Raw genomic sequence first — 115,343 nt, forward strand, 5'->3', positions numbered from 1 at the left:
GCCTGAAGCGGTAGTCACATGCATCAATGCCCAATCGTCCACCGTCATCTGCACGAGCTCGCCGTTACCGCCGGCGCTCGGCCGCTGCTTGACGAACGTGTTCGTCTGCCCGTGCACATCGGTAATTTCGCCGAACCAATGCTGGAACATATCCAAGATATGAACGCCAAGATCGGTTATGGCGCCTCCGCCGGAAAGCCCTGTCTCGAGCCGCCAACTTACCGGGCGCGCGGCGTTTAAATAACCGGAGCGCATGTAGCGGATTTTACACTGAAGCACATCACCGATTAAGTTTTCGGCAAGGGCCGCCCGAATGCGCATCACCGCAGGGTGGTACCGGTACACGAGCGCCACCTGCCGCGTCAGCGATGACGATATCGAGCCCACTAGCTGCTTCGAACGATCGTACGTATCCGTTAACGGTTTTTCAAGGTAAATCGCTTTGCCGGCCTGCGAAGCTTTGATCGCTTCATCGAAATGCATCGCGTTCGGCGTGCAAATGTCGACAACGTCGATGTCGCCGGTTTGCAGCGCCTCGTCAACCGAAGACACGACATTTCGGAAGCCGATGGCGAGCGCTTGCTCGCGATTTGACTCCGGATTCCGCGTAACCAGCGTATCGAGAATAGGTACAAAGGGCAGCTTCTTGACGACCGGCATCGCCCGCAAAGCTACGATATGGGTTTTGGCGATGTTGCCAAGTCCAACAAATGCAAAACGTATTGGTTTCATCTCATGTCATCCTTCCATTATCCCGAGATCGGCGAACAAGTCCGAGTCGTAATCAGACTCCGTCCGTCTCGATCTTGTTTTGCGCGTAGGTGCATCCGCCGCTTGCCCTTGCCGGGCTTGCTTGGATCGCAATCGCTCTACGCGCTTGTTCAGTTCCTCGACCACGGCCTGCTGCTTTTTATCCCGTCGCAGCGCAGACAATCTTCGCTTCGCCTGCTGCAGCGCTTCCTCCGCATAATACAGCGCCATGGCCGCGTCTTTTTGCTTGTGCTCGTAATACATGGCGAGCTCGATCCATGCTTCGAGCTGGCCGCCGATTTGGGCGCTCCGATCCTGCGATTGCTCCACGGAACGCTTCCATAACGCAACGGCCTGTTCGTAATCGCCCGCTTTTTTGTACCGCGAAGCGATCAGGCAATAGTAGGGAGCCAGGTTCGCTTCCCGGCCGAGCAAATGCGAAATCGCCGCCTCCGCTTCGTGCTTGCAGCCCATTTTATCAAGCCACGCGCCTGTCCGGTAAAGCTCCTCAGGCTCCATCTGCGTCAGATCGATTCGGCCTAGCAGCACGCGGCTGAAATGAACCGCAAGGCAAGCAAGCGTCATAATGTCGCGTTCGTTATGCTCGAAAACGCCGTCCAGCGGCCCGGCATCCCCTGTAGCAAGGTATTGAAAATAGATCGCCGGAGCGAAAGAACCCGATACGTCATTCACCCGTTTGATGCCAAGCCGCTCCTCCTCGACGTGGCTCAGCCGGCAAGACACGAGCGTGTTACGCCAGACGCTGCGGGAAGGATACAGGAAATCCAGTTGGCGGGGTTCCTCGGCCGGAAGCTTCATCCGGTTCAGCACAAAGCGGTTTTTGATGATCGGCCAGTCGAACGTCCGCCCATTATAGGAAACGATATGCGTATACCGTCTCAGCAGCTCCAGCAAATAAGCAAGCATGGCAAGCTCCTCGGCCGGATTTCGGATGAACAGCTGCTCGACGACAAAAGAGCTTTGCCGGTAAAACCCGATGCCGATCATAAAAGGGACGTTGCCCGCGCCAATGCCAAGACCTGTTGTCTCCGTATCGAGAAACAACAGCTTGTCGCACAATACCGACGCGCCGCCCTCCTCGAAGGCGGAAAGCGCCGATGCCGTTTCAGTCAACTCATCGAACGAATAATAGCCGTGCGCATGCTCCAAAGCATATTCGCGGCGTCGGCAAATGAATTGCCCCCATTCGTTCGTCACGTATTCGGCGCCGAGCTGCTGCCATTCGGGAGCGAGCGGTTCCTCCCGCTCTCCAGCGCCGCCGGTGCCTGACTGACAAGTCGCATCTTCGTGAGACGCGGCCGATCCATGCTCCTCCTCCGTTTCACGCTGAGAAGCGGCGGGTGCAAGAGACATGGACGGCTTCAGCCGGGCGAGCCGATCCTTCAGCCCGCTCATCGCGCGCCTCCGGCAGCCGCCAGCAACTGAAGCGCGTGCTTCTTGCCGAGCAGGCCGATTTCCTCGATCGGCCCGACGCAAGCCGGGCAGCCGCTCTGGCACGTGCAGCGCTCGATCAATCCGGCCGCCTGGGCCAGCAGTTCCTCGTGCACCTCGTACAATCGTTCGCTTAAGCCGACACCGCCGGGATAGCGGTCATAGAAGTAGATGGTCGGCTGCTTCGTATGGACGGCCTTGACCTGCGGAACGACGCGAATATCGAGCGGATCGCACATGAGATAGAGCGGCGCGATATGCACCAGCACGTTGGCGAGTCCCATCAGGGCGAATTGCATGTCGTTGGCGCCAAGCCGGGCCGCCGCCTCATCGCTGAACGAGAACCAGTAAGCGCTCGTATGCAGCTCTTCCTCCGGAAGATGGATCGGCCCGGAGCCGATATTCTCATGCGTGCGGAGGCGGATTTTTTTGAAAATCGTCGCCTTGGCATTGACGGTAACTTCCCCGTAATACCGCATTAAATCGCCGTTTTGCTTCTCCTTGTCGATATGCAGCACTTTAAGCTGCACCGCCAAGTTCGCGTCGGTAAAATAATCGACATTCACTTCCCGAACGTACGCCTTTTTTTCCTCATAGTCAAGCTTTTCGACTTGATATTGTACGCCCTCGTGGATATAGATCGCTTCCTCATGGATGAGCGTGGGCGCGCCGAACCGGTCGACTTCGCCGATGACTTTGCTGCCTTCGGTCATATCGATGATGATGAAGTTCTCCTGTGCCGCCGATCGCAGCGAGATACCGTGTGCGGGGAAGGACTGATCCATCCAGTACCATCGATTGTTAACGTGGTGAAGCACTTTCTCCTCGACCAGAAATTCCAGCACGTCGGCCAGCGTCTCCCCGCCGAACGTTTCCCCTTCCTCGAACGGCAGCTCGTAAGCCGCGCATTTGATATGATCGATTAATATGATTAAATTGTCGGGATGGATGAGCGCCCGCTCCGGCGATTTCTCGAAGAAATATCGCGGATTGTCGATGATGTACTGATCGAGCGGGTTGCTGCTCGCAACCATGAACGTAATCGCGCTGCCTTGACGGCGTCCTGCGCGGCCCGATTGCTGCCAAGTGCTCGCGATCGTGCCGGGGTATCCGTTTAGCACGCAAGCCTGCAGCTGGCCGATGTCGATCCCGAGCTCCAGCGCGTTCGTGCTGACGACGCCGCGGATCTCGCCGCTGCGCAGGCCGCGTTCGATCTCGCGCCGCAGCTTCGGCAAATAACCGCCGCGATAGCCGCGGATCGATTTGGTGCCGAGCTCGTTCTTCACGAGCTCCTGCAAGTACGTCAGCAGCAGCTCCACGCGGACGCGGCTGCGCGCGAAAACGATCGTCTGCACGCCTTGGCGGAGCAGCTGCGCGGCCAGCTTGCGCGTCTCCAGCACGCTGCTGCGGCGAATGCCGAGCTGCCGGTTGACGACCGGCGGATTGTAGAAGACGAAATGCTTCTCGCCGGCAGGCGCACCGTTGTCGTCGACAAGCGCCACCGATTCGCCGATCAACCGCTCGGCATGCTCCCGCGGATTGTCGATCGTCGCCGAAGCGCAAATAAACTGCGGATTCGAGCCGTAAAACCGGCATATCCGCTTGAGCCGGCGAATGACGTTGGCGACATGGCTGCCGAACACGCCCCGATAGGAATGGACCTCGTCGATGACGATATATTTAATATTTTCGAATAGTTTTACCCATTTCGTATGATGCGGCAGGATCGCCGAATGCAGCATGTCGGGATTGGTTACGACCACATGACCGGCATTGCGCACCGCTTGGCGCACCGTAGGTGGCGTATCGCCGTCGTACGTATGCGTCTTGACGTCGGCTTCCATCAAATTGACGAGCTCGTGAAGCTCCGCCACTTGATCCTGCGCCAGCGCTTTGGTCGGAAACAGATATAGCGCCCGCGCGCTATCGTCTTCCATGATGCGCTGCAGCACGGGAAGGTTGTAGCACAACGTCTTGCCCGAGGCCGTCGGCGTAACGGTAACGAGATGGTTGCCTCGGCGTACTTGCTCGTACGATTGAGCTTGATGCGTATATAAACGGGTGATGTTTTTGTCCTTCAGCGCCCGAACGATGGCAGGGTGAACGTCAGCCGGCATCTCCGCATAGCGGGCATCGCGCGGCGGTATCGTATGCCAGTAGGTCACTTGTTCCATTATATCCGGCTGCCTTTTGATCGACTCGATCCACTCTTCCAATGACGCCGCTTTCCCTGTCAAACGGTTCATCCTAGTTCCTCCATTACTCCATTTCACTTTCTTCTATTCTACAGAATACATGTTCGCGCGGCAATACCGGCGCTTTGTTTTGTATTTCTAACGGCCGCGCCACATTTCGGCCGACCATTCCCCATCCTTCGATAGAGCAAGTTAGGACGAATGTTCATCGATTCCTGCCAAAAACGTGCGAATCCGAACGAATTCGGGTCGAATGCTTCCGATTTTTTGGACCAAAATGATAAAATGATGCCGAGACTTATGTCGGATCCTGCGCTTTCCCGGGAAACTTTTTTGATTATTTCCGGTAAAGATGCAATGCGAACCGTCTTCGTTTATGATTAAAGCAGCTTTTTCATTTCCCATAAATTGAGGAGGATACGAAATGACCCATCCGCACCCATCCCTTGCAAACGAAGTAGCGCAATACCGGCAGCCCGAGCAAGCCGTCGATCCCGCATTTTTGAACCGCTGGTCGCCGCGGGCTTTCAAGTCCGATTCAGTGCCTTCGGACCTGCTAATGAGCGTCCTCGAAGCAGCGAAGTGGGCTCCGTCCGCGAACAACGAGCAGCCATGGCGTTATATCGTCGCCCGAACGCCCGAAGCGCTTGCCAAGTTTTATACGTTTATCAATCCCGGCAATCTCGATTGGTGTGCGAAAGCGCCCGTACTGCTGCTCGCCATCTCGAACAAAATGAGCTCCCGCGGGACGAATAACCGGGCTCATGCCTTTGACGCCGGTACAGCTTGGGGGTATTTGGCGCTCGAAGCATCCCGCCAAGGTCTGGTTACCCACGCGATGGGCGGTTTTCAACCGGATCTGGCCCGGGAAACGCTTGGCATTCCGGAGGAATATGAACTGCATGCGGTGATCGCCATCGGCTATCGCGGAGACAAAAGCATGCTGAACGAGCAGCAGCAAGAGCGCGAGGTTCCTTCCAGCCGAAGGCCGCTGCATGCTTCTCTGTTCGAGGGAGAGTTCGGCACGCCGATAGAGCCTTCCAAATAACGGATGGTCTTGCCGATACATATGATTTTGCCGATTCCTTGCATAAGCTGCCGCCGCTTTTGGCATCTTATTTGAGGGCAAGCTTTTACACCACGACCATAAATAGCAGGAGGCAGAATCATATGGCAAAACCAGACGATCGTTCCGATAACGCAGAGAAGATTCAAAACGCCGTAAACAATACCATCGAAAACATGGAGGAGTCCGAGGATTATTTGGACGAGCATGCCGATGAAATTTCCGGCGACGAGCTGCAAGCGATACAAGAAAAGAACAGAAATCGTGCCGCAAGCATCGAAGGCATGAAAGAAGAAATCGAGGACGAGTCCTAAAATCGCGGCTTCCTCACATGTGTAAAGCCCATCATCTTGAACTTCACGTTCTTGATGATGGGCTTTGTGTTTTGACGATCGGGTACATCCACAAATCATGGGCAACATACGCATTTTCAAATATGGCTTTCGCTTCGTTCTGCAGTTGTTCGACGTCTTCGTCCGCGTAGCGGGAGCTGATATGCGTCATGATGAGCGCCCGTGCCTGGGCTTCCTTGGCCGTACGAGCCGCTTGTTCCGTCGTAGAGTGATAATATTTGTGCGCGAGCTCGCCTAAATCCGCGCCAAACGTCGCTTCATGCACCAATACATCCGCGTTACGCGCTAACCGGACCGCCGACGGGCAAGGCCTTGTATCGCCTAGAACTACGACAATTCTTCCCGGCTCCTTTAGCCCGACTACATCTTCGGGGTGCACCGTCGTACCGTCAGTCAGCGTGATCGCCTCCCCCCGTTTCAGCTTGCCGTATAAAGGCCCCGGAGCAACGCCAAGCTGCTCCAGCTTGCTGGCATCAAGCTTGCCTGGTTGGTCGGCCTCCACGATGCGATAGCCGTAGCTATCGATGCGATGCTCGACACGTGCCATCTCCACAGTGCATTGCTCATCTTCATAAATGACCGTCCCGTGCTCATCGGCATCGATCTCTTGAACATGCAGCTCATAGGTTAAGTGAGCCTGGCTAACCTGAAGCGACATCTCGATATAAGCTTTAACGCCCGTCGGTCCAAAAACCGTTAGCGGAGTTTCGCCGCCTTGATACGCTCGGCTCGTCAGCAATCCTGGCAAGCCATACAAATGGTCGCCATGCAAGTGCGTAATGAACAGCTTTTCCAGCTTGCTTAGCTTCAGCGGCGATTTGAGCACTTGATGCTGCGTGCCCTCGCCGCAGTCAAACATCCATAATGCTCCCCGTTCCCCCAGCAGGCGAAGAGCTACGGAAGTGACATTGCGTTTTTTGGTCGGGCTGCCTGCTCCCGTGCCGAGAAAATAAAGCTCCATTCGATCGCCTCCTTCATCCTATTTTTCCATAAAAGTGTAATAATATCTATTCCATTGTCCAGCGAAGCAAAAAACACCCCCGGCTCATTGAACCGAGGGCAGCCTGAATTATACTTTTTCCACGTTAAAATATCTCGCCTGCGGATGAGCGAACACCATGGCCGATACGGACGCTTCCGGCTCCATCATAAAGCCTTCGGTCAGCTCGACGCCGATATCCTCCGGCTTCATCAGGTCGAACAACGGCTCCTGATCCTCCAGATTCGGGCAAGCCGGATAACCGAACGATACGCGGATGCCCTGGTATCTCGCACCGTGGCGCTGCTTCATTGTCATGTCCGCCGGATCCGGGAAGCCCCAGACGTCACGCATCATATGGTGCACCCGTTCGGCCATGCCTTCGGCCAGCTCCAAAGCGACCGACTGCAGCGCATGGGAGCGCAAATAATCGCCTTTTTCTCTCCACTCGCCCGCTAGCTCGCGAACGCCTCTGCCCGCCGTTACGACGAGGAAGCCGACATAGTCCATAACTCCGCTTTCCTTGGACTTCAAGAAATCGGCGAGACACCAGTAAGGCTCTACGTGCTGGCGCGGGAAGGAGAACGTCTTTAGCACCTTGCTATGGTCCTCAGGATCATAAATGATAATATCGTCCCCCGACGATTGCGCCGGGAAAAACCGGTACATGCCGTTGACCTGGATGATGCCCTTCTGCACCGCTTCCTGCAGGATGCCGTCAACGACTTCCTTCAACTCTACGGCTTTCGGATCGCGGTCGGCGAGCAGCTGCTCTACCGAACCGCGCAGGCCGAGGTGATGGCCGAGCAGCGTTTGCATATTGACATACGGGACGACATGGCCGATCGGATAATCGCGCAAAATATGACGTTCCAGATCCGGCGGCGTAAATACAGGCGCGTCCGTGCTGATATCGGAGCGGACGGCGCGCGTCAGCTTCGGCAACGCGTCCTTTTTGCCGGTTTCCATCACATCGGATTCCTTGCTTAGACGCAGCTCTTCGATCAACCGTTTGCGATGCTCCGGATCGGTCAGCTTGTTGGCGATATCGAGTCCGTCCATCGCGTCTTTCGCATACAACACCAAGCCGTCGTATTCCGGCGAAATCCGCGTTTTCGTAAATTTGCGCGTCAGTGCCGCGCCTCCGACCAGGATCGGCACGTCGATGCCCGCCGTTTTCAAGTCTTGGGCGGTTACGACCATCTGCTGCGCGGATTTGACGAGCAATCCGGACAAACCGATGGCGTCCGGCTTCTCGCGATGATACGCCTCGATCAACTGCTCGGGCGGAACTTTAATGCCTAGGTTGACGATTTGATAACCGTTATTGGATAAAATGATTTCGACCAAGTTTTTGCCGATATCGTGCACGTCGCCTTTAACCGTCGCCAAAATGATTTTCCCTTTGACCGCGGATTCGGATTTCTCCATGAACGGCTCTAGGAACGCGACGGACGCTTTCATGACCTCGGCGCTTTGCAATACCTCTGCCACGATCAGCTCGTTCGCGTTGAACAACCGGCCGACTTCATCCATCCCGGCCATAAGCGGCCCGTTGATGATTTGCAGCGGCGTATATTTGGTCATCGCCTCTTCAAGATCGGGAATAAGGCCTTCCTTCGTCCCTTCCAGAATGTAGGAACCGAGCCGCTCCTCAAGCGTCAGATTGGACACTTTCTCCTTCTTGTCGACTTTCTTCTCGCGGAAGAAGGCGACAAACTCGGCTAACGTCTCGTCGTTCGTATTAAAAATGAGATTTTCGGCCAGACGCTTCTCTTCGTCCGGAATCGAAGCATAACGATCCAGCTTCTCGGTATTGACGATCGCATAGTCCAGTCCGGCTTTCGTGCAATGGTACAAATAAACGGAGTTCAACACTTCGCGGCCCGCATCCGGCAAACCGAAGCTGATGTTGCTTAGGCCGAGAATCGTTTTGCATTCCGGATATTTTTCCTTGATCATCCGGATGCCTTCGATCGTTTCGACCGACGAGCCGATATATTGCGGGTCGCCCGAGCCGATCGGGAACATATTCGGGTCAAAAATAATATCGTGCGGCTTCATGCCGTATTTGCCGGTGAGCAGCTCGTACGAGCGCGTCGCGACTTCCATTTTCGCTTCGCGGGAAACGGCCTGACCTCTTTCGTCGATCAGAATGCAAACGACGGCGGCGCCGTACTTGTGCAGGAGCGGGACGACGTTCTCGAATTTCGTTTCCCCATCCTCCAGGTTGATCGAGTTGACGATTGCCTTGCCTTGGGAATATTTCAAGCCTAGATCAATAATATGATCATAGGTCGAGTCGATCATAAGCGGTACTTTTACTTTTTTGACGACGTGCTGAAGAAACTTCTCCATTGCGTACGCTTCGTCGATATCCGTATCCTGCAGGTTGATATCAATGACGTGCGCGCCGTTCTTCACCTGGTTCCGGGCGATTTCCGAAGCTTCCTCGAATTTCTCTTCCTTAATCAGGCGCTTAAATTTACGCGATCCGGAAATGTTCGTCCGTTCGCCGACCATATAAGGGCGGTTTTCGGGTTCGATATAAACGGTTTCGATACCGGATACTGCCGGCGGATGTTCTCCTGATTGACTGCGCGGCTTGTAGTCCTTTAACAGATCAGCCATCGCGCGAATATGCGCAGGTGTCGTGCCGCAGCATCCGCCTGCGATGTTGAGCCAACCTTGCTCGGCGAATCCGGCCATCTTCTTCGCAAGCGATTCCGGCGATTCGTGGTAATGCCCGTTTTCGTCCGGCAGTCCCGCGTTCGGATAACAGCTTACCGCGGTGCCGGCAATGCCGGACAACGTACGGATATGATCGCGCATGAATTCCGGGCCGGTCGCGCAGTTGAGACCGATGGAGATCGGGTTCAAGTGCTCCAGCGACACAAAAAACGATTCGATGTTTTGTCCGGCAAGCGTCGTGCCCATCGGCTCGATCGTACCCGAGATCATAATAGGCAGCGTTACGCCGAGCGTCTCGAACGCGTTGCGGATACCGATGCTGCCGGCTTTTACATTCAGCGTATCCTGCGACGTTTCCAGCAAGAGCGCGTCGACGCCGCCTTCGATGAGCGCCAAAGCCTGCTCATAATATGACTCTACGAGCTGATCGAACGATACTCCACCGGTAACGGACAACGTTTTGGTCGTTGGTCCGAGCGCCCCTGCAACATATCGCGGCCACTCCGGCGTTGAAAATTTGTTCGCCGCATCCACGGCCAGCTTGGCTGCTGCCAAGTTCAACTCACGCGCTTTTTCCGGAATGTCGTACTCCGCGAGTACGATGCTAGTTGCGCCAAACGTGTTCGTTTCGATAATATCCGCACCGGCTTCAAAATAAGCCTCGTGAATTTTTTGTATCACATCCGGACGCGTTAAAACGAGCAGTTCGTTACAGCCGTCAAATTCTTCGCCGCCGAAATCGTCCGCCGTCAAATCTTCCGCCTGAATCATCGTGCCCATTGCGCCATCCAGAATCATGATCTTATTTTCTAATTGCTGCTTCAGCGTCAATTTCGTCATATGTGTCTTCCTTCCCGCAGATCATTAACCTATAGTCTATCAGAATCGTAGGGATTAGAAAAGCATCACCCGTCGACATGAACGGCTAATTCGACTATAATACAAATAAAAGCGATGTTATACTTTATATATCCTATTGGGAAAGAAGGAATTATCTCATGGCTGAAATAAGAATTCGCAATACAAATGAACGTATTACAGGGGAAGAGAATGTACGTTCGTTCCTCGCCAATCAAGAAGTACTATACGAACACTGGAATTCATCCAAGCTTCCTGCCGAGCTGCAAAATAAATTCGTTCTCTCGGATGAAGAAAAAGCGCAAATTCTCGCATCGTTCGATGAAGATATCCGCGATCTGGCTTCGCGCCGCGGCTACGTGACTTGGGACATTATCGCATTGTCCGACGCTACGCCGAATCTGGATGAGCTGCTTAAAAAATTCGAAGCGGTTCATACGCACACCGAAGACGAAGTACGCGCGATCGCGGCCGGTAAAGGCATTTTTGTCATCAAAGGAACGGACGATGTCGGTTACTTCGATGTCGAACTGGAAGCAGGCGATGTCATTTCCGTACCGGAAAACAAACCTCACTTCTTCACCTTGATGGAAAACCGTCAAATCGTAGCCGTTCGATTGTTCATCGAAAAAGAAGGCTGGATCGCCCATCCGTTCAGCGACCCTGCTTTCAACAAATAACTAAAGCCCGCGGTGTCTCTCGAACGAGAAATGCCGCGGGCTTTGTTCAGGTATTAAGCATGTTTAGCGATAAGTGCATGAAGCTCATTCAAATTGCCGATCTCATAATGAGGGACGATGTCGTCATTGCGGGTGACGCCGTGGCGGTTAATCCAAACGGAAGTCATGCCGACGCCGTTCGCGCCCAATATATCCGTCGTCAGCTTGTCACCGACCATAAATCCTTCGCTTGGCTCAATGCCCAGCAGCTCCATCGCATGCCGGAAAATCGATGGTGCAGGCTTACCCTCTCCGAACGCGCCGGAGATCACGATATGATCGAAATATGGAGCAATCTTCGGCACGCCATCCAACTTCTCCTGCTGCAGATCGGGCGACCCGTTCGTCAGCAGAAGCAGCTTGACCTTGCCTTGAAGCGCATCGAGAATCTCGAACGTTTCTTCGTAAATGTAAGGCCGGGAGCGGCGCTCCGCGGCGAACATCTCGCCCAGCCGCTCACCCAAAGCCGCGTCGTCAATGCCGAGAACCTTCAGCCCATTCGTCCACGCGTTCTTGCGGTAAGACGGAGCGAGCTTTTCCATTTGCCGGAAAAAAGCAAGCTCGCCTTTCGTAAAATTGCCCCATAGTCCTTCAAACGGATTGATGCCGATCATCTTCGTCGAAGGATAAGTCTCGTACCCTTCATATAACGTTCTCGCCTCTTGCCGAACCGCTTCTTCCAATTTAACGGGATCGATGTCGTAAAGCTTGGCCGCTTCGGCGCAAGTCGCTTCAAAAGCTTCTTTTACGCTGCGGTCGTCCCACAGCAATGTATCGTCCAAATCGAATAAAACCGCTTTAATCGCCATGCTGCAACCTCTTCCTTATTATTTAGCCCGTTCAATCAACGGGATCGAGTTATTCTGAGCAAATTTTTTAATCGAAGGTTCGATTTCGCTCGTATTGAACCGGTTCACGAAACGGGAAAATACCCAACTGGACCTTCTACCCTTCCACTCGATGACGATAAAACCCGGAGAAGTCGTAATTTGCTTCACATCGTCGGCATCAAACGTCCGGTCACCGGTGAAACGCCGGGAGGAAAGAGTTTTCGCGCCGATGTTCAAAAACGGTCTTCTTAGATAAAAAAATAAAGCCAGCAGCACGTAACAGCCGATCGTTACCCAGTACAACGTATCGCGTCCCGCCATACCGCCGACAAATGCAAAAAACGCCGCAATCGCGACAAGCAAAATCGGCAAAAATATGCTGCGTCCTACAAACCGCTCGCCTTTGTCTTTAGACTCTTTCGCGGAAAAATACACCGTATCTTTGCCTTGCTTGATCCGCTGCTTATTAACCTCTTTGGTGTTTTTGCTGACCATTCTTTCCCATTTGCGGGACATCGCCGACTCCTCCTAATGCAATATCTTATTTCCCGAATTATCGTCCTCGTCCTCGTCCACCAGTTTGATGGAATCCAACTGGGTGCGGAAAGACTTCTTGAACGCATCGAGGTATTGTCGGCGCAGTTCCTGTTGCTCTACGGCTTCATCTTCGGTTAATCCGACGGTCTTCTTCTTGCGGGACAGCTCGTTGATCCGCGAGATCAGTTTCTCATCCATTGTCCAATCCCTCCATTCTGCACAGTACTACTTTAGTCATGCAGGGTAGGGCTTGTCAAGAGCGGATGCCTCCGCATCATTCTACAAGAGGAAGAATGAGCTTCTGGCCGGTTCGGATGGAACTGCCGTTCAATTCGTTCAGGCTTTTCAACTCGCTGATATATTCACGAATGTCGGAATTCTCCGGCATATTGTTCTTGGCGATGGACCACAACGTATCTCCTGCATTAACGAAGACGGTATCATGTTCAGCTTGATTTGCGACTGTCTGCCCCATCTCCATTACCAAGGCATCGTCAACCGAAACAGCGTATGCGTTAATGATGGATACGGATGCACAAACGATCATCAGCGCCGTTACCAGCAAAATAATCCGTGCCAACCGTTTCCGGTTCGGTTTCGTCGGTTGTTGAATGTTTCGTTTCGATAAGGAAGTGCGAGGATAAGTGCAATAGTAAGCGGACATGTCATCATCTCCCAAACATTTGTTCTGATACAAAATTACCACGAACAAACGTTTGTGTCAACATATTTTTAGAACAAACGTTCCCAATATTTTTTCGTCATGTTCGCACCAATTCGTTCGCTAGAATGATCTAATATTCTTCGGAAATGAATTCGCCGAATAAGGGTGGCGCAAGTCGTTTTCCCGTTTTGCTATTTATTTGAATTCATTTCCACAAAATATATGAAAACTATTGAAAACAGAATGTTTGTTCGCTATAATAGAATCATATAAGAACAAATGTTCCATTGGAGGCGATACTTATGAAACGATGCGAAATTTACCGATTTATCGAACGCGACTACTGGTTCCAGCAAGCGGCGGCCCGGAACAACCGGATGAGCGAAAGCGAAATTCAGCTGATGATCGACAGTATGAATCGGCGCTGGTCCGATTTAACGTTCAAGTTTTACGAGGACGGTACGCTTCATATTATCGACAACAATACGAACAATCCTGTTCACCCTCGCGATTTGACCGGAGCAAGCCTGGACTTCTATATTCGCAAGCGGATCGACTTTATTAAATCGAATCTGCAGCAGAAAATCGTTAAGTATGCATAAGAACTAATGTTCGAGTCCTATAATACCTACAGTTCCGAACATAACAAAAGAAACGGATATGGCCGATTGCGCCCTACCCGCTTCCTTGAAACGCAGCTTCAACCGGATCGCTTATCCTTCTCTTTTGTCGATTTTATTGATGCTGGGAGGATATTCCGCGGCTTTCCGCGGTTTTAACGTAATCGCTTGTTCGGTCATGCTTGCATCATTTTGGATATTGTTTATTTTTTGCGATTTATTGTTCGGCATTTCCATCACCTCCGCACGCACTAGTATCCTACGATGTCTCATGTTTTATGTAACGGGAACTAATGTTCGATTTGCTTGTTATCACCTATTCTTATCTTCTTCTCTCCTTAAATCGACGCATTCCATTCCAGCAACCATCGAAACCTGAACCGATATCGAACCTTGCAGCAACAAAAAAAACGATCCGTTCAAGCTTTCTTGATCGGATCGTTTACATTACTCTACGAACTAGGATGATAGAATCGAAGTATGTGGAATGATTACTTGAAACGTAATGCCTTCTTCTTCGCTGCAAGAGAGCGTTATGCTGCCCCGATGCTGTTCGACTCTTCGCTTGACGATCGAAAGCCCAAGACCGGAATGCTCCCTTTTGCTTTTCGTGCTGAAGCCGGGTTTGAAAATATTGATCTGTTCTTGCGGGGTAAGCATCCGCCCATAATTGTTAACGACGATAAATAAATCCCCGTCCTTGCTCCATCCCTTCAACCGGACACGCCGTTGTTCGACCGGAAACTTAAGCACTTCGTCGAACGCGTTGTCAATCAAATTGCCGATGATAATGACCAAATCGAGTGATTTTACGCCCATTTCCATTTTAGTCAAGCTGCTGAATTCATACTCAAACGTAATTTTTTTGTCCAGCGCGATGGCGATTTTGGATTGGACGAGCGCGGCGATCGCGGGATTGCCGATATGAATGATGTTGCTGACTTCGCGTATTTCACCGATCAAATCTTTCGTATAGCTTTTCAGCTCGTTATGTTTGCCTAAGTCGACGAGCATATGTATCGTTTGCGCATGATTCAGGAAGTCGTGCCGCTGGGCGCTAATCGATTGGAACATTTGATTCATTTCGTCGATGTATGTTTTTTGCGTCTCCGATACGGCTTTGTCTCTTGATTTCGAGAAGTAACGGATCGCTAGTATGATGATGATCAAGCTCAGCAGCGATACGATCAGAACGGTCGCGCCTAGCGAGAAAACTTGCTCGTCCAGCTGGTCTTGAATGATTTTGTAATCCGATACGAGCGACAGTACGTAATAATCAAGCTTCTCGCCTTTCGTGTCGAGAATGCTGGCAACCTTCTCAATCGGAATCGGAATGAACATTTTCAGCACGTGCTTGCCGCCGCTCATCGTATCCATCGTTTGGCTTTTGCCGGTGGCGACTACTTCCTTGACGATCGCACGGTCGTCCTCGGCCGGAAAGGCATAGCTGCCGAATATGATCGGTAGCTGCGACTTGTGCCCGAGCCGATCCCCACGATCGGTTAATGTCGTAATCGGACCGCTGTCGAACGTCGCCGGATTGATCCCGGTAATTTCGATAACCGTTTTGTTGATTTTGATCGTATTCGCCACGATCACGTTAATCCCGGTGGCCACTTCATATTTATTGTCAAATTCGACGAAAGGGTCGACGATGTAATTCGTCCTGCCATCGTGAAAGTAGCCCCATTTCATGATTTTATCGGGATCGGATGTCGAGTACTCATAAGGACCGGACCAGAAATTAGGCAGTTTCTGTCCCCAATCAATCGAAACGTTGCGATCCTCGAACAGCTGTTGGAATGCCGTGTACCAATGCTGCCATCCTTTGGTCTTGATCCCGAGCTGCTTCGGATTGGAGGATTTGTACAACACGATATTGTCGTCCGTTTTCTTCAGCAGCGTAATATGCTCGACGCCCAGCCTCTTGCTCAACGTTACCAGTTCATTGTTCGAAACCTTCTCGATGTCGGGATCCAGCGCTTCCTGCGCGGATATCGCCGCAATACGAAGCTTCTCGCCGATTAAATTCTGATAAATTTCGGCGCCAAGCCGGGATTGCTCGATGGAAACCTGAATTTGATTCGCAACGGTCGTCAGCTCGCGGCTCAAGTTGTCTTCCAGCGTATTTTTCGTCAAATAATAATAAGCCGTGTTGTTAATGCATAAAATGACGGCGATCACGATGATCGATATAAGCCACAAATTCGACCGCAGTCCTAGCAGTTTCATAGGTTCTCCCCTTGCATGGTATTGACCATTTGCGCATTCTTAATATGAAGCAACCTGACTCTGCCATTGAATGCGGGTCTTTGTCCCTATTTTCCGACATTATTCAACAATTTTCAACACCAAAAAAGTAAGCGGATTGATAAACCCAACATCCGTTCACCATTGTTCTCCGAACGACCGGGTAGCCGTCTATCAATTGCACGAGGAGCAGGTCGGCTTTTTTTCCGGGTTCAAGCGATCCCGTGCCTTCGGAGATACCAAGTGCTCTTGCCGGATTTAGGCTGGCCCGATTGACCGCATCATGAGGTTCGATACCATCATTGATCATGGTGAAAACCGCGGGAAGCAGCGTCGATGGCACATAGTCCGAGCAAACGATGCTGGCAGCGTCCGCATGAACCGCGTCCATGGCTCGCAAATTATGGTCATGCGATCCGCCGCGCACGATGTTCGGCGAACCTACGCATACGTCGAGTCCTTTCTCCGTAGCGTAAGTTGCCGTCTCCAGCGTGATCGGAAATTCGCTGACCGAAACGCCGAATCGCCGGCCGTCGTCAACCATGCCCGGCGAATCGTCATCATGCGAAGCAACGGATATGCCGAGTTCACGGGCTAATGAAGTCAATGTTTCGATTCGATCCCATTCAATCTTCTGTTGCTGCTTCTGCAGTTCGGCGACGATTTGATCGACCTCTTGGCGCGAGACGCCCTGATTTTTCATGACATACGCTTCAAACGAGCCCGGGCGCTTATATTGTCCTTGGCCCGGCGCATGGTTCATGAGCGATAAATAATCGACTTGGCCCGCACGTATCATCTGCTCGGCCAGCGGCAATCCCGCAAAATGCGTCACTTCGTACCGCAAATGAATCCGATGGCGAATCATCGCCCGCTGCTCTCGGTAGCGGCAGATGAGCTCCACCATACGCATCATCAAATCGTCGCCCCGAAGACTGAGACCAACGCCGAGCGATAAGGAGTGGTACATGGTCGTGATCCCGCACGCAGCTAACTTTTTCTCCATCTCGTACAAAGCCAGCTCAAGCGGAAACAGCGTATTCGGCCGAGGCTGCACTTCTTTTTCGATCGCATCGCAATGAATATCGACAAGTCCCGGCAGGACGTACATTCCACTTGCCGAAACCACTTCACCTTCAAAGCTTGCTTCACCCGATAAATGCCCGCCGGACGGCACGATGGACTGAATTCGCTGATCGGCAATGACGATGTCGCCATGAATGATGCCCGACGGCGTTACGATCTCAGCGTCGGTTAATTTGATCCTATCGTTCATGGAAGATGTCACCTTCTTTTCTGCAGATTGTTCTATACATATCGAACTGTATCTATTATAGTTAATTTGAACGCATATTGTTTTTCGGAGGTAAAACGATGTCCTATCGAATTGAGATGGATTATACGCCGGCATACGAGCTTGTCTGCAGCTTTATGGTTTTCGCCACGAAGAAATGGATGAATAATCTCGATCTCGGCCGAAGCTGGCTGCGCCGAACCGAGGAGGCGGTCCAGCGGTCGTTTTTGGACAAACTCCACGAGGACAAGCAGTATCCGCTCGCCGACTTTGATATGTTGTACCTCATCATATGGCTTCGCCCCCGCGGACAGCAAGACGATGCCGAAAGCTTCCTCCATTGGCTGCGGACGATTGATACGGAAGAGCTTCGAACGTTATTGTCCCCTTACGTCGGAAAATCGCCGATTTTACGTCATTTACAAAAATTTACCCAGCGTTATGTCGAGTTGCTTACGCTCTGGAATGACCAATACTACCGTCATGTCGATCCGGCCGAAAGCGCAGTGCTGATCGATGATTTCGAGGAGAAGCAGGCGCTCCAGCGGAAGCTTGATCCCGAGACGCTTCATGAGTTGGCTACTAGCGGCGGGATGATCGATCCGGCTGCCGAGTTATCGCTTGTCGTCTTGACGCCGACGCTTCATTTTCGCCCGTTAAATAATTATTGCCATTATAACGGGCTCGCCATAACGCAATATGCGGTCGACCTTCCTCCGGAGGACGACGAAACGCCGCCACTCAGCTTAATGCGGCTAACGCGCGCGCTATCGGACGAAAGCCGAATCCGCATTTTACGTTTTTTGGCCGAGGAGCAAAGAAGCTTTACGGATATTTATAAATATTCCAAGCTATCCAAAGGTACCGTGCACCATCATCTGATTATGCTGCGCGCGGCCGGGCTCGTATGTACTCACATGCTGGGCTACCAGCAGCGTTACAGCATCCGGACGGAAGGGACCGCCGAGCTGAAGCTGTTCCTGGAATCCTACATCCGAATATAATCATCCTCGTTCATGCTTCGATCGCAGGCAGGATAACCTCAACGGACGTGCCGCGGTTCAATTCGCTGCTAATGCGGATTTTACCGCGGTGCGCTTCAATGATTTTATAGCTAACCATAAGTCCGAGCCCCGTTCCTTTTTCCTTCGTCGTATAAAACGGTTCACCGAGCTGCAATATTCTTTCCTGCGGAATGCCGCATCCGGTGTCCGACACCGTTACCGCCAAGCATTCATCCTTATTTCCGGCTACGCAAATGTTTATATCCCCGCCGTCCGGCATCGATTCGATCGCATTTTTCAACAGGTTGATGAACACCTGCTTCAATTGATTCTCGTCGGCAATAAGCTCCGTTTTTTCGGTCTCCAATCGCAATACGATCTGAACGTTATTGATGATCGCTTGGGTATTGATCAGCGAAATGACGTCATTGATCATGCTTCGAAAGTCGATGCGCTTGAATTGTGCGGCATGCGGCTTCGAAATGAGCATGAATTCGCTGACGATGTTATTGATGCGTTCCAATTCGGACAGCATTATGCCGAAATATTCATGAAACTCGCTCGTCCGGGACTGAATCAATTGGAGAAATCCTTTTAAGGAAGTTAACGGGTTGCGGATTTCATGCGCAACGCCGGCAGCCAATTGCCCGACGATCGACAGCTTCTCCGACTTGCGCAGCAAATCCTCCGTCTGTTTTTTCTCCGTAATGTCGCGGGCGACGAACAAAGCTTTTTCCGTTTTGCCGTCCTCGCCGGCGATCGGGATACAATGCGCTTCGATAATGACCCAGCGGCCATCCTTATGCTGGACCCGCACTTCATCGAACGAACCGTACTTTGGCGGCGGGGACGTTTCTTTCTTGTAATGAATCTTAGGCAAATCATCGGGGTGGATCATGCCGTATGGATCCTTGCCGACAAGCTGCTCCGGTTCAAAACCGATAATATCGAAGCAAGCCGGGGAAATATATTCGAATGTCCCGTCGGTCGAAACGATGCCGATGATCTCGGTGAGATTTTCAGCAATGAGCTTGAACTTCGTTTGGCTTTTCCGAAGCTCGCGTTCGATCGTTTTCCGTTGGGAAATGTTTTGCGTCACGCAAAGCATCCCGCGAGGCACTCCTGCGCCGTTCTTGACCAGAAAAGCGGAGAACGAAATATCCAGCATCGTTCCGTCGCGTGCAGGCAAAGCTGTCTCAAAACCGGAAAACTGCTCCAAATCCCGGACCGTTCTTATAAAATTATTGATTTCATCAGGCATGCCGTTGTCAAAAATATGTTGAATCCGCTTGCCGATCATTTCCTCCGAACGCCATCCGTACAGCTTCTCGAAGCCCGCATTCACGTGGAGGACGGTACCATCCATATCCAGCACGCATACGGCATGCGCCGAGTTATCGGATATAGAGTGCCATAATTCGCCTTGAAAACATTCGTCATGATGATCGTAACGTGCTGCTGGAACTGGAGCTTTCGTTCTGGGTAACTTCTTCGGTGCTGCCGGCTTTATGCGCGACCGTGCCCGTTTTCGCGATTCGGGGCAGCGGCCATTTGGTCTAGTCAATCGCCGTCTTCTCATTGTCGAACCCACCGTCCAAGGCGAAATGTATGTGATACGGATGAATCAATAATTCAATTCAACACAAGACGGCTTTTTCCTCTACGTTTCGACTTCAAGCGATAATTTTCCTGTCGACCGATCGTCAAGAACGATTCGGGCCCGAATGTCTTGCCCGTCCTCGGTTTGCATTTTAAGCACGCCGGTTCGTCCCTTCTCGGCGATCGCTTTAACCATCGTGTCGGTTAATGTTTTGCCGAAGCTGATTTTCCAGATGACGAACGTGCAGCCTTGCTTATAATGGGTGCAGCCGTAGCCGCGCTTACCCATGAACAGCTTCCCTCCGCAGCCTGGACGAGGACAATCGGCGATCGTGGGGATCGTTGCCGTTGCCGTTGCCGATTGGGAACCATGGGCCGTTTCGGCAGTTGCCGGGTTTGCTTTGGCGACGGCCTTCGCGCTTGATCTCGTCGCTCCTGATTTCGTCGCTTTTGCCGATTTATCCGTCGTCCTACTTTTGCGGGAAGATGCCGTCTGTTCGGCCGCTCCCTCAAACGCCGTCTTGGCCGCCCGCCGCTGTACCCGTACTTTATCGACGATCAGCCTCGCGAACCTTTTGACGTTTTCCATAAATTGCTCGCTGGAAGCTTGTCCTCTCGAGATCCCGGTCAGCCTGCGTTCCCAATGGCCGGTCATTTCCGGCGAAGTCAGCAGCTCTACGCCGGCGGCGCGTATCAGTTCAACGGCCGTTCGTCCCTTTTGCGTGACCATGATTTTCTTGCCTTGCATCGTCACGTACCCGACATTTTTCAATCGCTCGATCGTCGCCGCTCGTGTTGCCGGCGTGCCGAGTCCGGCATCCTTCATCGCATCGCGCAGCTCTTCGTCTTCGATTTGCTTGCCCGCGCTCTCCATCGCTTTCAGCAGCGTGCCTTCGGTGTAATGCTTCGGCGGCTGCGTATCCTTCTCTTTTACCGTTGCATCCGTGCATTGCACGGGCTTGCCTGGATCAACGGCGAACGGCTTATCCGTTTCTTCCTCTTCTTCCTTGTCGTCGCTATTTCCTTTTGCGTTTTTATTTGCCGGCTTTTTGTCATCCTCATAAATGACCTTCCAGCCGAGGTCAAGCAGCTGTTTCACGTTGGTTTTAAACGTTTCGCCTTCGACTTCGGTCAACACGGCATGCAGCTTATATTCCGCAGCAGGGTAAAAATGCGATAAAAACCGCCGCACGATCATATCGTAAATTTTTTGCTCGTCGGCATTCAGCCCGGAAGGGCGTTTCACCGTCGGCAAAATGGCATGATGGTCCTCGACCTTCGCAGGATTGCAGATCGATTTATTGTTTTTGTGCACAAAGCTGCGGTTCGCGCCTTCTACAAAACGGTCGTAAGCCGTACCTTTCAAGGCCGCTAATGCGCGATGCATATCGGGTATATTTTGCTCCGTCACATAGTTGGAATTTGTCCGCGGGTAGCTGATCGCTTTGTGTTTTTCGTACAGCGCTTGTGCCGTATCCAGCGTTTTTTTCGCCGAGAAACCGTATTTGCCGTTCGCCTCCCGCTGCAGCAGCGTCAAATCGTACAGCTTCCATGGATACTCCTTACTGTCTTTCACTTCATAGCTGGCGATTTTTCCTTGCTTTCCTTTCACTTTGGCCGTAATCGCGTCCGCTTTCTCCTTGCTTGTTATACGCTCGCCTTGCCACATGCCTTTGTAATCCGTCGTTTCCTGGTTGAACATGGCCTCTACATCGAAAAATTTGAGCGAAGTGAACGCTTCGATCTCCTTCTGCCGGTCGTAAACAAGCGCCAGAACCGGCGTTTGAACGCGGCCCACCGACAATAGAACGTTATGCTTGGTCGTAAAAGCGCGCGATCCGTTCATCCCAATGAGCCAATCCGCCTCGCTTCGCGCCTTTGCAGCGCTCGTCAAATTGTCGTATTCTTTGCCGTCCTTCAGATCTATGAAGCCTTGACGGATCGTCTCCGGCGTCAAGTCGGAAATCCATAGCCGCTTCACCGGCTGGCGGAGCTTCAGATGTTTCTGGATATAAGCAAATATCAACTGTCCCTCGCGCCCGGCGTCACAAGCGTTCACAATCGAATCGCAGCGCTTGGCGAGCTCGGCGATCACTTTCAGCTGATCCTTCGTTTTCGGATTCGGCAGCAGCTTGAATTCCTCAGGGACGATCGGCAAATCGTCCAAATTCCACTTCTTGTACTTCTCGTCGTAATGGTCCGGTTCCGCCAAACCGATCAAGTGGCCGATCGCCCAAGTTATGATGTACGTTTCTCCTTCGAGAAACGTTCGTTTATTGACCGCTTTCGATTCGATCGCAGCGGCAATGTTCCGGCCCATATCCGGTTTTTCGGCAATAATCAACGTTTTCACGCCGGTACCTTCTCTCTATCCATTATGTGATTGCCCCGTTGCTTTCACCAATGCGGCAAAAATTTTATCGACGCCCTGCCACCATTTCGGATCCTCCGCGTATTTTCGATTAATCCAGGCGAGCGGATGCTCACTTGCCGGCCGGTCGCGGCTGAACTGCACAAGAAGCTTCGCGGCGATCGAAGCGGAGTCCTCAATGGTCGTGTTGTATTCCGACCAGCTATGGAATACGTTAAACGGATTGTTCGCGATAACGGACGATTGCTTGCCCGATTTCGGGACGAAGCCCTGCTCTTGGCCGGTAATGGCGAACAACAGCAGCGGATTGACATTATAATGAGCCCCGGCTTTAACGATCGCCGAATAATACGGTTCGCCCGCGAGAAGCGAGTTTTTGCGCAGCAAATACGCCTTCAATTTGTCCGGGTCGAATTCGTCATATTGGAGTGCGGCCGGCAGCTCGTTCGGCAGCTTGACCGATTGAAATCCGAAACCGCGCAGCTCTTCGCTCGTCCATTCCGCCGGCTCCTGCAGGTTGTTATACAAAGTCTGCCGTGAATAAAATATTATCGCACCGATCAGCGCAAATGACAATACGACGGCAACGATGCCGACGGAACGAGCGCGTAGTCGGGCGGCGAAATCGGACCGCCACGAAGACCCGTATTCGATTGCGACAGTGGCAGGCGATCCGATCGGGACGGCGGCAGCGCTGTTATCCATGGATGATGCCAATTGCCGCAGCGTTTCGTCGAGAGGCGTTTGGCTCAGCCCTTCTTCCTGCCGCCGGTAGCTATCCGTACAATATTGCAATTGGACCGGATCAAGCTCGATCCCGACCGTTTCCCGAAGCCAGCGCAGAAGCTGCTCGCTTCGTTCGTCACGATCCAGCTCCAGCCGGACGCATTCGTCAAAAACATCCTCGACCGCAAGCGATTTCCTCTCCAACATAGCGGAACGGCGCAGCAGTCGGGATCGCAGCTCCTGCTTCGTTCGGTCGTCAAAGCCCGGCAGGTGCGCATTCAAAATGCGGTGCACGGTTTCGGCCAATATATCGGCGAGCCGCTGCGGCGTTTCTCCATCATATTTGGCTTGGATGTATCGTTTGATCGTACGAATATCCGATTGCGATAAAATCGGCTTAGACATTTCCGCGGCACCAACCCATTCTCGTAATGGAAACGATATGAAAATCTTATCATAGAATCGGTATCCGAACACGTGAAAAAAGCCGACATCAAGTGTCGACTTTTGACGAATAGAAAGATTTTATTCAAATGATCAAGTTCATATCGCCGAATTCATGCCACAAATAATCGCTTTGGATCGCATTCGCATATAACGATTCCAGCTCATCGGGATTTACAAATGCGGCCAACATGTGCAAATGGCTGGCTTCCGGCTCGTGGAAGCCTGTCAATAAGCCGTTCACCGCCCGAAGAGGATAGTGCTCATCGATATACAACCGGGTCCAGCCCTCCGCCGCATGCACGTTGCCGTCCGGGCCAACCGCCGACTCCAGCGACCGAACGACCGTCGTCCCGACGGCGATGACGCGCCCCCCTGCCTGTTTCGTCCGCCGAACGGCTTCCGCCGTCTCCTCGGGAACGATGAACTGCTCGGCATTGTCGGCCGGTTCCGATATCCAATCGTCCGTCATATAGCTTAAACCGGTATGGTGCTGAACGTAGGCGATTTGCACCCCTAGCCGGCGCAGCTTCAGGAGCAGCTCCCAGCTGAAAGCTCTTCCGGCCGACGGCATTTCCACCGATCCGGGTACCGCGGCAAACACCGTCTGATAATAATCGAGCGCCCAAGGCGTGTCGATGTACTCGTAGCGAATCGGCTGGCCGTGCTCGTACAATGCATCGAATAATCGAGTGCCGCTCAAGGTGAATGCCAATTTCAGCAACGGTCCGCTACCCGACGAGCCGACAACTTCGGCTTGCAGCTCCGGCGCAAATATAAGCCTGTCGCCGGGCTTAACTTCCGGGGCCACGACGAATGCTTCCCATTCGCTGTCGTTTAGCCGCCTAGCCAGCCTTACTTCCGTTTCCTTGCCGAAAGTCCGGTCGGCTTCGATCCGTATGGCCTTCAGCATAGCGGGAACCGTCCGGCTCGAATTCAGAACGAGCAAATCACCCGGCTTCACATACCGATCCAGCCGATAAAAGATATCATGCGCCGCATCCTTCCTCTCCCGGTTCCACACAAGCAGCTTCACATAATCCCTACGTATACCCCTTCGTTCCGGGGGTGCCGTAGCAAGAAGTTTATCGGGCAATGCAAAAGTAAAAGGGTGCGCAATCATCGTTATTCCTCCTTTAGGCGAAACTTCTGGGCTTCAAAGCGCCGGCCGTTCACCTCGCCCGACTCCTCCGATGCGAGGTATAGAAACACGTCCACGACGTCTTCCGGTTCAGCCAGCTCATAATCGCAGTCCGGTACGGCCAAACCGTGCATGACCGTGTTCATCTCGCCGGGATCGACCATATTGACGCGGACCCCGGTGCCTGACGTTTCATCCGCCCAAACCTCGGTTAGTCCTTCCACCCCGAATTTGGAAATCGCATACGCCCCCCAGCTTGCATAACCGACGTTGCCGACTTCGGACGTCACGTTAATAACGGATCCTTGACCGCGAGTCAGCATGCCGGCGATGACTCTGCGGGTAACAAGAAACGGGCCGACCGTGTTTACACGAAGCACCTCGGCGAAATCTTCTTCGGGGTAATCGAGCAAATAAGGCATCGGACTAGGGCCAAGCATCGACGCATTATTGATTAATACGTCAATGCGATTGTAGTAGCTTTCGGCGCTGGCGACGAACCGTTCGACGTCCTTGGACACCGACATATCGCCGACTACCGCGAGCACGTGTCCGCCTAGCGCTTCCGCCTCTCTTTTGACCTCGAGCAAATCCTGTTCCGTCCTGGCGCTAATCGCAAGTTGGGCTCCCTGTCTAGCGAACGCGAGGGTTAATGCGCGGCCGAGTCCGCGTGACGCCCCCGTAATCATGACAACTTGTTTACGTTTGTTATCCATAATAAAACACCCTCTCGACTTTTTATGGTTTGTATACTTATTAAACTTTTATGTTTGTTATGTATTTTAAATGGGTACAACATGATCTGTCAATCTAATTTTTAGCAAAAAAAAGCCCTATGCATCTGCAAATTCGATGCATAAGGCTTTTGTCGCGACGGTCCGGCGGGTTATCTCGCCAGCACGGCATCCCGAATCCGGTCTTGAATGTCCGGGCTTTCGATATATTGGCGGAGCTGGTCTTTCTCCGCGGGCGTAAATTGATATTCGCAATCGCAGCCTTCGTCAAGCGGCACCATCTGGGCAATGTGTCCGTTCGCCGCGCAAATGACGAGAATGCTGAAATCGATCAGATCGTCCGGTACGGGCGTATCGGGCGATAGCGTGACCGCAAGCTCGATATCGATCCACATATCGTCCCGTTTCTCAATAACCGGTTGAAAGCTCGCAAATTTCAATTCGTCCACTCGATCCAAGCCGTACTTTATCATCAGAACCACTCCATTTAATTATCAATCGTAATTTTTTGCTCCCCGTTATGCAGTCGAATCGGCATGTTCCATGCTTTGACGACCCAGCGCAGCTTTTGGACGAATGGATCGGCATTTTCGAATATATCGATGCCTTCGAAGTTCAGTTCGATCGCCCGCCGTTCCGGATCCGCGGCAGCTTGAACCGTACTTACCCGCTGCTCGTGCTCATAGTCCAGCATATCCGCGATGCGCACAAGCGAGATGACGGACTTCAGCGCTTTGCGATCCGACTTCAGCCCTTTATCTAGCCGGCGCAAGCCGGGCTTTCGATGGTTTAATGCCGCCAAAGCGGCGGCATTGCGCCGGTTCCCGTCCCACTCGTCCAGCAAAGGGTCGTTCACGATCAAGTAATACCCGTGCTCATGATGCTTGCGCTTGCTGATAAAATGTCCGACATCGTGCAGCAATGCCGCGGCATAAACCGTCTCTCTCCACGACGAATCCAGACGATGGACGGAAACAAGCGCGTCGAACAATTGCAGCGATAATCCGGCAACATGACGCGAATGAGCTTGCGTCTTCGGACCGGCGTATTTGACAAGCATTTGCTCGATACATTCCGGGACACCTTCGAGTTTGGGCATGTTCTCCATGCGGGATCACTCCTCGTGACTCTAATCTTACTATAAGATGCCCTAATCGTACCACAAGTTGAAGCGTTTTGCTTCCCTTGATGAAGCGAAAATGCCCCTGCGTTTGGCCTGCAGAGGCATTTTGAATGAGTCTGTTGCAGCGGATTGTTATTTCAAACATCAAGCTTGCTTCACAGGCAAAAACTGTTCCGCCAGCATCTGCGCAAAACGTTTGTTGGAGTCAACCGTTCTGCCTGCCGTGTGCGGCGTATGGACAACGTTGTGGCGGCCGAGCAGCGGGTCGCCGAGCGGCAGAGGCTCCATATCGAATACGTCGGCCGCAAGGCTCAGCTCATCGTTCAACACGCGCTCGCGAAGCGCCGCCATATCGCAAATTTCGGCCCGTGTCGCGAGTATAACCAAGCAGCCTTTCGGCAATGCGCGAATATGCTCTGCGGTTACGATGCCTTGCGTGCTTTCGGTTAGCGGCACCATCGGCGCAAAAATATCGGCGTCCGGCAGAAGCCGCTCGATGTAATGGACCCGGCGCGCGCCGGCACGGTGGAAGCACGGATCGCTCGCATACGGATCGTAGGCGGCCACATCGGCACCCAGCATATGCACGAAGCTTGCATAACGGCTGGCAATATTGCCGGCACCGACGATTCGCACCCGCTTCCCTTCGATCGTGCCGTTCACGAATCGAGGATCGTCGCCGAACTGTTCGCCCCGTCCGCCCGGTTCGCCGATCAGGCTCGGCGGAACAAAATGCCAAGGCTCATGCGCCGTCATGATCTCATGATGAAGCTGCGGTATTCTGCGCAGACCGCACAAGGTAAGCGCTAAGGCAAACTCCGATACGGATTGCCCCCAGAATCCTTCGCCCTTAACCTGATGCACCCGAATGCCGCGCTGCCGAAGTTCGTCATTCAACCCGGCCGAGAATACCTGCTCATAAACGCTGTATAACGCGATTTCCTCTAAAACGGGAAAATGGTCCAAGCATTCCTCCGTTACCGGAACGTGCAGGACAATCATCCGGCGAATCCCGGCACCATCTGCGACAACGTCCGACAGCAGGCTTCGGTCATGTCCGCCAAGCCGAATAAGCTCCGTCGGTCCCTGCGACTCCCATATCGTATGTAAATGTCCCGCCATAAACGGCCAAACGGCTTCAAACTTCGGATGTACGACAATCAAACTTTTCAAGTGGTTGACCTCCCGGCAAATGAATTCCAATGATGCTCGATGAACGCAGGCGTCGATCTTCCCGGATAAACGAGCGCGCGATGCTTAAACGAGCGCGATTCGCCTTGTGGAATCGACCAGGCGCCTAATCGGCAGTAGCTTGGAGAAATTCCAAGTTCATTATCGACACGCCAAGGCACGGGATGTCCCGGATTGTCCGGATGATCCATCAGAGCGATGCCGGCCCACTCCCCGTCCCTTTCCGCAAGCGGCATGCTGACGGAAACCCAGCGGGCTCTGGCACCTTCCGCTTCCTGAGCCGATAACCCTTCATCATTCCGTGCTTCGCCGCCCGTTTCATATCGATACGGCATGCGCAAAAACAATCCGCCGTACGGGTATTCGCCGAACTCCAGGTTAACCTCCGCATCCAGCGTCCAATGCAAATCCAGCGTATATGCGCTCCCATGATCCGTAAAAGACCAATTTTGCGACTCTAACAGCATAAGCTGGCCATTCGGCGCTCGCCATTCCGTCGATACGGTCCAATCCGCCCGATTGGCGCAGGCGACCGGTTCGGCCAGCGGGCGCGGATGGAACGTTCCGTCATCCGGACTGCCTAGAAGCCCCTCTGTCCAGAACCCAACTCCGTTTACATCGTTTAATCCGACATAAAGGCCATGCTGCCACGGATGATGGCCCGGGGCGTTTTCCGTTAGCACGCCGCGGCCGTCGGGTGCAACGATAGGATGGATAAACGGCCTCTGATCGGGAGTCGCATTTTGCACAATGCAGGGCGACATGCTTCCCGTACGATAAATCGCGATTCTTTCCGGCGTATGCGTTACATGCAAAGCAGCTTCCTTCGATACAGTCATCGCCACCGTTCCCTTTCCTCGCTTCTAAAATCGAACTCGAGTTATCCTTTAAATTTTGGGATATAAACCTTCTCTCCGCCAAGCATAGCCGACTCATGCGCGCAAATGCCCGCACACGTCCAATTCGCAGACGTTAAGGCGTTCGGGAAAGGCTGCCTCCGTTCGACGATGCTCATGACGAATTCGTGAGCAAGATGCGGGTGAGAGCCTCCGTGGCCGCTGCCTTGTTTAAACGACAAATGCTGATTCGCATCCGCATCGTAGACGCCTTCCGTCGTATATCGGCGAATGCTTTCCGGAAGCAGGTCCGCACGATCCGGAATATTCACCCGCTCCCCATGCTCCCCGGTATAAACAATCGGCTGCTCCCGTTCAAGCCGCTGCCACTCGAAGCTCATATGCTCGCCATAGACGTCGAAGCTCTCGATATACTCCCGCGACGTTTCGAACAAGGAGCGGGTCACCTCCATCGCCAGGTCCGAATCTCTCATCCGGAACAAAGCGCTTTCAACCGCAAACGGAGAACCGTACTTCTGCGCTAGCCGGTCTTCGATGCGGCCTGAGCCGAGACAACTGACAAATTCCGCTTCTTTCCCTGCCAAAGCGAGCAGCGGCGATACGGCGTGCGTTGCATAATGCATCGGCGGAAGTCCTTCCCAATAGCCCGGCCAGCCGGCCATTTCCTGCTGGTGGCTGCCCCGCAAAAATTGCAGTCGCCCGAGCTGCCCGCTATCGAGCAATTGCTTGACGTAGAAGTACTCCCGTGTGTATACCGTCGTTTCCATCATCATGTAGTTTTTCCCGGATGCTTGCTGCGCCTCGACGATCGCCCGGCATTCTTCGACGGTCGTCGCCATCGGCACCGTGCAAGCCACATGCTTGCCTGCCTTTAGCGCGGCGATCGTTTGCGCTGCATGGTCCGGGATCGGCGTATTGATATGAACGGCATCGATCCGTTCATCCATGAGAAGCTCCTCATAGCTAGTATATCGGTGCGGGACCCCGAAATAATTTCCGATTTCGCTGAGCTTGCTCTCCGTCCGCTGGCAAATGGCGACCATTTCGGCATAAGGATGATTTTGATAGATCGGAATAAATTCGGCGCCGAAGCCTAAACCGATAATCGCAATGCGTACCTTTTCGCTCAAATCAAGACCTCCTTCTAATCGAAGTTTCTTGCTTCAACACCATCATAGACGGAGCAGGAGCCGAAGTCGATGAGATATCACGTTTCGTTTTTGAGTTTTTTCACCTTGACCGGCTGCAAAATATCCCCATATAATAAGGAATCGTTAGCATTCTGCGAAAAGCGGTGGGATGGAATGAGTTTTTTGACCAATCCGGCAACCGTGCGTCCGCACGTTGCGCTTATCATCGAAACGTCCAACGAATATGCGCGCGGTCTGCTGCGCGGCATTAAATCATACGTCCGTGAGCATCGCCCGTGGCTGTTATATTTCGGCGAATATAGCCGGAGCAACACGGATCTCTCCACGTTCCGCAACTGGAAGGGCAACGGAATTATCGCCCGCATCGAAAACCCGGCCATCGCCCGATTCGTGAAAGAATCCGGCTTGCCTTGCGTCGATGTAAGCGCATTCCGCTTAAACCCGCAATTGCCTTGTGTCGAAACGAACGACGCATCGATTGCGCGGCTCGCCTTCGAGCATTTTTGCGAACGGGGGTTCCAGCATTTCGCCTTTTACGGCGATTCGCGTTTCCCTTGGTCGGCACAACGCGCAAGCTATTTCAAACAAGCTGCTCAGGATAACGGATTCGTCTGCTACAGCTTCGACGCCTCCGTGAACGAAGATCGGCTGTGGAATATGGAAAGAGAACGGATCGCGGATTGGCTGCGCGGCCTTCCGAAGCCAATCGGCATTATGGCCTGCTACGATATTCGCGGCCAACAATTGCTCGAGGCGTGCCGGCTTGCTCAAGTCGAAGTTCCCGACGAGGTGGCTGTCCTCGGAGTGGATAACGATGCGCTGTTATGCGAGCTGTCGGAGCCTTCCTTGTCCAGCGTCGTGCCGGATGCGATGAAAACCGGCTATGAAGCGGCGGCGCTGCTCGACCGCATGATGATGGGCGAGCTCGTGCCGCCCGATACCCATCTCATCGAGCCGCAAGGGATCATTCCTAGGCAATCGACCGACGTGCTCGCAATCGAAGACAAAATGGTGTCCGATGCGATTCGGTTTATCCGCAATTACGCATGCGAGGACATCAATGTCGGCGATGTGCTGAAGGCCATTCCGCTGTCGCGGCGCGTGCTCGAGAAACGATTCGTTCAAGCGCTCGGCCATACGCCGCACGACGAAATATTGCGGGTGAAGATCAACCGGGTTAAACAGCTGCTCGCGGAAACCAAGCTCCCGCTCTCGACCATCTCGGAGCGTGTCGGTTTCAAGCATGCGGAATATATGAGCGTCGCCTTCAAACGAACGACCGGCCTGTCGCCCAAGACGTACCGCACCCGGCATCAGACGGACAACCGGCTTTCGCCGCCTTAGCCGGAGCATATTTAGTTTCATGAAAAAATAAAGCCTCCAGCTTCCACGTCAATCGTGAAAGCCGAAGGCTTCATTTATGTTATCTATCATTCGATTTCATGGCAGAATGGTGCTGCCCGTCAAAAATTTGTCGACCTCGCGAGCCGCCTCGCGGCCTTCGTTGATCGCCCAGACGACCAAGCTTTGTCCGCGGCGCATATCGCCTGCGGCAAACACTTTGTCGACGTTCGTTTTGTAGCTGCCGTAAGCCGCTTTTGCGTTCGAACGACGGTCTTTTTCAACGCCAAGCTGCTCTAGAAGTCCGCCCTCCGGCCCTTGGAAGCCGATCGCGACAAGTACGAGCTGCGCCGGCCATACTTTTTCCGTACCCGGGATTTCCGTGTATACCGCACGGCCTTGCTCGTCCACAGTCCGTTCGATTTGCACGGTATGAAGTTCCTTCACGTTGCCGTTTTCGTCCGCGACGAACTTTTTCGTCAGGACGGAAAATGCGCGAGGGTCTTCGCCGTACAGCGCCTTGGCTTCTTCGTGCGCATAGTCCAGCGTGTACACATGCGGGAATTGCGGCCATGGATTCGTAATCGGATTGCGCTCAAGCGGCGCCTTCGCATGCGTGCCGAATTGCGTGACGCTCTTGCAGTTTTGACGAAGCGCCGTCGCCACGCAGTCCGTCCCGGTATCCCCGCCGCCGATGACGATGACGTCTTTGCCCTCTGCGGAAATGAACTGGCCGTCCGCAAAGTTCGAATCCAGGTAGCTCTTGATCGACAAGGTCAGGTAGTCCATCGCGTAATGAATGCCTTTATAGTCGCTGCCCTCGATATTCAAGTCGCGCGGTTTCGTTGCGCCGCCGCAAAGCACAACCGCATCGAACTTCTCGAGCAGTTCTTCCTTGGAGATGTCTTTGCCGATTTCCGTGTTCGTCACGAACTCGATGCCTTCCGCTTCCAGCAGCTTCACGCGGCGTTCGACGACCGACTTGTTCAGCTTCATCGAAGGAATTCCGTATGTCAGCAGACCTCCGACACGATCGGCACGCTCGTATACGGTTACGGAGTGTCCGACTTTGTTCAGCTGCGCCGCTGCAGCAAGTCCGGCGGGGCCGGAGCCGACGATGGCTACCTTCTTGCCGGTACGGGTCGCAGGCACGACCGGAACGATCCAACCTTCGGAGAAGCCTTTTTCCACGATTGATTCTTCAATCGATTTAATCGTGACAGGATCGCCGATCAAGCCGACCGTACAAGAGCCCTCGCAAGGAGCCGGGCACACGCGTCCCGTAAACTCCGGAAAGTTATTCGTTTTGTGAAGGCGCTCCAGCGCTTCCTTCCACAAGCCCCGGTAAACGAGATTGTTCCATTCCGGGATCAGGTTGTTCACCGGGCAGCCGGAAGCTCCTCCTGTCATCTCGATGCCCGTATGGCAATATGGCGTTCCGCAGTCCATGCAGCGCGCGCCTTGCGTCTTCAGCCGATCCTCCGATAAATGAAGGTGGAATTCTTCCCAGTCCTTAATCCGTTCCAGCGGATCGCGATCGACCGCAATCTCGCGTTTATATTCCATAAATCCTGTAGGTGTCGACATGTCTAATCCTCCATCCGTAATCCCCGCTTGCACGAGCTGAAAGTATATCTAGAATATGCAAAATGTTCTTAATATCGTATCATCGCGGCTTGGAACAATAGAATGGACTAATTGCTCAATGATTTGCACTAAACTACATATTGTTACCATGAGAATCAACACTCGCGATAAGTCGTCTCGACTTCCGTGTTTGCACAAACGTTATAATACCTACAGTAACTAAATAGATGAAAGATGTCCATATGAAACCAAAGGCAATTGTTAAAATCCACCCGAACGAGGAAAGCCAGGTCGTATTGCCGAAGATCGGATAAGCCGCTATTAAAACGGCGCCGCTTGCGATGCTCATTGCGATTCCCGTTAAAGGCGCGGCAACGATTCCGATGATCCAGCGGAGCCACCAAGCTTTGGATCGCGTAAGCAAGTAGGCTAGCAGCATCGCGAACAAGGAGCAGAACAGGAACAGGGATATCATGACGATGCCGTCATAAAACCCGCGGTTTGCCTTGTCAAACAGCAGCCTCTCGCCGGCCATGACCGAAAACGATAAATTGCTTTTCGGCAATCCGTCGGATTCGGCCCGCCATATTTGCCACTGGCCGGCATTGCTCCTGACATTGTCCGGCAGCGGGAAATAATACGCGTCCTGGGTACTCACTCGCCGCGCTCCCGGAAGGCTCATCTGGAACATCGCCGTATTCGGGACTGCGACCTGAACCGTAAGCTTGCCGAACTGCTTCCAGGCCGAGGCGGGCAGCAGTAAATATTGATACAGCTTAACCGGCTCGATATACCGCTTGCGATCGACACCGGGGAGCATATTGTAGGTTACGGTAATGTCGGAAGAACTGTTTGCTTCGAAAGCGATCGGAAAAGTAAAAACCCGAATGCCGTACGTGTCCATCTTCTCCCAATCGGGATCGATGTCTCCCGTGGCCGGGTCGACCATAGCCACCTGATAGCCTTCGTATCGCTTCACAAACGAATCGTACAGCCTGGAATCGGTCACCTCAACGATCGACCCTTCGGCCAGCGGCTGCCCGTTAATGGCGACTTTAAATCCGTTCGGGTCGTTCGCGGCGACTTTCGATCGAAGCGGGAACGCAACGTTCAGCTGCTGCGGCTCGTTTGTCGGGTTGCTCATGCGGTAGTGGACTTGAACGGAAGCAAGCGAAGGCATCTTGTCGTTGTCCACGACAAATTGCAGATGCTCTTCATCCACTTGAATCGGCGTATCTTCGGCGGGAACTAGCGCGGCTTGCACTTCCGGCGGAGTTATGATCGGCGCGCTGTTGGCCCATGCGCTGGGGGAATCGACTGCGAACATCAGAATCGAACATACGGTAAGAATAAAGACGAACCATGATTTGCGGGAAACCATTACGAACTGCTCCTTCCCGGCACGGGGCGGGCGATTAGATCCGTTCATAAATGTAAAATCCGAAGTCGTACGGATTTTTTTCGTTTTTTTCGCCGGGGATGTGTTCGGCAAGCCGCCATTCGTTCAAGTCGAATTCCGTGAAATGCGTGTCTCCCTCAATCTCCTGTTCGATGCATGTCATGTACAGCTTATCGGCATAAGGCAAAAACAGCTTATAAATTTCCGCGCCGCCCATGACGAATAACTGCTCCTTACCGAATCGTTCCAACGCTTCTTCCATTGAGCTTACGGCTTCTACCCCTTCGGGCAGCGCTTCCGGATTACGGGTCATCACCACGTTCCTCCGATTCGGAAGCGGCTTCGAGCCGATCGATTCGAACGTTTTGCGGCCCATCAGCACCGTATGGCCCGTCGTCGTCTTGCGGAAAAACGCCATATCGGCAGGCAGATGCCATGGCATCCGATTGTCGATGCCGATCACTCGGTTGCTTGCCATCGCCCATATCAATGCAACACTCATCGTTATCCCTCCTTTGTCGAAACGAACATCATCCGTCTAAGTCATTATTTGAGAAGCGGTTCACTAGGGCCTGATTAGCACGTCCATTGAGTTGGTGCATCCGACCGTGGCTGCATCCGCCGGAATGGCGTATCCGGCGGATGCCGAAGCCGCGGCAGAACAGTTACACCGCGATCGGCGCTTTGATCGTCGGATGAAATTGATAACCGACAAACTCGAAATCTTCAAACTTGTAATCGAAAATCGAGTCCGGCTTGCGCTTGATTTCGAGGCGCGGCAGCGGGTAAGGCTCACGCTCGAGCTGCTGCTTCACCTGTTCGACGTGATTGGAATAGATGTGCACATCGCCGCCGGTATAGATCAGCTCGCCGACCTCAAGCCCACATTGCTGTGCGACCATGTGGGTGAGCAGCGCATAGCTTGCGATATTGAACGGCAGCCCCAGAAACGTATCGGTCGAACGCATCTGGAACATGCAGGAGAGCTTGCCGCCGGCAACGTAAAATTGAAAAGCATAATGACATGGCGGAAGCGCCATATTATCGACTTCGCCGACGTTCCAGGCGTTCACCAGATGACGGCGGGAATCCGGATTGCTCTTGATTTGCGCGATGACGTCGCTGATTTGGTCGATCGTACGGCCGTCCGCTGCGATCCAGGTCCGCCACTGGGAGCCGTAGACGGGTCCAAGATTGCCCTCTTCGTCAGCCCATGCGTCCCAAATTTTCACGCCGTTCTCGCGCAAATATTGTATATTCGTCTCGCCGCTCAGAAACCAGATTAATTCATGGACGATCGATTTGATATGCAAACGTTTCGTTGTCACTAAAGGAAAGCCTGCCGACAGGTCAAACCGCAGCTGTCTTCCGAATACGGAGATTGTCCCGGTGCCGGTACGGTCGGTTTTTTCCGTGCCGTTTTCCAGTACGTCCGCCAACAAATCCAAATAATTTTTCACGCGTAACACCTCTTTATCGGGTCAAACCCCTCGTCATATTCATCTTACAGAACTCATTAGATCTCTATTCTATCATAATTCGGCAGCCTTGCGGCGCTCCTCTTTTCTTTTTTTGCGCTGCTCGTGACGTTCCGCCGCTCCCTGATGGATGCGAAGCTCCTCTTCGGTTTCCGGGATGACCTGCGGCACTGGCGAAGGCCGACCGTCCTCCATCGCAACCAGCGTCAAGTAAGACGTCGCCGTCGTTTTTTTCTCTCCGGTAAGCAAATTTTCGGATTGCACCTTCACGTAAACTTCCATGGAGCTGCGATGCGTCCACGTGACGAATGCCTCCAGCTCGATGATTTCGCCTACCGTAACCGGTGCAAGAAAATCGAGACTGTCGCTGGATGCCGTCACGACCGCTTTCCGCGCATGGCGCATGGCCGCAATGGCGGCGATTTTATCGATATATTCCATCACCTTGCCGCCGAACATCGTTCCGAAATAGTTGGTATCTCCCGGAAAAATAATTTGTGTCATCACCGTACGGGACATGCGAATCGGTTTAGCTTCCATTTGGGCCACTCCTCGGCTTCGGGATTTGAAATGGAGAAAAGAGGCCCACGCGGGGTAAACGGCGCAAGACCTCTCTTCATCATATGCATAACGTTCTGCGTAAACTATTATTTTTTGTTCGGAATGTGGATGGCATGACCCAATGCAACTTCGGCCGCCTCCATTACGATTTCGCCAAGCGTCGGATGGGCGTGGATCGTCATCGCGATGTCTTCCAGCGTGGAGCCCATCTCGATCGCAAGACCCAGCTCGGCGATCATGTTCGATGCTTCCGTGCCGACGATTTGCGCACCGAGCAGCAGTCCTGTCGCTTTGTCGGCGACGAGCTTCACGAAGCCTTCCGATACATTGAGCGATGCCGCGCGGCCGTTGAAGGCAAACGGGAATTTGCCCGTGTACACTTCATAGCCTTGTGCTTTCGCTTCCGCTTCGGTGATGCCGACGCTTGCGCATTCCGGATCGGAGAAGACGACAAGCGGAATCGCTTTGTAGTCTACTTCGCTCGGCATTCCTGCGATCACTTCCGCCGCTACGCGGCCTTCGTAGCTTGCTTTGTGGGCAAGCGCAGGGCCGGCAACGATGTCGCCGATCGCGAAAATATGCGGAATGTTCGTGCGGCCTTGCTTGTCGACCTCGATGTAGCCGCGTTCGTTCATCTTGATGTTGATCAGGTCAAGCCCAAGCTCCCCGTCCGTGTTCGGCTTGCGGCCAACCGTAACGAGCAGGTAATCCGCCGTTACTTGTTTCTCTTCGCCGCCAACCGTGTACGTCACGGTAACGTCTTTGTCGGTTTGCACCGCGCCTTGCGCTTTCGCGCCGGTAACGATGTCGACGTTCGTTTTCGCCAGGTTTTTGGCGACGAGCTGGGTCATTTCCGGTTCGAAGCCAGGCAGGATCGTGTCGAATCCTTCGATGATCGTCACTTTCGCGCCGAACTTCGAATACATTTGACCGAGCTCGACGCCGATGTAGCCGCCGCCGATCACGACAAGGCTCTTCGGAACTTCAGGCAGCGTCAGCGCTTCGGTCGAGGACAAAATCCGTCCGCCGAACGGGAACGGCTTCAGCTCGATCGGACGCGAGCCCGTCGCGATGATGCAATGCTTGAAACGGTAGCGCGGCGCTTCTTGATCGTTGAACACGCGCGCTTCGTTTTCGTTGATGAACATCGCTTCGCCGCGGAAATGCTGGATTTTGTTCGCTTTCAGCAGGCCGGCAACGCCGCCGACTTGCTTCTTGACGACATTCGCGCGAAATTGCTGAACTTTATTGAAATCGACCTGCACGTTCTCGGCCGTGATGCCGAAAGCCGATGCGTGAGTCATGTTTTCGTATTGATGCGCCGCGGCGATGAGCGCCTTCGACGGAATGCAGCCGCGGTTGGCGCAAACGCCGCCCAAGTCATCCTTGTCGACGATGAGCACGTTTTGGCCGAGCTGTGCGGCGCGGATGGCGGCTACATAGCCGCCCGGGCCTGCGCCGATGACCAGCGTATCGATATCGAGTGAAGCGTCTCCTACGACCATGAGCTTATACCTCCATAACGAGCAGCTCTGGATCTGCGAGCAGCTGTTTGATGTAGTTCATGAAGTTTTGCGCCGTGGCGCCGTCGATGATGCGGTGGTCAAAGCTAAGGCTGAGCGCCATGACCGGAGCAACGACGATTTCGCCGTTTTTGACGACCGGTTTCTCCGTAATGCGGCCCGTTCCCAGAATCGCAACTTCAGGGAAGTTGATGACCGGCGTAAAGAACATGCCGCCGGCGGAGCCGATATTCGTAATCGTCAGCGTGCTGCCTTTAAGCTCGTTAGGCGCCAGCTTGCCGTCGCGTCCGCGTGCGGCCAGATCGCTGATCGATTGGGCGATGTTCCATATATTGCGGCGATCCGCATCGGTAATGACCGGCACGATCAAGCCGTTGTCGGTGTCCGTTGCGATACCGATATTGTAATATTTTTTGTACACGATTTCGTTCGCCGCTTCGTCGATCGTTGCGTTCAAAACCGGGAATTGGCGAGCTGCCGCGACAAGCGCTTTGACGATGAATGGCAGGTACGTCAGCTTCACGCCTTTTTTCTCGGCGATCGGCTTCGCTTTGGCGCGCAGGGCGACAAGCTCGGTCACGTCGACTTCGTCCATCAGCGTCACGTGCGGCGCCGTGTAAACGGATTTGACCATCGCATTCGCGATCGCTTTGCGAATGCCCTTGAATGGCACGCGCTCTTCGACGCGGTCGCCGGATACCGGCGCCGGTGCTGCAGGCGCCGCCGTAGCAGCTGCTGCGGCAGGTGCTTCAGCCGCAGCCGGAGCCGCAGCCGTCGGTGCTGCCGCGCCGCCGGCTGCGAATTGCATCACGTCTTCGCGCGTGATGCGCCCGTTTTTGCCCGTGCCGGGCACGCTCGCGAGGGCCACGCCCTGCTCGCGGGCAAACTTGCGCACGCTTGGCGTCGCAAGCACTTGCTTCGCTGTCGCAGGCGCAGCGGCAGCCGTTGCTGCAGCTGGCGCAGCAGCCGGAGCCGCCGCAGGTGCCGCCGCCGCAGGAGTGGCTGGAGCCGGTGCAGCTGCAGCCGGCGCTTCCGCGCCGTGGTCCGCTTGCTCCGGAATGTCGCCTTCGGCTTCGATGACCGCGACAAGCTGCCCGATTGTGCATACTTGTCCGTCCTTCACGAGCACTTCCAGCACCTTACCGTTAACCGGGCAAGGCACTTCCACGATCGCTTTATCGTTTTGCACTTCCATAATAATATCTTCGTCGGTTACCGTATCGCCCGGCTTGATGAGCATTTTGATGATTTCGCCCTCATGCAGCCCTTCGCCGAGCTCGGGGAACTTATATTCAAATCTAGCCACGCCAAACCCTCCTCGATTCGCTCATTGCTTGTTGTATCGATTAAAATTCCAGAACTTTATTTAAAGCCGCAACGATTCTTTCCGGAGTTGGCAGCCAAGCGTTCTCGATTTGCGCGAAAGGATACACCGTATCCGGTCCGGCTACGCGAAGCACCGGAGCTTCCAGATGCAGGATCGCTTTTTCGTTGATTTGAGCGATAATTTCCGCCGCAGCGCCGGACGTTTTTTGAGCTTCCTGCACGACGATCGCGCGGTTCGTCTTTTGAATCGATGCGACGATCGTATCGATGTCAAGCGGCATCAGCGTGCGGATGTCGATGACTTCGACTTTCACGCCGCGCGTTTTTTCGATTTCTTCGGCAGCTTTGATCGACGTATGCACCATCATGCCGTACGTGATGATCGTAGCGTCCGAACCTTCGCGCACGACGTTCGCTTTGCCGATCGGCACCGTATATTCGCCTTCGGGTACTTCGGCGCGGAACGCGTGGTATAAGTTCAAATGCTCCATGAAGAATACCGGGTCGTTGTCGCGGATCGCCGAGATCAACAAGCCTTTGGCATCGTACGGGTTCGAAGGGATGACGACTTTGATCCCCGGTGTTTGCAATGCCAAGCCTTCCAGCGAGTCCGTGTGCAGCTCGGCTGCTTTAACTCCGCCGCCGAACGGCGTGCGGAATACGATCGGCGCATTGTAGCGGCCGCCCGAACGGTAACGCATCCGTGCCGCTTGGATGAACATTTGGTCCATCGCTTCGTAGATAAATCCGACAAACTGGATTTCGGCTACCGGGCGGAAGCCTTGAATTCCGAGTCCAACCGCCAAGCCGCCGATCGCCGATTCCGCCAGCGGCGTATCGAACACGCGGTCTTCGCCGAATTCGCCTTGCAATCCTTCCGTTGCGCGGAATACGCCGCCGACCTTGCCGACGTCTTCTCCGAAACAAAGCACGTTCGGATCGCGTTTCAGTTCAACGCGCATCGCGTCTCTAATCGCTTCTTTCATATTCATCTGAGCCATCGCTTAAGTTCCTCCTTCAATTCCTTCAATGCTCATGTTTCCGTTCTGCCGTGTCGTACTTACTTCGTGCTGCTATATATAACCCGTTCGCCTTAAGCGAAATCGGCTTTTTGCTCTTCCAGATGCTGCGGCGTTTGCTCGAACATCGAGTCGATCAAGCCCGCAATCGTCATTTTAGGCGCTGCTTCCGCTTTTTTGATATGTTCCGCAACAGCGGCTTTTGCCTCTTCTTTCACGCGGTTCGTATCTTCTTCGGACCACAGTCCCTTTTTCTCCAAAAACTTGCCGAAGCGCACGAGCGGATCTTTTGGCGCCCATTCGCCTTCTTCTTCTTTCGTACGGTATTTCGTCGTATCGTCCGCCATCGAATGCGGGCGGAAACGGTACGTCAGCATTTCGATCAGCGTAGCGCCTTCGCCGTTACGGCCGCGTTCCGCAGCTTCGGATACCGCTTTGTAAACGGCAAGAACGTCCATGCCATCGACTTGCACGCCGCGGATACCCGCAGCAACTGCTTTGTGCGCAACCGAGAGGGCTGCCGTTTGTTTCGAGTATGGCGTCGTGATCGCATACCCGTTGTTTTGCACAACATAGATAACAGGCAGCTTGAATACGCCTGCGAAGTTCATGCCTTCGTAGAAATCGCCTTCGGACGATCCGCCGTCTCCGGTATAGGTGATGACGACATTTTTCTTGCCGCGTTTTTTCAGGCCCATCGCTATGCCGGTTGCATGCAAAATTTGCGCGCCGATAATGATTTGCGGCATCAGTACGTTAACGCCTTCCGGAATTTGTCCGCCGCCTTGATCGCCGCGGGAATATAAGAAAGCTTGGTATAACGGCAATCCATGCCATACGATTTGCGGCATGTCGCGGTAGCCCGGGCAAACCCAGTCTTCCTTGTCGAGCGCGAATTCGCTGCCGACCATGGATGCTTCCTGGCCGGAAACCGGCGCATAGAAGCCAAGGCGTCCTTGACGTCCGAGGTTAACGGCACGCTCGTCCCAAGTTCGGGTAAATACCATGCGGCGCATCAATTCTTTAAATTGGTCGTCGCTCAAATTCGGCATATACGCTTCGTTAATAACTTCTCCGTCCGGAGAAAGCACAGTTAACGGTTGAACTTTTTCCGTCTGCACTTCGTAAGGCAACTTGCTCATTTCCTTCACCTCAAAGTTGAATTTGAAAAACCTTCATATTTCTGTTATAGAATTATTATAACCCTGTTTAATCGTTTTGGTCAAAAGATATATTGAAAAATAAAGATTTCTTTTGTTTTTTGTATATATAACAGATAGACTAAATAGGTGGTACAGATTAATACAACAGGTGTAATTCCTTTACGGAATGCAAACAAATCCTCATTATTGTACACAATTTCTTCATAAATCAATCAACGAAAGAAGGCCGCGTCCATGGACGATTCCCGTTATTACAAAAGAACGATCATCAAAGAGCAGGTTGGCTCTCTCATGATAAACCAAAGAAATCCGCGCGATGTGAAAATATACCTTCCTCCAGGGTATAACGAGCTGCTCACGTACCCGGCCATTTACTGCCAGGACGGCGAGGACTTTTTCAATTTCGGGCGAATCGCCACCCATGCGAACCGGTTGATTCTCGATGAAGGGATCGAGCCGTTCATCGTTGTCGGCGTCGATGTCGACAAAAAAATCCGCACTTCCGAATATGCGCCGGAAGGGGAACGGTTCGAGGCTTACCGTTATTTTTTCGCCGAGGAACTGATTCCTCATATCGAAGCGAAATATCCGATCCGCCGCAGCGCGGACGAGCGCATATTGGCCGGAGATTCGCTCGGCGGCAGCGTTTCGGTCCATATCGCTCTTGAATATCCGCACTTGTTCCAACGCGTCATCTCGTTGTCGGGCGCTTTTTACCCGCTTACCCAAGCACGAATCGCCCAAGCCTTCGATTTGTCGTGGCTGAAGCTGTACATGCTGATCGGGCTGAACGAGTCGGAAGTGATGACCGACCGGGGCACCTTCGATTTTCTGCGATTCAATCGCGAAGCTTATGAGCTGTTCGTCAGCAAACGCGCGTCGGTGCGATACTTAGAAAAACCCGGTAAACACTTATGGGGCTTTTGGCAAAACGAGCTGCCCGAAGCGATTACTTATTTCCTGGGCTGATCCCCAACACGTATTCCAATCGGGCAATCCGAACCAAAATAAAAGAGCGATGTCCGCGGCAATTTTTCCGCAGCATCGCTTTTTTCACGTCAGCTTTATCAGCTTTATCGACTTTATCGATCTTTCCACAAATCGTCCAAATCCTTAAACAGCTTCTGAATCGTCTCGGCATCGTAGGAACCTTCATGCTTGAACGCTTGCAGCTTTTCCTTTAATTTCTCGCCGTCCCGCTCGTCATCGTCCGCATGATCTCCATAGCCCGGATCAAACCAGACATAGTTTCCGTCCGGTCCGTTACGCAAGAAAGGCTTGCTCCAGTGATCGGGATACGTAAACGGCTGTTCCCCGAGTACGATCGCAAGCACGTCGTCGGTTTCCAAAGGCATCAGCTGATGGAAAAATTCCTTGCTGCCGTCTCCCGCGACATGAATATGCAAATAGGCATAATGCAAATAGTGCTCGCCGGTTTCGCCGTCTTTGGCCACCTCGTACATTTCCGTTTCGGATTGCAAAACCGTCTTGACCGTCTCCAGCCGCTCTTGCAGCAGCTCCTGTGAAACTAGCTTCAGCTTGAGCATCGATTGATTCATCGGTTATGCCCCCTTTCAAGATAGGTTTTCGCGTTCCCGTATCAGGTCCAACAGTCTTCGGCAGCCTGCCTCCACAATCCGGTACACTTCTTCGAAGTTGCCGGTATAATAGGGGTCGGGAACATCGGCGTTCTGTTCCTCCGGCAATAAATCCATAAACTTCATGATGCAAGAATGATTGGCGCTTTCGGCGAATGCATTCACATCGCGCAAGTTTTTGCTGTCCATGCAAACGATATAGCGGAAGCCGGCAAAATCTTCCCGTTTGACCTGCCGCGCCTTCATGCCGGAATAATCGATGCCGTGACGGTCCAATATTTTTCTCGTTCCTTCATGCGGCGGATGGCCGATATGCCAATCTCCCGTTCCCGCGGAATCGACCCGGATCCGGTCTTCCAGATGTTCTTCCTTGATCAGCCTGCGAAACAATGCCTCCGCCATCGGCGATCGGCAAATATTGCCAAGACAAACGAACAAAACGGATATCATATCAAGCTCCCCCTATATGTGATGTGCTTCGGATTCAGATCGTGATTTTCTCAAAGGTTTGGCATCCGCCGGATAAATCGATCTGCGCGGAAGCTTCCACTTATAGTATACGGAAAGCATACGAAACACAACGACAACGGAAAATAAAACAATGAGTTCAACCGGCGTTTTCGCCCAGCCGAGTCCAATGATCAGCCCGGCAAGAATCGCCCACCCGGCATAAATCTCATCCCGGAGCACAAGCGGCTTTCTGCTGGCGAGCACGTCGCGGATAATGCCGCCGCCGCTTCCGGTTAATACGGCCGCAACGATAATCGCGCTGGTCGAATGTCCCATCTGCGATGCTGACAATGCTCCTTGAATGGCAAAAGCGGAAAGCCCGATCGCATCGAAATACACCTCGCTCCGTCGCCAGCGGTGAATCCAGATTTTCGGCAGCACGAAGACGACGAGCATGGAGATGACCGCCGTTTTGAGCAGCGGGCCCTGTGACCATAACGACGATACCGGCGCGCCGATCAGCAAGTTCCGGACGACTCCGCCGCCGAACGCCGTCACGAGTCCTAGGACGAACACGCCCAGGATGTCGTATTTCTCTTCCATGGCGACAACCGCTCCGCTAGCAGCAAAAGCAATCGTTCCGATAATGCTAAAAATATAAAATACGTCGATATCCAACCCGTGCACCCCTCTTTTTTCTAATACGCCGAAACATGATGCCGTTACTCATTGTACGCGTTTTATTGAATTTTTCAATCCATATTTATATTAACTGGTAAAAGTCTACTACCGTCTTTATCGGCATGCCGTTTACGAAGTAATATAAGAGTAAGCGAGGGGAAAAACTAAAGCTTTTCTTGGATTTCAATAAATGTTTTCTGGCAAGATACAACAATTGGATATATACTTATACCGATAAATTCAACAAGCTGGAGTTACGAAAAACGATGAACAAACGCATCCTTATTTTTACCGGCGGCCGATTGGGCGGCTGGGCACTCGAAACAATACGGCCGGACGATTATTTAATCGGCGCAGACCGCGGCGCGTTATTTTTGACAACCCATGGCTATACGCCGGATATCGCAGTCGGAGATTTTGATTCCGTTTCCGAGCAGGAAATGCAACTAATTGAACGACTCAGTCGTCATACAATAGGGTGCGATCCGATTCTGAAAGATCTCACCGACACCGAAATGGCTTTTGAACTGGCAGTGAAGCAAAATCCGCGGCAAATCGTGTTGATCGGAGCCCTTGGCACCCGGTTCGACCATTCGCTAGCCAATGTTCATTTGCTGCTCCGGTGTTTGAAGTTGAATATTGAGGCAAGCATTCTGGACGAGAACAACGAAATCACGTTAATCGACCGCAGCGCCAAGGTGAAGCAAAGCCGGTTCCATCAAGTTTCGCTGCTCCCCTTGACGTCCGAGGTAACCGGCATCACGTTAAGCGGCTTTCAATATCCGCTTCGCGATGCTACGTTATCGATAGGTCAATCGCTTGGGATTAGCAACGTGCTCGTCGACCCGGTCGGCGAAATTACGATTCGCAGCGGCCTGCTGCTCATTATTCAAAGCATGGACTAACTTATATTACCCAAATTGAGGAGAACGTTTTTATGAGAAAAGTACGATCCTGGGCAGCCGTTTTCGCGGTGATTCTGCTGTTGCCGCTGCTTTTAAGCTCGAACGCCAAAAGCGCCCGAACCGATTATTATGAGGATCAGGTCGCCGTATTGATGTACCATCATATTCATCCTACGCAAAAAGGCTCTGCCATCATCCCGCCGAAGCTGTTCACGGAGCAAATCGATTATTTGCAAAAGAAGGGCTTTCACTTTATTACGCTCAAAGAATTCCGGGATTTCCTCGGCGGCGCTTCGGTGCCTCCGAAAGCGGTGCTCGTCACGTTCGACGACGGGTACGAAAGCTTCTATCAATACGCATATCCCGAATTGAAGAAACGATCGGTACCGGCGGTCAATTTCGTTATAACGGCATATACCGATCATAACCGGAACAGCGTTCTCGGCCATTTGACGAGCAAGCAAATTCGCGAAATGACGACCGAAACGAATTTCATCGATATGCAGTGTCATACGAATATGCTTCATTACAAGCAACCGGGAGCGCGCACCAGCGCCCTGTCCGGCCCGATCGAAATCAAGGGCAAGAAGGAAACCGAGGAGCAATACAAAAAGCGGATCGAAGCCGATATCAAGGCGTGCACCGAATCGCTCCAGGCAAGCTCCGACAAAACGATCGACGCGCTTGCTTATCCATATGGCTTGCGCAGCAAAACCGCCATTGAAGTACTGAAGGCGGAAGGCTATACGATGGCCTTCACAACCGAAGGGGGCATGGCGACGCGCGGAGTCGATACGATGCAAATTCCGCGGATTAACGGTGGCAACCCGACCATCTCTCCGAATAAGCTTTGGCAACAAATCGTAAAATCCGTATCTACGGTCAAACCCTTATTTGACAGCGTAGTACTCAAGGATGCCGTCGATCAACTCGGCGGCTCCATTGCTGCTCAGCCAGGCGGCGAAGTGTCGATCCAATACGGAAAATCCAAAATCAGCATTCATCCCGGCAGCATCGATGCCGTCGTCGACGGAAAAACCGTCAAGCTGAAGTACAAACCCATGATCAAGCAGCACCGGACTTATATCCATCTTACCGATTTGGAAATGTTGCTGGGCACCGAAATTGTATATTGGCCGAAGAAAAATAGTTTTCAGCTTCGCGAAGAGCATTTGACAATCAAACCAAATGCGAGCTTGGATACAACCGAATCGACCGAACAAATCTCCTAATGAAGCAAAGTCCCCTGATCATGAACATCAGAGGACTTTTTTTGTATACTATCCTTTGGCCGAACAAAATACGGATAAGTAGCGGACCTCGTCCGAGATCGGCGTAAACAGATGATCCTCCACCGAATCGAAATAAAGACTATCTCCGGGATTTAACGTGTACTCCACAGCGCCTACCTTGTATTTCATGCTGCCTTCCAGCACATAAATAAATTCTTCGCCGATATGCGACACGGTACGTTTAGGCGTTTCGCCTTTTTTGGCGACAAAATAAAACGGCTGCATCAGCTTGTCTTGACGCTCTACGGCCAAAGCAGAGAACGAATAGCCCTTTTGTGTTTTGACTCGCTTGCGGTCGGCGTTTTCCTTGGTCGTCAGTACCGTGCCGCCCTCTTCGTGATCGTCCAGCAGCACCGAAATTTTCGTACCCAGCGCATCGGCGATTTTGATCAGCGTACCGATTGGCGGGACCGTCTTCCCGTTTTCGATTTTGGATAACAAGCTCTTCGTAAAGCCGCAAATGCCGGCGATTTCATCCAGATTGCGATGCTGTTCTTTTCTGATTTTGCGAATTTTCGTACCTAAGTCCATCATTCCCGATCCTTTTCTTCATCATGGCGATTCAACTTCGTTTATTGTAATGCGATTCGGCCGAACCGTCAAATGAAGAGGCGCCCACTCAACCGATGACCGTTAAATGCTTCGGGAACATTGTCAGTAGCTCGACGCCGGTTGGGGTGACAAGCACATCGTCTTCGATTCGGACGCCGCCGATGCCCGGCAAATAGATGCCCGGTTCAATCGTAATAACCATGCCGGCGCGCAGCACGTCCTGATTATCGCCGTGAACCGAAGGGTATTCATGCACCTCGATGCCGAGACCATGACCTACGCGATGAGTAAAGTATTCACCATAGCCTCGTTGCTCGATGTGCTGACGCGCGGCGCGGTCGACATCGGCCAGCACCGCCCCGGGCCGGACGGACGCAATCGCCTGCTCGTTGGCTACAAGCACCGTTTCGTATATTTCTTTCTGCTTCGCGTTAACATCCCCAACGGCAAAAGTCCGCGTAATATCGGAAAGGTAGCCGTCAGCCGCGACGCCCATGTCGAATAGCAGCAAATCGCCGGGCCTAATGATCCGGTTGCCCGTAGCCCCGTGCGGTAGCGCCGATTTTTCGCCGGACAGAACCGTTGTCGCAAACGCCGGACCGACGCCCGCCTTTTTCATCGCGTATTCCAATTCAGCAGCGATATCCATCTCCTGAACGCCGGGGGTAACATGCTTCAAGCCGTTAAGGAGCACCTGCTCAACGAGACTAGCGGCGTTCTTGAGCCTGGCGATTTCGTCCGACGATTTGATCGCGCGCATTTCGCGCAGAGGCGCTTCCACGTCAACATATTGCTTCGCGCCGAGCGCATCCGATAACGCTTCGTATCGATTTACCGTCAGGTGGCTTTTTTCGACGCCTAAACGATGAACGGCACGGCCCAAGCATCGTTTCAGCACATCATAAGCATTCTCTGTATCACTATGGGAATAAATGCGCATCATCGGACATGCTTCCTTCGCTGCTTCCAGATCTAGCCCCGGCACAAGCAAAAAGGGCTCGTCACCTTCAGGCAAAATCAGACCGAGAAACCGTTCATGAGGCTCCGACGAAAATCCGGTCAAATAATAAACATGCTTTGGCAGCGTTATGATGATGGCATCCAATTGGAGTTGATCCATATAGTCATTAAGGTTGCGTATGCGTTCGTTCATCGGTTTCGTTTTTCCTTTCCGATTTCAATTATTACAACTGCCCATCGTCAACCTGATCGAGCCAGCGTTCGATGTCGCCGATGACGGACTGGACGCAGCCGTCGGCAAACGGCGAGATCAGGTTGCCGAGTTCGAGCAGCTCTAGAAACGAATGGCTGCCGCCCGCATTGCATAAGGCGATGTAATCGTTCCACGCCGCTTCCTTGTTTTCGTTCGATCTTTTCCATAGCTGATAGGAGCAAATGCGCGCCAAGGTGTAATCGACGTAATAGAACGGAATCGTGAACACGTGGCCGTTAGACAGCCAGGTGCAGCCTCGTTCCAGGAAGTCGTTGCCTTCGTAATTGCGATACGGCACATACGTTCTCTCGATTTCCCTCCAGGCACTTTTTCTTTCCGCTGGCGACGCATCAGGATTTTCATACACATAATGCTGAAACTCGTCGTAAGCAACTCCGTTTGGAATGAAAAGCAGCGCCTCGCTCATATGATTGAATTTGTACTTATCAGCATCCTCATGGAAAAACAGGTGCATCCAAGGCCAAGCGAAAAATTCCATGCTCATCGAATGGATTTCGCAAGCTTCAGCCGTCGGAAAGCAATATTCCGGCACTTGGTAATGCAGGCTGCTATAAGCTTGAAAAGCGTGTCCCGCCTCATGTGTAAGCACGTCGATATCGCCCGACGTCCCGTTGAAGTTGGCGAAAATAAACGGCGCTTTATATTTGCTGATGATCGCGCAATATCCGCCGCCGGCTTTGCCTTGTTTGCTGAGTAGATCCATGAGTCCGCTGTCGGTCATCATCACGAAAAACGCGCCGGTCTCCGGCGAAAGCTCGGCATACATTTTTTTGGCTTGTTCCACAATCGAGTCAGGACCGCCTTTTGGCTTCGCATTGCCCGTTTTGAAGCTGAACGCGTCGTCGTAATAACGGAGCGAGTCTACCCCGATCCGTTTCCGCTGGCGTTCTTTCAATTTCATGGCGACGGGGACGATATGCCGGCGAACCTGATCGCGAAAGTTCGCAACATCGGCGGCATTGTAGTCCGTCCGGTTCATTCGGGCATATCCGAGCTCGACAAAATTGCGGTAGCCGAGCTTGCGGGCAATCGTCGTTCTCACCTTGACCAGCCTGTCGAAAATGTCATCCAGTTCGGCTTCATGCTCCGCAAAGAAGGAAGTTCTTGCTTCAAGCGCCCTCCTTCGCGTATCGCGGTTTGTGGAGAGAACGAACGGGGTCAGCTGCGGCAAATTCCTCTTTTCCCCGTCGAATAGGATGCTGGCCGAAGCAAGCAGCTGCGTAAATTCGCTGCACAGCTTATTTTCCAGCTGCAGGTCTTCGACGATGTCCGGCGAAAAGGTTTTGAGCGAAATTTCCGCTATGCGAAACAGCTGCTTGCCCCATTTCCGCTCCAGCTCGTTTCTGAACCTAGATTCAACCAATGCCTTATAATAGCGGGAGATGATACCCTGGTAGATCGGTCGCGATTCGTCGTTGAAATCCTGTTCTCCCTTATAGAAAGGATCGTTCGTATTGATCGTATAACGGATTTGCGCAATTTCACACGTCGATTCGTATTCGCTGCGAAGCGCATGAATCTCGCTCATGATTCGATCCTGAGCTTCAATGCTCTCCGCCGCCTCAAACCGATGTATACGTTCATCGAACGCTTTCTCCAAAGCTTGAATATCAGGTCTTTGATAGGCAAAATTCTGAAACTTCATTTGGACCTCCTTTTCGGAGTAACAAATATCATTTCGTTATGATCGTATACCCAGCTGTTCGTACAATTCCTTGCTTACGATACGCAAACCGAACACTCTTCGTATTCTGCGGCCCGCGTGGGCCCGGAACGTAATGGAAACCTTGTCTTCCCCGCCAATGCTTGCCTTCGGGATACTATAATTTACATTGTAAAACTTATTCGTTTCCTTCATGCCCTCAGCCGCCTCGGTTAATACCGACCCATTCAAGAGAACATCGAACTCGCACCCCGGCATTTCTTTGGCCGACGTATAAGTAACGACGAGCATCGTCTCGGTTTCCGGGTTCACTTTCAAGTCAAAGGAGAACCAGCCATCCGTGCCGGCGTATCGGTACGCTCGATTATGGAGCGTGCCTACGCCCGTAATTTCGCCTTGGAACTGATGGTCTCGCTCCGGCTGCATTTCGCCCGGCTGGGCAAAGTCGACTGTGCACTGCTCCAATATCCGCATGTTTTCCCTTGCGATCACGTACTCTTTTTCCGCCTTCTCCCATGACTCGGCCGTGAACAGATCCCAGTACACCGTATACATTTTGTTATGCATTCGGTAGAAGGGGTAAAGTTCAACGTTGCGCGGATATCCGGCATGTTTCGTACGGAAAGTCGCAGATTTGCCGGAAACGGGCTCAAGCCATTCGTTCAAAGGCATGTCATTGGTGATCAAAACCGGCGTGTAGAGATGGTTCGCCGCTTCCGGATCATCCATCGGCCCCAATTCGCCTGCAAGCACCAACGGGCCATACATAACGGCAGCCCGATTCGAGTTGTCCGGCATCCGCTCCAAACGAAGCGTCATCGGAATTTTGATTTCGACGATATCGCCGTCGTTCCAGATGCGGGCGATTTCGATAAAGCTTCCCGGAAAGGCATTTGCAAACGACTGCCGCTGACCGTTCACTTTAACTTCGATGCCTTGTTCCGCCCAATACGGATATCGAATGTTCAGAGTAAAGGATGTAGCTTGTTTGCAGGATAAACCCAATACGATGCGATCCTCCTCCGGATAAAGTGTTTCCTGCCGAAGTTCGATCCCTTTGGCTTCCCAACGAAGCACGGACGGGATGTATTGGTTCACATACAACCTCCCGGCGTTATGGAAATAGATGCTGTTGCCGTAGCTCGCATGGTTTTCCATCCCCGTTCCGATGCAGCATGTAAAATCCTCGAATCGCTTGTTATAGTCTTTATATCCGCCCATGTCCAACGACAAGCAGTAGCACATGTCCCCGTTATCCGGATTTTGCGACGATAAGATGTGGTTGAACAACGCCCGCTCGTAATAATCGGCTTCTCTTGCATTGCCGTTCCACTGAAACAGATGCCGCGTCAGCTTCAGCATGTTGTAAGTATTGCATGTTTCGGTTGTCGTGCGCCCGATTCGGTCGGATAACTCGTCCGGCTCGCCGAAATATTCGTTGAAGCTGTGCCCGCCGATCACATACGAATGATGGTGTACGACGCGATCCCAAAAATATTCGGACGTCGACTTGTACTTGCCGTCGTTCGTCAGTTCGTATTGCTTGGCCAGCCCGATTAATTTCGGAATTTGCGTATTAGCGTGTTTCCCAGGCAAGCAATCCTTATGCGCGGCCAGCGGATCCAGCACAACCTTGTGCCAGAACCGATCCGCGAGCTTCATATATTTCTCTTCGCCCGTATCGGCATACAAATCGGCCATGACTTCATTCATGCCGCCGTATTCGCAAATCATCATGTCCTCCATCTGTTCGGCTGTCAAGTTGGAGAATATGCCTTCCAGCCAATCGGCGAGCTTCAAGGAGATGCGAAGCGCTTTCTCGTTTCCGGCCAAACGATAAGCGTCGCGCAAACCGGCAAACAGTTTATGCAGCGTATATAATGGCGCCCAGCCGCCGTTCAAGTCGAACCCTTTAGAGCGAATATCGCCGGAGGCCACTTCGAGGAAAATCTCCTTGCCGCGCGGGATACCCGACACATAGCCGTCGCCGTGTGCATGTTGGCATTCCTCCAGCTCATCCACGATATAATCGGCGCGTTCCTTGAACACGGCTTCGCCTAATGATACATAGAGCATCGTAATGGCGGACAAATAGTGTCCGAGGGTGTGGCCTGATAGGCTCATCGCTTCCCAGCCGTCGTATTGAGGCGCTTTCGGCTGCAATCCGGCGTACTCTCTGAATCTGGCGAGCAGACGATCAGGTTCAAGTTCAAGCAAATACGTTTTATTCAGTTCCATTGCATGCTTGAAAGGACCGTCGAGCAGCGTCACGTCGCTCAATTCAAAAGAATTTGCAACGCAATCGATTTTGGGTTTCACATTGGTATACGATTTCATTTGTCCTCCTCATGCAACCGTTCGGCTGCCCCTAGTTCTCCCGAATCCAGACCAGCATTTCTCCCGCTCCACGGTTTGCCCAAGCATAATACGGAATGGCTTTCATCGTTACGGGTCTTTTGTTTCGTTTCTTTTTCGAATATAAGGATTCGTCCGGAATGAAGTCATCGCCTCGCGATGCTTCTCCCGTAATGACGGTGACGCCGCCAAGAAAGCCCGGTTCAAATCGGGCTTCGAGCTCGGCGTACTCCGGCAGCGAAATATCCGGCAGTATCGCACCGTTGTCGGCCTGTTCCAAACAATATACAACCGGGCCGCGCTGCAGCGCCACTTTGCCTGCATTCACGCGAACATTCGGGTTGGCATGGATGCGCTCGACAGGCATCGGCAGGACGATCCGCAGTACATCCCCGGCTTTCCATACGCGCTTGATCATGACGTAGCCATTATGCAGGGCGTCTTCTACCGAGATCGGTTGCCCGTTGACATGAACGGATGCGCCTTCACACCAACCCGGTATCCGGACGGCCAACGTAAACTCGCCTGGGTTCTCCGGTGAAACGGAAAGCTCGATCGTTTCATCCCACGGGAAATTCGTTTGTTGCGACAACCGAACGGAACGCCCGGCAATTTCAAGCTTCGTCTCGCTGCCGATATATTGATGAACATACGCCGCTTGCTCGCTTTGCGAATAAATATATTGGCCAAGCGACGCGATAAGCCGAGCGATATTCGGAGGGCAGCAGGCGCAGCCGAACCATTTTTGCCGGACAGGCTCCACATGCATTTTATCCGGACGTTTGCATGCATCCGGCCATACTTCGAGCGGATTGACATAAAAGAAGCTTTTGCCGTCGAGCGCCATCCCGCTGATCGTGCCGTTATACAATGCGCGTTCGATCACGTCGGCATATTTGCCGTTCGGATCCAGATGCAGCATCCGGTGCGCCCAAAATACGAGCCCGATCGCCGCGCAAGTTTCCGTATAGGCCGTATCGTTCGGCAAATCGTAATCGAACGAAAACGCTTCGCCGTCGTGGTTGGAACCGATGCCTCCGGTAATATACATTTGCCGCCCGGTAACGTTGTCCCACAGCCGCTTGCAGGCTTCGATCAGCGTTGGATCCTGCGTCGCCGCCGCCACGTCCGCCATGCCGGCATACATGTACACCGCACGAACGGCATGACCTACAGCATGAAGCTGCTCCCGGACGGGCAAATGTGATTGATTGTATTCGTAGTTATATTTGTATAAGTTGTAGTAGCCTTCTCTGAGCAGCGATTCCCTTCCGAACAGCTCGGCCCGTTTTTCCGCTTCCAGCTTGAAATAATGCGGTTCCGTTCCTCGCTCGTCGATAAAAAATTGGCTCAGCCTCAAGTAGCGTTCGATGCCTGTCGCTTTATACAGCCGCATGAGCGCCAGCTCGATTTCCTGATGGCCGGGATACCCGCGCAGTTTGCCCTCTTCTTTGCCGTATACGGTGTCAATATGATCCGCAAGCTTGCACGCAATGTCGAGCAGCTTCACTTTGCCTGTCGTCTCGTAATAGGCTACAGCCGCTTCGATCAAATGGCCGGCGCAATACGTTTCGTGATTGTCGCGTTCGTTCGTCCAGCGCCGCTCTGGATATTTGATCGTAAAATGCGTATTCAAGTAACCGTCTGCCTGCTGCGCTCGGCCCAGCAATTCGATCGTTTCGTCGGCCAACTGCTCGAGTTCCGGATCAGGAGACGATGCCAAGCTGTATGCGACGGCTTCGAGCCACTTGGCTACATCGCTGTCTTGAAAAATATATCCGTAGAAGTCTCCTTCCGCTTCGCCGGCGGCGATACGAAAATTTTCGATCGCATGGCTCGGCGCCGCGTCCTCGATCCGGTCATTCAGCGCATTCCATTGATAGGGAATCACTTCGTCCCGCACCAAATGCATATACGGGGTCCAGAAAGGATCGTTTATTTGAACTGCCTTGTATGATACGCCCGTCAGCTTTTCCGTTTTGATCATGTCCTTTTCCCTCCGGCTTCATCAACTACGCATTCGCGCTCGTTAATTCCTCGTTGCGAATGTCCCGGCGGCGCGCCACCTTCGACTCGTATGCGGCTTCGATGACGGCCGTCCGCACCTTTTCGACCACCTGCTGATTAAAGATGCTTGGAATAATGTACTGCTCGTTCAACTCTTCGTCAGTCACGACCGATGCGATCGCTTTGGCCGCCGCCAGCTTCATCGATTCGGTCACGCGCGAAGCGCGGCAGTCGAGCACGCCCCGGAACAAGCCGGGGAAACATAATACATTATTAATCTGGTTCGGATAGTCCGAACGGCCGGTCGCCATGACGCGCACGATGCCCTCCACTTCTTCCGGAGCGATTTCCGGAGTCGGGTTCGCCATCGCAAAAACGATCGGGTCGGCAGCCATCTTCTTCACGTCGCTTACCTTCAAAATTCCCGGGCCGGAAACACCGATAAAAATGTCGGCGCCATGGATGACGTCGGATAACGATCCTGTTGCCATGTACGGATTCGTATGCTCCGCGTACCACGTCCACGCTTCGTTCTCGTACGATTCCCCACGCATCAGCGCGCCGCAACGGTCGACGCCGACAATGTCGCAGACGCCCGCCGACAGCAGTATTTTCGTGCAGGCGATGCCTGCGGCCCCGACGCCGCATAATACCACTTTGCAGTCTTCGAGCCGTTTGCCGACAAGCTTGACCGCATTGTACAGGCCAGCCAACAGAACAACGGCCGTTCCATGCTGGTCGTCGTGAAAAACGGGAATATCAAGCTCCTCGATCAATCTTCGCTCGATTTCGAAGCAGCGCGGCGAGGAGATGTCCTCGAGATTGATGCCGCCGAAAGCGGGTGCAATCCTCTTGATCGTTTCGATGATTTCTTCCGTATCCTGCGTGTCCAGACAAATCGGAAACGCATCGACGTCAGCCAACTGCTTGAATAGCATCGCCTTGCCTTCCATCACCGGCATCGCCGCAAGCGGCCCGATATTTCCGAGCCCAAGAACGGCAGTGCCGTCGGAAACGACGGCAACCGTATTTCTTTTGATCGTGAGCGAATAAGCGCGGGACGGGTCGTCATGAATCGCCATGCTGACCCTAGCGACGCCGGGCGTATAAACTCGCGACAGATCATCGCGGTTTTTGATCCGAAGTTTGGAGGATACTTCGATTTTGCCGCCAAGATGCAGCAGCAGCGTCTGATCCGAAACATTAATGACCTTCACGCCGTCCAGCTCGCCGAGACGCGTAACGATCCGCGCGGAAAACGCCGGATCGATCGTCACCGTAATATCGTGAATCGTCTTTTGTTTGCCGGCGCGGCTTACGTCGACAGCAACGATGTCGCCGCCGGCGTCGCCGATCGCCGTGACGATTTGGCCGAACGATATTTTTTGTTTATCGGTTTCCAGGCGCAGGATGATGTTGGTGCTGCTTCCCGCTTGAACTGCCATTTCATCGTCACACTCCAGTTCCAAAGGTTTCCTGCCATATCCGGTAAATGCCGCGCCTCGCCTCCGGAATGCCCGGATGAAATTGAATTAAGGCCGAAGCGCGCACGCTATGCACCTCGTCGATCGCATCGGCCACTTTGCGCTCGCATTCGCTGCCAAGCACGCCGGCGTCGCAGCAAATCGAAATAGCAGCCAGCCGGCCTTGCGCCATCGCCACGAGAGCGCTTTCCACGCCGGTGATGTTGCCAGCCACGTACAGACCCTCGACCGGCGTTTGCATCCGCTCGCTGTGCAGCGGCAAATGCCCGCCAAGCTCAGGCGTGTAAATGAACGGGCAGCCGGCAACCGACGCCAGCTCGGCCAAAGGATACAAGCCGCCCGCCAAGGCGACGAAGTCGACGGCTTCCTCCCGCTCGCTGCCCGCAATGATTTCGCCTTGGCCGTTCATGTCAACCAGCGTGACGGATTCGACGCGGTCGGTGCCGTTGATCGATACCGCCGTCGTGCGCAGCTTTAGCGGAATATCCCACAATTTAATGCCGCGGCGCGGAAACAAGCCGGACACGATGCCCGCCATGCCGAGCGCATTCGCTATCTTGCCGCCAAGTCGAAGGATTGGCGACGGAGCCAGATGCGACAAGCCCATCAGCAGCTGCAAATTGTCCTTCGGCAGAGCCGCTTTGCCGGCAAGTGGCCCGCCTGGCGGAAGCACGATGCCGGCGAGCTGAACGCCGCTGACCGACAGCTCGCGGGCGATCGCCATCGCAAGCACGTTCACGCCGATAATGAGCCCGCGCTTGCCCGGCTTAACATAATGGACGTTCGTCATCACTTGCGCGGCGCCGATCGACATGACGCCGGGAAGCGTCCAGCCGTTCGTCGGCATCGGGATTTCCACGGCTCCTGTCGCAAGCAGCACGCGTGGCGCCGTCATCGCGCCGGACGAGGTCGACACCTCCCACAGGCCGCCCTCCTTCAGCATGCCGTACACCGAAACGCCGCAGCGGATCGTTACGCCATGCGCCCGGTTTTTCCCGATCAACTCATCGGCAATCCGTTTGCCGACCCACCAATGCCCGCGCTCCTCGTGGAACTGCCCCAGCATGCGGCCGCCCGGTTCCGGAAACTCGTCGATGACGGTCACCTTCAAGCCGGATTCGGCCGCAACCACCGCAGCGGATAACCCTGCCGGCCCGGCTCCCACAACGATGAGGTCCGATTGCTGACGTTTCGGTTTCGGCTCGTTCATGGCAGTTTCCTCCCAGTGATTTCATTAGCCAGCTGCTGCCCTTCGAATACGATCATGCCGTCTTCGAGCGGCGTCAGGCAAGCGCGGACGATGCCGCGGCCTTGCACGCTCACGCGGCATTCCATGCAGTGGCCGATGGCGCAATAGAGCCCGCGCGGCGTTCCCGATTCCTCATGCTTGCGCAGCGTCCGGACGCCTGCCGCGAGCAGGGCCGCGGCAAGCGGCTCTCCGCTCCAGCCGGTCAGCCGCTTCCCGTTAAACGTGAAGGAAGCGGGCTCGCGCCGCGGTTTTTTGCCTAATATGGGGTGATCCAGTATCCGTTCCATTTACGCCTCACCCTTTGCTAGCTGGCCGAACGTAACCGGCCGGATTGGCGGTCGATACGACAACAATTCCACATCACGCGGCGAACCCGGATTTTTGTCATGAACCCATGCTTCCACGAGCTGCCTGCATACACGACCTTGACAGGCGCCCATCGACGCCCGCGTTTTCATTTTTAATTGCCGCGAGGTACAGCTTCCTGTCCGATAGGCCTGCTCCAATTGTTCAATCGTCACTTCTTCGCAACGGCAAACGATCAACGATGTCGGTTTCATAAGCAATACCTTCTTAAGCGTAGCTGACTGCGCAAGTTTTGATTTCGGTATAAAAGTCGAGCGCCGCTTGACCTTGCTCGCGCGTATGCGAGCTGGACAGCTTCATGCCGCCGAACGGCGCTTGGTATTCAACGCCTGCCGTTTCCTGATTGACGCGAACCATGCCCGCTTGCGCCTCGTCAAGAAAACGATGTGCATGAACGAGATTTTGCGTAAAAAGGGAAGCGCTCAAACCAAACACGGTCCGGTTGCACAATGCGATCGTTTCGTCAAAATCGCTTGCCTTAAGCAGCGCGGCGACCGGCCCGAAAATTTCTTCCTGGATGAGCGGATGATCCGCATCAACGCCCGCCGCGACGAGCGGACGGATATAATGCCCTTCGTTCGCTTCCGCAAGTGAAGGCCCTTCGGCGATAATAGCCGCTTGCTCGCGAGCCATCTTCACGTAGGACATGACCGTTTGATGCTGGGTGGCCGAAGCAACCGGCCCGAGGTAAGCCGAAGGATCGAGCGACGGCGCAAGCTTGATCGCCGATACGGCTTTTTGGAGCGCTTCGACGAACGGCTCGTAAATGCCGCTTTCGACGATGATTCTGCTCGTCGCCGTGCATTTTTGACCGGCGGAGCGGAACGCGCCGCTGAGGATCATTGGTATCGTTTTCTCGAGATTGGCGTCGTTCAGCACGATTGCCGCGTTTTTGCCGCCCATTTCGGTTTGGTATTTGATGTTGCGGCGCGCGCAAATTTCCGCAACACGCGTTCCGGTCGCCGTAGAGCCGGTAAAGCTGACGGCGTTTAATTGCGTTTGCTCCAGCAGGACGTCGCCGATTTTGCTGCCTTTGCCGATGACAAGGTTCAATACGCCTGCAGGCAACCCAACGGAAGCGAAAATTTCGGCCAATCGGCTTGCCGTGAGCGAAGCGAACTCCGCAGGCTTCCAGATGACGGTGTTGCCGCAAATTAACGCCGGGGCGATTTTCCAGATCGGAATGGCCACGGGGAAATTCCATGGCGTAATGATCCCGACGACGCCTAATGCCACTCTTTTCGTATATTGCAGCACATTTATTTCGCTCGAAGGAATAACGCTGCCGTTCGCCCTTACGCCTTCGGCGGCGTAATAACGCAGCAAGTTGACGCCGCGCATCACTTCGCCTCGCATTTCCGTAATGGGCTTGCCCATCTCCATGCTCGCAAGCGTTGCGACCTCAACCAATTTCGCTTCCAAGGCCGCGGCCATTTTGTACAAATATTCCGCTCTCGCCGCTCCGGTCAGGCGCGACCAGGAGGCGAACGCCTTGCGGGCCGCCTGCTCCGCCTGCAAAACGTGGGAAGCATCGGACAAATGCAGCACGCCGACTTCTTCCTGCACGTTCGAAGGGTTTTTGATTATAACTTCGCCGGCATTCGGAGTGATCCATTCTCCTCCGATCCAGTTTTGACTGTTCATCATTTCCATGACCTCCCCGTATCATGCCGATATCGTATGTTTCGTTTTATCCTTAGTTGCGGCCCACGGCAAAATCAAAAGCTTTTTTGATCCCCTGGTAATCGGCTTCGGGCAGCGGCAATCTTGGCGGACGCGTCGGGCCAACCGGGAAATCGGCCAATTCCATCATGTACTTGATGGATTGCACTAGCTGCGGGCTGGCATCATAGTGGAACAACGGCAGCAAACGACGGTACAGCTCGGAAGCTTCCTTCAGCTTGCCTTGTCTTGCCAGGTTGAACAATTCGACGCCTTCCCTCGGCAGCGCGTTCGGTACGCCGGAAATCCAGCCCGTTGCGCCGAACAGCGGTCCTTCCATCGCCAAATCGTCAACGCCGATCATCACTTCAAGATCCGTTTTCGCTAAAATATCATGAACGCGGCGGATGTCGCCGGAAAATTCCTTCACGGCAACGACATTTTCGAATTTCGACAGCCTGGCAAGCAAGTCCGGCGTTAAATCGATTTTATAGTCGTGAGGATTGTTGTAAGCGACGATCGGAAGTCCGACCGTATTCAGCGCTTCATAATGCGCGATGACTTCATGCTCAAGCGGCTTGTAGTTGATCGGCGGCAGCGCCATAACGCCTGCGGCGCCTGATTCTTTCGCGTGACGAACCCAAGCTACCGCTTGCTGTGTGGAAGGCGCAGCGGAGCCGACTACAACCGGCACGCGGCCTGCGGATGCCGCGATCACCGTTTCGACCACTTTCGCGCGCTCTTCGTTCGTCATCGTCGCGTATTCCCCTAGAGAACCCGTTGGTACGAGACCGTTGATGCCTTGCGTGATCAGCCAATCGCAAAGCTCCGTTAAACGCTTGTAATCTACCTCGTAAGATGTGGTAAAAGGTGTAACGATTGCTACATAAACGCCTTCAAAACGTGCCATGAACAATTTCCCCTCTCAATATTAGTGTAAGTTCTGATTTCTATCGCAAAACAAATCCATCGGACAACGGATCGGTCGGGTCGACTACGAAATTCATCATCCCTAAAATAAATGCGTTACCCGTCAACCGAGGAACGATCGCTTCGTAGCCGCCGTTTTTCTTTTCGGCCATAACCCTGCCTTTCGTCTGGCTGCCTGCGATCCCTTCATATACAACTTCTTCGCCAAGCCGCAGCTCGCCTCGCCGCATCATCACCGCCATATGCGCGCATGCTCCCGCCCCGCCCGGCGACCGGTCGAACTGCTCGCCGGCAAATACCGTGACGTTGCGGTAATCGGAGCCGGGCTGATGAACGTCGTCCGCGTCGTAAATAACGACGCCATGGATACCGGTGATCGAAGGGAAATCCGGATGAACGACAGCAAGCTGCGACACGACGGTACGGCGAATCGCGCCGCCCCATGCTTGCAAATCCGGCAGCGCGCTTTCCGTCAGCTTGATGCCGCCCAGCGACTTCGCGTCGACGACGGCATAAAACGCTCCGCTGAACGCAACATCCACTGTAAATTCGTGGCCATGCAGCGATATCGGGATATCCGGCGCATACACGAAGCTCGGCACGTTGTCGAACGAAACCGACTTCACTTCCGAGCCTTCCCGTTCGGCGTATGCCGTCACGCGCCCGGCTGGCGTATCGATGCGAATGGCTGGATCGGCTTCATTCGGACGCAGTTGCCCGGTCTCGATCCAGGCCGTGACGGCGGCGATGATGCCGTGTCCGCTGATGGGGGCAACCCCCTCATTGTTCATGAACAATAAGCCCAAGTGGGCATCTGCGCTTGACGGCGGTGTGACGATTGCGCCGGTCATGCCGTGGTGCCCGCGAGGCTCGGCCATGAGAACGCGGCGAACGTCATCGAAATTCCGGCTCAAGTCGTCCGCTTTTGCCTGCAGCGTAGCTCCTTCCGGCTGCGGCAAGCCGCCGGTGACGATCCGAAGCGGCTCGCCGCCGGCATGCGTATCGATTGCCGCAAACCATTTGTTGAATTCCATCGTTATCCCTCCCCCATGATCCAATGTTGAACCGTTATAACGCTGCCGCTGTCACAGCAGGAAAAATCCGTCGTTCAGCGGGTCTTTCTCGCGAAAGACGAACTGATGGAATCCGGTTACCCAAGCGGAGCCGGATATTTGCGGAACAACGGCCGGCAAGCCGCCTACCTCGGTTTCCTCCAGCACCTTCGCATGAAACATCGACCCCACGATGCTTTCGTGCACGAACTCCTCGTTCATCGCAAGCTCCCCCTTCGCGTAGAGGGCGGCCACCTTCGCCGACGTTCCGGTTCCGCAAGGCGAACGGTCGATGCCGCCCGGCGGCACGACGACCGTATTGCGGCAATGCGCCAGCGGAGATACCGGATCACTGAAAAATTCGATATGCGTCAAGCCGTGAATGACCGGAATATCCGGGTGCACTACATCGATTTGCGCATTAACGGCGTCGCGAATTTGGATTGCGAGCCGGATAATGTCCGACGCCCGGTTCGGCATCAACGGCAAATTCAGAGGCCTCGCGTCGACCAGCCCGTAAAAATTGCCGCCGTAAGCGATGTCTAACGTTAATTCGCCTAGACCGCCGACCTGAACCGTCACATCTTTCCGGTACAGGAACGAGGGAATATTCGTAAACGTAACCCGCCTGACTTTGCCGTTATCGATGTCCAGTTTCGCTTCCACGAGGCCGGCGGGCGTATCGAGCCGCAGCACATCCTTGTTTGCCGGATATATGCCGCCTTCGATCAATGCCGTGCATACGCCGATCGTATCGTGCCCGCACATCGGCAAGTAACCGCCGGTTTCGATAAACACGACGCCGATGTCGGCGGTCGGATCGCAAGGCTCGGTCAAGATGCAGCCCGACATCACCTCATGCCCGCGCGGCTCGAACATTAAAGCCCGCCGGAAATCGTCGTGATGGTCCGACATGTAAACCATCTTTTCCGTCATCGTGCTGCCGATTAACGTTGGCGCGCCGCTCGTCACCGTACGGGTCGGATTGCCGCCCGTATGCGTATCGATCGTCGAAACCATCTTGGAAACCTTCATATGATTACCTCCTGATGGACGTGCCCGCTATGGAACCGGTCGTATCGCAAAGGCTCGGTCGGGATACATGTCGGCGCGCCGCTCAGCATTTCGCTGATGACTTTACCCGTAACGGCGGCCAGGCTGATGCCGTCGCCTTCATGACCGGCGGCAACGTACAACCCCGGAACTTCATCAATGTGTGATACGATCGGCAAATGATCCGGCGTCCACGGCCGCAATCCTGCATAAGTTCGGAGCATTGGGATTTGCTCGATGACCGGAAAAAAACGGATTGCCCGTTCGGCGATCAGCCGGATCACCTGCTGGTCGACGCGCGCATCCATGCCGACAAATTGGCGGCTTGAGCCGATCAGGAAATTTTGCGATGCGGTCGGCTCGAATACGAGCGCAATGCCGTATTGCTCGAACTTCGGATCCACCTTCCGCTTGCCGCCGAACTTGCTGATCAAATAACCGAATTCCATCACCTTTCGCTTGCCGATATTCGCCGTTCGCGAGGCGACGAGAATATGGCCTTTGCGCGGTTCGATCGGGATGTCGATGCCGACCATTTGGCCGAGCAGCTTCGACCATATACCTGCCGCAATGATAACGGTATTCGTTTTTATCGTGCCGTTTGCGGTTTCTACTCCCCGCACTTTGCGCCGTTCATCGAGCAAAATAGCGGTCACCGGCGTATTCGTCAGGATGCGGACGCCGAGCCGGCGCGCCGTCGACGCAAGCGAATACGTAAGCAATACCGGATTCACCGTCGAGTCGGTGGCGCATTCCAATCCGCCAAGCAGATCGCCCGCCATATACGGCCATTCATCGCGCAAATCTTGGCGGTCCAGCATGCGGAACGGAAGTCCCGCTTCCTTCTGGCGGGCAACCCAACGCTCTGCGGCAACCATTTCTTCGTCGCTCTCGCAGACGAGAATGCTGCCCGGAGCCCGATACTCGAACTCTTCGTCGAGCTCGTGCACCAATTCGGCGACAAGCTCCTGCGACTTCAAGGACATTTGGCTGTCGAAGCCGGGATCCTTGTCGATCGCCAGTATATTGCCGTCGCACTTGGACGACGTCCCGCCGGCGATTTCGCCCCGTTCCACGACGACGACGTCCATCCCAAGCTTTGCCGTGTAATAAGCGATCGCCATCCCTATGATGCCGCCGCCAATAATGACAACTTCCGCCGTATCGGACTTCATCACATGTATCACTTCTTTCCCGTTACAGTACAATCAGTTCTTTATTGGACTTCGTGAGCACTTCGATGCCCGTTTCGGTCACGACAATGTCATCTTCGATCCGAACGCCGCCGAAACCAGGAATATAAATGCCCGGTTCTACGGTAATGACCATGCCGGGCTGCAGAACGTCCTTGCTTTGTTGGGACAGTCGCAACGGCTCGTGAATTTCAAGCCCGAACGCATGACCGAGGCCATGCCCGAATTGCTCGCCATATCCGTAGCCGGCGATGATATCTCTGGCAAGCGAATCGCCGTCCTTACCCGACATGCCCGGCTTCAGCCCGGATAAAGTCGCCCGGTTCGCTTCCAGCACGATGCGGTATAGCTCTTGATGCTTATCGGTCGGCGTGCCGATAAAGACGGTGCGCGTCAAGTCGGAGCAATACCCTTCATAGCTCGCGCCAAAATCGAGCGTAACGAATTCATTCGCGGCCAACAGTTTATCGCTTGCCAAGCCGTGCGGCAAAGCCGACCGTTCGCCGGATGCGATAATCGTTGCATAAGCCGACGAAGAAGCTCCATGTTTGCGCATATAATATTCTAGCTCCGCCGATATATCTCGTTCGGAAATACCCGGCTCGATCAAACCCAGAATATGGTTGAATGCTTGTTCGGTAATTTCAACGGCTTTGCGGATGTAGCCCAGTTCCGTCTCATCCTTGATCCCGCGCAGCTTCTCGACGATATCCTCGGTCGGAACAAGCTCGATGCCCGGAAACTGTTCTTGGTAAGCCGTATATGCCGCAAACGTCACGTTGTTCTTTTCGAAACCGAGCTTTTTCGCGCCAATCGATTGCAACGCTTCGTAAATGGATGTAGCCGGCTTGATCGCATGTTTGACGATCTCATACGCCTCTGCCTGCTCGGCCGCTTGACTCGTATAGCGGAAGTCGGTAAAGAGCAGCGCTTTTTCCTTCGAAATAAGAACGTATCCCGCCGTCCCTGTGAAACCGGTTAAATATCTGCGGTTAAATGCATTGGTAATCAATAGAGCGTCGAGTCCCAAAACGTCGAGTTGCTTGCGGACACGTTCAAGGCGCACAGTTTCCATCGAATCAACCTTCCTTTCATAAATGAACTCACATCAATATTTCCGAATTGTTTCATAATATTAAACATTATTAATTTTAATTCAACCTAGTTGAATTGTCAATTTGCAAAATCAAGCGCCGATCTATTCTTTCACGGCGCCGATCGTGATACCGCTCATAAAATACTTTTGCATGAAAGGATACGATATGATAATCGGCAGCGTTACTAGCATCGTAGTCGCCGCTCTGATCGAAGCTGGGGACAGCTTTCTCATTTCTTCCATCTGCTTCTGTTCGTTGGTCAGCTTGCCCACTTGTTCAACGTCCAGCAATATTTTCCTCAAATAAACTTGCAGCGTGTCCCACTTCCCGGATGAATTGTACAAGATCACGTCGAACCAGGAATTCCAGTGGCCGACTGCGCTGAAAACCGCAACCGCCGCAAATACCGGAACGCACAACGGCGCGATGATTTGCACGTAAATCCGCAATTCGCCGCATCCGTCCATCCTGGCCGACTCCGACAGCGCGTCCGGCAAGTTGTACATATACGATGAGATGAGCAGCATGTAATAGGCGCTGAATAAAGTAGGTAACCAATACACGGTGAACGTATCCATCAGATGCAGCTTACTGTATAACAAATAAGTCGGAACCAAGCCGCCGCCGAAATACAACGTGATCAAAAACAGAACCCGCGTAAATCTTTTGCCGGAAAACCACTTTACCGTCGTTACATAAGCCAGCAGCCCGGAACAAAACAAAGTCGTCACCGTACCGACGACAACTCTTAGCACCGAGATGAGCGCTCCTTTGGCCAAATCGCCTTTATTGAACATGTAAACGTAATTGTCGAAAGTAAAGATTCTCGGCCAAAAATACAAACCTCCTCTGGAGGTGTCCAAGCCTTCGTTAAACGATACGATCAATTGGTTCCAGAAGGGATACACCATTAGAAACGCCAAAATAATCATAAACGCGACATTAAAAAAGTCGAATATGCGTCCGCCGAGGGTGTTTTTAACGTATGCCGCTCTCATTGCCGCCTCTCCCTTCTACGTTAAATGATGGACATGTCGGTCATCTTTTTGGATATTTTGTTCGTAATCAAGACGAGCGCGAGGCCAAGCAGCGAGCTCATGAACCCAACCGCGGTCGCGAACGAATAACGGCCTTGCTGTATGCCGTACCGGTAAACGTAGGTGTCGATAACTTCATGATATTCCCTTGTTTTCGGCGTGCCGAGCAGAAGCTGCTGCTCGAATCCGGCGTTAAGCAGCGAGCCAATGCCGAGGATAAACAACAGGAGCACAGTCGGCCGAATGCCCGGCAGCGTAATATGCCACGCCATGCCGAATCTCCCGAGTCCGTCGACGGCTCCCGCCTGGTACAGCTCCTGATCGACCCCTGCAATCGCAGCAATATATATAATGGATGACCAGCCGATCCCTTTCCATAGGTTCGAGGCCGTCAGCAGTCCCCAGAAATATTCCCCTTCGCCGAGTATCCTTAACGGTTCGTCGATGATACCCATCTTAAGCAAAGCATCGTTAACAACCCCTTCGCTGCCAAGCAACGTAAATATGATGCTGGCGACAACGATCCAAGAAACGAAATGCGGGAGGTAGGAAATCGTCTGAATCAACCTTTTGAATTTAATGCCTTTTAACTCATTGATCAGCAGCGCCAAAATGACGGGCGCTATAAACCCGATCGTTAATCCAAGCGTGCTGATGACAAGCGTATTGCGGATAATGAGCCATACGTCCGGCAGCGAGAAAAATTCAATGTAATATTTTAAACCGACAAATTTGGAAGCGCTTAAGCTCTTCCCGGGAAAATAATCGTAAAAGCTGTACACGATTCCGTACATCGGGCCGTAACAAAATATGAGCACCCAAGCGATCGCAAAAATATTGATAGCCCAAAGCTCTCTTTCCCGATAAAAACGTTTACCGATCCGACGCAGCCGATCTTTTAGCCGACTTTGCTGAATACCCGAATTTGTTTGTATCTCCTGCATAAGTTTCTCCTCTTTCGATCGAAAGATATGTTCGTCCCGAAACGGAATGCGCTTGGATAGCATTGTGTGTCAATACTATCCAAGCATGTTGGCGAATGGCTATTTATTGAATTTCTCGACGTTTGCTTTATACGAATCGGCGTTGTATTTCTCGAGATCGTGCAGCCCAAGCTGGTTCAGCTTGTCCTTGGCGGAATTGAAATTGCTGTCCAGCTCATCGCTCGTTTTGCTCGTAATGATTTTGGCCCATTCGGAAAGCAGCGTATCCTTGATCGTTGCGTTCGTGTTGGAGATGGGATCGTCCCCTTTATACGATACCGTATACAGCGTGGAATCCCAGCTTTCGCCTTTGACGTATTGCCAGCTCAGATTGACGCCTTCGTCCTTAAACTTGCCGTCCTCCGTAACCGGCCACATATCGTGTACGCTTACGCGGGTAACTCTAGGATCGAGGTGATCGTCTTTAATCCAGCCTGCCGGAGCGATCATCATATAGGCTTGATAGCCGAATTTTTCGCGGACGGCATGGAAGTTTTCATTTTTGCTCGCATAGTCCATTGCGCTGTCCTTAAACATCCATTTGCCGTCTTTGATGTCCCAGACGTTATCGGGATCCGGCTTGCCGAAACCGGTAATCATCGTACCGAGCGTGCTTACTTCCCAGTTCAGCCATCTCATGATTTTTTCCGGTTGCGTGCATTTGTCCGTAATGATGATTCTCGACGTCCCGATGAAGTTGGAAGCAACCTCTGTCGATTTATCCACCCCGGGAGCTTTGACGCTTACGTTCATAAATCGCTTTTCGATATTGTAGTTACCCTTGTCCTGCTGAGCCCACGCTTCTTGACCGGCTACCCACAGATGCCACCATGTTCCGATGTTGCCGATCACTCTTTCGTTCATCACTTTCGTCTGCCAATCTTCGAATTTGTTCGTCAGAAAATCGGGGTCGATCATGCCTTCGCGGTACAACCGGTTTATATATTTGGCGATATCGTAACCTTCCGGCGTGTTCATCCAATGGGTAAACTCCCCGGTGCTTTCATTCACCTTGTAGCCGTTCTTGAAGCCGTACGCGGCAAGCATCGCGCCGTACAGGTTTGCGCCTTGCGTATTGTCCGAAATCGCATATACCTTTTGGCCTTCCTTGTTCGTGGGATGCTTCGCCATAATTTGCTTTAACGTTTCATAAAACTCATCGGGCGTTTGATAGATCGGGGAGCCCAGTTCCTTCCACCAGTCATAGCGAATGCCGAAATCCCAGCCGGCTACGTTCGGATTTTCGCCCCAGCCGACAGGCAGTTTATAAATTTTGCCTTCGCTATTTTTCATCATGTTCAGGTAGCTGCCGAGCTTTTCTTTAATATTCGGGGCATATTTTTCGATCAGATCCGTTAGATCAATCGCACGGCCTTGCGCGATGAATTTTTCGGCCATGTCGTCAGACATATTGGTGATCACTTCGGGGTAATCTCCGGAAGCGAGCATCAGGTTCAGCTTTTCGTTCATGTCCACGTTGTAAACGATCTTTTTGATTTCGACATTAAACTTCTCTTTATAAAATTTAGCCATCGGCTCGGCAAGCTTGTCGACCTCGGACTGCTCGTCATAGCCGGCATAAAAAGAAAACTTGAGCGTCTCCTTCGGAACGTCCCATCCATACTCATTTGCACCATTCGTAGCCCATTCCGTCGCACCGTCGGATTTTGCTTCTTCCTCCTTGGCCGGTTCCTCGCTACTTCCGCTGCAACCTGCTACGCTAAATACAACCGTTAACGCCAAGATCATACTCCATATCTTTTTCATCGAATCGATACCCCCATATACGCGTTATTGGCAAACGATAAACGGCATTGCTGGATCCATGTCAACTCCACGTTGTCCATTACTCCTTCTTTATGCGGACGGTCGCTCCTTTTCTGCCCATGATCAAAGGCACAACCGTTTCAACACCACCTTTCGCAAGCGATACTTTGGATGTATCCACATAAACGCCATATTCGCCTTCAGGCAGGCTGGATATGGTTAATGTGACAGTGTGCCGTTCCGCCGCTGCGCTTTCGATCACGAAGCGAATATCGGAACCGTCTTCTTGTACGAATAACGGAGTCGCCGATGAGATGTGGTCCGTATCGATATGGAAATACACTTTGTGCTCGCCATACAACATGCCGAATCTTCTGCGAACGCCGTCCTTCATCGTAATTTCATAACCGCCGCCGGCTTTGTGGTAATCGCCGCCGTAGCAAAACAATCCGAAGATCGGATCGTCGGCAAGCACCGTCGCCGCCCCGCGCAATGCTCCGCAATAACCGAGGTCGATTTCGCAGGAATAATACCACGCTCCGCGATGATGCTCCTGATCAAGCCAAGTTTGGCCAAACGGGGAAGGTTCGAAGCCTCCGCCCGCACTGCCGTCGTTTGCGATGCCGGGGTACCAGTAACCGTAATTGCTTTCCGGCGTACCGGTGTTCATCAGCGCCCAAGAGCTAAGCATCGATGCATAGCCTAATCGCAAATACGCATACGGGTTCTCGCTGCAGCCGAGGGCATAATCGAGCAGCGCCCAGCCCCCCATTTGAGACATATAGCTTAATGTATAAGCCGCATTCGATTCGCCTCTGTAATCGCTGCCATACAAGTAATAAGCGGGTGAAAGCCAGCCACGGCAAAATAAATTCGCTTCGATTTGAGCTTCCATGAACTTCACCGCGTTGCTGTGCGTGATAACTTCTTCAGCATGCTGAACTGTTTTTTCACTGACCGATTTGACCGCATGTTTCATCGCGTATTTGGCTAATGCATGCGTGCTTTCAAAACCGGTTGAATCAAACGGGTATTCCGACCCGAACAAATCGGCATTTTCATTGACGAAATGAGCGGCCTTCTTCTTCCAGTGTTTTTCGAGCCGATACGCTTTCTCTTTCCACCCGGCGGCATACAGCTCGTTGATCAAATCTTCAATAATCAATTCGTTGTACAGCCCTGTCTTGTAGGCGGACCAATCACCCGTTTCCAGCGGAATCGTAAACATGGCGACCGCCGTTCGATATGCGCGCTCAAGGTACGTTTCTTTCGTAAGCTTCGTCTTGAGATGCGCGTAATTTTTCGTTACCCGATACATGCTCCAGTACATTAAGGCGATGTGCGGATAATCGTAAATGCGCCAAATGTGCGTTTTCCCTTTAGGCCCTTCATCCTCGCTGGAACGAAGAACGTTCCAATCCGGAATGCCGTAGATCCCGTACGCGTACTCCTCTTGCTGCGTTCGTTGGAGGCCTCCCCACACAAAGTTCTCGATATAATATTCAAGCGCTTCGATTTCCCGCTCGACCGGGAATTCCGCATTTTTAGCGGCCAAGTAAGCAGGTTTGCAAAGTCCGGGATCGTCGCAAGTGACTTCATAGATTCGCCAACCTTTGATCCGGTCGTAATTGTCCGGACCTAACAGCACTTCGGTTTCCATATTCCACTCGGAAATAAGCCCGTTATACCATTTGGATGGATCGCGATGCTGGCTTTTTGCGATAAACGCGGCACGCTTGTTGATCAGCGTTTCAACCGGCTCTGTGGAGAAAAACTCCAAATAGGTTTGTTTTCCGCCGCCGTATCGCACCGTGATGATATTTTCGCCCAGCTTGTCGAACCTCACCTTGTACACGTGCAAGTCTTCGCCCTGTTTGCCGACATACGTCAGCTCTGTCGCGTCCGGAAACTCCGGCGTCACCGATTCGATCGGTTGTTTCGTCCGCAAGTAAAACATCGCATGCAAGTCATTCGGCACCGTCATGCCGGGAATGACTTGAACGTCGATCAAGCCTTCATCCACGATCGTATTGCGTACGTCGTCATAATCTGCCGCCCAATGAAATGTAAACGGATACGAAACCGCCTCTCCTGCCGCCAATATTACGCTCGTATTCGGCTGGCGCCACTTCGTGCCTTCCTCTTTGGCAATTTCCCCTTGCGCCGCAGAATGAATATAGGCCTTGAATTGGCGATTGCCTTTTGCGCCAACTTCATCCTTATATAAATCAAAGTATTCCAGCTTTGCGTCCTCCGCCGTTGTCATCGTGAGATAAGGCCCGACACTGTTGCAGCGCATCCAGAACATATAGGAGTTGTGTCCGGAAACGAAACCATGTCGGAGCACGCTTTCGTGCGGCTTCGTCCCCCACTCGTATGCCGAGTTCATCGGAAACGGAATGGCCAAGTCGCCGATTTCGACCGTCGAGTCGCTATGATTCTCGATTCGAACGGTGTAGGTGAATCGATCTTGTACGATTTCATATGAAATCATGATGCCGATATCCAGCTTTTCGCCTCCATCGCCACAATCGTAGCTCGCTTCATATTTCGAACCGCTCGCGGAGGAGGTCATGCCGACAAGTCCTTTTTGCGCTAACTCCAGCGTACTTAATGACGTCCACTCTTCATTCCACTTGCGATAAACGACAAAGACATCCCCGAACCGTTTGTTCTGCAATATATACTGGGTGTCATGCGCATCCCTCAACCGTTTGAGGCTTATGATCGCTCCGTCCTTGAGTTTGAGGTCAAAGCCGCCTTTAGCCATGATGTCGATCTTGCGATCGTCGTTTGTCATGCTCCCCGTCCTCCTTTCATCTTTCCCTTACCCAAACCGTCATTTCCCCGCGCCCGCGATTCGCCCATGCAAAATAAGGGATGAATTTCACGGTCGCCGGATCCGTTTGAATCCGTTCGTCCGCTTTATAGAGCTGATCGCCCCAATCTCCGTTTCGCAGCTTCATGCCCGTTGCCGTGATCGTTTGCAATCCTCCGAGCAGTTCCGGATCATAGGCGACTTCAAACTCAGAAGTATCGTCCAATACGATTTGATGCAAATTCGGTCCGTTATCGGCTTCCTCCAGGCAATACACGATCGGTCCCCGCTGCAGCGCCGCCTTGCCTGCCGTTTCGCGAACCAATGGGTGGCCTTTCATCCGTCTGACCGGCATCGGGAGCGACAGCTCGACGACATCTCCGGGCTGCCAAGTACTCGCAATGTGCAAGTACCCGTCTATGGCCGTTTGTTCGAACCCGGCGGAGCTGCCGTTGATGCGAATGTCCGCATTCGCGCACCAGTTTGGAATTCGGAATGCCATCGTAAAATTGGCCTCTTCCCCCTGGAATTCATAACGGACCTTGCTGTCCCATGGCACATTGGATTGCTGGTTCCATTGGATCGGTTTCCCGTCCAGCTCGCACTTCACTTCGCCGCCAACGTATAAGTGCGTATACATCGTCCGGCCTTTCGCCGATACGATGTACCGATCGAGTGAAGCGAGCAAACGGGCGATGTTCGGCGGACAGCATGCGCAGCCGAACCATTCCTGCCGCTCCGGCTTCACGTGGCCGTACGTATGGTTTTTACCGCACGCTTCAGGCCATACTTCCAGCGGATTGACGTAGAAGAACCGTTTGCCGTCGCGCGACATGCCGCTGATGACCGTATTGTACAACGCTTTCTCCAGCACATCGGCATATTCGCCCTTGGGCTCGATCTGCAGCATGCGCTGCGCGAACAAGATCAATCCGATCGATGCGCAGGTTTCGGCATACGCCGTATCGCTCGGCAAATCATAATCGAGGGAAAACGATTCCCCGTGAGCCATCGACCCGATCGCACCCGTAATGTACATCCGTTTTGTCACCATGTTGTTCCACAACGTCCGGCACGCTTCAAGCAGTCGCGCATCGCCTGTCTCCGCCGCTACATCCGCCATGCCGGTACACATATAGACCGCCCGAACCGCGTGACCTTCGGCCGTCTTCTGCAGTCGAACCGGCAAATGCGCCTGGCTGTATGATCGATGGGCGGCGATATCGAGAAACGGAAAATGAACATCGCCGTTGCGGCGCTTGTATTCCCATTCGTAGAAGCTCGGTTCCTGCCCGCGTTCGTCAATGAAAAACTTGCTTAAGCTTAAATATTTTTCATTTCCCGTTGCCTTGTAGAGCTTGACTAATGCCAATTCAACTTCCTGGTGGCCGTCGTAGCCTTTTATTTTTCCGGGCGCCGGTCCGAACACGGAATCGATGCAATCCGCCAATCGGCAGCAAACATCAAGCAGCTTCCTCTTTCCCGTCGCTTGATAATAAGCAACGCCCGCTTCGATTAAATGGCCGGCACAATACAATTCATGGCATTCCGCCAAGTTCGTCCAACGTTTATCCGGTTCTTTGATCGTAAAATAGGTATTGAGGTAACCGTCCTCCTGCTGCGCTTTGGCGATGATGTCGATCAATTCGTCGGCCAACCGCTCCAGCTCGGGATCGGATTCCGATTCGAGCAAGTAACTTACCGCTTCCAGCCATTTGGCGACATCGCTGTCCTGGAACACCATGCCCCGGAAGCTTCCTTGTTCCAATCCGGCCGCGATTTTAAAATTCCGTATGGCGTGGCTCGGTGCCACGCCCTCGATCCGGTCATTCAGCGCTTCCCACTGATACGGCACAACCACATCGCGAACAAGGCGTATGTACGGGGACCAAAACGAATCTTGAATGTGCAATTGTTTGACAATAAGCGACTCGGTCGTATCTGTACGAATCATGCTGCATACTCCTTTTATGCTATTATTTCAACCTTTAAGAAAACGCTTTATTTTCTTATAATAGCTGTTGTATCATAGGATTTGAATCATTTATCTCAACCATAATTTTAAAAATTTCAACCTGTAGAAAGAGGTGTATGCCATTGTCGATCTTGCATTTTGTATCCCCGCCCGTACCTTACTTCATTGACTGCGGCACCCATTCCTATACGCCCGGCGAGCTGCACGTCAGCCGAAACTGTATCGGCGTATTCGATTTGATCGTCGTGACGAAAGGGACATTATTTATCGGCGAAGATTCGAATGAATGGACGGTTCGGCAAGGCGAAGCACTCATATTGCGTCCCGACGCCTATCATTACGGTACGACACCCTGTCAGGAAGAAACGGAAATTACTTGGATTCACTTTCATACGTTCGGTGCTTGGGAAGAAGGCAACGGCATGAGCCAATGTCTTGAAAATCAATCCGCGCTCATCGAGAAGCATAAGCAAAATGCATATTTGAACCATTGCGAGGTATGCTCCATCTTTATCCCTAAACATATGCGGCTTTCGGAAAAATCGATGGACGATTTGGCGCAGTTTTACGAGTTGGATCAAGATCCAAGATCGCTTCGAAACTGGAAAAAGCAAACCGCGTTCCAGTTTTTCATGCAGCATCTGGACCGCGAATTAGCCTCGCTATCCGACGCAACGGCAATTCGTCTGGCGGAAAAGGTCGAACTGTACATCCGGCAAAATTTTCACAAAAAAATAACGAATTCGATGCTGCAGCAAGAGCTGAACTACCATCCGAATTATATGGCCAAATGCATGCTGAAAGTTTATGGTGTAACTCCAATCGATTATTTACAGCAATACCGGATCGAACAGGCCAAAAAGCTGCTCATCCAGACGAATTGGCCGACCGAACGGATCGCCGAGGAGGTCGGTTTTTTCCATACGTCCTATTTCTCATCCTGCTTCACGAATAAAGAAGGCATCTCTCCTTCAAATTTTCGCCGCAAAGTAATTGGGAATGCAGCACCGCCCAAAGGACATCGAGCAGGGAACTAGGTTTAACCTTTAATTCCCGTGAGCGTAATCCCTTCGATAAAATAACGCTGCGCGAAAAAAAACAAGAGTAGAATCGGCGCTACGATCGTCGCCGAAGCAGCCATCAAATACCCCCACTGGGCGTTGTACAAGCCTTTAAAGGTTGCAAGTCCCAGCGCCAGTGTAAATTTCTCGTTGCTGTTCAAATAAATGATCGGTCCGAGGAAATCGTTCCAGACGTCGATGAACGAGAAAATCCCGACTACGATCAATGCAGGCTTCGAGAGCGGCACGATCACTTTCCACAGGACGGTAAACGGCCGGGCGCCGTCCATATAAGCCGCTTCGTCCAACTCTTTCGGGATGCCCATAAAAAATTGCCGCAGCAAAAAGATATTGAATGCGCCGCCGCCGAACCAAGCCGGTACGGTCAACGGCACAAACGAGTTTAACGCGCCGAAGCTTTTCCATAACATAAACGTCGGGATTAACGTAACCGCATATGGCAGCATCATCGTGCCCAGCAGCATGGCGAATATCCAATCTCTTCCCGGCCATTTCAACCGCGCGAAGCTGTATGCCGACATGATGCTTGTGATCAACACGCCGCTAACGGTAAACAACTCGATCGTCATCGTATTTTTGAAATATTGGCCAAACGGGACGGACGTCAGCGCTTCGGCGTAGTTGCTCCACGCGAACGGCTCCGGAATCCACTCTGGCGGAAAAATAAAAATTTGACTGTTTTCCATCAGCGAGCTGCGAATCAGCCACAAAAACGGAAACATCATGACGGCGCTGCCCAAGATCAATATCAGATAAACGAGCATGCGGGCCGGCGATATTTTATGGCCCGTTCCAATGGAACGATTCGCATGAACGGCAACGGCGGAATTTTCCATTACCTTCCCCCCTCTTCGTAGTGAACCCATTTCTTCGATGATTTAAATACGATCAACGTCAACACCATAATGATGATAAACAAAACCCAGGCCAGTGCGGAAGCGTACCCGATTTTAGATTCGGTAAACGCTGTGCGGTACAAGTAATATACATAAAATAAAGTCGAGTTGTTCGGCCCGCCTTCCGTCATGACGTACGCCTGATTAAACGCCTGGAACGTGCCGATCAGCGCCATAACCAGGTTGAAGAAGATCGTTGGCGTCATGCACGGAATCGTAATATGCCAAAACTTGTGCCAACGGCTTCCGCCGTCAACCTCCACCGCTTCGTACAAGTGCGACGGAACCCCCTGCAAGCCCGCCAAAAATATGAGAATCGTGTTGCCGACGCCCCAGGAGCTCATCATAATGAGCGAAGGGATCGCCGTAGATTCGTGATAGACCCATTGCGACGTAGGAAGTCCTATCGATTTCAGCATCGAGTTCAGCAAACCGAAATCGGGGTTGAAAATCCAAAGCCACAATATCGTATTGGCGATGCTCGGCACGATCGTCGGCAAATAAAAGATCGTCCGAAATATCGACAGCCCTTTCACTTTCTGATTCAGCAGCATCGCCACTGCGAAAGCGACGGCCAGCCCGATCGGCACACTGCCTAGGGCGTAATAGGTCGTGGCGTACAACGCCTTCTGGAACAAAGGATCTCCGGTGAAAATCGTCTTGTAATTATCCAAGCCTACCATCTGCCAATCGCTGCCGATGCTCCAGTTCGTGAGACTGTAAAAAAACGATGCCGCAACGGGATACAGCGTAAAACACAATAGTCCCAATATCGGCGGCAGCGCGAAAATAATGCCCCATTTTCGTTCCATTCGGGAAATGCCCGATAATTTCGTTCGCAAAACGTGACGTCCCCTTTCTGTCGTGTAGTTTGATGTTTAACCGTAATTCAATTATTCATGTAAGCGCTCTTAAGAACAATCGAATGAGTCCACTGGCTCTTTGTTTTGGTACGATTTTTTTATGGTGCATGCCGAGTGGTGAGCGGTGCGGGCCAGCATTTGGTCGACCGTTGCCGTTATGCCGCGAACCCCCCCGCGCGGGGTAGCGGTACGCTGGGAGGGGGGCGAGGCTAGGAGGGGCAGTGCATGGTGCGAAAGTGCGTGGGCGTCTTTTTCTGCAGTCCGTCTCTGGCATGCCACCCGCCTCCTGTTCGCTGCCTCCTATGCAGCGATAAATGCAAATGTGCAGTTATTTCCGCAAGCCCCCTGCCTCAAAAATGAATAACTGCGAAAGTACAGTTATTTTTATCCATTCACGCAGAACCTCAGATATTTATACAAATAGTTGCAGATTTGCATTTAATCGCCTTTTTTTGTTCAAAATCAGAAAATAACTGTATGTTTGCAGTTGTGCTTGATTCCCAACGCTCGCTTCGGTCATGTCTATTGGGCAGCAGCAAGTTTTTCATTGACAACGCAAAAAACGTTGCAAGGATAAACGGTTGGCCCTGCCCGGATCGGCGTGTCGCTTACGGGAAATAGAAAAGAGTGCCCTTGTATAGGCACTCTTTCCTAGATATTCAATCGTTCGTGCGAGCTCAGCTCCGCACTTCCTCTTTCAAAGCCTTAAGCCGCTTCATGACATCGTTGCCGCCTCGCCCGAAATAATCGTGCAGCAACGTATATTCCTGATAAAGCTTCTCGTAAATCGCCACGTTCGCCGGAATCGGATGAATCGTTTCCTCGCGTACGCGAGCCATCTTTTGCGCGGCTTCCACGATCGAATCGTAGCCGCCCCGCTCCTTCCCGGCGGCGACAGCGCCGAACATCGCCGCGCCAAGCGCCGGCGTTTGCTTCGATGCGGCGATCTTGATGGTACGGTTCGTCACGTCCGCGTAGATTTGCATGAGCAGCCGGTTTTTTTGGGGCAGCCCGCCGCAGGCGTACAGCTCCTCCACCTCGACGCCGTTCTCGTGGAACGCGTCGACGATTTTGCGCGTGCCGAACGCCGTCGCTTCGAGCAACGCACGGTATATTTCTTCCGGCTTCGTCAGCAGCGTACAGCCGATCAGCAAGCCGGACAAGTCGGTATCGACGAGCACGGAACGGTTGCCGTTCCACCAATCGAGCGCGAGCAGGCCCGTCTCGCCCGGCTTGTACGCGGCAGCCCGCCGCTCCAGCCAAACGTGGACGCTTACGCCTTCACGTTCCGCCGCCTCATGCACCGATGCTGGCACGCCATGCTCCACGTACCAGGCGAAAATATCGCCGACCGCCGACTGCCCGGCTTCATAGCCCATGTACCCCGGGATGATGCCGTCCTCGACGACGCCGCACATCCCTTCGACCCGCTTCTCTTCGGTGCCGAGCAACATGTGGCAGATGGACGTGCCCATCGCCATGACGAGCTTGCCCGGCGTGACGACACCAACGCCCGGTACGGCCGCATGCGCATCGACGTTGCCGACGGCAACCGCCGTCCCCGCCGCAAGGCCGATCGCTTCGGACATGGCCGGCGTCAGCTCGCCCGCTTTCGTGCCAAGCGGCTTGACTTCGCCGCGCAGCTTCGTTTCGGTCAACCGCTCGAGCCGCGGATCGAGCGCCTTGAAAAATTCCGCGCTCGGATACCCGTCCCGTTTATGCCATATTGCTTTATAACCCGCTGTGCAGCTGTTGCGGACGATATTGCCGGTCAGCTGCGAAATGACCCAATCGGTCGCCTCCAGGAACAGGTCCGTCTCCTCGTAAATGTCCGGCGCTTCGTTTAAAATTTGCCATACTTTCGCAATCATCCACTCGGACGATATTTTGCCCCCGTACCGCGGCAAAAACGGCTCGCCCTGCCGTTCGGCGATTTCGTTGATCAAGTTCGCTTCGTCCTGAGCGGCATGGTGCTTCCACAGCTTCACCCAGCTGTGGGGATTATCCTTGTGCTCCGGCAGCAAGCATAACGGCACGCCGCTTGCATCAACAGGCAGCATCGTGCACGCCGTAAAATCGATGCCGATCCCGACCACGTCCGCCGGGTCGACGCCGGATTGCCGCATGACCGCGGGAACGGACCGCTTCAGCACCTCCATATAATCGTCCGGATGCTGCAGCGCCCAGTCAGACTCCAGCCTCCTGCCTGTTCCCGGCAGCGCCTCGTCGATGACGCCGTGTGGATAAGGTGTTACGTGCTCGGCAACCTCGCTGCCGTCGTTTAAATCGACAAGCACGGCGCGGCCGGACTCGGTGCCGTAATCGATGCCAATCGCATACTTTTTCCCCATAAAGACAAACCCCCTCTGTCTTTGCTACGTTTGCCCGTAATAAGCGCCGGCCCCGTGCTTGCGCAAATAATGCCGGTCGAGCAGCGCCTGATCCATCGCTTCGACGCCCGGATTGAGCTGGAACGTGTGCAGCGCCATTTTCGCCACTTCCTCCAATACGACCGCGTTATGCACGGCATCGTGCGGGTTTTTCCCCCAGCTGAACGGCGCATGGCAGTTGACCAGCACGCCGGGAATTTGTATCGGATCGATGTCCTTGACCGTCTCCACGATGACATGGCCGGTTTCCAGCTCATAGGCGCCTTGAATTTCCGACGGTTTCATTTTCCGGGTGCAAGGAATTTTTCCGTAAAAATAATCCGCATGCGTCGTACCCAGCGCCGGAATGCTTCGGCCCGCTTGCGCCCAGCTGGTCGCCCACGGCGAATGCGTATGCACGATACCGCCGATATTCGCAAAAGCTTTATATAATACGAGATGGGTCGGCGTATCGGAGGAAGGCTTGTAACCGCCTTCAACCACGTTGCCCTCCAAGTCGATAACGACCATATGCTCCACTTTCATGTTCTCGTAAGGAACGCCGCTCGGCTTAATAACGACGAGCCCGCGCTCCCGGTCGATCCCGCTCACGTTGCCCCAAGTGAACGTGACGAGTCCATGCTTCGGCAAATCGAGATTCGCTTCCAAAACGGATTCTTTCAATTGTTGCAGCACGGGTTGAGCACCTCCTATTACAAAACGTCGTCAAGCTGTTTCGTAAAAATCTACTCCCACCGTCTCGTCGATTCCCGGACGATCAGCTCCGGCGCGTACACCCGGGTTTCCCAGCCGAGCTCGCCGCCTTCAATGAGCGTCATGAGCGCTTGAGCCGCGTCGGCGCCCATTTCTTCCTTCGGATGCGTCAGCGTCGTCAGCTTGATTTCCGTCGCCGTCGCAAGCGGCGAATCGTCGAAGCCGACTACGGAAATATCCCCGGGCACGCTAAGACCTGCTTGGCGGATCGCCTCAAGCAAATGTACGGCCAATTCATCATTGTAGCAAACGATTGCGGTCGGCCGTTCGTCTTGCTCCTGCAGCATCGATGCCAGCATTTGATAAGGCTTCGTTTGCTTTTCCTCGGTCGAATAATGGACGACGAAATCCGGGCGCACCGGCACCCGATATTCATGGTGGGCTTGCAAATAACCTTTAAGCCGATGAACTCCCTGCAAATCGTCAGCTTTGAAAAATCCGGCGATACGCCGATGGCCTAGCTGGAGCAAATGCTCAGCCGCCTTATAGCCGCCCGCCTGATCGTCGACCTTAAGGCACGGGCAAGCCATTTCCGAATACCGTTCGTTGATCGTCAAATAAGGGATGCGCCGATAATTCAGCGACAAATAATAGTTCAAGTTGGCGTTGCCCTCCGCACTTTTCGTCGGTTCGATAATGAGGCCGCTGAGCGGCTGGCTCATCATCATGTCGAGGCTTTGCCGCTCCTTGTCCTTGTCGTTATCCGTGCTGGACAGCAACAGTCGGTAGCCTTTGCTGCGCAGCGCGGCTTCCGCACCGCGAACGATATGCGGGAAAATATAGTCCGATATATACGTTGTAATGATGCCGACCGTTTGTACGTCGGGCGTCCGGGGAAGCTCCGGCATGGACACGAACGTCCCGCTGCCCTGGATGCGCTGCAGCCAGCCTTCCCGCTCCAGTTCCCCGAACGTCTGCCGCACCGTCTGGCGGCTGACCTGAAATTGCTCGGCAATTTCGTTTTCCGTCGGCATCCGATCGCCGGGTTTCAACTTCCCGGTTTGGATCCACTCGTAAATCTCTTGCTTGATTTGCATATATTTGGGCGTTTGTTTTTCTCTCATGGTTCACCTCTATCACATCCGGCCGTCGGCGGCTCGTCATTGTGATATTATAACATATCCGTTATCCGAGAGACCGCCCGTGCGCCGCACTCACCGCCTGTTGCAATCGCCCGCGGCTCTAGCGCAAACGCCACGCGATGTCGTTCCAGCGAAGCTCCTTGCGGAACGATTGCGGCTTCGTATCTTTGTCGATGACGACGCATTCGATGCCGGCCATTTCCGCCCAATCCACCAATTGCTCCGACGTCACCTCGTAGGAAAATACAGTATGGTGAGAGCCCCCGGCGAGAATCCACGCCTCCGCCGAATCGCCGAGCGACGGCTGCGGCTTCCACAGTACCCGTGCGACCGGCAGCTTCGGCATCGCATAGTCCGCTTTGACCGCCTCGACCTCATTCACGAGCAGACGGAACCGGCTGCCCATATCGATGATCGACGCGTTGACAGCCGAACCGCTGCAGCCGTCGAACACGAGGCGGGCCGGATCGGCTTTACCGCCGATGGACAGCGGATGCACCTCGAGCTTCGGCTTCGTCCCGGCAATCGTCGGGCAAACTTCCAGCATGTGCGCGCCAAGCACCATTTCGTTGCCGTGCTCCAAATGGTACGTATAATCTTCCATAAACGAAGTGCCCACGTTGCCCGCCATTATTTTCACGATCCGGACGAATGCGGCCGTCTTCCAATCGCCTTCGCCGCCGAAGCCGTACCCTTGCGCCATCAGCCGCTGAACCGCAAGCCCCGGCAGCTGCTTCATGCCGTGCAAATCTTCGAACGTCGTCGTGAACGCACCGAAGCCGCCCTCCGTCAGAAACGCCTTCAGCCCAAGCTCAATGCGCGCTTGCTCGCGGATTGCGTCGCGAACGGCGCCCGGTTGGCGTCCTTCCGGCGTCACATCGTACAGCTCGTCGTATTGCTCCATGAGCCGGTCCACTTCCGCTTCCGAAATCTCGTTCATCCGCGCGGCCAAGTCGCCGATGCCGTAGCCGTTGACCGACCAGCCGAAGCGAATTTGCGCTTCGACCTTATCGCCTTCGGTCACCGCCACCTGGCGCATGTTGTCGCCAAAACGCGCGACCTTCAGGCGGCGGCCTTCGACGAACGCGGCCGCCGTCCGCATCCAACCGCCGATCCGGCGGCGCACTTCGCCGTCTTCCCAATAACCGGCGATCACTTTGCGGGCAATGCCCAATCTTGCGCCGATATGGCCGTACTCGCGGTCGCCGTGCGCCGACTGATTCAAGTTCATGAAATCCATGTCGATGCTGTCCCATGGGATGTCCCGGTTAAACTGGGTGTGCAGATGCAGCAGCGGCTTGCGCAATTCCGACAGTCCGGCGATCCACATTTTGGCCGGCGAGAACGTATGCATCCAAGTGATCAGCCCATAACAACAATCGTCGGCATTCGCCTCGATGCAGAGCTTGCGGATTTCTTCGGGCGTCGTCAAAATCGGCTTGAACACCACTTTGCAGGAAATCGCCGGATCCAGATCGAGCTGTTCGGCAATCGTCCGCGAATGGGCAGCCACTTCCTCCAACGCTTCCGGACCGTACAAATGCTGGCTTCCGGCAACAAACCAAAACTGAAACGTTTTCATTTCGGCCATTACATCGCTCCTCCTCACTATTCAACAATGGACCAGATTCGCAAATGTACGTACATTTCTCATTAAAGAAATCGATTGATTTAAATTTATTCCATTTCATTCACGAAGTCAATAGATTTGTACGTACAATTACAACGAACTACACGCGCTTGGTTAGCCTGATGACATTCCAGGAAGCTTTCGGGAGATGGGCTAGCACGTAGCCGTCCCGCAGTTCCGCATCCCCGCCCGTGTGCGGTTTGACGGCTTCATGCCCGTTCCTGTTCACGGACTTGACGTCGTTGTTTTCCAGAACGATGTGCTCCAAGATGCGGTAACTCTCGAAGCTGCGCACGGCGCATTCGAGCATCAGCGCTTGCTCCAGATGACGGTTTACAGCGAAGATCGTCAAATCTTCATTCTCTTCGTTCCAAACGACGGCAGCATCCAAATACGGAACGTCCGTAAATTCGGCGCAATCGTAAACCGGCGTAGCGATGATCGGTCGCAAGGAGACGCCTCTTCCGTAGACCGAAGCGTGCATGTACGGATAAAATATCGTCTGCCTCCACGCCGCTCCGCCATTATCCGTCATAATCGGGGCGATTACATTCACAAGCTGGGCCAGACAAGCGATTTTCACACGGTCTGCGTGCTTCAGAAAGGTGATCAGCATTAGGCCGACAAGCAGGGCATCTTCAAAATTGTAGATGTCCTCAAGCTGAGGCGGCGCGATCGACCAAGGTTCGATGGCCCGATCCTGCTCGTTGGAGTGGTACCAAACGTTCCATTCATCGAAGCTCAGATTGATCTTTTTATTGCTGCGTTTCTTCGCTTTGACAAAGTCACACGTTGCGATGACCGTGTTGATGAATTGATCCATATCCATCGAATAAGCCAGGTAGCTTGCGGTATCGTTCCGGCGATTGCCGTAATATTGATGCAGGGAAATGTAATCGACCGCATCGTACGTATGCTCCAGCGTCGTCGCTTCCCACTGCGGAAAGGTCGGCATCCCGGAATACGAGCTGCCGCAAGCGACTAACTCGATCGTCGGGTCGATCAAGCGCATCGCCTTGGCCGTTTCCACAGCCAGCCTTCCGTACTCTTCCGCGGTTTTGTGGCCGATTTGCCAAGGGCCGTCCATTTCGTTGCCCAAGCACCACGTTTTAACCCGGTGCGGCTCGGCGTAACCGTGGGATTTGCGCCAATCGCTCCAATAGCTGCCGCCCGGATGGTTGCAATACTCGACCAAGTTTCGCGCTGCTTCGATGCCGCGCGTACCTAGATTGACCGCCATCATCACTTCGGAATGGACCGTTCTGGCCCAATCGATGAACTCATTCGTTCCGATTTCGTTCGTTTCGATCGTCCGCCAGGCCAGTTCCGTGCGGCGAGGACGCTGAGCGACCGGTCCGACCCCGTCCTCCCAATTGTATCCGGACACAAAGTTTCCTCCGGGATAACGGATGATCGGTACGTTCAATTGTTTGACGAGGTCGATCACGTCTTTACGGAATCCCCGATCGTCGGCAAGCGGATGACCCGGCTCGTAAATTCCGCCGTATACGGCCCTTCCCAAATGTTCAATAAAAGATCCGTAGATTCGTTTATCCACGATGGAGATTTGAAAAGCTTTATCCACGATCATTTTTGCTTTTAATGCGCTGGCCATCGTATGTATACCTTCCTTTACCGTTAGAATGGGCAGGCAAAAATCCCCTCCAGCAAGCAGCGTCAGGGTCCATGATAAAATGAACTCTTTTTTCACTGACTGCCGTTAGGGGATACTACACCCGTAAGCTTGAAGCGTTATTTATTTATCCGCGTATTTCCCTTGCAGCAGCGGCTGAACCTCTTTTTCCAACTCATCCAGCACGTCTTTGGCCGGTTTTTTGTTCGTCCAGATCATCTCCAGCGCCGGCGTCACTTTTGTACTGATTTCCGGCCAGTTTTTCAGGCTGGAAGTAGGCGATTTAACCGAATAGTTGAGCGCATAATCCATCGCCGCCGTCTTCCATTCCGGCGGATGGACGCCGCTTTTCGTCCATAGGTCGATGGACGCTTGATCGGTATAATATTTCGTTTCCACCGGCATCCACAGTCCGATTTTGTACAAATCGACCTGCTCCGGATTGTTGTGGTATTTGTAAAATTCCATCGCTTCCTTCGGATGTTTCGTGTTCGCGAATATGACGCTTGCGCCAGCGATATACGTCGTTTTGGGTTCCTTGAATTTGGGCAGTACGCCGATGCCGTAGTTCAGCTTCGCTTTGGAAATATCGAGCTGGGCCCATGTTCCGTCGAGAACCATCGCCACTTTGCGGGTTTGCAGGCGGACGTAGTTATCCGGCATGTTCTTTTGCTGAATCAAATCCGGCGCGACATGATATTTGAACAGCAAATCCTGCAGCGCTTGGAACACCTCGACCGATTCCGGGCTGTTCATTGTATATTTCGTCCCCGCTTCATCGGTAATTGCCGCGCCGTTGCTTGCCATCAGCGGTCCCCAAGTCGAACGATCCGCGCCGAAGGAGAAGCCGTATTGATCGATATTACTCGGATCAAAATCCGGATCGGCCGCCGTTTTTCCGTTTTTATCCTTCGTCAATTTTTTGGCGACTTCCAGGAATTGATCCCACGTCCATGCCTTTTCCGCTTCGGCCGGAGGCAGCTCGATACCCGCTTCGGTGAACAGATCCTTGTTATAATAAATGACCATGACCTCGGCTGCCGTCGCGTACCCGACAACTTTGCCCGGTTCGCTGTAATAGAAGGACGGCGCCAATCGATTTTGTAATTCCTCGGAATTGCCCACATAAGGCGTAAAGTCGAGCAGCTTGCCTTCCGAACCCCATTTCGACGCGAGTGAATCCGGCAAATAAGCGACGTCAGGAAGCTCATTGGATGCCATCAACGTATTGATTTTCGTGTTGTAATCCCCTGGAACGTGTTCCGAGGTAACTTGGATATTCGGATGGGAATCGTTAAACGATTTGACCATACCCTCAACCGCTTTTTTCTCTTCATTGCTGCCCCAGAACATAAATTTCAATTTTACGGTTTCTTTCGGATCGGCGGATTTGCCTCCGTCTGCCGATTCGGTGTCTTTCTTTCCATCAGCCTTGTTGCCGTCGCCGCTTCCATTCCCGCCGCCGCAGGCCGCCAGCGATAAAGTCAATAAAAGCGCCATAACAATGACCAGCCATTTTTTTGTGCTCATGAATTACGCTCCCCTCTTTTAGATAATCATTACACATTCATTATCATTGGAAGCGTTTTATCGGACAATTGAAAATGTCCACATGCTCTTTGTTTTGGTAAGAAGTTTTTTCGATCTATTTACAAAAACCGTTTGCGGTATTCGGTTGGCGTAATGCCGATATGTTTTTTAAACGCCATGCTAAAATAGTTCGTGTCCGTGAAGCCGACCTTGCTCGCGACATCCAATATTTTCAGCGAGGAATCGGCGAGCAGCTCCTTCGCCCGTTCGAAGCGAACCTGCGTGGAAAAATCGGCAAATGTTTCGCCTGTCGCTTGCTTGAACCGCGTACTGAGATATTTGGGGCTCATTTTCAAATAATCCGCCAAATTGACCAGGCTCAGATCCTCCGACAAATGCTCGCGAATCCATTCCTTCGCCTGCTCGATCATCCGGTGCGACGGAACCTCCTTCGATACGCGGATAGCCCGGCCGACTTCGGTGAAATAACTCGTCAGAAAACGAATCAGTTCATCGATCGTTCGGCAATTGTACAGATCGACGAGGGGGCTTACGTGCAGCAGCAGTTTGTTTTTCAACCCGACTTCCTTGATGAGACGCATGACGAACATCACGAGCTGAGACGCGACCAGCTTCACATCGCTCCAAGCCATTGTCCGCATATCCTCCGACCATTCCCGCAATATGTTCATCACGTTGGTATCGTTGCCCGCGCGCATTTCGCTAAGCATATACAACTCTTTGTCAAGCAAGCGATTGTTTTGCGATATCGTCACAGCCATCGAAGAATACGGGATAATTTGCCCACCGCCGACGATCGCTTTATATTCCATCGCCCACATCGCTTCTTGGTATGCATTGAATGCATGCTCCAAACCTTGTACCGGGTTGCTGACGCCGATGCTTACCGACAACTTCAAATATTGCGAAATGACGGAACGCAGCCGGATGGCGATATCCAGCAGCATGTTCTGCTCTTTGGCGCCGCCGACCAATAAAACGACCCTGCCCGGCGTTTCCCCGAGCGCATACGCCTGCTCGTACGATTCCAGCGCCTCCTCTGCAAGCTTGCGGTAAGCGTATTGATTCAATTGACGGTCCCTGGCGGTAACCCCTTCGTTCAGCGAGGCAAAGTCGTCGATATCGCAGATCAGCACGGCATAATGGCCGGCATGATCAAGATGGATGCCGCAGGATGCCAGCAATTCGATAATTTGCGCAAGCGGACGCCGCTGCTGAACGAGGTCAATCAGCCACTGCTCGTGGGCGGCTTTGCTGTAAGTATGAACTTGCCGCTGCAATTGATCGACATACTGATTGCGATCCCCTTGCTTCTTCGCCCGCTCATTCGCTTTGTATAGCGCTTTGTGCAGCTCGCCTTGCAGAACCGGCTTGAGCAAATAATCCGATGCCTGTAGTGTAATCGCTTCTTTCACCCACTGAAATTCGTCATATCCGGTTAAGAAGATGATTTGCGCATCCTCGCTAACGCTGCGTATCGATCTGGCTAATTCAACGCCGTTTATCTCCGGAATATTAATGTCAAGCAGCAAAATATCCGGCCGGTACACCTGATACATTTCCCACGCCGCTGTGCCGTCTTCGGCTTCGCCCACCACTTCGATGGCCAGCTCGCTCCACAAATCCGATTTTTTCAATCCTTCGCGAATATAGTGCTCGTCATCGACAATCATTGCCTTCATCGGTTACGCACCTCCAGAAGAGATTTTAGCCGTACTTTCGTTCTGCGGTTCATGGCTCTCAACAAGCGGAATCGTCACCGAAACCGTCGTATATTTGCCGACTTCGCTCGTCATTTCAATCCCATATTCCTTGCCGAAACGCAAGCATATCCGGTCATGGACATTTTTTAACCCGTAAATTTTACCCGGTCCTCCGCCTAATAAGGCATCTGCGATTTCTTGCAACCGTTCATCCGGAATCCCCGGTCCGTCATCGCTGACGCTGAATTTGAGCGTTTTCTCGGACAGTTCGCCTGACAGCATGATCATCCCCGGGCTTGACCTGCCTTTTAAACCGTGATAGATCGCATTTTCCACGAGGGGCTGCAGCAGCAGCTTAGGCATCAAATAGGATGCCATGATGTCATCCACTTCGCAAATCCATTCGAATTTATCTTTAAACCGGAACTGCTGTACCTTCACATAAGCGGAAACATGGTCCACCTCGTCTGCAACCGTGATCAGATCGTTTCCTCGGCTTAATGTAATTCGGAAAAATTTACCAAGCGCACCGATCACTTCGCTCATTTCGGGCTGTTGGTTGGAAACGGCATAACCGTTCAACGATTCAAGCGTATTGTACAAAAAATGCGGATTGATTTGAGCTTGCAGCACTTGAATTTCCGCCTCTTTCCGTTTGAGCAGAGCATCGAATATTTGATCGTTCAGCTCGCGATTTTCCTCCATCATCCGTATAAATTTTTCCCCGATCTGACTGACTTCATCGTTCGCTTTGAACTTAAAATTTTGTGACGATGGTACGAATTGATTGACGACCATCATCGAGCGCAGCTTACTGAGCGGGCGGCTGATCGAATTGCCGAACTGAAGCGCGAACAGCCAGCCGGCAATAAGCACGAACAAGAACATTTGAATCGTGATCTTGCCGATATTGTTGGCATCCTCGAACAACTTCGAGTCCTCGATCATCGCAATGATGCTCCAGCCGGTTCGTTCATTCATGACCGCTGCTCCAATATACTTTTTTCCTTCCCATTGAATTTCCTGTTTCGTTAAAGAGGCCGTGAACCGCCCATGGCGGAGCTTTTCCACGATTTCCTGTTCGCGATCGGGATCTTCCGACCGGGGCATATGGTACATCAGTTCGCCTTGCTCGTCCAATACGTATAATTGCGATTGGTCCGTCGGATTTAAAAATTGCAAACCTTTAAAAAAGGCATCCTTATCGATTTCCAGCATGACAAATCCGAGATCGTCATAATTGCCTTCCGTTTTTTTGAGCAGCTTGCCAACAACCATTCGTTGCGAATAAGCGCTTTCATTGTCATTGCCAAAAGGATCTTTGTTGATCCATAATATCGTATTATTGGCCAGCAACTGCCTGTAATAGCCTTTCGCCTTATCGAGACTCATGACATTTCGGGAACCGAACGTGATCGAGTCGGTGCCTCGAAAAAAATGTTTATTATCGCTGCCTTTATTTTTGTAAATTAAATACGATGTAATAAACGGCTTCGATTGCGTATAAACGTTCATCATTTTGGATATTTTATCGACGCTGCGGAGATAGGTGTAGTCATCCATTTTCGTATCGGCCAAAATGGCTTGCATCTCTTGATTTCCCAATATGACATTGGACAAATCGTTGACGTCTTTGATTGCTTGATCCATGTAGAGCTCGGCCATATGAAGCGAAGCAAGCGCATGTTCCTTGGCGCTGCTGCCGAATTTATCGGCTGCAATATTGTAAAATATGGTGCTTAATATGACCATCGGAATGACGACTAGCGAAGTGGTCAGCCAAAAAAATTTGCCGCGGATCGTTTTAATGCTTGTATACTCCCTAAACTTGCGGATCACAAAAGAGCACCTCCGGAACGTGTAAGCTGCCGATTCTTGTGATCTATCATACCACGAACGAGTATTCAGTAGTATTCATCCATAGGATTTAAGCGAATCCCCCGGAAGATGGATGCGCCAACCTCCGGGGGTTATTCGGATTTTGTTTATTCGTTGTGCTCATGCAGCCATACGAGCATTTCACCCGGCTCCCGGTTTGCCCAGGCGTAATAGGGGATTGCCCTTATTTGAACCGGGGTGCTGACGAACGGCTCGGTTGCGTACAAGCTTTCGTTGTCGTACGAAGCTTCGTCGGTACGCCAAGCGCCGCCGTCCAGAACAACGACGCCTTCGAGCAACCCTTCTTCATAATTCGCCTTAAAATCAGCGGAGCGTGAAACGCGCACGTCGCGCAAGTTGTCGCCGTTATCCGCTTCTTCCAGGCAATAGACGATCGGGCCGCGCTGCAATGCGAGCTTGCCGACATTTTCGCGCACCTTCGGGTTGGATCGCACCTTCTCCACGGCCATCGGCAAAGTCAGCTCAATCCGGTCGCCGTTTTGCCACACGCGTTTTACTTTGGCATAACCTTTGTTCACGCACGAAGACAAATCGACGGCTGCGCCATTCACCGTCAACGTTGCGCCGTTGCACCATCCAGGCAAACGCAGCACGACCGTGAATTCAACCGGTTGTTCCGCTGAAACCGTAAACGTGATATGACCATCCCACGGGTAGTTGGATTGCTGGGTTAATTCCACCTGTTGTCCGCCAATCGTTTGATGCGCTTTGCCGCCGATGTACAGATGGACGAACCATTCGTCATCGCGTTCGTTGTACGAATAAATGTATTGTCCGAGCGAAGCGATCAAACGGGCGATGTTCGGCGGACAGCACGCACAGCCAAACCATGACTGTCTAGTTCTCGCGACCGATCGCAAATCTTCGCGAATGTCGCAGGCGGACGGCCATACTTCCAGCGGGTTGACGTAAAAATAGCTTTTGCCGTCGAGCGATATGCCGCTTAATATCCCGTTGTACAACACGCGCTCCATCACATCGGCGTATTCCCGGTCCGCTTCGATTTGCAGCATGCGGCTCGCCCAGAACATCAGACTGATCGATGCGCACGTCTCCGTGTACGCCCGATCGTTCGGCAAATCATAGTCTACCGTGAACGATTCCCAATATTCGTTGGAGCCGACGCCCCCGGTGACGTACATTCGTTTGCGGGTAACGTTTTTCCATAGCTCCTTGCAAACTTCGAGCAATTCGCGATCATTGTATTCTTGGGCAATATCGGTTGCCCCGCTGAACAAATACAATGCGCGGACGGAATGGCCTTCGGCCGTCTTTTGCTGCCGTACCGGCAAATGCGCTTGAAAATAGTCCGCCTTCCTTCTGGCTACCCGATGTTCCGTTCGCTGCGATTCCTCGATATCGAAAAAATACGGCTCTTGTCCCCGCTCCTCGATAAAATAACGGCTTAGCTCCAAATAGCTGCGATTGCCGGTTGCACGGTACAGTCTGACCAGCGCCAGCTCGATTTCCGGATGCCCGTCGTAACCGCGGATTTGCCCGGACTTCGTTCCGAACACATCCGCCATATGATCGGCGTAACGACACATGACATCGAGAAACTTGCGTTTCCCCGTCGCTTCGAAATAGGAGACCGCCGCCTCGATCAAATGCCCTGCGCAATACAGTTCATGATCGTCGCGCAGATTCGTCCACTTTTTCCCGGGCTTCGCGACCGTAAAATACGTGTTCAAGTAGCCGTCCTTCTGCTGAGCCCGCTCCAGCAAGCCGATTACGCCGTCAACGATCGCTTCGAGCTTCTCGTCCCGCTTCATGGATAATGCATAGCCGGCAGCCTCCAGCCATTTGGCCAAATCGCTGTCCTGGAACACTTGCCCGTAATAGTCGGCCTTCAGCTCGCCGGCGGCGATGCGGAAATTTTCGACCGTGTGGCTCGGCTCCGCATCCGGGATCGCGTCGTTTAACGCATCCCACTGATACGGAATCACCGTTTCACGAACGAGCTGCTGCCGTTTCGCCCAAAAAGAATCGTCGATCGTCACGTTTCGTATCGGAATTGCATGCATTCGTTTTGTCATTGTGGTGTTCCTCCCTAAGTCCAATGGGTTGAATTTGACATTAATGATAGCATCGGTTTACCGGCTTTGTCGGTAGTCCAATAACAACATTAGGTGGACAAAACTGACTATCCAGATTATTGTGATCTTGTACGATACTTACGGCAAGGAAGTGATGACAGCATGAAAGTGTTGAAAACGAACGTTGCCGCGCCGCTCGAATTCGTTTCGGCGGGTCAATTCGTGACCGATGTTCCATGGACGCATTCCGAGCGAACGATCGACAGCTTCGAGCTTATCATCGGCGTAAAAGGAACGATATTCATCCAGCAGGACGAAGAAAAATTCGAGATTCAGCCTGGCGACATCTTGCTGCTGCTCCCGAACCGCGTTCATCGAGGATTTGCCGCAAGCGACAAGGGCAGCTCCTTTTATTGGCTTCATTTTCTTTGCCCCGATTCGGTTCATATCGCCGACGATCAACAAATCGGCGAAGAAGTTTTCATGCTGCAAACCAATCCCGAATCGCACCGGATCAATACGTCGATCTATATCCCAATATTTTCAACGCCGTCCAGTATCGAAAGGTTGAATATTGTATTCCATCAACTGCTTCACATCGCATATTCCGATTATTCGACCCGGTTAGCGGCCGGGTATATGGCTACTTCGCTTCTCATCGAGCTGTCCGAACAAACGATATCAAGCTTCCTTGCGGCGAACGTACAAAAAGAAACGGATAGCATCTTGGCGAACATTGTGGAATGGGTGCGCATCCATGCGACCAACCCGATCAGCGTATCGGCGCTTGCCGATAAGTTCAATTACAATAAAGATTATTTATCGCGGTTTTTCAAAAGGAAAACGGGGATGAATTTGCAAGCGTACATTCACGCCTTAAAGCTGTCGAAAGCGAAGGATTTGCTCGCGCATACGCGACAAAGCGTTAAAGAGATCGCCTACGCGGTAGGCATTGCGGATGAGAAATATTTTATGCGGCTGTTCAAAAAATACGAAAAAATAACGCCCACGGAGTTCCGCAAGGCGTATTATATGACACATATGAACAAGCAGTAGCATGTACAAACGGAATTGCAGGAAGAAAGCTTGCTCGTTTAAAAAAGTCGACGGTTATTCATCGGCTGGATGAACGATCGTGATGTCCTTCACGTATTTCCGGCTCATCAGCTTGCGCTTCTTGCGTACGTCCTTGGACTCGAACACGATGTCCATGTCGTAATCCTCGCCTGGATAAAGCTGTTTCCGCTCGATATATAGGGAGAGCCGTTTGATGTTGATGCGCACTTTTTCTTTCTGAATCAGAACAAGCGCATTTCCTCTAGCATCAGGAAGTTCCTGCAATATCCCCGTCCGCTTCAGCGAGCTGATCCAGACGCAATCGCCGACTTCGAGCCGCCGCGGACGTTCTTGACGCTCATTATCGGCTTCCGCGGCATTCGCGGATTGTTGGGGTGGCGCGGCTGCCGGCGGCTCTTCGACCTTCAGATCCGGCGAGCCTTCCATTTCCATCGGCATCTCCGAAACGCCTTCCCCCTTCTTCCGCGCCCCTTCAGCTGCAACTGTATCGGGAAGCTGAGCCCGCGAGGCTGCTGTAATTTGCTTCGAGCGCTCGATGATCGATTCCGGAATGCCCAGCTTCTTCGCGATATAAAACGCATAGCTGCTGCCCGCTTCCCCGATCGTCAGGCGATATAGCGGACGCAGAGTTTCCGTGTCGAACTCCATCCTTGCATTCCGGAAGCCTGTTGTCCGGGAGGCAAAATCCTTGATCTCGTTATAGTGTGTCGTCGCCACGACCGTCGAGCCGCGATCGTACAACTCCTCCAGCACCGCGATCGAAAGGCCGATGCCTTCGCCCGGATCCGTTCCGGTCGCCAGCTCGTCAAGCAGAACTAGCGTTGACGGACCGGCGAGGTCCAGAATGCGCTTGACGTTTGTAATGTGCGACGAAAACGTGCTGAGCGATTGCGCGAGGCTCTGCCCGTCGCCGATATCGGCAAGCACGTGGCGGTAGACGGCCAAAACGCTCCCTTCCTTTACAGGCACCAGCAGCCCGGACTGCGCCATCATCGTGAGAAGTCCGATCGTTTTGAGGCAAACCGTTTTTCCTCCCGTATTCGGTCCTGTAATGATCAGCGAGCGGTACCCGTGTCCGACCGTGCAATCCAGAGGCACCATCGCTGCACCGAGGAGAGGGTGCTTTGCCTGGACCAACCGGATATGTCCTTGTTCATTTAAGGCCACCTTGCGTCCGTTTATCGACCTTGCGTACTTCGCTTTAGCGAACAAAAAGTCGTAATGGCCGATCGTCTCGAGGTTGATCCCGATTTCATGGCTGTAGCGTTCCGTCAACTCGGTCAGCTCGCCGAGAATAATCGCCTCCTCCCGCGCCTCCTCCATCCGCTGCTCGGCTAATTCCGCCTGATGCGGCGCAATGTCGGCCGGTTCGATAAAAACCGTCTGCCCGCTCGACGATTCGTCAAGCACGCTGCCGTTCACTTGCTTGCGGTACTCCTTCTTGACCGCGAGCACGTACCGTTCGCCGCGCATGCTGACGATATGCTCTTGCAAATACGCCTTATACCGGCTCATGGCGCCGTCCAGCTTTTTCTTGATCCGCTCTTCGGCCACGACGATTTTTTTGCGGATTTTCGCAAGCTCCGAACTGGCCTGATCGGCGATTTTCCCGTGCTGGATACAGCGATCAAGCTCTTGCTTAAGCTCCTTCAGGTCATGCAGCGATGTCGCATAAGCGCTTACGCGCGGCGCGACCGTTTCCTTGCTCAACATATACCGCTTGAGCTGCCTCGTGCTTTCGATTAGCCTCGAGATCAGCATCAGGTCATGCTCCGACAGCATATATCCTTTGCCTAACATTTGAACGACTGGCTCGACGCCTTCGAGCGAAGGAATCGGCACGCTGGATCCGTGCTCAATCACTTTGACCGCCTCCTCCGCTTCGTCCAGCAAACGTTCGATAGCGCGCTTATCCACCGACGGCTCAAGCTGCTCGATCGCAGCTCTCCCCAGGTGAGACATCGCAAATCGATGTAAATGCTCTTTCATCGTTTCAAATTCCAACCGGTTCATCGTTTCCATCTTCACGCTTGGATTCCTCCTTCTTTTTCTTCATACAAAAAAGAGCAGATGCGAACGTAATCGTTCATCATCTGCCCTTATGGATGATCTCCTGCTCGCATGCGCGAGTCGCCGATCTTGCGGATACACTTATTCCGTGCATCCGCGGCTCTTAACCTTGCGTCAATATGGTCAGACCATCTCCTTAGAGACAGGCCGAACCTATCGAGCTTAGATTAAAAAAACCGTGCAGCAAGCGCACGGTTCCAGAGCCAGATCGGATCAGGTTCATTTGGCGTTTTGATTTACCGTTGTTCTTAACTAATTTCCGTTAACCGCTTGAAGTACATAAGAAAATAGAGGCACTGTACAGAGTACAAGCCAACTCTCACGCTTCCTTGCCGTTAACGATATGAAATTGATTTAGTTAAGAACAACCTCAGACATCAAAACTTCCCCTTTGTATTCGGATAACATTATGTTAGAACAATCGCCGTAAAATGTCAATCCCTGCATGAATCCGAGTCGAGAAGCAGCTTCATGCCCGTTTTTGCCAACAATACGCGATCCGGCAGGGCGTAATTCCGGGCTAAATCGATATCATGCGACAGATGCGTAAACACCGTTTGTTTCGGCCTCAGCTCCCCGATGAGTTCCAGCGCCTCCACCATGTCGTAAACGGAACGGGTATGCGCTTCATAAGGCTCGCGATAAAAATTCGTACCCAGTATGAGCAGATCGAGACCGTGCAGCGGCCGTTTCTCCTCTTCCGACAGCCGGATCGCATCGGAACAATAAGCCCAAGCTTGACCATCGCCGCCGTCGAATCGATAGGCATACGAATAGCCGTTTTTGCCATGGCAAACCTTCCACGGCGTAATCCGCCAGGTGCCGAAGGACATTCCGTCGTCGTTCGGGCGAAACGCGATATGGTTCGCAATCCATGGATAACGCTCTAGGCAAATGTCGATTACTTCTTGCGGCGCGTACGCTTGCCCTTGGCATTTTAACCAACGGCAAGCATCCGCCCATTCCGGCAAACCGCCGATGTGATCGTGATGGGCGTGGGTGATGATTATATGTGGAGCGAACCGAAGCTGCTGCATCTCCATTTGCTTCACCCAATCGGGACCGCAGTCGATGAACAGGCTGCCTTCCTCGCATCCGTCGATTCGGACGGATGATCGATATCTGCGGTTATTCCCGCTTGTACGAGCTTCCTCGCAGACGGAACAATCGCAGTATACCCGCGGCACGCCCATCGAATCGCCCGTTCCCATAAACGTTACCGTATGCAGCGTCTTTTGAGTCCCTTGCATCCCGCTCCCCCAATCCACTGCGATATCTGCGGAAAACTTATAAATTCTATTTTGGTTACAAAGGCAGCAAAGCGACCGTTGAACGCTGCTTTAACGCTTCTACCATATCGAGCCATTTCGCTGGCTTGTTCGGCAGTACCGAATAATACCTAGTCAAAAAGCTGACTACCAGCTCGCTCGACAGTTCGGCCGTCGTCTCGTCATAAGGAAGGAAACATAGATCCAATCCTTCCACCGCTACGCCATCATTGTCCCAGGACGGGTGAACATAAGGGAAATCGAGCTTGCGGTAGCCGATATGCGACAGTACCTCGCGCCGCACGTAAGGATTCATCGGCGTCACGCCGCCGAATTGGTGCTCGCCCACTTCGGAGCGGAACGGGTCATAAATTTCGGCGAACATGCCGAACAGCTGCTTGCCCGCTTTTTGAGCCATCGCTTGAAGATCCGCTTCCCGCTGCTTGAGCAAGAACCGGCCGATGCCGAGTCCCGAATGGCCGATAATCGTAAAGTCGGTCATGGCGACATTAAAATCTTCATAATAGCGATACTCCGTCGCGCCGACGACTTCGCCGTTCAGCACGGCGACATACACATGAATGGACGGATCTTCGAGCGGCTCCTTCCAAAGCGGGTAATCCAGTACCTCCTCCGGCGGGAAAATGGATCCCATCAACTTATGCATTTGGGCAAAATAAGGGCTATCAATATGACTGATTCTTATGTATTCCATCATTCAACACTCCTTTGAAAAGGATTTCGCCATTCCATTAATGCACCGAAATGGCAAGATTCTTCATCTTCTAAATAGTTTTCGACGACGCCCACCGGGGTACGTCCGCAGCGAAGCAAAAAAGTGATCACCGGATCTTTCCGAATGCCTGCCACAACCTCGCTCAAATATTGCTCCGCGGTCATCTCCGCCGAAACCCTGGAATATCCCGGCATTCTTCCGCCGCCCAGGAGCCTGCTCAGGCCGAGGTGTACGACGGTTTCATACATCGATTGCATGAGCCATTTGCCTAGTCCGTATTTGCGGTATGCCGGGGCGACACAGATATCGACGACATATAAAGTATCGCCGTTCGGATCGTGGCTTGCCTTTATGTAGCCTCGGTCGGTGACGGCTTCCCACGAATGATCGGAACGACCGTTATCGTAACGAACGAGTAAAGAGGTCATCGATCCGACGATACTCCCGTAGATTTCGACGCACAGGGCGCCTTCGGGAAACAATGTGATATGCTGGGTTAGCTGTTCCTTATTCCACCATAGCTCCGAAGGAAACGGGGGTGGAAAGCTCAGCTGTTGGACGCGAATCAACTGATCGAAGTCCGCCGCGCAATACCTGCGTATCGTCGCTAACGCCTGGCGTTCGCCGTCGTTTACGTAGAGCTGCTTGTACATGGCCTGCCCCCTGACACGAATGTTTATAGGCGGATTACCAGTCTGTGTACAAGTCTGTGCGGCGGTCGCGCCACGTCGTAACTGAACCGCTTTCGCGTACTTTGTACAATAACTGCAAATCCAGGTCGGCCGTGACGATCATATCGTCGTTAATGACCCCTTCGACTACGATGCCCGCAGGCGGAAACGGAATGTCGTTCGGCGAAATAACGGCCGCTTGACCGTAATTGGCTCGCATAAAATCAACCGTTCGCAAGCTTCCGACCGTTCCGGTCGTAACGATATACACTTGATTTTCAACCGCGCGGGCGTGACAGCAATAACGAACGCGGTGAAAGCCATGCCGGTCGTCCGTGCACGATGGGCAGAAGATGATGTCCGCGCCTTTCGCCTTAGCCATCCGGACGATTTCCGGAAATTCGATATCGTAGCAGGTCAGCATCGCGATCGTGCCTTTGTCAGTTTCGAACACTGTCAGACCGTCACCCTGCTTCATATTCCATTCCTTCACTTCGGTTGGCGTTATGTGAAGCTTCGGCTGCTCGGCAATCCGACCGTCGGGGTAAAACAAATGCGCCGTATTGTACAGCTTGCCTTCCCGTTCGATGACATGGGTGCCTCCGATAATATGTACATTCATTTGCTTCGCCAAGGACGAGAACAAGTCACGGTATCGCTGCGTAAAATCAGGCAGACGCTCGATCGGCAGCGCACGGCCTTGCTCGTCGCCGATCGACAGCAACTGGGTCGTCAAAAATTCGGGAAACAGTACAAAATCGACGTCGAATTCGGCTGCCGTTTTCATATAATGGGTGACCTGATCTGCGAATTGTTCGAAGCTTTGAATCGTTTGCAGCTCATATTGCACTGCGGAAACGCGAAGTTTCATGGTAATCCCCCTTCCATCCTTCTATTATAGGCTTTTTTCAAATCGAGTCCATATGCTTCTGCAAATGTACCGTCATCGTCGTTCCTTTATGCAGCTCGCTGAATACGGCGATGTCACCGTTGAGATGCCGGACGATGCTTTGGGCGATGGACAATCCGAGTCCGGCTCCGCCCGTTGACCGGTTACGCGCTTTATCCACGCGATGGAATCGCTCGAACAATAGCGGAATATGCTCGGGCGGAATTCCGATTCCCCGATCGATCACTTCGATCTTCACGTTGTTGCGTGATTCCTTGACGCGAACCGTAATTTCGATTTTACTGTATTTGATCGCATTGTCCAGTAAAATTATGACGACTTGTTTGATCTTTTCACGGTCGGAAGTCATTTCGATCGTTTCGGGGTCGGCCTGCACGTCAATACGCCGCTGGAACGTCTGCTCGAGCAGCACCGCCGTTTCGCGTACCGCCGAAACAAGCTCGAATCGCTCCGGCTTGATCCACTGCTCCTGCTCGGCACTAGCGAGCAGCAACAGCGATTGGGTTAGCTGCTTGAGCCGCATCGCTTCGGAGTAAATCGCTTCGACCGCCTCCTCGCGGATTTTGGCGTCTTTGCCGCCCCATCGTTTTAATATGCTGGCATAACTTTCGATGATCGTGAGCGGCGTTTTTAATTCATGTGAAGCATCGGCGACAAAATGTTTTTGCTGATAAAAATTGTGCTCCAGCCGTTCGATCATTTGGTTGAATGCGGTAACAAGCACGACCAGCTCGTCCCTCTTCGACTTCGATTCGAACTCGATTTTGCGGAAATCTCCGCTTTTTTGGATTTCCTTCATCGTAATAATAATTCGATGGATCGGCCGAACCAAATAGGAGGTATACATATATCCGCCGATGACCGACAGGATCAAACCTCCGACACTTGTAATCGTTAAGGCGAATATTAATATTTTTAAATAATTTTGCAGCAGACTCAGCCGATGGCCGATTTCGAGCATCCCGATTTGCTTGCTGTTTTTCATGATCGGCATTTGGACGTAGACAAGCCATTCCGTTCCCGAGGAGATCAGGTCGGAGTGAAAACGATCGTAATAAATGACCGCCTTCTGACCGACAATCTCGTCATTGTAGGCTTCGTGAACCACTTTCCCGCTTGGGCTGACAATCCGGATCAATTCGTTTCCGCGCAAGTATTGGTTCAGCTGATCGGGCCTAGTTTTCCATAGCTCGACGTAAAGAAGCCGCTCATCCTCCAACAATTCGTTGGCACGGGAGATCAGCAGCTGCACTTCGGATTCGCTCGTAATTTTAATGAAGATCATGTAGACGAAAATATTAAACAAAATGAGAATCAATACAAGCCACGTAACGGAGAATAAGATCAGTTTGTGCTTTAAGCTCATCACTTTACATCTCCGGTTCCTTCAAAATATAACCGACGCCGCGGCTTGTATGAATGAGCTTACGTTTGCGGCCGCTATCGATTTTTTGACGCAGATATCGAATATATACGTCGATCACATTGGTATCGCCGATGAACTCGTACCCCCACACATCGGATAAAATCTGTTCACGCGAATTCACATTGTTTTTGTTCTTGGCCAAATAATTAAGCAGATCGAACTCTTTGGGCGTCAGCTCGATCGCCGTTCCGTCGCGCTGCACCTCTCGGGACGCCTCATTGATCTCAAGATCGTCGATGCGTATAACGGAACTCGAATCTTGATCCTTTTGCTGGAAAATGCGGAGCAAGTTACGAATCCGAGCGAGCAATTCCTCAATCGCAAAAGGTTTTGTGACATAATCGTTAGCTCCGTGCTCGAACCCGCTTACTTTATCGGGTACCGTGTCACGAGCGGTAAGAAGAATAACGGGAATATCTTGATTGCTTTGGCGGATTCTGCGCAGCACCTCGATTCCGTTCAGCTTGGGCAGCATGATATCGAGCAGAACGATATCCCATTGCTGTTCCATTGCAAGCTCGAGTCCTTCGCGTCCATCCTTGGCCCAGCCAACCGTGTAGCCTTCGTGCTCAAGCTCCAGCTGCAGCACCCGTGCGATCTTTGCCTCATCCTCGATGATTAAAATGCGTTCGCTCACGTTAACGTATCTCCCGGTTCGCCCGATTTTCTTGCATCCGATTGCCGCGTAACGCTAGTATGCCCCACATCCTTGACGGATATGGGGCATTTCCCGCAATTAACGACGATTATCTGGCATCATCGGTTTCCCGGTTTCTGCCGCGCATGCCGAACAGACCGAACAAGCCAAGCAGTCCAAGCCAGCCCCAACCCCATCTGTTGCCGGTTGTCGTTGTTGTGTCCGTTGTACGGTAAGCCGTGGAACGGTACGTCGGATTTACGGAATACGGCCTCATTGTCGTGCCTGTCGTACCGGTTGTACCGTAAGTGCCTGTTGTGCCTGTTGTGCCGTAAGTGCCGGTTGTGCCCGTAGTACCGTACGTACTGGACGGAGTAGGTGAATAAGAAGTGCCGGAAGTCCCTTGGTACGTACGAGTGCCCATGGGTCCATATGTTCCGTCCGTGTAACCGGAATATGGACGAAGACCGCTAGGCGGGCTGTACTGGCTTTGATCGTAGGTTGTAGCACTCGGCGTCGTCGTACTTGGTGTCGTCGTAGCGGTCGTGGCCGAAGCTGCGGAACCAAACGACAAAGTAAGCGCAAGAGCACAAGCGGCGGACGTTAATTTCTTCATAACGAACTCCTCTCAGTTGCTTTTTTATGTTGCGCTACTATCGTTCGCTGTTTTGGGCGTCTTTATGAAGGTAATGTTTCTCCCGCTTTCCATGGGCCTAATCGGAATCCTTATATAGGAGCTCGCGCGCAAAAAACCCGTTAGGCCAACGCCTAACGGGTTCTTGCCGAATATTATCGGAACATATTCCATAGCTTAATCAGATGAAACGTATTGTTCGGGTCAATTTTCAGCGCAATGACAAATTGGACGATATTTTCCTCCATTTGATCCGATAACCGTTCGTTCAATACTTTGGACATTTGGCCGATGAGCCGTTTTACTTTCAACCGGTCCTGCAAGTCGTATTTCGTTACGCCATGAAGGATCATCTTGACTTGCTCTTTAGTTGCCGGATTTTTCAGCTTGAATTTCACTCGTTCAACAAGATCTGGGCTTATTCCGTATTGTTGATATGACATTCGGCACCCCCAAAACGAATCATCCTCTAATATATGCCCTGGGGGTCGTCCCGTTTCACTTCAATCCCATAAATCGCCTTGAAAAATTTGCTCTCGCTGCAAAAATTGACGGAGCGGCAAGTACGCAGCCGCCGTCCAAAAATCCTCCTGCGCCACAAGCTCGGCCGTATCGTCTCTTGCCTGTTCGAGTACGGCAAAATCGCTTACCATATCGGCTAGCCGGAACTCGGGCATCCCGCTTTGCTTCGTGCCGAAGAAGTCGCCCGGACCGCGCAGCTCCAAGTCTCGCCGCGCAACTTCGAAACCGTCGTTCGTCTCGGTCATGACGCGCATACGCTCTTGCCCTACCTCGGATTTCGGATCGGCGATCAGGATGCAGAACGATTGATGTTCGCCCCGGCCGACGCGCCCCCGCAGCTGATGAAGCTGGGATAAGCCGAACCGGTCGGCATCGGAGACGATCATCAGCGTGGCATTCGGCACGTCTACGCCGACCTCGATGACGGTCGTCGAAACGAGCACCGGAATTTGATTGTCGCCGAATAAGCGCATGACGGCATCCTTCTCCTGCGGTGTCTGCCGCCCATGCAGCAAGCCGATCGTAAATTGCGGCAAAGCTTGCTGCAATTGAATGTGCATATCGATCGCATTTTGCACATCCAGCTTTTCCGATTCTTCGATCAACGGGCAGATGACATAAGCTTGACGGCCTTTGACAGCTTCCTTGCGAATAAATTCGATCACTCGGGGCAGCATGTCCTGCTTTACCCAATACGTCTTGATCGGCATACGCCCTTTGGGCATTTCGCGCAGCGTCGACACGTCCATATCGCCGAACGCGGTTATCGCGAGCGTTCGCGGAATCGGCGTAGCCGTCATCGTCAACACGTCGGGATTCATCCCTTTGCGCCGCAATATGCCGCGCTGCGCCACGCCGAAGCGATGCTGCTCGTCGGTTACGACAAGTCCAAGATTGCGGAAGTATACATCCTCTTGAATAAGAGCGTGAGTACCGACGACAATGTCAATGAGTCCCATCTGCAGCGAAGCGAGCAGATCCCGGCGCTTCCGCTCCGTTAGACTGCCGGTCAGCAATGCTACCTCGATGCCGTATGGGGCGAATAATCGCTGCAGCGACCTGACATGCTGTTCCGCCAATATTTCGGTCGGTACCATGAGCGCCCCCTGAGCCCCCGCTTTCACTACGGAAAACAACGCCGCGGCGGCAACGACCGTCTTGCCGGAGCCTACGTCGCCTTGCAGCAGCCGATTCATGCTATACGGCTCCTTCAGATCATGAAGAATTTCGCCGATGACCTTTTTCTGGGAGTCGGTTAACGTAAACGGCAGCTCACGTACGAACGTGCGAGTCGCCTCGGAGTCAATCGAGTGAGCAATACCGTCCATCCGGCTGCGCGTCAATGCTCGGAACGCTTGAAGCTTTAACTGGAATAGGAACAGTTCCTCGTACACCATACGGCGTCTCGCCCTTTGGCCTTCATCCGTATCGGCCGGCATATGGATGAGGCGGATCGCTTGCTTGCGCGGCAACAGGTTATACTTGTCCATTAACGTGTCAGGCAAGTTTTCTTCGATCATCTCTCCATACTGCGCAAGCGCTTGAACGATCGTTTTGCGCAGCCAATTTTGCGTGATCGGACCGCCGACCGAATAAACAGGCTGCAGCGTTCCGGACCGACCGGCTCCTTTGTCAGGAAACTCCGAGTCGGACACCGTCAGCTGCAGCCGTCGTTGCTCCCATTTGCCGGTAATGACGATTTCGCGTCCGGCGACGAGCTGCTCCTTCAAGTAATGGCGGTTAAACCATGTCGCCGTCACGAATAATGAGCCGATGAGCACCTTGCAGGATAACCGGGACTTGGCCCGCCCATACATCTGCATAAGCGGTTCGCCGTATATTTTTCCGAGCACCGTTATTTTTTCTCCGTCCTTCGCCTCAGTCAAATCCCGGAGCCGATAATCTTCATATCGGAACGGATAATATTCGATTAATGATTCAACCGTCGTAATGCCAAGAGCTTGCAAATCCGTTGCTTTCTGGGGGCTGACGCCGCGAACCTGACGCACGGGGATTTGCGCCAAGCCGGCACCTGAAGGTAGCTTGCTCATGTCTCGCTTGGTCTCATGAATACCGCGGTTGTGCCTGCGCCGACATGCGCGCCGATCACCGGGCCGATCTCCATATACGACATGGATACCACTTCAAAATGACTGCGAATCAGCTCACTCAGCTCATCCGCTCCCGAAAGCGAATTTGCGTGTCCTATCGTAGCGTGTACCGGCTTGCCGTCAAATTCCTGCTTCAGCATTTCGAGAATGCGTCCTAGAGCTTTCTTATGCCCGCGTACCTTGTCTACCGAAGCAACTTCCCCGTCGTTGTCGATGGACAGGATCGGCTTGATGTTCAATAGCGAACCAATCAGCGCGGCCGCCTTGCCGATTCTTCCGCCCTTCTGCAAATACTCAAGCGTATCGACCAGAAAATAGATTCGCATCGTTTCGCGAATATGTCCGATTTCAGCCAATATTTCCGCTTTCGATTTGCCTTGCTGCGCCATCTTGGCCGCTTCGACGACCATCGCGCCAATACCGTACGAAGCGGACTTGGAATCGATGACGGTGACGTCGATCTTATCCTCCAGCAGCGATTTGGCGAGCATCGCCGATTGATATGTTCCGCTTAATGCCGAAGATAAATGGATCGATAGGATCTCCGTTTCGGGTTCTGCGCCGATTTGCTGATAAAGCTCCATAAATTCCGCCGGCGAAGGCTGCGACGTCGTGGGCAATGCATTTGCCGCAGCCAGCTTCTCGTAGAACTCGCTAACTTGAATCGTTACGGAGTCCAAATAGGCATCATGACCGAAATGCACTTTGAGCGGTACCATACCGATCCCGTATTGTTCCCGCACATCTTGAGGGATATCGGCCGTGCTATCCGTTACGATTTTCACTTTGCCCATACCGCATACCTCCCTTTCAAATGTCCATCGTCTTGTTGGTTACTCGACTGCGAATAAATAATAGTATAATGGTTGGCCGCCTTGGTGCACATCCAGGTCGGCATGAGAGAACTTATCCTCTGCATAGCGGGACAGCTGTTCCAACTGCTCCTCTTGAACATCCTCGCCGCTAATGATAGTGATGATTTCGTCTTCGTCCGAAACGAGCCGATCCAGCAGCGCTTCGCTCGTCTCCTGCAGGCTAGGCGTGCTGACGACGATTTTACCGTCCATGATGCCGATATAATCGCCTTCTTTGATCTCTACGCCTTCGATCGATGTATCACGTACCGCATAGGTGACCTGGCCGGATTTAACCCGCGAAACCGCACGCTGCATCGCCGCTTCGTTATTCTCGATCGACTCGTGCGGCTGGAAAGCGAGTGCGGCGGATAGCCCTTGCGGAATCGTCTTGGACCGGATGACGGTAACGCCTCGTTCGGTCAATTCCTTGGCCTGCTCGGCTGCCATGATAATATTCGAATTGTTCGGAAAAACAAATAGATGCTGCGCCTGAATGGATTCGATCGCCTTCACGAAATCCTCGGTGCTCGGATTCATCGTCTGCCCGCCGGTCAACACGACTTGAACGCCAAGGCTTTTGAATATTTTCGAGATGCCTTCGCCCATGGAAACGGCAATCATGCCATAGGCCGACTTGAATTTCGGTTCAGCTTCCGCCGGGGCAACACGTGTCTCTGCGTGTCCGCCGACAAGCTGCTCCTTCGCACTCTCCGCCTCCTCAGCCAGCAGATCGCGATGCTGCTCCCGCATATTCAAAATATGAATTTGCGTCAGTTCCCCGTATTCGAGAGCCAAATTAAAAACGCGGCCCGGCGCCTTCGAGTGGACATGAACTTTTATGATATCGTCGGCGATGATCAGGATCGAGTCTCCGTCTTTCGCCAGTTCGTCGCGAAACTTGATCTCATTAAATGGTTTGGCGCCCTGTGCCGCGGGATTGATAAAAAACTCCATATCGTAAGGATATTCAATATTTTCGGTGGAGAGCTGCGCTTGAGCGCTTTTGGGGACGAATGCAACCGCCGGCGTCTCCGTCGGAGCAACCAATGACGCTTGCGGCGTCTTTGTCTCCGCGGAGGTTTGCTCCTGCAAAGCTTTGACAAAGCCTTCATAGACATAGACGAGCCCTTGGCCGCCGGAATCGACAACGCCTACCTGTTTCAGCACCGGCAACAAGTCCGGTGTGCGGGCAAGCGCATCCTTCGCTTTGCTGCAAACGCCCTCCATCAATTCGGTAATATCTCCATCTCGCCGCGCATGCGCGACCGCATATTTGGCCGCTTCCTTCGCAACCGTCAGAATCGTTCCTTCGATCGGCTTGACGACTGCTTTGTATGCGGTATCCACGCCATGCTGAAGCGCTGCCGCAAATTGTACGGCATTCGCCTCATCGATCCCCGCTACCGACTTGGCAAAACCGCGGAACAATTGCGACATGATAACGCCGGAATTGCCGCGTGCGCCCATGAGCAATCCCTTCGACAATATTTCGGCCGATTTGCCGAGTTGCGGAGAAGATTTCACCTTTAATTCCCCCGCGCCCGCCGTAATCGTCATGTTCATATTCGTCCCGGTGTCCCCGTCCGGTACCGGAAAGACGTTGAGCGCATTCACATGGTCAACGTGATCGTGCAACATTGCCGCGCCATGGAGTACCATTGATGTAAAATCCGTGCCGTTTATAAAGCGCTTTCTCAAAACTACATTCCCCTCCTATTGAATCACGCGAACGTCCTGAACAATAATGTTCACTTCGTCGACTTGAAGCCCGATGACTTCATTTAACACGTATTTCACTTTGTGCTGGATGTTGTGTGCTACTTCCGAAATTTTCGTACCGTAGCCGACAATGATATACAAATCGATAGCCAGTCCTTGCTGCTCCTGACGTATAACGACGCCCCGTCCCAAATTTTCCCGACGAAGAAGCTCGGCGATGCCGTCCTTCAACTGTTTGCGAGAAGCCATACCGACAAGCCCGTAACATTCCATTGCCGCGGAACCGGCTATAACTGCAACAACTTGGTCGGATACGTGGACATGTCCGAATTCGTTCGTAAGCTGAATCGGCATGACGCATCACTCCTTAAACGTTATGTTTAGCATCCTTCTCCAACAGTACCATGAACTTCATAAGTATTATGGACTAATTCTTATTGTACTACAACAGATTGGATAAATAAATGTTTTGTATATTATACAATTAGAGTTGACGGCGTATTTTTCCGGGTGATATAATATTTAAGTGTTTCATGCAACGGTCATGCAATGAGGGAGGTGTACCATATGTCTCGCAAATGCTTTATCACAGGTAAAGGGCCTGGAACCGGCAACAACGTGTCCCACGCGAATAACAAAACAAAACGCTCTTGGGGCGTTAACGTGCAAAAGGTTCGCATTCTTGTCGACGGCAAACCGAAACGCGTTTATGTCAGCGCTCGCGCGTTGAAATCCGGGAAAATCGCCCGCGTATAATTTCAATTGAACAAATAGACAAAAAGCACCCATCAGGTGCTTTTTTTCGATATTAGAAAGGCTTATATCGAAGTCCTTCGTGGATGAGCGACCGCTACTCAACCCCACAAAGTGAAGATTTGCATCGGCTTTATTCCGATTACTAAAAAGTTTGTGTAGCAAACTTGCATCGGAAGCGTTACTGCGGGGACCCCAAAATTGCGGATGCTTATTCTAGGTAAAACGCTTTAGCGAACTTAAACTTTCTTTATCGTTAAGAAAAGCTTCGAATCGAAGCCCTATCCGCGATGAATGACCTTGTAAGAGGAAGCTTTTCTTGCGAGCGAAAGTGTTCAGCTACGCTGAACACTTATACTTTCCTATAATTCTTGGTAAACGAATGGCGCCGGTTATGACGGCGCAAAGATGTTTATCCTCGGATGTTGCGGCAAGCTCGCGGCAACGTTAATTTTTATGGAACGTATTGAGTATGGCCTTTACGAAGCCCCCCAAAAACCGCGGCAATTTGAACGTGTAAAATTTCATGCTGATCCCCTCCTAAAAAATTTGTGGAGCGTTTTCCGAGTGTGCATACACACAAAACTTAATGCATTATATTCAGGCACAACAAAAAAGGCTACATGAGAACAACTCATGTAACCATATTTATGCGGTCCGAACCTTTCATATTCATCCCGCCACCGGCGCTTGCGGGTTTCGCGCGAATAAAATAATCGCGATAATGAGGACGACGACAAAAAACATAACGATCGACATCAGAATCATGCTGATGCGCATGGCGAGCGATTCATAGTTTTTGAAAAACCGAACGCCCACGATAATCGCTCCGATGGAAAAAATATATTTGAGCATGCCTTGAATTTGCGTATAAACAGCGAGCAAAGCACCGCAAATCAAGCTGTACAGCAAAACGATCAGAACTTTTTTCAACCGACTCTTCCTCTCTAGCGCTTAAGTGCCGTGATGGCGGCCGCCCGATCGGCATGCCCGAATACCGCGCTGCCCGCCACGAGCACGTCAGCCCCCGCTTCTGCGACGAGAGGCGCCGTATCCACATTGATTCCCCCGTCTACCTCGACATGGATGTGCTGCAAGCCGCGTTCGTTCAACATTGCTCGAAGCTGTTTAATCTTGGGCAGCATGCTGTGGATAAACGGCTGGCCGCCAAAACCGGGGTTCACGGTCATGATCAGCACGAGATCGACATCGTCCACAATATGTTCAATCGCCGAAAGCGGCGTTGCCGGGTTCAGGACGACACCGGCTTTGACGCCGAGCTCTTTGATTTGATGGATTGTTCGATGCAAATGAACACATGCTTCCGCATGAACGGAAATGACATCCGCTCCCGCGGCGGCAAATGCCGGGATGTATCGTTCCGGCTGTTCGATCATCAGATGAACGTCGAGCGGCAGATTCGTATGCGGACGTATCGCCTGGACGATAAGCGGTCCGATCGTAATCGCCGGCACGAAGCGGCCGTCCATCACGTCGACATGAATCCAGTTCGCTCCGCCGCGTTCCACATCTTTGATTTCTTCGGCAAGTTTGGCAAAATCGGCCGATAATATGGACGGTGCGATTAATGTCATGTCAATACCTCCGTTTCTTCTCTTTCATATCCGCCATAAACTGCACGTAATGCGAGTAACGGGTCTCGGCGATGCTTCCTTGCGCCTTGGCTTCCTTCACTTTGCAGCCCGGCTCGTGCAAATGCGTACATCCGCGAAATTTGCAGTCCGGCGCGTAGGAGCGGAATTCCTTGAAGCAATTGCCAAGCTCCTCGGCTTCGATATGCAAAAAGTCAAGCTGGCTGAAGCCCGGCGTATCGGCGACCAAACCTCCGTTGTCCAGCCGGATGAGCTCGACATGACGCGTCGTATGCTTTCCTCGACCAAGCTTGGCGCTGATTTGATTCGTTTCCAGTTGAAGACCGGGTATCATCGCGTTGAGCAGAGATGACTTCCCGACGCCGGACTGACCGGCAAAGACGCCGATACGTCCGGCCAAGCGGTCCGCCACTTGGGACGTGCCAGAGCCCATTCGAGCGCTTGTGCCGATCACCTCGTAGCCGATCGGCTCGTACAACCCGCGAATGAAGTCGATGTCTATATCGTCTTCGGTGGTCGGATGCTCGGGATCGTCCAGCAGGTCCTGCTTGGTCAAGCAGATGATCGTTTCCAAGCCAACGCTCTCGGTATGAACGAGGAACTTGTCCAGCAACTGAAGATTTAATGCTGGCTCGCTCACCGCAAATACCAATACGGCCAAATCGACATTGGCGATCGGTGGACGAATCAGCTCCGTTGTCCGGGGCAAAATCTCATCCACCATGCCTTCGCCGTTTTCCGTTTCCTCATACAGAACGCGATCGCCCACAAGCGGGGATACGCCTTTCTTCTTAAAAATACCGCGCGCCCGGCATTGTATCGTTTCCAGGCTGCTGCCTGCATTGTGAGGCAGCACGTAATAATATCCGCTTAACGCTTTGACGATTAAGCCTTCTTGCATCAAAGTCCTCCTAATGGACTATTCCGCCGGAATATTCGAATTGTCGTTGTTGTTCGTATTGTCGGTAGACTGCGGGTCCGCCGGCGGGTCCTGAACCGGCTCGTCGACCGGCTCTTGATCCGGTCCGGAGCCCCCTTGCGCCTCGGCGTACGTAATCGTTTTGGCGTCAACCAGCTGATCGTCTCGGTAAACCTGAACGACCGCGTCTTTCGTCGGCGACAGAACCAGCCCTACAGGGAAGGCAACCATGTCTTTGATTTTCCGCGTTCCCCATTCGATATTATCGCCGCGGGCGTCGGAGTACACGATCTTCACCGTGCTCTTCTTGCCCAGCTCCGCCGGCGAAACGGCGATGTTGTACGTATATTCCAGCGCATCCTCCGGAAAACCCGAACTGACGTGAACGGTAATCTCCGTGCCGGGAGCTACGGAAGCATTCGGCTCGTACGGCTCCTGTTTGAAAATCTTCCCGCTTGGTGTAGCATAGTTCGGCTCTTGCTTAATATCCGGATTCAGCTTCAAGTTTCTGGCAATCAGTTTATTCTGTGCTTCGCTAACCGTAAGGCCGATCAAATCCGGTACCTCGACCGGTTCGCGGCCTTTGCTGATCGTAAACTCGATTTCAACCTTCTTCGGATCGATTTCGGTATCCGCATCCGGCGTTTGTTTGAGGACCGTGCCCGGTTCGCTATCGCTGAAGTCCTCTTTAAGCGGTTGCTTAATTTGAAGCTTGCTGACACCTTGCGCAACGAGATCATCCACGACATCTTGATACATCTTGCCGACGTAATTGCGCATCGTAATCGTCTCGATGCCTTTGCTGACCGACAGCTTGACGGATGAACCTTCCTTCACTTTGCCGGTCTTATTCTGCGCGAATACGATATCTTTCTCAATATCTTCCTTGAATTCGTAAGTGACCGGTTCCTCCAGCGAGAGCCCGACTTCCTCCAGCTTCTTCTTCGCGTCGTCGAGCTTCATGTTGACGACGTTCGGCACATCAACGTCAGGCACATACAAAATGCTCTTCACATACATGACGCCGAGCCACATCAGAGCCAGCAGGACAATCGTCGCGGAAACCCAAATCGTCGGTTTCACCCAGCCCCGGGCGGTTTTGGCTTTTTCCGTGTCCTCGTGTCTCCACAGATCAGGCTTGTCTTCTTTTGCGCCGGAGGACGGCATGGAAACCGTCGGAATCTGGTCCGGCTTGATCGCCGGGATGACTCGCGTCGGCTCCTCGTCGTCCATGCTGCCGAAATTGGCCGACGTATACGTCAGCTTCGGCTCGTTGCGCCGCTGCGGCGACAAGCAGGTTTCCAAATCGTGCAGCATCTCTTTGGCCGATTGGTAACGTTCCCCCGGGTTTTTGCGCATCGATTTGATGATCACGTTCTCCACGCTTTGCGGAATGAGCGGATTCACCTTGCGGGGCTCCTCGAAATGCTCCTGCAAGTGCTTAAGCGCAACGCTGATCGGACTTTCCCCAAGAAACGGCAATCGCCCGGTCAGCATTTGATACAAAACGATGCCAAGCGAATAAATGTCCGATTTTTCGCCGGTCATCACGCCTTTGGCATGCTCGGGAGAAAAATAATGGACGGACCCGACGACGGAACCGGTTTGCGTAATCGTCGAAGAGGTCGCCGCGCGGGCAATCCCGAAATCGGTCACTTTTACGCGTCCATTTTTCCCGATTAAGATGTTATGGGGCTTAATGTCCCGGTGAATGATCTGGTTCTGGTGGGCATGATCGAGCGCGTCGCAAATTTGGCAAGCGATATGAACCGCTTCGTCGACTTGCAGCGGCGCTCTTTCTTTGATCAATTCGTTCAAATTGTAACCTTCGACGCATTCCATGACGATGTAATGCACGTCACCGTCTTGGCCTACATCGTAAATACTGACGACGTTCGGATGAGATAACGCAGCGGCGGATTGAGCCTCGCGGCGGAAACGGCGAATGAACTCTTCGTCATGGACATATTGTTGGCGCAATACCTTCACTGCCACTTTTCGGCCCAGCAAAATATCATGCGCTTTGTAAACAAGCGCCATGCCGCCTCCGCCGATCCGCGACAGAATTTCGTACCGACCGCCTAACTCCTGGCCAATCATTCATCTCACCCCTCTTCCGTCGTATCCTTATGTAATGACCCGTCAGGATTGCTTAAATCCAGCGTCTGCGCCAGTTCGGCGCCGAGAGCCGATTCGTTTTCGTTAACGAGCAGAACGATTGTAATATTGTCGTCGCCGCCGGCTTCCAGCGCCAATTGGACGAGCTTATCGGCCTTGTCGTCGACGCCGACCGGCTTCAGTACCGTCTCGAGCATTTGCGACGAGGATACCATGTTGCTTAAACCGTCGCTGCATATGAGCAGCATCTCGCCATCGGTCCAGTTGATTTCCCGGATGTCGCATTCCGATTCCTGATCGGTGCCGAGCGCGCGGGTTAGCACATTGCGGCGTGGATGATGCAGCGACTCCTCGAGCGTTATTTGACCGGACTTCACCAGCTCGTTGACGAGCGTGTGGTCATCGGTCATTTGCTCAATCGTCCCATTGCTGATTAGATAAGCGCGGCTGTCGCCGATATGTCCGATCACGATCGTATCGGGCGAAGCAATGGCGACGACGATCGTCGTTCCCATGCTGCGCAGCTTCTCGTCGCTTGCCGCCATCACGAACACCGTCTCGTTCGCAGCGGCAATCGAACGTACCACCAGCTGCTTTCGCTCCTCGACCGTCATCTCCGGACGAAGCGAGCTTTCCAATTCGGCCGTCACCTTCTCGACAGCCGTTTGACTGGCTACGTCGCCGGCTTGATGGCCGCCCATGCCGTCTGCGACGATCGCCACCGTGAACCCGTTTAATTCGTTCAGCACAACGGAGCGATCCTCATTCGCGTACCGAATGCGGCCGATGTCCGTTTTGTTCGCTGTTTTCATGCTTACTTCACCTCGCGTTGGACTCCATATGCTTCGCGCGCAGCTGCCCGCATGCCGCAGCGATATCGTGGCCTTGCTCGCGGCGTATGGTCGTATTAATTTTTTTACGCTCCAAAATGCGCTGAAATGTAAAAATATCGTCGCGTGAAGTACGAACATAGTTGCGTTCCGGCACATAATTGACCGGGATAAGATTGACGTGGCACAGCAAACCTTGCAGCACGTCGCCGAGTTCTTCCGCATGCTCCGGCTGGTCGTTCACTCCGCCGATGAGCGCGTATTCGAACGTAACCCGTCTGCCGGTTTTTGCAATGTAATATTTCAGAGCTTCCATGACGTCGGCAAACGGGAATCTGCGGTTGACCGGCATCAGCTTCGAACGAAGCGCGTCGTTCGGCGCATGAATCGAAATCGCCAAATTAATCTGCGTATTTTCATCCGCAAATTTGTAGATGGACGGCACGATGCCGCTTGTCGAAACGGTAATGTGCCGCTGGCCGATATTAAGCCCTTTTTCATGGATCATAATCCGCAAAAAAGTCATCGTCGGCTCGTAGTTTTCGAAAGGCTCGCCGGTTCCCATAATGACGATGCTGCTGACCCGTTCTTTGCGGGTATCGAGAATTTGCTGCGCTTTAACGACTTGGGCGACGATTTCTCCGGCCGTCAAATTGCGCTTTAATCCGCCGAGCGTCGAAGCGCAGAACGTGCAGCCGATCCGGCAGCCGACCTGCGTCGTCACGCAAATGCTGTTGCCGTAATTGTGCTTCATGATGACCGTCTCGATCGCATGGTCGTCATGCAGCCCGAACAGGAACTTGACGGTGCCGTCTTTCGATTCGAAGCGGGTTATCTCCGACAGCGTCACGAATTGGAACTGCTCCTTGAGCTTTTCCCGTAACGCCTTCGATAAATTGCTCATGTCGTCGAAGCTCGTTACCCGTTTCACATAAAGCCAGTCGAAAATTTGCCCGGCCCGAAACTTCGGCTCGCCGTTCTGCTCCGTCCACTCCTGCAGCTGCTCCAACGTGTAATCATAAATAAAAGGTTTCATCTCATCACTCACTACCTGACGTTATCGAATCATGATACGGTTTATTCGTATTGTTTGTTATCCGTTCTAGTTTATCATATTTGCCCGTTCCGTTAAAACCAAAGACCGAATGGTTACGACAACCGTCTCAATCTTGCGATAAAGAAGCCGTCAGAGCCGTAATGCTGGGGCAGAAGCTGCACGCCGGCGGAATGCTGATGGTTTACGATATGCCGCAGGTTTGCCGGCCATTCCGTATCGAGCTCAAAATGAACATGCGTTTGCAAAAATCGGGATACGACCTGCTGGTTCTCTTCGGCATCGATCGTACATGTGCTGTACACGAGAATGCCTCCCGGCTTGAGCAAATGCTGAACCGAGGCGAGCAGCTCGTATTGCAGCGAGGCGATGTCGCTAATTTCCGTCTCGCGCTTGCGCCACTTCAAATCCGGCTTGCGGCGGATGACGCCTAGCCCGGAGCAGGGCGCGTCCAGCAAGATGCGGTCCAGCGATTCCGCAGGGAGCCGATGTCCGAGCTGCAGGGCGTCACCTACGACGGTTTCGACGCATGTCAAACCAAGTCGCTCTGTTTGTTCGCGAATAAGCTGTTCCTTGTGCGGATGAATGTCGTTCGCCCATAGCTTGCCGTCGTTGTGCATTTTTTCGGCGATGTGCGCCGTTTTGCCCCCCGGAGCGGCGCAGCAGTCGAGCACATGCATGCCCGGCTGCGGGTCGAGCGCTTCGGCCACCAGCATGGAGCTCTCGTCTTGAATCGAGATCGCGCCTTCGGCAAACCAGCGCGTGTGCGCCATGTTGCCGCCGCCTTCCACGAGGATGCCGGACGGGGCGAGCGGCGAAGGATTCGCGTTCAACTCCGCTTCTCGCATCTCTCGCAGCACGGATTCGCGATCGCCTTGCATCGTATTGACGCGCACGGACACATGCGGCGAGCCGTTGTTCGCTTCGCATATGCGCTCCGCCGTCTCTTCGCCGTATTGGGCGATCCAGCGGGCGACCATCCATTCCGGATGGGCATGCGCAAGCGCGATGCGCTGAACCGGCGGCAGGTTGTCCGGAAGCTTCAGCTGTTCCTTCTGCCGGATCACGTTGCGCAGCACGCCGTTGACCATGCCGGAGATGCCCTTGTGACCTTTGCGCTTAGCAATATTGACAGCTTCGTTGACGACCGCGTGCGACGGAATGCGGTGCAAGTAATAAAGCTGATAGAAGCTGATCCGGAGCAAGCCGCGCACCCACGGCTCAAGCTTCATGATACCTTTGGCGACGAACTTGCCCAAATAATAATCGATGGTGGACAACCGCTGAATCGTGCCGTACACCAGCTCCGTCGTCAGCGCGGCGTCCACCCGCGATACATCGTATTTCTTTAGCGTCTGGTTCAGCAGCAGGTTGCTGTAGGCTTGCTCCTGCTCAACCCGCGTGACAATGTCCATCGCCGCTTCCCGAGCGGAAAATTGCTTCATACGCCTAGAACCGTTCCTTTCGGGATGCTGCTGCCACGGCTGAACTCCTGGACGCTCATCGCTTTTTTGCCGGCAGGCTGGATGTCCGTGAGCACGATGACGCCTTCCCCGGTCATAACTTCGATGCCGTCTGCGTTCATCGCGATGACGGTACCCGGCGCTGCGGAGCCGTCCGTCTGCGCTCCGCCCGGCTTGTCCGGCTTGCGGCAGGACCAAACCTTCAAAATATCGCCGTTCCAGGACGTAAAAGCGCCGGGAAACGGATTTAATCCGCGAACCTGGTTAAAAATCGCTAGCGCCGGACGGGTCCAGTCGATCCGTTCGTTCTCGCGAGAGATGTTCGGCGAATACGTCGCCTCGGCATCGTTCTGCGGCACGGCTTGGATCGTACCGTCAATCAATCCGGGCAGCGTAGCTTTCAGCAGCTCCGCACCGGCAAAGCTCAGCTTATGAAACAATGAGCCGGTCGTATCGGAATCTTCGATCGGCAGCTCGACCTTGCTGATCATGTCGCCGGTATCGAGCCCCTCGGCCATGTACATGATCGTGACGCCCGTCGTCTTGTCCCCGTTCATGACCGCATGATGTATCGGCGCGCCGCCGCGGTATTTCGGCAGCAAGGATGCATGTACGTTGATGCATCCGTACCGCGGCAGATCCAGCACCGACTTCGGCAATATTTGACCATAGGCCGCCGTCACGATCAGATCGGGCTGCAGCTGCCGGATGTGCTCCACCGCATCCGGGTGCCGCAGCTTCTCCGGCTGAAATACGGGAAGCCCCCGGCTTACAGCCAGCTCCTTGGCTGGCGGCGGCGTCAGCGTCCGCTTGCGTCCCTTGGGCCGATCCGGCTGCGTGACGACGCCTATGACGTTGTAGCCCTCGTCAAGCAGCGCTTGCAGCGACGGAACCGAAAAGTCCGGCGTCCCCATAAATAAGACGTTCATTCGATCACTCGCCCCTTCGAATCGGTCTTGCGCTAACGTCGTACACGCTTTCGGCCAAATCTGTGAACAATACGCCGTTCAGATGGTCGACTTCATGCAGAAATGCGCGTGCCAGCAGCTCCGTGCCCGTGTAGGTCACCTCGTTGCCGTCGCGGTCCAAGCCTTTGATCGTCACTTTCATGGCGCGGCGCACGTCGCCGTTCAGGTTCGGTATGCTTAGGCAGCCTTCCGGCCCGAATTGTTCGCCTTCCTCCGATACGATCTCCGGATTCACGAGCTCGATCAAGCCGTTCTCGTCTCCGACGTCGACGACGATCACCCGCTTCGAAATGCCGATTTGCGGTGCGGCCAAGCCGACGCCCTCCGCATGATACATCGTATCGGCCATGTCCGTCAGCAGCTTCTGAATATTCGGGGTAATTTTCGGAACCGGCTTCGCGATTTCGCGAAGCACCGGGTCCGGATCTTGCACGATCAAACGAATTGCCATTGTACATCATCCTCTTTCACGTCATAAATGCGTTTTCGTTTATGTTAACATTTGCGGATCGACGTCCACGCTGATCTGCAGCTTATGCTGCCGGACGACGTCGTCGAACGAAGCGACCGTCTGCCGGACGAGCTCGATGACCGCCGCGGCATCTCCACGATATTTTATCATGCATTGGAACCGATATCTATCTTTGATCCGAGGGATCGGCGACGCGACCGGCCCAAGCACTTCCAAGTACGGCTGTCTCGCGAGCATGCCTTTCTCCCGCAAAATGGCGGCCATATTCTCCCCCACGCCTACGAGCAGCTGTACTTGCTCGTGCGACATCGTGACTAGGACGATGCGGCAATACGGCGGGTAGCGCCGCTGGCGCCGCAGCTCGAGCTCTTGCTCTACGAATGCGTTGTAGTCGTGGCCGCTTGCGGCTTGAATGCTGTAGTGTTCGGGAGCATACGACTGGATGATGACCTCGCCGGGGAGGTGATGTCGACCGGCCCGCCCCGCCACTTGCGTCAGCAATTGGAACGTTTTTTCGCCGGCTCGGAAGTCGGGGATGTTCAGCACCGTATCGGCCGCGATGACGCCAACTAGTGTAACATATGGAAAGTCGAGTCCC

Annotated in this window: 101 protein-coding genes and 1 pseudogene (2 of these 102 running past the window's edge); 12 read left to right on the forward strand and 90 right to left on the reverse strand. The window is 53.0% G+C overall.

The genetic code is table 11. The features are described 5' to 3' along the window. The 3 genes in view from AC0LWM_RS07425 to AC0LWM_RS07435 are tightly spaced (at most 6 nt apart) and all read right to left on the reverse strand, a layout consistent with a single transcriptional unit that may run on beyond the window. On the reverse strand, positions 1-732 hold the 5' portion of the coding sequence (locus AC0LWM_RS07425; protein WP_474674278.1) for a Gfo/Idh/MocA family protein. The gene continues 351 nt to the left of window position 1, outside the view; the window shows 732 of its 1,083 coding nt (coding positions 1-732); its start codon is at positions 730-732; its stop codon lies beyond the left edge, outside the window. A 6-nt stretch (positions 733-738) separates the two neighbouring features. Continuing rightward, positions 739-2,166: a ribonuclease H-like domain-containing protein gene (locus tag AC0LWM_RS07430; protein ID WP_474674279.1), complete on the reverse strand. Its 1,428-nt coding sequence runs from the start codon at positions 2,164-2,166 to the stop codon at positions 739-741. Further along, complete coding sequence (locus AC0LWM_RS07435) at positions 2,163-4,448, reverse strand: DEAD/DEAH box helicase (protein ID WP_474674280.1); 2,286 nt, start codon at positions 4,446-4,448, stop codon at positions 2,163-2,165. Before AC0LWM_RS07435 ends, AC0LWM_RS07430 begins: the two co-directional genes overlap by 4 nt. A gap of 373 nt (positions 4,449-4,821) precedes the next feature. On the opposite strand from AC0LWM_RS07435, the gene AC0LWM_RS07440 reads away from it, so the two are divergent. Together AC0LWM_RS07440 and tlp are read left to right on the forward strand one after the other, a co-directional pair. Further along, complete coding sequence (locus tag AC0LWM_RS07440; protein ID WP_474674281.1) at positions 4,822-5,445, forward strand: nitroreductase family protein; 624 nt, start codon at positions 4,822-4,824, stop codon at positions 5,443-5,445. Positions 5,446-5,567: 122 nt separating this feature from the next. Then, positions 5,568-5,777, forward strand: coding sequence for a small acid-soluble spore protein Tlp (gene tlp, locus AC0LWM_RS07445; RefSeq protein WP_474674282.1), 210 nt, complete (start codon positions 5,568-5,570; stop codon positions 5,775-5,777). Between the two features lie 43 nt (positions 5,778-5,820). Here the strand turns inward: tlp and rnz are convergent, their stop codons facing one another. Both rnz and metH read right to left on the reverse strand, forming a co-directional pair. Next, entirely contained in the window at positions 5,821-6,777 is a 957-nt protein-coding gene (gene rnz / locus AC0LWM_RS07450) for a ribonuclease Z (protein ID WP_474674283.1), read from the reverse strand. 108 nt (positions 6,778-6,885) lie between these two features. Continuing rightward, positions 6,886-10,326 (reverse strand): methionine synthase, encoded by a 3,441-nt coding sequence (gene metH, locus AC0LWM_RS07455; RefSeq protein ID WP_474674284.1) that lies wholly within the window; start codon positions 10,324-10,326, stop codon positions 6,886-6,888. A gap of 158 nt (positions 10,327-10,484) precedes the next feature. Here metH and AC0LWM_RS07460 point away from each other — a divergent pair, with 158 nt between their 5' ends. Next, positions 10,485-11,024 carry a 1,2-dihydroxy-3-keto-5-methylthiopentene dioxygenase gene (locus AC0LWM_RS07460; RefSeq protein WP_474674285.1) on the forward strand — a complete coding sequence of 180 codons (540 nt, stop codon included), beginning with the start codon at positions 10,485-10,487 and terminating at the stop codon, positions 11,022-11,024. A gap of 53 nt (positions 11,025-11,077) precedes the next feature. Here the strand turns inward: AC0LWM_RS07460 and AC0LWM_RS07465 are convergent, their stop codons facing one another. The 4 genes from AC0LWM_RS07465 to AC0LWM_RS07480 all read right to left on the reverse strand — a co-directional run bounded on the left by AC0LWM_RS07465 (position 11,078) and on the right by AC0LWM_RS07480 (position 13,094). Continuing rightward, the gene (locus AC0LWM_RS07465) at positions 11,078-11,872 is read right to left on the reverse strand and encodes an HAD family hydrolase (RefSeq protein ID WP_474674286.1); all 795 of its coding nucleotides are present in this window, start codon (positions 11,870-11,872) and stop codon (positions 11,078-11,080) included. 18 nt (positions 11,873-11,890) lie between these two features. Then, entirely contained in the window at positions 11,891-12,409 is a 519-nt protein-coding gene (locus AC0LWM_RS07470; protein ID WP_474674287.1) for a hypothetical protein, read from the reverse strand. A gap of 12 nt (positions 12,410-12,421) precedes the next feature. Continuing rightward, positions 12,422-12,628 carry a DUF896 domain-containing protein gene (locus tag AC0LWM_RS07475; protein ID WP_474674288.1) on the reverse strand — a complete coding sequence of 69 codons (207 nt, stop codon included), beginning with the start codon at positions 12,626-12,628 and terminating at the stop codon, positions 12,422-12,424. 76 nt (positions 12,629-12,704) lie between these two features. Beyond that, positions 12,705-13,094: a LysM peptidoglycan-binding domain-containing protein gene (locus AC0LWM_RS07480; RefSeq protein ID WP_474674289.1), complete on the reverse strand. Its 390-nt coding sequence runs from the start codon at positions 13,092-13,094 to the stop codon at positions 12,705-12,707. Positions 13,095-13,396: 302 nt separating this feature from the next. Here AC0LWM_RS07480 and AC0LWM_RS07485 point away from each other — a divergent pair, with 302 nt between their 5' ends. Continuing rightward, the gene (locus AC0LWM_RS07485; protein WP_474674290.1) at positions 13,397-13,696 is read left to right on the forward strand and encodes a hypothetical protein; all 300 of its coding nucleotides are present in this window, start codon (positions 13,397-13,399) and stop codon (positions 13,694-13,696) included. Positions 13,697-13,807: 111 nt separating this feature from the next. Here AC0LWM_RS07485 and AC0LWM_RS07490 read toward each other — a convergent pair whose 3' ends face one another. The 3 genes from AC0LWM_RS07490 to AC0LWM_RS07500 form a co-directional block, all read right to left on the reverse strand. After that, positions 13,808-13,945, reverse strand: coding sequence for a hypothetical protein (locus tag AC0LWM_RS07490; protein ID WP_474674291.1), 138 nt, complete (start codon positions 13,943-13,945; stop codon positions 13,808-13,810). A 228-nt stretch (positions 13,946-14,173) separates the two neighbouring features. Next, complete coding sequence (locus AC0LWM_RS07495; protein ID WP_474674292.1) at positions 14,174-15,946, reverse strand: sensor histidine kinase; 1,773 nt, start codon at positions 15,944-15,946, stop codon at positions 14,174-14,176. Positions 15,947-16,049: 103 nt separating this feature from the next. Beyond that, positions 16,050-17,252: an alpha-D-ribose 1-methylphosphonate 5-triphosphate diphosphatase gene (locus AC0LWM_RS07500; RefSeq protein ID WP_474674293.1), complete on the reverse strand. Its 1,203-nt coding sequence runs from the start codon at positions 17,250-17,252 to the stop codon at positions 16,050-16,052. A gap of 86 nt (positions 17,253-17,338) precedes the next feature. On the opposite strand from AC0LWM_RS07500, the gene AC0LWM_RS07505 reads away from it, so the two are divergent. Further along, entirely contained in the window at positions 17,339-18,262 is a 924-nt protein-coding gene (locus tag AC0LWM_RS07505; protein WP_474674294.1) for an ArsR/SmtB family transcription factor, read from the forward strand. A 10-nt stretch (positions 18,263-18,272) separates the two neighbouring features. Here the strand turns inward: AC0LWM_RS07505 and AC0LWM_RS07510 are convergent, their stop codons facing one another. From AC0LWM_RS07510 to AC0LWM_RS07560, 11 genes and pseudogenes are all read right to left on the reverse strand, one after another. Then, complete coding sequence (locus AC0LWM_RS07510; protein ID WP_474674539.1) at positions 18,273-18,752, reverse strand: ATP-binding protein; 480 nt, start codon at positions 18,750-18,752, stop codon at positions 18,273-18,275. Next, positions 18,747-19,670 (reverse strand): annotated as a pseudogene (locus AC0LWM_RS07515) (PAS domain S-box protein); the annotation flags it as partial. The pseudogene AC0LWM_RS07515 and the gene AC0LWM_RS07510, both read right to left, overlap by 6 nt. 252 nt (positions 19,671-19,922) lie before the next feature. After that, positions 19,923-22,214 carry a type IA DNA topoisomerase gene (locus tag AC0LWM_RS07520; RefSeq protein WP_474674295.1) on the reverse strand — a complete coding sequence of 764 codons (2,292 nt, stop codon included), beginning with the start codon at positions 22,212-22,214 and terminating at the stop codon, positions 19,923-19,925. Positions 22,215-22,229: 15 nt separating this feature from the next. Then, positions 22,230-23,363 (reverse strand): hypothetical protein, encoded by a 1,134-nt coding sequence (locus AC0LWM_RS07525; protein WP_474674296.1) that lies wholly within the window; start codon positions 23,361-23,363, stop codon positions 22,230-22,232. Between the two features lie 124 nt (positions 23,364-23,487). After that, positions 23,488-24,525, reverse strand: coding sequence for an S-adenosylmethionine:tRNA ribosyltransferase-isomerase (locus AC0LWM_RS07530; protein WP_474674297.1), 1,038 nt, complete (start codon positions 24,523-24,525; stop codon positions 23,488-23,490). A gap of 2 nt (positions 24,526-24,527) precedes the next feature. Further along, positions 24,528-25,259 carry an SDR family NAD(P)-dependent oxidoreductase gene (locus tag AC0LWM_RS07535; protein ID WP_474674298.1) on the reverse strand — a complete coding sequence of 244 codons (732 nt, stop codon included), beginning with the start codon at positions 25,257-25,259 and terminating at the stop codon, positions 24,528-24,530. 170 nt (positions 25,260-25,429) lie between these two features. Continuing rightward, complete coding sequence (locus AC0LWM_RS07540) at positions 25,430-25,750, reverse strand: hypothetical protein (protein ID WP_474674299.1); 321 nt, start codon at positions 25,748-25,750, stop codon at positions 25,430-25,432. 14 nt (positions 25,751-25,764) lie between these two features. Then, complete coding sequence (locus AC0LWM_RS07545; RefSeq protein WP_474674300.1) at positions 25,765-26,385, reverse strand: HD domain-containing protein; 621 nt, start codon at positions 26,383-26,385, stop codon at positions 25,765-25,767. A 159-nt stretch (positions 26,386-26,544) separates the two neighbouring features. Continuing rightward, entirely contained in the window at positions 26,545-27,573 is a 1,029-nt protein-coding gene (locus AC0LWM_RS07550) for an NAD(P)-dependent oxidoreductase (RefSeq protein WP_474674301.1), read from the reverse strand. After that, positions 27,570-28,430: a DUF6807 domain-containing protein gene (locus AC0LWM_RS07555; protein ID WP_474674540.1), complete on the reverse strand. Its 861-nt coding sequence runs from the start codon at positions 28,428-28,430 to the stop codon at positions 27,570-27,572. Before AC0LWM_RS07555 ends, AC0LWM_RS07550 begins: the two co-directional genes overlap by 4 nt. Before the next feature lie 41 nt (positions 28,431-28,471). Further along, positions 28,472-29,578, reverse strand: coding sequence for a Gfo/Idh/MocA family protein (locus AC0LWM_RS07560; RefSeq protein WP_474674302.1), 1,107 nt, complete (start codon positions 29,576-29,578; stop codon positions 28,472-28,474). 174 nt (positions 29,579-29,752) lie between these two features. Here AC0LWM_RS07560 and AC0LWM_RS07565 point away from each other — a divergent pair, with 174 nt between their 5' ends. Beyond that, entirely contained in the window at positions 29,753-30,943 is a 1,191-nt protein-coding gene (locus AC0LWM_RS07565) for an AraC family transcriptional regulator (RefSeq protein WP_474674303.1), read from the forward strand. Positions 30,944-31,039: 96 nt separating this feature from the next. Here AC0LWM_RS07565 and AC0LWM_RS07570 read toward each other — a convergent pair whose 3' ends face one another. The 9 genes from AC0LWM_RS07570 to pdhA form a co-directional block, all read right to left on the reverse strand. Next, the gene (locus AC0LWM_RS07570) at positions 31,040-32,527 is read right to left on the reverse strand and encodes a glutamate synthase subunit beta (protein WP_474674304.1); all 1,488 of its coding nucleotides are present in this window, start codon (positions 32,525-32,527) and stop codon (positions 31,040-31,042) included. A gap of 133 nt (positions 32,528-32,660) precedes the next feature. Next, positions 32,661-33,908, reverse strand: a complete 1,248-nt coding sequence (locus AC0LWM_RS07575; protein ID WP_474674305.1) for a hypothetical protein — start codon at positions 33,906-33,908, stop codon at positions 32,661-32,663. 34 nt (positions 33,909-33,942) lie between these two features. Further along, complete coding sequence (locus AC0LWM_RS07580; protein WP_474674306.1) at positions 33,943-34,428, reverse strand: dihydrofolate reductase; 486 nt, start codon at positions 34,426-34,428, stop codon at positions 33,943-33,945. Positions 34,429-34,591: 163 nt separating this feature from the next. Then, complete coding sequence (gene thyA, locus AC0LWM_RS07585; RefSeq protein ID WP_474674307.1) at positions 34,592-35,386, reverse strand: thymidylate synthase; 795 nt, start codon at positions 35,384-35,386, stop codon at positions 34,592-34,594. A 72-nt stretch (positions 35,387-35,458) separates the two neighbouring features. Continuing rightward, entirely contained in the window at positions 35,459-35,944 is a 486-nt protein-coding gene (locus tag AC0LWM_RS07590) for an acyl-CoA thioesterase (protein ID WP_474674308.1), read from the reverse strand. Between the two features lie 107 nt (positions 35,945-36,051). Beyond that, positions 36,052-37,470, reverse strand: coding sequence for a dihydrolipoyl dehydrogenase (lpdA, locus tag AC0LWM_RS07595; protein WP_474674309.1), 1,419 nt, complete (start codon positions 37,468-37,470; stop codon positions 36,052-36,054). A 4-nt stretch (positions 37,471-37,474) separates the two neighbouring features. Next, positions 37,475-38,794, reverse strand: a complete 1,320-nt coding sequence (locus AC0LWM_RS07600) for a dihydrolipoamide acetyltransferase family protein (protein WP_474674310.1) — start codon at positions 38,792-38,794, stop codon at positions 37,475-37,477. A gap of 40 nt (positions 38,795-38,834) precedes the next feature. Continuing rightward, positions 38,835-39,815, reverse strand: coding sequence for an alpha-ketoacid dehydrogenase subunit beta (locus AC0LWM_RS07605; protein WP_474674311.1), 981 nt, complete (start codon positions 39,813-39,815; stop codon positions 38,835-38,837). Positions 39,816-39,907: 92 nt separating this feature from the next. Further along, a complete protein-coding gene (gene pdhA / locus AC0LWM_RS07610) occupies positions 39,908-40,975 on the reverse strand; it encodes a pyruvate dehydrogenase (acetyl-transferring) E1 component subunit alpha (protein ID WP_474674312.1) in 1,068 nt (355 codons plus the stop codon). A gap of 255 nt (positions 40,976-41,230) precedes the next feature. On the opposite strand from pdhA, the gene AC0LWM_RS07615 reads away from it, so the two are divergent. Then, positions 41,231-41,965: an alpha/beta hydrolase gene (locus tag AC0LWM_RS07615; RefSeq protein ID WP_474674313.1), complete on the forward strand. Its 735-nt coding sequence runs from the start codon at positions 41,231-41,233 to the stop codon at positions 41,963-41,965. 113 nt (positions 41,966-42,078) lie between these two features. On the opposite strand, the gene AC0LWM_RS07620 is transcribed toward AC0LWM_RS07615, so the two are convergent. The 3 genes from AC0LWM_RS07620 to AC0LWM_RS07630 are packed head-to-tail and all read right to left on the reverse strand — an operon-like array spanning position 42,079 to position 43,716. After that, positions 42,079-42,555 (reverse strand): hypothetical protein, encoded by a 477-nt coding sequence (locus tag AC0LWM_RS07620; RefSeq protein ID WP_474674314.1) that lies wholly within the window; start codon positions 42,553-42,555, stop codon positions 42,079-42,081. A 15-nt stretch (positions 42,556-42,570) separates the two neighbouring features. After that, positions 42,571-43,044, reverse strand: a complete 474-nt coding sequence (locus tag AC0LWM_RS07625) for a low molecular weight protein-tyrosine-phosphatase (RefSeq protein ID WP_474674315.1) — start codon at positions 43,042-43,044, stop codon at positions 42,571-42,573. Positions 43,045-43,056: 12 nt separating this feature from the next. Further along, complete coding sequence (locus AC0LWM_RS07630) at positions 43,057-43,716, reverse strand: trimeric intracellular cation channel family protein (RefSeq protein WP_474674541.1); 660 nt, start codon at positions 43,714-43,716, stop codon at positions 43,057-43,059. Positions 43,717-43,991: 275 nt separating this feature from the next. Between AC0LWM_RS07630 and AC0LWM_RS07635 the strand changes: the two genes are divergently transcribed. After that, positions 43,992-44,630 carry a thiamine diphosphokinase gene (locus tag AC0LWM_RS07635; protein WP_474674316.1) on the forward strand — a complete coding sequence of 213 codons (639 nt, stop codon included), beginning with the start codon at positions 43,992-43,994 and terminating at the stop codon, positions 44,628-44,630. Between the two features lie 32 nt (positions 44,631-44,662). Next, the gene (locus AC0LWM_RS07640; RefSeq protein ID WP_474674317.1) at positions 44,663-45,862 is read left to right on the forward strand and encodes a polysaccharide deacetylase family protein; all 1,200 of its coding nucleotides are present in this window, start codon (positions 44,663-44,665) and stop codon (positions 45,860-45,862) included. Positions 45,863-45,910: 48 nt separating this feature from the next. Here AC0LWM_RS07640 and AC0LWM_RS07645 read toward each other — a convergent pair whose 3' ends face one another. The 20 genes from AC0LWM_RS07645 to AC0LWM_RS07740 form a co-directional block, all read right to left on the reverse strand. Further along, positions 45,911-46,453 carry a helix-turn-helix domain-containing protein gene (locus AC0LWM_RS07645; RefSeq protein ID WP_474674318.1) on the reverse strand — a complete coding sequence of 181 codons (543 nt, stop codon included), beginning with the start codon at positions 46,451-46,453 and terminating at the stop codon, positions 45,911-45,913. A gap of 88 nt (positions 46,454-46,541) precedes the next feature. Further along, complete coding sequence (locus tag AC0LWM_RS07650) at positions 46,542-47,627, reverse strand: M24 family metallopeptidase (RefSeq protein WP_474674319.1); 1,086 nt, start codon at positions 47,625-47,627, stop codon at positions 46,542-46,544. Positions 47,628-47,658: 31 nt separating this feature from the next. After that, positions 47,659-49,353, reverse strand: coding sequence for a M3 family oligoendopeptidase (locus tag AC0LWM_RS07655; protein ID WP_474674320.1), 1,695 nt, complete (start codon positions 49,351-49,353; stop codon positions 47,659-47,661). Between the two features lie 36 nt (positions 49,354-49,389). Further along, the gene (locus AC0LWM_RS07660; protein ID WP_474674321.1) at positions 49,390-51,708 is read right to left on the reverse strand and encodes a beta-L-arabinofuranosidase domain-containing protein; all 2,319 of its coding nucleotides are present in this window, start codon (positions 51,706-51,708) and stop codon (positions 49,390-49,392) included. Positions 51,709-51,739: 31 nt separating this feature from the next. Continuing rightward, positions 51,740-53,713, reverse strand: a complete 1,974-nt coding sequence (locus AC0LWM_RS07665) for a glycoside hydrolase family 127 protein (protein ID WP_474674322.1) — start codon at positions 53,711-53,713, stop codon at positions 51,740-51,742. Between the two features lie 25 nt (positions 53,714-53,738). After that, positions 53,739-55,178 (reverse strand): NAD-dependent malic enzyme, encoded by a 1,440-nt coding sequence (locus AC0LWM_RS07670; RefSeq protein WP_474674323.1) that lies wholly within the window; start codon positions 55,176-55,178, stop codon positions 53,739-53,741. 7 nt (positions 55,179-55,185) lie between these two features. After that, on the reverse strand, positions 55,186-56,427 hold the full coding sequence (locus AC0LWM_RS07675; RefSeq protein WP_474674324.1) for an NAD(P)/FAD-dependent oxidoreductase: 1,242 nt from the start codon (positions 56,425-56,427) through the stop codon (positions 55,186-55,188). Then, positions 56,424-56,753 (reverse strand): (2Fe-2S)-binding protein, encoded by a 330-nt coding sequence (locus AC0LWM_RS07680; protein WP_474674325.1) that lies wholly within the window; start codon positions 56,751-56,753, stop codon positions 56,424-56,426. Before AC0LWM_RS07680 ends, AC0LWM_RS07675 begins: the two co-directional genes overlap by 4 nt. Further along, positions 56,754-57,026, reverse strand: a complete 273-nt coding sequence (locus AC0LWM_RS07685; protein ID WP_474674326.1) for a (2Fe-2S)-binding protein — start codon at positions 57,024-57,026, stop codon at positions 56,754-56,756. A gap of 13 nt (positions 57,027-57,039) precedes the next feature. After that, on the reverse strand, positions 57,040-58,476 hold the full coding sequence (locus tag AC0LWM_RS07690; RefSeq protein ID WP_474674542.1) for an aldehyde dehydrogenase family protein: 1,437 nt from the start codon (positions 58,474-58,476) through the stop codon (positions 57,040-57,042). Positions 58,477-58,528: 52 nt separating this feature from the next. Continuing rightward, positions 58,529-59,404, reverse strand: a complete 876-nt coding sequence (locus AC0LWM_RS07695; RefSeq protein ID WP_474674327.1) for a dihydrodipicolinate synthase family protein — start codon at positions 59,402-59,404, stop codon at positions 58,529-58,531. 40 nt (positions 59,405-59,444) lie between these two features. Continuing rightward, positions 59,445-60,458 (reverse strand): proline racemase family protein, encoded by a 1,014-nt coding sequence (locus AC0LWM_RS07700; protein ID WP_474674328.1) that lies wholly within the window; start codon positions 60,456-60,458, stop codon positions 59,445-59,447. A 51-nt stretch (positions 60,459-60,509) separates the two neighbouring features. Then, entirely contained in the window at positions 60,510-61,511 is a 1,002-nt protein-coding gene (locus tag AC0LWM_RS07705) for a 4-hydroxyproline epimerase (RefSeq protein WP_474674329.1), read from the reverse strand. Next, positions 61,508-62,704, reverse strand: coding sequence for an NAD(P)/FAD-dependent oxidoreductase (locus tag AC0LWM_RS07710; RefSeq protein WP_474674543.1), 1,197 nt, complete (start codon positions 62,702-62,704; stop codon positions 61,508-61,510). The genes AC0LWM_RS07705 and AC0LWM_RS07710 overlap by 4 nt, the downstream gene beginning before the upstream one ends. Positions 62,705-62,726: 22 nt before the next feature. Next, on the reverse strand, positions 62,727-63,797 hold the full coding sequence (locus tag AC0LWM_RS07715; protein WP_474674330.1) for a M24 family metallopeptidase: 1,071 nt from the start codon (positions 63,795-63,797) through the stop codon (positions 62,727-62,729). A 123-nt stretch (positions 63,798-63,920) separates the two neighbouring features. Further along, positions 63,921-64,817, reverse strand: a complete 897-nt coding sequence (locus tag AC0LWM_RS07720; RefSeq protein ID WP_474674331.1) for a carbohydrate ABC transporter permease — start codon at positions 64,815-64,817, stop codon at positions 63,921-63,923. 20 nt (positions 64,818-64,837) lie between these two features. Beyond that, positions 64,838-65,800 (reverse strand): ABC transporter permease, encoded by a 963-nt coding sequence (locus AC0LWM_RS07725; RefSeq protein ID WP_474674332.1) that lies wholly within the window; start codon positions 65,798-65,800, stop codon positions 64,838-64,840. A 99-nt stretch (positions 65,801-65,899) separates the two neighbouring features. Beyond that, complete coding sequence (locus AC0LWM_RS07730; RefSeq protein ID WP_474674333.1) at positions 65,900-67,606, reverse strand: type 2 periplasmic-binding domain-containing protein; 1,707 nt, start codon at positions 67,604-67,606, stop codon at positions 65,900-65,902. A gap of 79 nt (positions 67,607-67,685) precedes the next feature. Further along, complete coding sequence (locus tag AC0LWM_RS07735; RefSeq protein WP_474674334.1) at positions 67,686-70,406, reverse strand: DUF5695 domain-containing protein; 2,721 nt, start codon at positions 70,404-70,406, stop codon at positions 67,686-67,688. 16 nt (positions 70,407-70,422) lie between these two features. Then, positions 70,423-72,378: a glycoside hydrolase family 127 protein gene (locus tag AC0LWM_RS07740; protein WP_474674335.1), complete on the reverse strand. Its 1,956-nt coding sequence runs from the start codon at positions 72,376-72,378 to the stop codon at positions 70,423-70,425. Positions 72,379-72,515: 137 nt separating this feature from the next. Here AC0LWM_RS07740 and AC0LWM_RS07745 point away from each other — a divergent pair, with 137 nt between their 5' ends. After that, positions 72,516-73,436 (forward strand): AraC family transcriptional regulator, encoded by a 921-nt coding sequence (locus AC0LWM_RS07745; protein WP_474674336.1) that lies wholly within the window; start codon positions 72,516-72,518, stop codon positions 73,434-73,436. A 2-nt stretch (positions 73,437-73,438) separates the two neighbouring features. Here AC0LWM_RS07745 and AC0LWM_RS07750 read toward each other — a convergent pair whose 3' ends face one another. The 11 genes from AC0LWM_RS07750 to AC0LWM_RS07800 form a co-directional block, all read right to left on the reverse strand. Beyond that, a complete protein-coding gene (locus tag AC0LWM_RS07750; protein WP_474674337.1) occupies positions 73,439-74,317 on the reverse strand; it encodes a carbohydrate ABC transporter permease in 879 nt (292 codons plus the stop codon). Then, positions 74,317-75,189 carry a carbohydrate ABC transporter permease gene (locus tag AC0LWM_RS07755; protein ID WP_474674544.1) on the reverse strand — a complete coding sequence of 291 codons (873 nt, stop codon included), beginning with the start codon at positions 75,187-75,189 and terminating at the stop codon, positions 74,317-74,319. The genes AC0LWM_RS07750 and AC0LWM_RS07755 overlap by 1 nt, the downstream gene beginning before the upstream one ends. Positions 75,190-75,917: 728 nt before the next feature. Then, the gene (locus AC0LWM_RS07760) at positions 75,918-77,591 is read right to left on the reverse strand and encodes a ribulokinase (protein ID WP_474674338.1); all 1,674 of its coding nucleotides are present in this window, start codon (positions 77,589-77,591) and stop codon (positions 75,918-75,920) included. Between the two features lie 24 nt (positions 77,592-77,615). After that, positions 77,616-78,305 (reverse strand): L-ribulose-5-phosphate 4-epimerase, encoded by a 690-nt coding sequence (araD, locus tag AC0LWM_RS07765; RefSeq protein ID WP_474674339.1) that lies wholly within the window; start codon positions 78,303-78,305, stop codon positions 77,616-77,618. Between the two features lie 50 nt (positions 78,306-78,355). Then, positions 78,356-79,447, reverse strand: coding sequence for a GntR family transcriptional regulator (locus tag AC0LWM_RS07770; RefSeq protein WP_474674340.1), 1,092 nt, complete (start codon positions 79,445-79,447; stop codon positions 78,356-78,358). Between the two features lie 118 nt (positions 79,448-79,565). Further along, positions 79,566-81,056 (reverse strand): L-arabinose isomerase, encoded by a 1,491-nt coding sequence (gene araA / locus AC0LWM_RS07775; RefSeq protein ID WP_474674341.1) that lies wholly within the window; start codon positions 81,054-81,056, stop codon positions 79,566-79,568. Positions 81,057-81,195: 139 nt separating this feature from the next. Further along, complete coding sequence (gene arfA / locus AC0LWM_RS07780; protein WP_474674342.1) at positions 81,196-82,710, reverse strand: arabinosylfuranosidase ArfA; 1,515 nt, start codon at positions 82,708-82,710, stop codon at positions 81,196-81,198. A gap of 141 nt (positions 82,711-82,851) precedes the next feature. Beyond that, positions 82,852-84,258, reverse strand: a complete 1,407-nt coding sequence (locus tag AC0LWM_RS07785) for an ABC transporter substrate-binding protein (RefSeq protein WP_474674343.1) — start codon at positions 84,256-84,258, stop codon at positions 82,852-82,854. Positions 84,259-84,377: 119 nt separating this feature from the next. Beyond that, on the reverse strand, positions 84,378-85,961 hold the full coding sequence (locus tag AC0LWM_RS07790; RefSeq protein ID WP_474674344.1) for a helix-turn-helix domain-containing protein: 1,584 nt from the start codon (positions 85,959-85,961) through the stop codon (positions 84,378-84,380). Positions 85,962-85,964: 3 nt separating this feature from the next. Next, positions 85,965-87,821, reverse strand: coding sequence for a sensor histidine kinase (locus AC0LWM_RS07795; RefSeq protein WP_474674345.1), 1,857 nt, complete (start codon positions 87,819-87,821; stop codon positions 85,965-85,967). A gap of 146 nt (positions 87,822-87,967) precedes the next feature. Beyond that, entirely contained in the window at positions 87,968-89,917 is a 1,950-nt protein-coding gene (locus AC0LWM_RS07800) for a glycoside hydrolase family 127 protein (protein ID WP_474674346.1), read from the reverse strand. A 162-nt stretch (positions 89,918-90,079) separates the two neighbouring features. On the opposite strand from AC0LWM_RS07800, the gene AC0LWM_RS07805 reads away from it, so the two are divergent. Then, positions 90,080-90,973: a helix-turn-helix domain-containing protein gene (locus AC0LWM_RS07805; RefSeq protein WP_474674347.1), complete on the forward strand. Its 894-nt coding sequence runs from the start codon at positions 90,080-90,082 to the stop codon at positions 90,971-90,973. 54 nt (positions 90,974-91,027) lie between these two features. Here AC0LWM_RS07805 and AC0LWM_RS07810 read toward each other — a convergent pair whose 3' ends face one another. The 13 genes from AC0LWM_RS07810 to AC0LWM_RS07870 all read right to left on the reverse strand — a co-directional run bounded on the left by AC0LWM_RS07810 (position 91,028) and on the right by AC0LWM_RS07870 (position 104,909). Further along, positions 91,028-93,022, reverse strand: coding sequence for an endonuclease MutS2 (locus AC0LWM_RS07810; protein ID WP_474674348.1), 1,995 nt, complete (start codon positions 93,020-93,022; stop codon positions 91,028-91,030). A 476-nt stretch (positions 93,023-93,498) separates the two neighbouring features. Then, positions 93,499-94,314 carry an MBL fold metallo-hydrolase gene (locus AC0LWM_RS07815; RefSeq protein WP_474674349.1) on the reverse strand — a complete coding sequence of 272 codons (816 nt, stop codon included), beginning with the start codon at positions 94,312-94,314 and terminating at the stop codon, positions 93,499-93,501. A 55-nt stretch (positions 94,315-94,369) separates the two neighbouring features. Then, positions 94,370-95,047: a GNAT family N-acetyltransferase gene (locus tag AC0LWM_RS07820; protein ID WP_474674350.1), complete on the reverse strand. Its 678-nt coding sequence runs from the start codon at positions 95,045-95,047 to the stop codon at positions 94,370-94,372. Continuing rightward, a complete protein-coding gene (locus AC0LWM_RS07825; protein WP_474674351.1) occupies positions 95,047-95,721 on the reverse strand; it encodes a GNAT family N-acetyltransferase in 675 nt (224 codons plus the stop codon). Before AC0LWM_RS07825 ends, AC0LWM_RS07820 begins: the two co-directional genes overlap by 1 nt. A gap of 34 nt (positions 95,722-95,755) precedes the next feature. Further along, positions 95,756-96,610, reverse strand: coding sequence for a carbon-nitrogen hydrolase family protein (locus AC0LWM_RS07830; RefSeq protein WP_474674352.1), 855 nt, complete (start codon positions 96,608-96,610; stop codon positions 95,756-95,758). A 37-nt stretch (positions 96,611-96,647) separates the two neighbouring features. Continuing rightward, a complete protein-coding gene (locus AC0LWM_RS07835) occupies positions 96,648-98,015 on the reverse strand; it encodes a sensor histidine kinase (RefSeq protein ID WP_474674353.1) in 1,368 nt (455 codons plus the stop codon). A 4-nt stretch (positions 98,016-98,019) separates the two neighbouring features. Beyond that, positions 98,020-98,712, reverse strand: coding sequence for a response regulator transcription factor (locus AC0LWM_RS07840; protein WP_474674354.1), 693 nt, complete (start codon positions 98,710-98,712; stop codon positions 98,020-98,022). Between the two features lie 109 nt (positions 98,713-98,821). Continuing rightward, positions 98,822-99,328, reverse strand: a complete 507-nt coding sequence (locus AC0LWM_RS07845; RefSeq protein ID WP_474674355.1) for a WGxxGxxG family protein — start codon at positions 99,326-99,328, stop codon at positions 98,822-98,824. A gap of 173 nt (positions 99,329-99,501) precedes the next feature. Continuing rightward, the gene (locus tag AC0LWM_RS07850) at positions 99,502-99,789 is read right to left on the reverse strand and encodes a stage VI sporulation protein F (RefSeq protein WP_474674356.1); all 288 of its coding nucleotides are present in this window, start codon (positions 99,787-99,789) and stop codon (positions 99,502-99,504) included. A 60-nt stretch (positions 99,790-99,849) separates the two neighbouring features. Beyond that, a complete protein-coding gene (gene recG / locus AC0LWM_RS07855; RefSeq protein WP_474674357.1) occupies positions 99,850-101,919 on the reverse strand; it encodes an ATP-dependent DNA helicase RecG in 2,070 nt (689 codons plus the stop codon). Beyond that, positions 101,916-102,773: a DegV family protein gene (locus AC0LWM_RS07860; RefSeq protein ID WP_474674358.1), complete on the reverse strand. Its 858-nt coding sequence runs from the start codon at positions 102,771-102,773 to the stop codon at positions 101,916-101,918. Before AC0LWM_RS07860 ends, recG begins: the two co-directional genes overlap by 4 nt. A 39-nt stretch (positions 102,774-102,812) precedes the next feature. Then, a complete protein-coding gene (locus tag AC0LWM_RS07865; protein ID WP_474674359.1) occupies positions 102,813-104,534 on the reverse strand; it encodes a DAK2 domain-containing protein in 1,722 nt (573 codons plus the stop codon). A 15-nt stretch (positions 104,535-104,549) separates the two neighbouring features. Beyond that, on the reverse strand, positions 104,550-104,909 hold the full coding sequence (locus AC0LWM_RS07870; RefSeq protein ID WP_474674360.1) for an Asp23/Gls24 family envelope stress response protein: 360 nt from the start codon (positions 104,907-104,909) through the stop codon (positions 104,550-104,552). A gap of 213 nt (positions 104,910-105,122) precedes the next feature. On the opposite strand from AC0LWM_RS07870, the gene rpmB reads away from it, so the two are divergent. Continuing rightward, on the forward strand, positions 105,123-105,311 hold the full coding sequence (rpmB, locus tag AC0LWM_RS07875; protein WP_474674361.1) for a 50S ribosomal protein L28: 189 nt from the start codon (positions 105,123-105,125) through the stop codon (positions 105,309-105,311). A 444-nt stretch (positions 105,312-105,755) separates the two neighbouring features. On the opposite strand, the gene spoVM is transcribed toward rpmB, so the two are convergent. The 11 genes from spoVM to priA form a co-directional block, all read right to left on the reverse strand. Then, positions 105,756-105,836 (reverse strand): stage V sporulation protein SpoVM, encoded by an 81-nt coding sequence (gene spoVM, locus AC0LWM_RS07880; RefSeq protein WP_068537489.1) that lies wholly within the window; start codon positions 105,834-105,836, stop codon positions 105,756-105,758. Positions 105,837-105,980: 144 nt separating this feature from the next. Continuing rightward, the gene (locus tag AC0LWM_RS07885) at positions 105,981-106,241 is read right to left on the reverse strand and encodes a hypothetical protein (protein WP_474674362.1); all 261 of its coding nucleotides are present in this window, start codon (positions 106,239-106,241) and stop codon (positions 105,981-105,983) included. 14 nt (positions 106,242-106,255) lie between these two features. After that, positions 106,256-106,903, reverse strand: a complete 648-nt coding sequence (rpe, locus tag AC0LWM_RS07890; RefSeq protein ID WP_474674363.1) for a ribulose-phosphate 3-epimerase — start codon at positions 106,901-106,903, stop codon at positions 106,256-106,258. Between the two features lies 1 nt (position 106,904). Further along, complete coding sequence (gene rsgA / locus AC0LWM_RS07895) at positions 106,905-107,822, reverse strand: ribosome small subunit-dependent GTPase A (RefSeq protein ID WP_474674364.1); 918 nt, start codon at positions 107,820-107,822, stop codon at positions 106,905-106,907. 18 nt (positions 107,823-107,840) lie between these two features. Next, complete coding sequence (gene pknB / locus AC0LWM_RS07900; RefSeq protein WP_474674365.1) at positions 107,841-109,940, reverse strand: Stk1 family PASTA domain-containing Ser/Thr kinase; 2,100 nt, start codon at positions 109,938-109,940, stop codon at positions 107,841-107,843. 5 nt (positions 109,941-109,945) lie between these two features. After that, entirely contained in the window at positions 109,946-110,770 is an 825-nt protein-coding gene (locus tag AC0LWM_RS07905; protein WP_474674366.1) for a Stp1/IreP family PP2C-type Ser/Thr phosphatase, read from the reverse strand. Positions 110,771-110,777: 7 nt separating this feature from the next. Then, positions 110,778-111,824, reverse strand: coding sequence for a dual-specificity RNA methyltransferase RlmN (gene rlmN / locus AC0LWM_RS07910; protein WP_474674367.1), 1,047 nt, complete (start codon positions 111,822-111,824; stop codon positions 110,778-110,780). Positions 111,825-111,937: 113 nt separating this feature from the next. Continuing rightward, entirely contained in the window at positions 111,938-113,287 is a 1,350-nt protein-coding gene (rsmB, locus tag AC0LWM_RS07915; protein WP_474674368.1) for a 16S rRNA (cytosine(967)-C(5))-methyltransferase RsmB, read from the reverse strand. Continuing rightward, complete coding sequence (gene fmt, locus AC0LWM_RS07920; protein ID WP_474674369.1) at positions 113,284-114,234, reverse strand: methionyl-tRNA formyltransferase; 951 nt, start codon at positions 114,232-114,234, stop codon at positions 113,284-113,286. The genes rsmB and fmt overlap by 4 nt, the downstream gene beginning before the upstream one ends. A gap of 4 nt (positions 114,235-114,238) precedes the next feature. Continuing rightward, positions 114,239-114,724 carry a peptide deformylase gene (gene def / locus AC0LWM_RS07925; protein ID WP_474674370.1) on the reverse strand — a complete coding sequence of 162 codons (486 nt, stop codon included), beginning with the start codon at positions 114,722-114,724 and terminating at the stop codon, positions 114,239-114,241. A gap of 39 nt (positions 114,725-114,763) precedes the next feature. Continuing rightward, on the reverse strand, positions 114,764-115,343 hold the end of the coding sequence (priA, locus tag AC0LWM_RS07930; RefSeq protein WP_474674545.1) for a primosomal protein N'. It continues 2,009 nt past the right edge of the window; 580 of the gene's 2,589 nt are visible here — the last part of the coding sequence; its start codon lies beyond the right edge, outside the window; it ends in the stop codon at positions 114,764-114,766.

The sequence above is a fragment of the Paenibacillus sp. sgz302148 genome, assembly GCF_056120465.1.

Excerpts from the sequence above, each read along its gene's own strand:
- rsgA (WP_474674364.1), bottom strand. The coding sequence starts at position 107,822 with ATGCAAGAAGGCTTAATCGTCAAAGCGTTAAGCGGATATTATTACGTG.
- AC0LWM_RS07530 (WP_474674297.1), bottom strand. The coding sequence starts at position 24,525 with ATGATTGCGCACCCTTTTACTTTTGCATTGCCCGATAAACTTCTTGCT.
- AC0LWM_RS07725 (WP_474674332.1), bottom strand. The coding sequence starts at position 65,800 with ATGCAGGAGATACAAACAAATTCGGGTATTCAGCAAAGTCGGCTAAAA.
- AC0LWM_RS07535 (WP_474674298.1), bottom strand. The coding sequence starts at position 25,259 with ATGGATAACAAACGTAAACAAGTTGTCATGATTACGGGGGCGTCACGC.
- AC0LWM_RS07575 (WP_474674305.1), bottom strand. The coding sequence starts at position 33,908 with ATGGTTTCCCGCAAATCATGGTTCGTCTTTATTCTTACCGTATGTTCG.
- AC0LWM_RS07700 (WP_474674328.1), bottom strand. The coding sequence starts at position 60,458 with ATGGAATTCAACAAATGGTTTGCGGCAATCGATACGCATGCCGGCGGC.
- AC0LWM_RS07770 (WP_474674340.1), bottom strand. The coding sequence starts at position 79,447 with ATGAGAGAAAAACAAACGCCCAAATATATGCAAATCAAGCAAGAGATT.
- AC0LWM_RS07470 (WP_474674287.1), bottom strand. The coding sequence starts at position 12,409 with ATGTCCCGCAAATGGGAAAGAATGGTCAGCAAAAACACCAAAGAGGTT.
- araA (WP_474674341.1), bottom strand. The coding sequence starts at position 81,056 with ATGGCCGAAATGAAAACGTTTCAGTTTTGGTTTGTTGCCGGAAGCCAG.
- spoVM (WP_068537489.1), bottom strand. The coding sequence starts at position 105,836 with ATGAAATTTTACACGTTCAAATTGCCGCGGTTTTTGGGGGGCTTCGTA.
- AC0LWM_RS07525 (WP_474674296.1), bottom strand. The coding sequence starts at position 23,363 with ATGTCTAAGCCGATTTTATCGCAATCGGATATTCGTACGATCAAACGA.
- AC0LWM_RS07640 (WP_474674317.1), top strand. The coding sequence starts at position 44,663 with ATGAGAAAAGTACGATCCTGGGCAGCCGTTTTCGCGGTGATTCTGCTG.
- AC0LWM_RS07830 (WP_474674352.1), bottom strand. The coding sequence starts at position 96,610 with ATGAAACTTCGCGTTTCCGCAGTGCAATATGAGCTGCAAACGATTCAA.
- pknB (WP_474674365.1), bottom strand. The coding sequence starts at position 109,940 with ATGATTGGCCAGGAGTTAGGCGGTCGGTACGAAATTCTGTCGCGGATC.
- AC0LWM_RS07540 (WP_474674299.1), bottom strand. The coding sequence starts at position 25,750 with ATGATAAAGTACGGCTTGGATCGAGTGGACGAATTGAAATTTGCGAGC.
- AC0LWM_RS07645 (WP_474674318.1), bottom strand. The coding sequence starts at position 46,453 with ATGGACTTAGGTACGAAAATTCGCAAAATCAGAAAAGAACAGCATCGC.
- AC0LWM_RS07545 (WP_474674300.1), bottom strand. The coding sequence starts at position 26,385 with ATGGAGAACATGCCCAAACTCGAAGGTGTCCCGGAATGTATCGAGCAA.
- AC0LWM_RS07820 (WP_474674350.1), bottom strand. The coding sequence starts at position 95,047 with ATGGAATACATAAGAATCAGTCATATTGATAGCCCTTATTTTGCCCAA.
- rnz (WP_474674283.1), bottom strand. The coding sequence starts at position 6,777 with ATGGAGCTTTATTTTCTCGGCACGGGAGCAGGCAGCCCGACCAAAAAA.
- AC0LWM_RS07460 (WP_474674285.1), top strand. The coding sequence starts at position 10,485 with ATGGCTGAAATAAGAATTCGCAATACAAATGAACGTATTACAGGGGAA.
- def (WP_474674370.1), bottom strand. The coding sequence starts at position 114,724 with ATGGCAATTCGTTTGATCGTGCAAGATCCGGACCCGGTGCTTCGCGAA.
- AC0LWM_RS07670 (WP_474674323.1), bottom strand. The coding sequence starts at position 55,178 with ATGGCAGTTCAAGCGGGAAGCAGCACCAACATCATCCTGCGCCTGGAA.
- AC0LWM_RS07835 (WP_474674353.1), bottom strand. The coding sequence starts at position 98,015 with ATGAGCTTAAAGCACAAACTGATCTTATTCTCCGTTACGTGGCTTGTA.
- AC0LWM_RS07825 (WP_474674351.1), bottom strand. The coding sequence starts at position 95,721 with ATGTACAAGCAGCTCTACGTAAACGACGGCGAACGCCAGGCGTTAGCG.
- AC0LWM_RS07625 (WP_474674315.1), bottom strand. The coding sequence starts at position 43,044 with ATGATATCCGTTTTGTTCGTTTGTCTTGGCAATATTTGCCGATCGCCG.
- lpdA (WP_474674309.1), bottom strand. The coding sequence starts at position 37,470 with ATGGTCGTAGGAGACGCTTCACTCGATATCGATACGCTGGTCATCGGC.
- pdhA (WP_474674312.1), bottom strand. The coding sequence starts at position 40,975 with ATGAGCAAGTTGCCTTACGAAGTGCAGACGGAAAAAGTTCAACCGTTA.
- AC0LWM_RS07480 (WP_474674289.1), bottom strand. The coding sequence starts at position 13,094 with ATGTCCGCTTACTATTGCACTTATCCTCGCACTTCCTTATCGAAACGA.
- AC0LWM_RS07905 (WP_474674366.1), bottom strand. The coding sequence starts at position 110,770 with ATGAAAACAGCGAACAAAACGGACATCGGCCGCATTCGGTACGCGAAT.
- AC0LWM_RS07870 (WP_474674360.1), bottom strand. The coding sequence starts at position 104,909 with ATGCCGATTCAGCTTACGAACGAATTCGGACATGTCCACGTATCCGAC.
- metH (WP_474674284.1), bottom strand. The coding sequence starts at position 10,326 with ATGACGAAATTGACGCTGAAGCAGCAATTAGAAAATAAGATCATGATT.
- AC0LWM_RS07850 (WP_474674356.1), bottom strand. The coding sequence starts at position 99,789 with ATGTCATATCAACAATACGGAATAAGCCCAGATCTTGTTGAACGAGTG.
- AC0LWM_RS07465 (WP_474674286.1), bottom strand. The coding sequence starts at position 11,872 with ATGGCGATTAAAGCGGTTTTATTCGATTTGGACGATACATTGCTGTGG.
- arfA (WP_474674342.1), bottom strand. The coding sequence starts at position 82,710 with ATGGCCAGCGCATTAAAAGCAAAAATGATCGTGGATAAAGCTTTTCAA.
- AC0LWM_RS07750 (WP_474674337.1), bottom strand. The coding sequence starts at position 74,317 with ATGGAAAATTCCGCCGTTGCCGTTCATGCGAATCGTTCCATTGGAACG.
- AC0LWM_RS07635 (WP_474674316.1), top strand. The coding sequence starts at position 43,992 with ATGAACAAACGCATCCTTATTTTTACCGGCGGCCGATTGGGCGGCTGG.
- tlp (WP_474674282.1), top strand. The coding sequence starts at position 5,568 with ATGGCAAAACCAGACGATCGTTCCGATAACGCAGAGAAGATTCAAAAC.
- AC0LWM_RS07735 (WP_474674334.1), bottom strand. The coding sequence starts at position 70,406 with ATGACAAACGACGATCGCAAGATCGACATCATGGCTAAAGGCGGCTTT.
- AC0LWM_RS07805 (WP_474674347.1), top strand. The coding sequence starts at position 90,080 with ATGAAAGTGTTGAAAACGAACGTTGCCGCGCCGCTCGAATTCGTTTCG.
- AC0LWM_RS07655 (WP_474674320.1), bottom strand. The coding sequence starts at position 49,353 with ATGAAGTTTCAGAATTTTGCCTATCAAAGACCTGATATTCAAGCTTTG.
- AC0LWM_RS07650 (WP_474674319.1), bottom strand. The coding sequence starts at position 47,627 with ATGAACGAACGCATACGCAACCTTAATGACTATATGGATCAACTCCAA.
- AC0LWM_RS07690 (WP_474674542.1), bottom strand. The coding sequence starts at position 58,476 with ATGAACAGTCAAAACTGGATCGGAGGAGAATGGATCACTCCGAATGCC.
- AC0LWM_RS07800 (WP_474674346.1), bottom strand. The coding sequence starts at position 89,917 with ATGACAAAACGAATGCATGCAATTCCGATACGAAACGTGACGATCGAC.
- AC0LWM_RS07475 (WP_474674288.1), bottom strand. The coding sequence starts at position 12,628 with ATGGATGAGAAACTGATCTCGCGGATCAACGAGCTGTCCCGCAAGAAG.
- AC0LWM_RS07570 (WP_474674304.1), bottom strand. The coding sequence starts at position 32,527 with ATGTCGACACCTACAGGATTTATGGAATATAAACGCGAGATTGCGGTC.
- AC0LWM_RS07860 (WP_474674358.1), bottom strand. The coding sequence starts at position 102,773 with ATGGGCAAAGTGAAAATCGTAACGGATAGCACGGCCGATATCCCTCAA.
- AC0LWM_RS07720 (WP_474674331.1), bottom strand. The coding sequence starts at position 64,817 with ATGAGAGCGGCATACGTTAAAAACACCCTCGGCGGACGCATATTCGAC.
- AC0LWM_RS07440 (WP_474674281.1), top strand. The coding sequence starts at position 4,822 with ATGACCCATCCGCACCCATCCCTTGCAAACGAAGTAGCGCAATACCGG.
- AC0LWM_RS07580 (WP_474674306.1), bottom strand. The coding sequence starts at position 34,428 with ATGAGTGTTGCATTGATATGGGCGATGGCAAGCAACCGAGTGATCGGC.
- AC0LWM_RS07695 (WP_474674327.1), bottom strand. The coding sequence starts at position 59,404 with ATGGCACGTTTTGAAGGCGTTTATGTAGCAATCGTTACACCTTTTACC.
- AC0LWM_RS07760 (WP_474674338.1), bottom strand. The coding sequence starts at position 77,591 with ATGGGGAAAAAGTATGCGATTGGCATCGATTACGGCACCGAGTCCGGC.
- AC0LWM_RS07510 (WP_474674539.1), bottom strand. The coding sequence starts at position 18,752 with ATGCTCATTTCGAAGCCGCATGCCGCACAATTCAAGCGCATCGACTTT.
- AC0LWM_RS07680 (WP_474674325.1), bottom strand. The coding sequence starts at position 56,753 with ATGGAACGGATACTGGATCACCCCATATTAGGCAAAAAACCGCGGCGC.
- AC0LWM_RS07815 (WP_474674349.1), bottom strand. The coding sequence starts at position 94,314 with ATGCAAGGGACTCAAAAGACGCTGCATACGGTAACGTTTATGGGAACG.
- AC0LWM_RS07435 (WP_474674280.1), bottom strand. The coding sequence starts at position 4,448 with ATGAACCGTTTGACAGGGAAAGCGGCGTCATTGGAAGAGTGGATCGAG.
- recG (WP_474674357.1), bottom strand. The coding sequence starts at position 101,919 with ATGAGCAAGCTACCTTCAGGTGCCGGCTTGGCGCAAATCCCCGTGCGT.
- rsmB (WP_474674368.1), bottom strand. The coding sequence starts at position 113,287 with ATGAAGCAATTTTCCGCTCGGGAAGCGGCGATGGACATTGTCACGCGG.
- AC0LWM_RS07605 (WP_474674311.1), bottom strand. The coding sequence starts at position 39,815 with ATGGCTCAGATGAATATGAAAGAAGCGATTAGAGACGCGATGCGCGTT.
- AC0LWM_RS07705 (WP_474674329.1), bottom strand. The coding sequence starts at position 61,511 with ATGAAGGTTTCCAAGATGGTTTCGACGATCGATACGCATACGGGCGGC.
- AC0LWM_RS07490 (WP_474674291.1), bottom strand. The coding sequence starts at position 13,945 with ATGCCGAACAATAAATCGCAAAAAATAAACAATATCCAAAATGATGCA.
- AC0LWM_RS07555 (WP_474674540.1), bottom strand. The coding sequence starts at position 28,430 with ATGACTGTATCGAAGGAAGCTGCTTTGCATGTAACGCATACGCCGGAA.
- AC0LWM_RS07715 (WP_474674330.1), bottom strand. The coding sequence starts at position 63,797 with ATGGAAACTGTGCGCCTTGAACGTGTCCGCAAGCAACTCGACGTTTTG.
- AC0LWM_RS07615 (WP_474674313.1), top strand. The coding sequence starts at position 41,231 with ATGGACGATTCCCGTTATTACAAAAGAACGATCATCAAAGAGCAGGTT.
- AC0LWM_RS07620 (WP_474674314.1), bottom strand. The coding sequence starts at position 42,555 with ATGAATCAATCGATGCTCAAGCTGAAGCTAGTTTCACAGGAGCTGCTG.
- rpmB (WP_474674361.1), top strand. The coding sequence starts at position 105,123 with ATGTCTCGCAAATGCTTTATCACAGGTAAAGGGCCTGGAACCGGCAAC.
- AC0LWM_RS07430 (WP_474674279.1), bottom strand. The coding sequence starts at position 2,166 with ATGAGCGGGCTGAAGGATCGGCTCGCCCGGCTGAAGCCGTCCATGTCT.
- AC0LWM_RS07665 (WP_474674322.1), bottom strand. The coding sequence starts at position 53,713 with ATGATCAAAACGGAAAAGCTGACGGGCGTATCATACAAGGCAGTTCAA.
- AC0LWM_RS07675 (WP_474674324.1), bottom strand. The coding sequence starts at position 56,427 with ATGAACGAGCCGAAACCGAAACGTCAGCAATCGGACCTCATCGTTGTG.
- AC0LWM_RS07590 (WP_474674308.1), bottom strand. The coding sequence starts at position 35,944 with ATGGAAGCTAAACCGATTCGCATGTCCCGTACGGTGATGACACAAATT.
- AC0LWM_RS07505 (WP_474674294.1), top strand. The coding sequence starts at position 17,339 with ATGTCCTATCGAATTGAGATGGATTATACGCCGGCATACGAGCTTGTC.
- AC0LWM_RS07790 (WP_474674344.1), bottom strand. The coding sequence starts at position 85,961 with ATGAAGGCAATGATTGTCGATGACGAGCACTATATTCGCGAAGGATTG.
- AC0LWM_RS07660 (WP_474674321.1), bottom strand. The coding sequence starts at position 51,708 with ATGAAATCGTATACCAATGTGAAACCCAAAATCGATTGCGTTGCAAAT.
- AC0LWM_RS07730 (WP_474674333.1), bottom strand. The coding sequence starts at position 67,606 with ATGAAAAAGATATGGAGTATGATCTTGGCGTTAACGGTTGTATTTAGC.
- AC0LWM_RS07495 (WP_474674292.1), bottom strand. The coding sequence starts at position 15,946 with ATGAAACTGCTAGGACTGCGGTCGAATTTGTGGCTTATATCGATCATC.
- AC0LWM_RS07565 (WP_474674303.1), top strand. The coding sequence starts at position 29,753 with ATGAGTTTTTTGACCAATCCGGCAACCGTGCGTCCGCACGTTGCGCTT.
- AC0LWM_RS07845 (WP_474674355.1), bottom strand. The coding sequence starts at position 99,328 with ATGAAGAAATTAACGTCCGCCGCTTGTGCTCTTGCGCTTACTTTGTCG.
- AC0LWM_RS07745 (WP_474674336.1), top strand. The coding sequence starts at position 72,516 with ATGCCATTGTCGATCTTGCATTTTGTATCCCCGCCCGTACCTTACTTC.
- AC0LWM_RS07710 (WP_474674543.1), bottom strand. The coding sequence starts at position 62,704 with ATGAAGTCCGATACGGCGGAAGTTGTCATTATTGGCGGCGGCATCATA.
- AC0LWM_RS07485 (WP_474674290.1), top strand. The coding sequence starts at position 13,397 with ATGAAACGATGCGAAATTTACCGATTTATCGAACGCGACTACTGGTTC.
- rpe (WP_474674363.1), bottom strand. The coding sequence starts at position 106,903 with ATGACATTAATCGCACCGTCCATATTATCGGCCGATTTTGCCAAACTT.
- AC0LWM_RS07740 (WP_474674335.1), bottom strand. The coding sequence starts at position 72,378 with ATGATTCGTACAGATACGACCGAGTCGCTTATTGTCAAACAATTGCAC.
- AC0LWM_RS07785 (WP_474674343.1), bottom strand. The coding sequence starts at position 84,258 with ATGAGCACAAAAAAATGGCTGGTCATTGTTATGGCGCTTTTATTGACT.
- AC0LWM_RS07685 (WP_474674326.1), bottom strand. The coding sequence starts at position 57,026 with ATGAAACCGACATCGTTGATCGTTTGCCGTTGCGAAGAAGTGACGATT.
- fmt (WP_474674369.1), bottom strand. The coding sequence starts at position 114,234 with ATGAACGTCTTATTTATGGGGACGCCGGACTTTTCGGTTCCGTCGCTG.
- rlmN (WP_474674367.1), bottom strand. The coding sequence starts at position 111,824 with ATGAAACCTTTTATTTATGATTACACGTTGGAGCAGCTGCAGGAGTGG.
- AC0LWM_RS07755 (WP_474674544.1), bottom strand. The coding sequence starts at position 75,189 with ATGGAACGAAAATGGGGCATTATTTTCGCGCTGCCGCCGATATTGGGA.